The 112,248-nt window shown below is 68.1% G+C and carries 104 protein-coding genes and 3 pseudogenes (2 of these 107 only partly in view); 47 read left to right on the top strand and 60 right to left on the bottom strand.

Annotated elements, in window-relative coordinates; genetic code table 11:
- The 6 genes from LMA02_RS27075 to LMA02_RS27050 form a co-directional block, all read right to left on the bottom strand.
- On the bottom strand, window positions 1-93 hold the start of the coding sequence (locus tag LMA02_RS27075) for a copper chaperone PCu(A)C (RefSeq protein WP_228908238.1). 354 nt of this gene lie to the left of the window's left edge; 93 of the gene's 447 nt are visible here — the first part of the coding sequence; its start codon is at window positions 91-93; its stop codon lies off the left edge, out of view.
- Window positions 94-145: 52 nt separating this feature from the next.
- Complete coding sequence (copC, locus tag LMA02_RS27070) at window positions 146-511, bottom strand: copper homeostasis periplasmic binding protein CopC (RefSeq protein ID WP_228908237.1); 366 nt, start codon at window positions 509-511, stop codon at window positions 146-148.
- Between the two features lie 224 nt (window positions 512-735).
- Window positions 736-1,113 (bottom strand): DUF2946 domain-containing protein, encoded by a 378-nt coding sequence (locus tag LMA02_RS27065; protein ID WP_166721779.1) that lies wholly within the window; start codon window positions 1,111-1,113, stop codon window positions 736-738.
- 92 nt (window positions 1,114-1,205) lie between these two features.
- Window positions 1,206-1,700, bottom strand: coding sequence for an SRPBCC family protein (locus tag LMA02_RS27060; protein ID WP_228908236.1), 495 nt, complete (start codon window positions 1,698-1,700; stop codon window positions 1,206-1,208).
- A gap of 56 nt (window positions 1,701-1,756) precedes the next feature.
- Window positions 1,757-2,059 (bottom strand): 2Fe-2S iron-sulfur cluster-binding protein, encoded by a 303-nt coding sequence (locus tag LMA02_RS27055; RefSeq protein ID WP_228908235.1) that lies wholly within the window; start codon window positions 2,057-2,059, stop codon window positions 1,757-1,759.
- Between the two features lie 76 nt (window positions 2,060-2,135).
- A complete protein-coding gene (locus LMA02_RS27050; protein ID WP_228908234.1) occupies window positions 2,136-4,025 on the bottom strand; it encodes a sigma-54-dependent Fis family transcriptional regulator in 1,890 nt (629 codons plus the stop codon).
- A gap of 378 nt (window positions 4,026-4,403) precedes the next feature.
- Between LMA02_RS27050 and LMA02_RS27045 the strand changes: the two genes are divergently transcribed.
- Together LMA02_RS27045 and LMA02_RS27040 are read left to right on the top strand one after the other, a co-directional pair.
- Window positions 4,404-4,595 carry a DUF2964 family protein gene (locus LMA02_RS27045; protein ID WP_041491684.1) on the top strand — a complete coding sequence of 64 codons (192 nt, stop codon included), beginning with the start codon at window positions 4,404-4,406 and terminating at the stop codon, window positions 4,593-4,595.
- Between the two features lie 245 nt (window positions 4,596-4,840).
- Window positions 4,841-5,128 (top strand): DUF1488 domain-containing protein, encoded by a 288-nt coding sequence (locus LMA02_RS27040; protein WP_011659381.1) that lies wholly within the window; start codon window positions 4,841-4,843, stop codon window positions 5,126-5,128.
- A gap of 153 nt (window positions 5,129-5,281) precedes the next feature.
- On the opposite strand, the gene LMA02_RS27035 is transcribed toward LMA02_RS27040, so the two are convergent.
- Genes LMA02_RS27035 through LMA02_RS27025 form a run of 3 tightly spaced genes read right to left on the bottom strand, consistent with a single transcriptional unit; the run spans window position 5,282 to window position 7,019 of the window.
- Complete coding sequence (locus LMA02_RS27035; protein ID WP_228908233.1) at window positions 5,282-6,145, bottom strand: MBL fold metallo-hydrolase; 864 nt, start codon at window positions 6,143-6,145, stop codon at window positions 5,282-5,284.
- Window positions 6,146-6,148: 3 nt separating this feature from the next.
- Entirely contained in the window at window positions 6,149-6,475 is a 327-nt protein-coding gene (locus LMA02_RS27030; protein ID WP_228908232.1) for a hypothetical protein, read from the bottom strand.
- Window positions 6,476-6,488: 13 nt separating this feature from the next.
- On the bottom strand, window positions 6,489-7,019 hold the full coding sequence (locus LMA02_RS27025; protein ID WP_228908231.1) for a sugar ABC transporter: 531 nt from the start codon (window positions 7,017-7,019) through the stop codon (window positions 6,489-6,491).
- Window positions 7,020-7,219: 200 nt separating this feature from the next.
- On the opposite strand from LMA02_RS27025, the gene LMA02_RS27020 reads away from it, so the two are divergent.
- A complete protein-coding gene (locus LMA02_RS27020) occupies window positions 7,220-8,071 on the top strand; it encodes a LysR substrate-binding domain-containing protein (protein ID WP_228910017.1) in 852 nt (283 codons plus the stop codon).
- Window positions 8,072-8,143: 72 nt separating this feature from the next.
- On the opposite strand, the gene LMA02_RS27015 is transcribed toward LMA02_RS27020, so the two are convergent.
- A complete protein-coding gene (locus LMA02_RS27015; protein ID WP_006757699.1) occupies window positions 8,144-9,445 on the bottom strand; it encodes an NCS2 family permease in 1,302 nt (433 codons plus the stop codon).
- Window positions 9,446-10,197: 752 nt separating this feature from the next.
- On the opposite strand from LMA02_RS27015, the gene LMA02_RS27010 reads away from it, so the two are divergent.
- Window positions 10,198-10,476: a hypothetical protein gene (locus LMA02_RS27010; protein WP_166721774.1), complete on the top strand. Its 279-nt coding sequence runs from the start codon at window positions 10,198-10,200 to the stop codon at window positions 10,474-10,476.
- Between the two features lie 178 nt (window positions 10,477-10,654).
- On the opposite strand, the gene LMA02_RS27005 is transcribed toward LMA02_RS27010, so the two are convergent.
- The 5 genes from LMA02_RS27005 to LMA02_RS26985 all read right to left on the bottom strand — a co-directional run bounded on the left by LMA02_RS27005 (window position 10,655) and on the right by LMA02_RS26985 (window position 15,371).
- A complete protein-coding gene (locus tag LMA02_RS27005) occupies window positions 10,655-11,038 on the bottom strand; it encodes a DUF2917 domain-containing protein (protein WP_228908230.1) in 384 nt (127 codons plus the stop codon).
- A 252-nt stretch (window positions 11,039-11,290) separates the two neighbouring features.
- Window positions 11,291-11,578 carry a hypothetical protein gene (locus LMA02_RS27000; RefSeq protein ID WP_006757696.1) on the bottom strand — a complete coding sequence of 96 codons (288 nt, stop codon included), beginning with the start codon at window positions 11,576-11,578 and terminating at the stop codon, window positions 11,291-11,293.
- A gap of 102 nt (window positions 11,579-11,680) precedes the next feature.
- Window positions 11,681-12,586, bottom strand: coding sequence for a metal-dependent hydrolase (locus tag LMA02_RS26995; RefSeq protein WP_228908229.1), 906 nt, complete (start codon window positions 12,584-12,586; stop codon window positions 11,681-11,683).
- Window positions 12,587-12,618: 32 nt separating this feature from the next.
- Window positions 12,619-14,406, bottom strand: coding sequence for an SDR family oxidoreductase (locus LMA02_RS26990; protein ID WP_228908228.1), 1,788 nt, complete (start codon window positions 14,404-14,406; stop codon window positions 12,619-12,621).
- A 65-nt stretch (window positions 14,407-14,471) separates the two neighbouring features.
- Entirely contained in the window at window positions 14,472-15,371 is a 900-nt protein-coding gene (locus LMA02_RS26985; protein ID WP_166721770.1) for a M24 family metallopeptidase, read from the bottom strand.
- Between the two features lie 509 nt (window positions 15,372-15,880).
- Here LMA02_RS26985 and LMA02_RS26980 point away from each other — a divergent pair.
- The gene (locus tag LMA02_RS26980) at window positions 15,881-17,158 is read left to right on the top strand and encodes a haloacid dehalogenase-like hydrolase (RefSeq protein WP_228908227.1); all 1,278 of its coding nucleotides are present in this window, start codon (window positions 15,881-15,883) and stop codon (window positions 17,156-17,158) included.
- Between the two features lie 81 nt (window positions 17,159-17,239).
- Here LMA02_RS26980 and LMA02_RS26975 read toward each other — a convergent pair whose 3' ends face one another.
- The 3 genes from LMA02_RS26975 to LMA02_RS26965 all read right to left on the bottom strand — a co-directional run bounded on the left by LMA02_RS26975 (window position 17,240) and on the right by LMA02_RS26965 (window position 20,744).
- Complete coding sequence (locus tag LMA02_RS26975; RefSeq protein ID WP_105831756.1) at window positions 17,240-18,013, bottom strand: slipin family protein; 774 nt, start codon at window positions 18,011-18,013, stop codon at window positions 17,240-17,242.
- Window positions 18,010-19,587, bottom strand: a complete 1,578-nt coding sequence (locus LMA02_RS26970; protein WP_228908226.1) for an NfeD family protein — start codon at window positions 19,585-19,587, stop codon at window positions 18,010-18,012. The genes LMA02_RS26975 and LMA02_RS26970 overlap by 4 nt, the downstream gene beginning before the upstream one ends.
- Window positions 19,588-19,709: 122 nt before the next feature.
- Window positions 19,710-20,744 (bottom strand): AraC family transcriptional regulator, encoded by a 1,035-nt coding sequence (locus tag LMA02_RS26965; RefSeq protein ID WP_228908225.1) that lies wholly within the window; start codon window positions 20,742-20,744, stop codon window positions 19,710-19,712.
- Between the two features lie 137 nt (window positions 20,745-20,881).
- Here LMA02_RS26965 and LMA02_RS26960 point away from each other — a divergent pair, with 137 nt between their 5' ends.
- From LMA02_RS26960 to LMA02_RS26935, 6 genes are all read left to right on the top strand, one after another.
- Entirely contained in the window at window positions 20,882-22,015 is a 1,134-nt protein-coding gene (locus LMA02_RS26960) for an acyl-CoA dehydrogenase family protein (protein ID WP_059527243.1), read from the top strand.
- A gap of 184 nt (window positions 22,016-22,199) precedes the next feature.
- On the top strand, window positions 22,200-23,906 hold the full coding sequence (locus LMA02_RS26955) for an AMP-binding protein (protein ID WP_228908224.1): 1,707 nt from the start codon (window positions 22,200-22,202) through the stop codon (window positions 23,904-23,906).
- A 107-nt stretch (window positions 23,907-24,013) separates the two neighbouring features.
- Complete coding sequence (locus LMA02_RS26950; protein ID WP_228908223.1) at window positions 24,014-25,543, top strand: CoA-acylating methylmalonate-semialdehyde dehydrogenase; 1,530 nt, start codon at window positions 24,014-24,016, stop codon at window positions 25,541-25,543.
- An 18-nt stretch (window positions 25,544-25,561) separates the two neighbouring features.
- Window positions 25,562-26,464 (top strand): 3-hydroxyisobutyrate dehydrogenase, encoded by a 903-nt coding sequence (gene mmsB, locus LMA02_RS26945; protein ID WP_228908222.1) that lies wholly within the window; start codon window positions 25,562-25,564, stop codon window positions 26,462-26,464.
- Window positions 26,461-27,252, top strand: a complete 792-nt coding sequence (locus LMA02_RS26940; RefSeq protein WP_228908221.1) for an enoyl-CoA hydratase — start codon at window positions 26,461-26,463, stop codon at window positions 27,250-27,252. Before mmsB ends, LMA02_RS26940 begins: the two co-directional genes overlap by 4 nt.
- Complete coding sequence (locus LMA02_RS26935; RefSeq protein ID WP_228908220.1) at window positions 27,249-28,388, top strand: enoyl-CoA hydratase/isomerase family protein; 1,140 nt, start codon at window positions 27,249-27,251, stop codon at window positions 28,386-28,388. Before LMA02_RS26940 ends, LMA02_RS26935 begins: the two co-directional genes overlap by 4 nt.
- Before the next feature lie 61 nt (window positions 28,389-28,449).
- On the opposite strand, the gene LMA02_RS26930 is transcribed toward LMA02_RS26935, so the two are convergent.
- On the bottom strand, window positions 28,450-29,355 hold the full coding sequence (locus tag LMA02_RS26930) for a LysR family transcriptional regulator (RefSeq protein WP_228908219.1): 906 nt from the start codon (window positions 29,353-29,355) through the stop codon (window positions 28,450-28,452).
- A gap of 177 nt (window positions 29,356-29,532) precedes the next feature.
- Here LMA02_RS26930 and LMA02_RS26925 point away from each other — a divergent pair, with 177 nt between their 5' ends.
- Window positions 29,533-31,071 (top strand): MFS transporter, encoded by a 1,539-nt coding sequence (locus LMA02_RS26925; RefSeq protein WP_228908218.1) that lies wholly within the window; start codon window positions 29,533-29,535, stop codon window positions 31,069-31,071.
- Between the two features lie 47 nt (window positions 31,072-31,118).
- Here the strand turns inward: LMA02_RS26925 and LMA02_RS26920 are convergent, their stop codons facing one another.
- The 5 genes from LMA02_RS26920 to LMA02_RS26900 all read right to left on the bottom strand — a co-directional run bounded on the left by LMA02_RS26920 (window position 31,119) and on the right by LMA02_RS26900 (window position 34,904).
- A complete protein-coding gene (locus tag LMA02_RS26920; protein ID WP_228908217.1) occupies window positions 31,119-31,871 on the bottom strand; it encodes a DUF3658 domain-containing protein in 753 nt (250 codons plus the stop codon).
- Window positions 31,872-32,166: 295 nt separating this feature from the next.
- Window positions 32,167-32,895, bottom strand: coding sequence for a class I SAM-dependent methyltransferase (locus LMA02_RS26915; protein ID WP_228908216.1), 729 nt, complete (start codon window positions 32,893-32,895; stop codon window positions 32,167-32,169).
- Between the two features lie 41 nt (window positions 32,896-32,936).
- Window positions 32,937-33,518 (bottom strand): HD domain-containing protein, encoded by a 582-nt coding sequence (locus LMA02_RS26910; RefSeq protein ID WP_228908215.1) that lies wholly within the window; start codon window positions 33,516-33,518, stop codon window positions 32,937-32,939.
- Window positions 33,519-33,626: 108 nt separating this feature from the next.
- A complete protein-coding gene (locus LMA02_RS26905; RefSeq protein WP_126225865.1) occupies window positions 33,627-34,184 on the bottom strand; it encodes a helix-turn-helix domain-containing protein in 558 nt (185 codons plus the stop codon).
- 72 nt (window positions 34,185-34,256) lie between these two features.
- Window positions 34,257-34,904, bottom strand: coding sequence for a hypothetical protein (locus LMA02_RS26900; RefSeq protein ID WP_228908214.1), 648 nt, complete (start codon window positions 34,902-34,904; stop codon window positions 34,257-34,259).
- Between the two features lie 3 nt (window positions 34,905-34,907).
- Between LMA02_RS26900 and LMA02_RS26895 the strand changes: the two genes are divergently transcribed.
- From LMA02_RS26895 to LMA02_RS26885, 3 genes are all read left to right on the top strand, one after another.
- Window positions 34,908-35,156 (top strand): hypothetical protein, encoded by a 249-nt coding sequence (locus tag LMA02_RS26895; RefSeq protein ID WP_228908213.1) that lies wholly within the window; start codon window positions 34,908-34,910, stop codon window positions 35,154-35,156.
- 112 nt (window positions 35,157-35,268) lie between these two features.
- Window positions 35,269-36,672 (top strand): HdeD family acid-resistance protein, encoded by a 1,404-nt coding sequence (locus LMA02_RS26890; protein ID WP_228908212.1) that lies wholly within the window; start codon window positions 35,269-35,271, stop codon window positions 36,670-36,672.
- A gap of 181 nt (window positions 36,673-36,853) precedes the next feature.
- Window positions 36,854-37,585 (top strand): ribonuclease T2, encoded by a 732-nt coding sequence (locus LMA02_RS26885; protein ID WP_228908211.1) that lies wholly within the window; start codon window positions 36,854-36,856, stop codon window positions 37,583-37,585.
- A gap of 79 nt (window positions 37,586-37,664) precedes the next feature.
- Here LMA02_RS26885 and LMA02_RS26880 read toward each other — a convergent pair whose 3' ends face one another.
- The 3 genes from LMA02_RS26880 to LMA02_RS26870 form a co-directional block, all read right to left on the bottom strand.
- Window positions 37,665-38,300: an isochorismatase family cysteine hydrolase gene (locus LMA02_RS26880; RefSeq protein WP_228908210.1), complete on the bottom strand. Its 636-nt coding sequence runs from the start codon at window positions 38,298-38,300 to the stop codon at window positions 37,665-37,667.
- Between the two features lie 127 nt (window positions 38,301-38,427).
- Window positions 38,428-39,348, bottom strand: coding sequence for a LysR family transcriptional regulator (locus LMA02_RS26875; protein ID WP_228908209.1), 921 nt, complete (start codon window positions 39,346-39,348; stop codon window positions 38,428-38,430).
- A 176-nt stretch (window positions 39,349-39,524) separates the two neighbouring features.
- Window positions 39,525-40,439 (bottom strand): glutaminase, encoded by a 915-nt coding sequence (locus LMA02_RS26870; RefSeq protein WP_166725940.1) that lies wholly within the window; start codon window positions 40,437-40,439, stop codon window positions 39,525-39,527.
- 222 nt (window positions 40,440-40,661) lie between these two features.
- On the opposite strand from LMA02_RS26870, the gene LMA02_RS26865 reads away from it, so the two are divergent.
- A complete protein-coding gene (locus tag LMA02_RS26865; RefSeq protein WP_166725939.1) occupies window positions 40,662-41,372 on the top strand; it encodes a response regulator in 711 nt (236 codons plus the stop codon).
- Window positions 41,373-41,436: 64 nt separating this feature from the next.
- Complete coding sequence (locus LMA02_RS26860) at window positions 41,437-42,567, top strand: ATP-binding protein (RefSeq protein ID WP_228908208.1); 1,131 nt, start codon at window positions 41,437-41,439, stop codon at window positions 42,565-42,567.
- Window positions 42,568-42,642: 75 nt separating this feature from the next.
- Here LMA02_RS26860 and LMA02_RS26855 read toward each other — a convergent pair whose 3' ends face one another.
- Window positions 42,643-45,033, bottom strand: coding sequence for a patatin-like phospholipase family protein (locus LMA02_RS26855; protein ID WP_228908207.1), 2,391 nt, complete (start codon window positions 45,031-45,033; stop codon window positions 42,643-42,645).
- A gap of 256 nt (window positions 45,034-45,289) precedes the next feature.
- Here LMA02_RS26855 and LMA02_RS26850 point away from each other — a divergent pair, with 256 nt between their 5' ends.
- From LMA02_RS26850 to LMA02_RS26830, 5 genes and pseudogenes are all read left to right on the top strand, one after another.
- On the top strand, window positions 45,290-46,324 hold the full coding sequence (locus LMA02_RS26850; RefSeq protein ID WP_228908206.1) for a rod shape-determining protein: 1,035 nt from the start codon (window positions 45,290-45,292) through the stop codon (window positions 46,322-46,324).
- A gap of 206 nt (window positions 46,325-46,530) precedes the next feature.
- The gene (locus tag LMA02_RS26845; RefSeq protein ID WP_228908205.1) at window positions 46,531-47,190 is read left to right on the top strand and encodes a YdcF family protein; all 660 of its coding nucleotides are present in this window, start codon (window positions 46,531-46,533) and stop codon (window positions 47,188-47,190) included.
- 738 nt (window positions 47,191-47,928) lie between these two features.
- Window positions 47,929-55,029, top strand: coding sequence for an autotransporter-associated beta strand repeat-containing protein (locus tag LMA02_RS26840; RefSeq protein ID WP_228908204.1), 7,101 nt, complete (start codon window positions 47,929-47,931; stop codon window positions 55,027-55,029).
- Between the two features lie 157 nt (window positions 55,030-55,186).
- Window positions 55,187-57,410, top strand: a pseudogene (locus LMA02_RS26835) (glycogen debranching N-terminal domain-containing protein).
- A 98-nt stretch (window positions 57,411-57,508) separates the two neighbouring features.
- The gene (locus tag LMA02_RS26830) at window positions 57,509-57,760 is read left to right on the top strand and encodes a hypothetical protein (protein WP_011659343.1); all 252 of its coding nucleotides are present in this window, start codon (window positions 57,509-57,511) and stop codon (window positions 57,758-57,760) included.
- 494 nt (window positions 57,761-58,254) lie between these two features.
- Here the strand turns inward: LMA02_RS26830 and penR are convergent, their stop codons facing one another.
- Window positions 58,255-59,145 carry a beta-lactamase transcriptional regulator PenR gene (gene penR / locus LMA02_RS26825; protein ID WP_228908203.1) on the bottom strand — a complete coding sequence of 297 codons (891 nt, stop codon included), beginning with the start codon at window positions 59,143-59,145 and terminating at the stop codon, window positions 58,255-58,257.
- A gap of 116 nt (window positions 59,146-59,261) precedes the next feature.
- On the opposite strand from penR, the gene blaPEN-bcc reads away from it, so the two are divergent.
- Entirely contained in the window at window positions 59,262-60,155 is an 894-nt protein-coding gene (gene blaPEN-bcc, locus LMA02_RS26820) for a PEN family class A beta-lactamase, Bcc-type (RefSeq protein ID WP_228908202.1), read from the top strand.
- Window positions 60,156-60,947: 792 nt separating this feature from the next.
- Here the strand turns inward: blaPEN-bcc and LMA02_RS26815 are convergent.
- The 3 genes and pseudogenes from LMA02_RS26815 to LMA02_RS26805 all read right to left on the bottom strand — a co-directional run.
- Window positions 60,948-61,037 (bottom strand): annotated as a pseudogene (locus tag LMA02_RS26815) (antibiotic biosynthesis monooxygenase); the annotation flags it as partial.
- 137 nt (window positions 61,038-61,174) lie between these two features.
- Window positions 61,175-62,551: an ATP-binding protein gene (locus LMA02_RS26810; protein WP_228908201.1), complete on the bottom strand. Its 1,377-nt coding sequence runs from the start codon at window positions 62,549-62,551 to the stop codon at window positions 61,175-61,177.
- Window positions 62,548-63,210: a response regulator gene (locus tag LMA02_RS26805; RefSeq protein ID WP_228908200.1), complete on the bottom strand. Its 663-nt coding sequence runs from the start codon at window positions 63,208-63,210 to the stop codon at window positions 62,548-62,550. The genes LMA02_RS26810 and LMA02_RS26805 overlap by 4 nt, the downstream gene beginning before the upstream one ends.
- Window positions 63,211-63,436: 226 nt before the next feature.
- On the opposite strand from LMA02_RS26805, the gene LMA02_RS26800 reads away from it, so the two are divergent.
- From LMA02_RS26800 to LMA02_RS26775, 5 genes are all read left to right on the top strand, one after another.
- The gene (locus LMA02_RS26800) at window positions 63,437-63,790 is read left to right on the top strand and encodes a YgiW/YdeI family stress tolerance OB fold protein (protein ID WP_228908199.1); all 354 of its coding nucleotides are present in this window, start codon (window positions 63,437-63,439) and stop codon (window positions 63,788-63,790) included.
- Window positions 63,791-63,845: 55 nt separating this feature from the next.
- Window positions 63,846-64,706, top strand: coding sequence for a MurR/RpiR family transcriptional regulator (locus LMA02_RS26795; RefSeq protein ID WP_228908198.1), 861 nt, complete (start codon window positions 63,846-63,848; stop codon window positions 64,704-64,706).
- A gap of 291 nt (window positions 64,707-64,997) precedes the next feature.
- Window positions 64,998-65,858, top strand: coding sequence for an isocitrate lyase/PEP mutase family protein (locus tag LMA02_RS26785; protein WP_228908197.1), 861 nt, complete (start codon window positions 64,998-65,000; stop codon window positions 65,856-65,858).
- A gap of 333 nt (window positions 65,859-66,191) precedes the next feature.
- Window positions 66,192-66,455, top strand: a complete 264-nt coding sequence (locus LMA02_RS26780; RefSeq protein WP_228908196.1) for a YodC family protein — start codon at window positions 66,192-66,194, stop codon at window positions 66,453-66,455.
- A 164-nt stretch (window positions 66,456-66,619) separates the two neighbouring features.
- Window positions 66,620-67,801: a cytochrome P450 gene (locus LMA02_RS26775; RefSeq protein ID WP_228908195.1), complete on the top strand. Its 1,182-nt coding sequence runs from the start codon at window positions 66,620-66,622 to the stop codon at window positions 67,799-67,801.
- 15 nt (window positions 67,802-67,816) lie between these two features.
- Here LMA02_RS26775 and LMA02_RS26770 read toward each other — a convergent pair whose 3' ends face one another.
- Both LMA02_RS26770 and LMA02_RS26765 read right to left on the bottom strand, forming a co-directional pair.
- A complete protein-coding gene (locus tag LMA02_RS26770) occupies window positions 67,817-68,143 on the bottom strand; it encodes a superinfection immunity protein (protein ID WP_228908194.1) in 327 nt (108 codons plus the stop codon).
- 90 nt (window positions 68,144-68,233) lie between these two features.
- Window positions 68,234-68,653 carry a rhodanese-like domain-containing protein gene (locus tag LMA02_RS26765; RefSeq protein ID WP_228908193.1) on the bottom strand — a complete coding sequence of 140 codons (420 nt, stop codon included), beginning with the start codon at window positions 68,651-68,653 and terminating at the stop codon, window positions 68,234-68,236.
- 111 nt (window positions 68,654-68,764) lie between these two features.
- Here LMA02_RS26765 and ftrA point away from each other — a divergent pair, with 111 nt between their 5' ends.
- Both ftrA and LMA02_RS26755 read left to right on the top strand, forming a co-directional pair.
- Window positions 68,765-69,739 (top strand): transcriptional regulator FtrA, encoded by a 975-nt coding sequence (ftrA, locus tag LMA02_RS26760; protein WP_228908192.1) that lies wholly within the window; start codon window positions 68,765-68,767, stop codon window positions 69,737-69,739.
- Window positions 69,740-69,906: 167 nt separating this feature from the next.
- Complete coding sequence (locus tag LMA02_RS26755) at window positions 69,907-70,635, top strand: hypothetical protein (protein WP_228908191.1); 729 nt, start codon at window positions 69,907-69,909, stop codon at window positions 70,633-70,635.
- Window positions 70,636-70,701: 66 nt separating this feature from the next.
- On the opposite strand, the gene LMA02_RS26750 is transcribed toward LMA02_RS26755, so the two are convergent.
- Window positions 70,702-73,041, bottom strand: a complete 2,340-nt coding sequence (locus LMA02_RS26750) for an Orn/Lys/Arg decarboxylase N-terminal domain-containing protein (RefSeq protein ID WP_228908190.1) — start codon at window positions 73,039-73,041, stop codon at window positions 70,702-70,704.
- A 2-nt stretch (window positions 73,042-73,043) separates the two neighbouring features.
- Window positions 73,044-74,570 carry an arginine/agmatine antiporter gene (gene adiC / locus LMA02_RS26745; protein WP_228908189.1) on the bottom strand — a complete coding sequence of 509 codons (1,527 nt, stop codon included), beginning with the start codon at window positions 74,568-74,570 and terminating at the stop codon, window positions 73,044-73,046.
- 441 nt (window positions 74,571-75,011) lie between these two features.
- Between adiC and LMA02_RS26740 the strand changes: the two genes are divergently transcribed.
- The 5 genes from LMA02_RS26740 (at window position 75,012) to LMA02_RS26720 (ending at window position 80,113) form a co-directional block, all read left to right on the top strand.
- Window positions 75,012-76,082, top strand: a complete 1,071-nt coding sequence (locus LMA02_RS26740; protein ID WP_228910016.1) for an NAD(P)H-dependent flavin oxidoreductase — start codon at window positions 75,012-75,014, stop codon at window positions 76,080-76,082.
- Window positions 76,083-76,230: 148 nt separating this feature from the next.
- Window positions 76,231-77,685 carry a M20 family metallopeptidase gene (locus LMA02_RS26735; protein WP_006751392.1) on the top strand — a complete coding sequence of 485 codons (1,455 nt, stop codon included), beginning with the start codon at window positions 76,231-76,233 and terminating at the stop codon, window positions 77,683-77,685.
- Between the two features lie 85 nt (window positions 77,686-77,770).
- Window positions 77,771-78,880 (top strand): malate/lactate/ureidoglycolate dehydrogenase, encoded by a 1,110-nt coding sequence (locus LMA02_RS26730; RefSeq protein ID WP_228908188.1) that lies wholly within the window; start codon window positions 77,771-77,773, stop codon window positions 78,878-78,880.
- Window positions 78,877-79,296 carry a TfoX/Sxy family protein gene (locus LMA02_RS26725; protein WP_228908187.1) on the top strand — a complete coding sequence of 140 codons (420 nt, stop codon included), beginning with the start codon at window positions 78,877-78,879 and terminating at the stop codon, window positions 79,294-79,296. The genes LMA02_RS26730 and LMA02_RS26725 overlap by 4 nt, the downstream gene beginning before the upstream one ends.
- Window positions 79,297-79,534: 238 nt before the next feature.
- Complete coding sequence (locus tag LMA02_RS26720) at window positions 79,535-80,113, top strand: NnrU family protein (protein ID WP_228908186.1); 579 nt, start codon at window positions 79,535-79,537, stop codon at window positions 80,111-80,113.
- A 141-nt stretch (window positions 80,114-80,254) separates the two neighbouring features.
- Here LMA02_RS26720 and LMA02_RS26715 read toward each other — a convergent pair whose 3' ends face one another.
- The 3 genes from LMA02_RS26715 to LMA02_RS26705 form a co-directional block, all read right to left on the bottom strand.
- On the bottom strand, window positions 80,255-80,992 hold the full coding sequence (locus LMA02_RS26715; RefSeq protein ID WP_228908185.1) for a sulfite exporter TauE/SafE family protein: 738 nt from the start codon (window positions 80,990-80,992) through the stop codon (window positions 80,255-80,257).
- A gap of 201 nt (window positions 80,993-81,193) precedes the next feature.
- A complete protein-coding gene (locus LMA02_RS26710; protein ID WP_228908184.1) occupies window positions 81,194-81,772 on the bottom strand; it encodes a DUF488 family protein in 579 nt (192 codons plus the stop codon).
- On the bottom strand, window positions 81,769-81,996 hold the full coding sequence (locus LMA02_RS26705) for a DUF2945 domain-containing protein (protein ID WP_228908183.1): 228 nt from the start codon (window positions 81,994-81,996) through the stop codon (window positions 81,769-81,771). The genes LMA02_RS26710 and LMA02_RS26705 overlap by 4 nt, the downstream gene beginning before the upstream one ends.
- A 242-nt stretch (window positions 81,997-82,238) precedes the next feature.
- Between LMA02_RS26705 and LMA02_RS26700 the strand changes: the two are divergent.
- Window positions 82,239-83,527: pseudogene (locus LMA02_RS26700) on the top strand (NAD(P)/FAD-dependent oxidoreductase).
- Window positions 83,528-83,560: 33 nt separating this feature from the next.
- Here the strand turns inward: LMA02_RS26700 and LMA02_RS26695 are convergent.
- Complete coding sequence (locus LMA02_RS26695; protein WP_228908182.1) at window positions 83,561-84,613, bottom strand: RNA-guided endonuclease InsQ/TnpB family protein; 1,053 nt, start codon at window positions 84,611-84,613, stop codon at window positions 83,561-83,563.
- A gap of 119 nt (window positions 84,614-84,732) precedes the next feature.
- On the opposite strand from LMA02_RS26695, the gene LMA02_RS26690 reads away from it, so the two are divergent.
- Both LMA02_RS26690 and LMA02_RS26685 read left to right on the top strand, forming a co-directional pair.
- Window positions 84,733-85,290 (top strand): helix-turn-helix domain-containing protein, encoded by a 558-nt coding sequence (locus tag LMA02_RS26690; RefSeq protein WP_228908181.1) that lies wholly within the window; start codon window positions 84,733-84,735, stop codon window positions 85,288-85,290.
- Window positions 85,291-85,437: 147 nt separating this feature from the next.
- On the top strand, window positions 85,438-86,784 hold the full coding sequence (locus LMA02_RS26685) for a glutamine synthetase family protein (RefSeq protein ID WP_228908180.1): 1,347 nt from the start codon (window positions 85,438-85,440) through the stop codon (window positions 86,782-86,784).
- A 66-nt stretch (window positions 86,785-86,850) separates the two neighbouring features.
- Here LMA02_RS26685 and LMA02_RS26680 read toward each other — a convergent pair whose 3' ends face one another.
- From LMA02_RS26680 to LMA02_RS26655, 6 genes are all read right to left on the bottom strand, one after another.
- Entirely contained in the window at window positions 86,851-87,339 is a 489-nt protein-coding gene (locus tag LMA02_RS26680; RefSeq protein ID WP_228908179.1) for a hypothetical protein, read from the bottom strand.
- Between the two features lie 147 nt (window positions 87,340-87,486).
- Window positions 87,487-88,011, bottom strand: a complete 525-nt coding sequence (locus LMA02_RS26675) for a GNAT family N-acetyltransferase (protein WP_228908178.1) — start codon at window positions 88,009-88,011, stop codon at window positions 87,487-87,489.
- Window positions 88,012-88,089: 78 nt separating this feature from the next.
- Window positions 88,090-88,479, bottom strand: coding sequence for a lysozyme inhibitor LprI family protein (locus LMA02_RS26670; protein ID WP_012366543.1), 390 nt, complete (start codon window positions 88,477-88,479; stop codon window positions 88,090-88,092).
- Between the two features lie 49 nt (window positions 88,480-88,528).
- Window positions 88,529-89,290: an N-acetylmuramoyl-L-alanine amidase family protein gene (locus LMA02_RS26665; RefSeq protein ID WP_228908177.1), complete on the bottom strand. Its 762-nt coding sequence runs from the start codon at window positions 89,288-89,290 to the stop codon at window positions 88,529-88,531.
- 148 nt (window positions 89,291-89,438) lie between these two features.
- Window positions 89,439-91,058: an FAD-dependent oxidoreductase gene (locus LMA02_RS26660; protein ID WP_228908176.1), complete on the bottom strand. Its 1,620-nt coding sequence runs from the start codon at window positions 91,056-91,058 to the stop codon at window positions 89,439-89,441.
- Window positions 91,058-92,572, bottom strand: coding sequence for a polyamine aminopropyltransferase (locus LMA02_RS26655; RefSeq protein WP_228908175.1), 1,515 nt, complete (start codon window positions 92,570-92,572; stop codon window positions 91,058-91,060). Before LMA02_RS26655 ends, LMA02_RS26660 begins: the two co-directional genes overlap by 1 nt.
- A 136-nt stretch (window positions 92,573-92,708) precedes the next feature.
- Between LMA02_RS26655 and LMA02_RS26650 the strand changes: the two genes are divergently transcribed.
- From LMA02_RS26650 to speD, 5 genes are read left to right on the top strand one after another with little or no spacing between them, the layout of a single operon-like run.
- Entirely contained in the window at window positions 92,709-93,095 is a 387-nt protein-coding gene (locus LMA02_RS26650) for a DUF350 domain-containing protein (RefSeq protein ID WP_011659258.1), read from the top strand.
- A gap of 26 nt (window positions 93,096-93,121) precedes the next feature.
- On the top strand, window positions 93,122-94,183 hold the full coding sequence (locus LMA02_RS26645; protein ID WP_175658919.1) for an SPFH domain-containing protein: 1,062 nt from the start codon (window positions 93,122-93,124) through the stop codon (window positions 94,181-94,183).
- 9 nt (window positions 94,184-94,192) lie between these two features.
- On the top strand, window positions 94,193-95,713 hold the full coding sequence (locus tag LMA02_RS26640) for a DUF4178 domain-containing protein (RefSeq protein WP_228908174.1): 1,521 nt from the start codon (window positions 94,193-94,195) through the stop codon (window positions 95,711-95,713).
- The gene (locus LMA02_RS26635; RefSeq protein ID WP_164714756.1) at window positions 95,713-95,859 is read left to right on the top strand and encodes a hypothetical protein; all 147 of its coding nucleotides are present in this window, start codon (window positions 95,713-95,715) and stop codon (window positions 95,857-95,859) included. Before LMA02_RS26640 ends, LMA02_RS26635 begins: the two co-directional genes overlap by 1 nt.
- Window positions 95,856-96,233 carry an adenosylmethionine decarboxylase gene (gene speD / locus LMA02_RS26630; protein WP_012366536.1) on the top strand — a complete coding sequence of 126 codons (378 nt, stop codon included), beginning with the start codon at window positions 95,856-95,858 and terminating at the stop codon, window positions 96,231-96,233. Before LMA02_RS26635 ends, speD begins: the two co-directional genes overlap by 4 nt.
- Before the next feature lie 7 nt (window positions 96,234-96,240).
- Here speD and LMA02_RS26625 read toward each other — a convergent pair whose 3' ends face one another.
- Window positions 96,241-96,693, bottom strand: a complete 453-nt coding sequence (locus LMA02_RS26625; protein ID WP_006751370.1) for a type II toxin-antitoxin system RatA family toxin — start codon at window positions 96,691-96,693, stop codon at window positions 96,241-96,243.
- Between the two features lie 185 nt (window positions 96,694-96,878).
- Here LMA02_RS26625 and LMA02_RS26620 point away from each other — a divergent pair, with 185 nt between their 5' ends.
- Together LMA02_RS26620 and LMA02_RS26615 are read left to right on the top strand one after the other, a co-directional pair.
- Complete coding sequence (locus LMA02_RS26620) at window positions 96,879-97,919, top strand: bifunctional nicotinamide-nucleotide adenylyltransferase/Nudix hydroxylase (protein ID WP_175710258.1); 1,041 nt, start codon at window positions 96,879-96,881, stop codon at window positions 97,917-97,919.
- 74 nt (window positions 97,920-97,993) lie between these two features.
- Window positions 97,994-99,427, top strand: coding sequence for a nicotinate phosphoribosyltransferase (locus LMA02_RS26615; protein ID WP_228908173.1), 1,434 nt, complete (start codon window positions 97,994-97,996; stop codon window positions 99,425-99,427).
- A gap of 51 nt (window positions 99,428-99,478) precedes the next feature.
- Here the strand turns inward: LMA02_RS26615 and LMA02_RS26610 are convergent, their stop codons facing one another.
- Window positions 99,479-100,936, bottom strand: a complete 1,458-nt coding sequence (locus LMA02_RS26610) for a PLP-dependent aminotransferase family protein (RefSeq protein ID WP_228908172.1) — start codon at window positions 100,934-100,936, stop codon at window positions 99,479-99,481.
- A 127-nt stretch (window positions 100,937-101,063) separates the two neighbouring features.
- On the opposite strand from LMA02_RS26610, the gene LMA02_RS26605 reads away from it, so the two are divergent.
- Window positions 101,064-101,951 carry a DMT family transporter gene (locus LMA02_RS26605; protein WP_165753506.1) on the top strand — a complete coding sequence of 296 codons (888 nt, stop codon included), beginning with the start codon at window positions 101,064-101,066 and terminating at the stop codon, window positions 101,949-101,951.
- Between the two features lie 58 nt (window positions 101,952-102,009).
- Here LMA02_RS26605 and LMA02_RS26600 read toward each other — a convergent pair whose 3' ends face one another.
- The 8 genes from LMA02_RS26600 to LMA02_RS26565 all read right to left on the bottom strand — a co-directional run bounded on the left by LMA02_RS26600 (window position 102,010) and on the right by LMA02_RS26565 (window position 107,991).
- Entirely contained in the window at window positions 102,010-102,627 is a 618-nt protein-coding gene (locus LMA02_RS26600; RefSeq protein ID WP_166726191.1) for a hypothetical protein, read from the bottom strand.
- Window positions 102,628-102,697: 70 nt separating this feature from the next.
- On the bottom strand, window positions 102,698-103,315 hold the full coding sequence (locus tag LMA02_RS26595; protein WP_006760772.1) for a hypothetical protein: 618 nt from the start codon (window positions 103,313-103,315) through the stop codon (window positions 102,698-102,700).
- Window positions 103,316-103,427: 112 nt separating this feature from the next.
- Entirely contained in the window at window positions 103,428-104,048 is a 621-nt protein-coding gene (locus LMA02_RS26590) for a hypothetical protein (protein ID WP_228908171.1), read from the bottom strand.
- Window positions 104,045-104,587, bottom strand: coding sequence for a hypothetical protein (locus tag LMA02_RS26585; RefSeq protein WP_228908170.1), 543 nt, complete (start codon window positions 104,585-104,587; stop codon window positions 104,045-104,047). Before LMA02_RS26585 ends, LMA02_RS26590 begins: the two co-directional genes overlap by 4 nt.
- Window positions 104,588-104,653: 66 nt before the next feature.
- Entirely contained in the window at window positions 104,654-105,778 is a 1,125-nt protein-coding gene (locus LMA02_RS26580) for a poly(3-hydroxybutyrate) depolymerase (protein ID WP_228908169.1), read from the bottom strand.
- 175 nt (window positions 105,779-105,953) lie between these two features.
- Window positions 105,954-106,400: a lysozyme gene (locus tag LMA02_RS26575; protein WP_011659244.1), complete on the bottom strand. Its 447-nt coding sequence runs from the start codon at window positions 106,398-106,400 to the stop codon at window positions 105,954-105,956.
- Window positions 106,384-107,283, bottom strand: a complete 900-nt coding sequence (locus LMA02_RS35340; RefSeq protein ID WP_267478983.1) for a DUF2589 domain-containing protein — start codon at window positions 107,281-107,283, stop codon at window positions 106,384-106,386. Before LMA02_RS35340 ends, LMA02_RS26575 begins: the two co-directional genes overlap by 17 nt.
- A gap of 15 nt (window positions 107,284-107,298) precedes the next feature.
- A complete protein-coding gene (locus tag LMA02_RS26565; protein WP_012366524.1) occupies window positions 107,299-107,991 on the bottom strand; it encodes a DUF2589 domain-containing protein in 693 nt (230 codons plus the stop codon).
- A gap of 281 nt (window positions 107,992-108,272) precedes the next feature.
- Between LMA02_RS26565 and LMA02_RS26560 the strand changes: the two genes are divergently transcribed.
- Window positions 108,273-108,956: a helix-turn-helix transcriptional regulator gene (locus LMA02_RS26560; protein WP_012366523.1), complete on the top strand. Its 684-nt coding sequence runs from the start codon at window positions 108,273-108,275 to the stop codon at window positions 108,954-108,956.
- Between the two features lie 50 nt (window positions 108,957-109,006).
- On the opposite strand, the gene LMA02_RS26555 is transcribed toward LMA02_RS26560, so the two are convergent.
- The 4 genes in view from LMA02_RS26555 to LMA02_RS26540 are tightly spaced (at most 56 nt apart) and all read right to left on the bottom strand, a layout consistent with a single transcriptional unit that may run on beyond the window.
- Complete coding sequence (locus tag LMA02_RS26555; RefSeq protein WP_228908167.1) at window positions 109,007-110,059, bottom strand: hypothetical protein; 1,053 nt, start codon at window positions 110,057-110,059, stop codon at window positions 109,007-109,009.
- Window position 110,060: 1 nt separating this feature from the next.
- Window positions 110,061-111,170: a hypothetical protein gene (locus LMA02_RS26550; protein ID WP_228908166.1), complete on the bottom strand. Its 1,110-nt coding sequence runs from the start codon at window positions 111,168-111,170 to the stop codon at window positions 110,061-110,063.
- A gap of 56 nt (window positions 111,171-111,226) precedes the next feature.
- Window positions 111,227-111,868, bottom strand: a complete 642-nt coding sequence (locus LMA02_RS26545; RefSeq protein ID WP_006751707.1) for a hypothetical protein — start codon at window positions 111,866-111,868, stop codon at window positions 111,227-111,229.
- A gap of 20 nt (window positions 111,869-111,888) precedes the next feature.
- Window positions 111,889-112,248: the 3' portion of a ribosome-inactivating family protein gene (locus LMA02_RS26540; RefSeq protein WP_228908165.1), read on the bottom strand. Its footprint extends 252 nt past the window's final position; the window shows 360 of its 612 coding nt (coding positions 253-612); its start codon lies beyond the right edge, outside the window — the gene reads right to left on this strand; it ends in the stop codon at window positions 111,889-111,891.

Below are 112,248 nucleotides of genomic sequence, written 5' to 3'. Positions count from 1 at the left end.
CGCATCGGCCTGTACGGTCGACGCGGCGAACGTGGCGGGTGCCTGGAGCGCGAGCAGTGCAAGCAGCAGGCTGGTCGGAATCGAGCGTTTCATCGAGTGTGTTCCTGATCGGATAGGGAAGCGTGCCGCGTGGGTCGCGTATGCGTTACTTCAGCGTGAACGTATAGCGGCCCTGCGTGCGATGGCCGTCGCTCGCCACCGCGATCCACGCAACCGTGTACGTGCCGGCCGCGAGGTGGGTCAGCGCAACCTGCATCCGCTTCCGGTTGCCTGCGTCGACCGCGGATTTCCCGTCGGCGACCGACTGGCCGTGGCTGTCGGTGACCGCGATCGAACTGAATGCGGGCTCGAGCGTTTCGCCGAAGTCGATCGTGACCGCGTGTGGCGCGCTCGACAACGTGGCGTCGGCGGCCGGCTCGAGGGTTTTCGGGTGCGCGTGCGCATGAGCGGCCTGTGCGACGACGAAGCCGAGTGCGACGAGTGCGCCGCGCAGGAAAGTAGTGGTTTTCATGACGGGATGATCCGGTTGGAAATGACAAGGAGAACGATGCATTCGACGTGCGGCCGCGTGTTCGCGCACGCGTGACCGCTGGAAGCGGGCGAGCGCATGCACGGCGCGACGCCGCGAGCAATAGGGTCGAACATGAGCGTCCTTCGAAACGTGGCACGGCATGCACGCGCAGCGCGCGTGCGGACGGCGCGATGCGCTACGGCATCACGCGCAGTGACGACGAATCAGGACGCGAACGGCGGGGCGCGCGGTTGCGCGGCCGTGAGCGGCAGCGCGCGGCGCAGGCTTTCGAAGCGGGTGGCTGCGCGATGCTGGAGGAGGTGAACGTGGGCCGCGAACGTGAGTTCCGGTGCGGGCAGGGCAGGCGTATGGGCAAGCAGGTTGCAGTAGCCGCAAGCCTGCAGATGGGCCTGCAGGCTCTTCGACGACGCATCGCCGGCATGGTCGCCGCCAGCCGGGCCGGCCGTGCAGTAACCGGCAAGCAGCGCATCGACGCGGTCGTGTGTGGTCAGCGCCTGCGAGATCGTGGGCGCGAGCGCGGTCATCAGGATGGCGAGCATCCCGATCAGACTGACGATCTTCCGGAGTCGACGACTCAGCATGCGATGCGCGGCGGCGTAGGGGCGACGATGGAGCGGATTATGCCACGCACGTCGATGCGCATGTCGGCTGGGGCATGCGGCGTGGTGGCGCGCTAGGCGTGCTTCGCCAGATATTTCGTGATCAGCATCATCTGTGCGGCCCAGCCCTGGTCGTTCATCTCGCGCGCCTTCGCACGGCGCGCTTCGATCAGTTGATCGAAACCCGTTTCGGTGACCGTCAGCAGCGTGCCGCCGTTGGTTTCCGCGAGCGAGAAGGTGACGAGCGTCATCGGCTCGGACGCGTAGTCGAAGTTCGGATCGATCGCGAACGGATGCCAGCGAAAGGAAAACAGTTGCTTCGGCTCGACGCGATCGACGACGATTTCGAATACAGTGCCCGCATACGGCTCCTGGGCCTTGGCGACGTCGTCGTCGACGCGCGTCGGCGTGATGCGGCCGAACATCGACTGGCCGGCCACGAACGGCCCGTCGAACGTCACGCCGAACCAGGTGCCGAATTCCCCGGTATTGCTGACGGCTTCCCAGACGCGCGCCAGCGGCGCGGCGAGCAAGGCTTGTTTCTCGATGCGATCGGTTGGCTGGGTCATCACGTTCTCCGGGCAGGCATCATCGTTGCAGGATGGCGCACGGCCGCGCGCCGCATTCAGTCGATCATCTCCGCGTCGGGCACGTCGAGCACGACATCGGAGGTCGCGACGGCCACGCACGGCAGCGTATAACCGTCGGTCTTTTCCTCGCGGCTCAGCCCCGGCCATTCGATCGTGTAGCGTACGCTGCCGCTGACGATCCTGCACAGGCAGCTTCGACACGTGCCGTTGCGGCACGAGCGCGGCAGCCTGACGTGCGCGAACGCGGCGGCCTCGAGCAGCGTCAGCGAATCGGGGGCGTCGAACGTCGCGCCGAGCGGCTCGATGCGCACGAGAGGCGGGTGGTCGGGATCGGTCATGGGTCGAAGCGGGCGGCGCGGCGGCGGCAAGGCAAGCGCCAAGCATACCCGAAGCCGCCTGCGGCCGGCCCCGACGTCAGTGTCGCCGCAGGTAGCGGTACACGGTATTGCGCGCGAGCCCGAGCTCGCGCGCGGCGGCCGATACGTTGCCGCCATGCCGCGCGAGCACCGCGTCGATTACCGCGGCCTGGTGGCTCTGCAGCGTCGTCGTTTCGCGCGTGTCGGCCGGTGCGGCTTCCGCGGCGGGCGAGTCGTCGCAGTCGAGCCAGAAATCGTCGGGCAGATGCGCGAGCGTGATTTCGGGTTCGTCTTCGGCGAGCATGCCGGCCGTACGCAGCACGTTGGTCATTTGCCGCAAGTTGCCGGGCCAGCGGTGCCGCATGAACGCATCGAGCACGTCGGCCGCGAGGCGGCCCGGCATCGGTTCGCTGCGCGCGAGCCGCGCGAGGATCCGCTCGACCAGCGCGGGCAGGTCGGTGCGTGCGGCGAGCGCCGGCAGCGTGACCGCGAGTCCGTTGATCCGGTAGAACAGGTCTTCGCGGAAGGTGCCTTCCGCGATCATCGCGCGCAGGTCGCGGTGGGTCGCGCAGACCACGCGCACGTCGACCGGCACCGCGCGTGCGCCGCCGAGCGGCATCACCGCGCGCTCCTGCAGCACGCGCATCAGTCTGACCTGCTGCGCGAGCGGCATGTCGCCGATTTCGTCGAGAAACAGCGTGCCGCCGTCGGCCTGCGCGATCTTGCCGGGGCTGCCGCGCTTGCGCGCGCCGGTGAACGCGCCGTCCTCATAGCCGAACAGTTCGGCCTCGATCAGCGAATCCGGCAGCGCCGCGCAGTTGACCGCGACGAACGGGCCGTCCGCGCGCGGCGACGCCTGGTGCAGCGCACGCGCGAGCCATTCCTTGCCGGTGCCGGTCTGGCCGAGGATCAGCAGCGGCAGGTCGCGTCCGCGGATCTTCGCGACGCGTTCGAGCACGGCGGCCATCCGCGCATCGCCGGTGTCGAGCGTCGCGAACGTGATTGCGTCGGGGTCCGGCGCGCGCAAGCGCACGGCGGGGGCGGGCGGCGAGACGGCGATGGCCGTCTTGTGCGCTTCCGCGAATTCGCAGCGCGCGAGCACGCGCACGCCGGTCGACAGCGTGAGGCGGAACGGTGCGCCGGGGGCGCGGGCCGCCTGCTGCGCGAGCTGGCCGAAGTGCATGCCGAACAGTGCGTCGCAGCCGTGATGCTGTAAGGCATCGAACGTTGCGCCGAGCTGAAATTGCGCGCTCCGATTCGCGGCGATCAGCCCGCCGTCGGGGCCGAACGCGACGAGCCCGGCGAACAGGGAGTCGACGCAATCCTCGTGGGCGTGGAAGCGCAGCCGCAGCGCTTCCGCGCACTGGTTCGCGAACAGGTGGTTCTCGATCAGCTGCGCGGACATCCGCACGAGCGCGAGCGTATGGGGGCTGAAGCCGCGCGGGTCGCCGCTCACGTCTAGCGTGCCGAGCGTGCGGCCGAACGGGTCGATGATCGGCGCGCACGAGCAGGTGAGGATATGGTTCGCGCGCAGGAAGTGTTCGGACCCGTGCACGGCGAGCGCCTGGCCCGACGCGAGCGCGGTGCCGATCGCGTTGGTGCCGCGTGCGCCTTCGGCCCACGACACGCCGGTGCACAGCGCGACGCGGTTGGCTTTCTCGATGAAGTCCGCGTCGCCGATGCTGTGCAGGATCACGCCGTCGGCATCGGTGAGCAGCACGAGGCTTTGCGTGTCGGCGATCTGCGCGTGGAGGTTCTCCATCACGGGGCGTGCGTGCGCGAACAGGGCGTGGTTCGTGTTGAGCAGTTCGCGCAGCGCGAGGCGCGACAGCGGCGAGAAATCGGGGCGCTCGTTTGCGCGCAGGCCGACCGCGGTCGAACGGGCATGCGCCTGCGCGAGCAGGTCGTTGCGGCCCGCGGTGGCGGGCAGCACGAAAGGTTGAGGCATGTCTTGTCTCCTGTCGACCCAAGTTGGCGCTTTAGCGCTTACTTGGGCCCCATGCTTCGCGGTCGGCCAGAGTTGGCACTTCAGCGCTTGCTCTGGTCCCATGCTTCGCGGTCGGCCCAGCTTGGCACTTCAGCGCTTGTTGGGCCCCATGCATCACAATCGACCCACCTTGCCGCCTTGCACCGCACCATCCGTCACCGGGGCCGCCGCCATCGATATCGCCTCATCATACAAGCGCGGCGCGCGTTGTGCGACTGAGTACAAAAACCCCTTGCTTTTAAGCGCCCGCCTGCAATGATGAAAGCGGAGCACGCACGCGCCGTGTTCCGCATCGCAACATGCATGCGACGTGACATGCATCCGTTCGGGAGACGCATCATGGTTCGGACGGAACTGAGAGTCGTGCTGGCGGCCATCGCCACCTTCATCATGCTGGGCGGCATCGCCGTGGCGATCCACGGTTTGCTGTTCGACTTGGCCGACGCGGTGCAATACGGGGCCGCCGCCATTGCGGTGGGCGCCACGACCGCCGCGATCTCGCTGAACATCTGGCCGACCGATCCGCACTGACGCCGTTCGGAAAACGGTGTCGGATGTTGCGCTGGTCAGAGGAAATGCGCGTCAGAACGACGCGCGTCGTAAATTTTGCCTCCTGCGCGAAACCGTCTAAAGTGGAATGCAACCGGCATGCATTGTCCGCGCCATACCCTCCGTGGATCGTGCCTCTGCCGGCGAGCCCGCGTACATTTTTCGTCCGGCCGGTAGCGGACGACGGACGCGGTCATTTGCTTTCTACCGGCCGATAGGCGGCTCCCATGCAAATTCATTTCACGAATGAGAAACCCGAATATTCGGGGCGCGACCTGATGCTTGGATTCACGGCGTTGGTCAATGGCGAGCGCGTCCAATGTCAGATCACCGCCGAGGCGCTGGAGGATCATTTCGGTGCGGCGTCGCCGCGCTTCGAGGACATGGTCGGTGCGTACGATCAGCACCGCGAGCGGATCGAGGCGGCCGCACGGCGGCTGCTGTCCGAAACGCGCGCGCAATGCCTGACGCTGCGCAGCGGCTACGTACGCTTCTACGAGGCGAACTGGCGCTGAACCGGACGACCGGGCAGCGACGGAGCGGGCGCCGAATACCGGCGCCCGTGTCGTATCGGCGCGTGCTGGTCCGGTGCCCCGCTTGGCCCGGGATGATGCGCGGCACGATTCGAACATCGTGCGGCGCGATGGCGTGCCTGCGTTCCGTTTCCGTCAATCCGCCCCGATGAGCGCATACGCGCCGTCGGTTGCGCCATTCGCGCGCGCGATGCGTGCGAAGCCCGTGTCGGCGAGGTGCATGCCCGCAATCAACACGTTGTCCGAAGCGACTTCGGCGAGCGTGGCCGCGCGCGTCGCGGATGCCTGCGACGGATCCTGGTCGAACGCGATCGACACGTCGGGGCGGGCGACCTGGATCGGCGCGAAATGCACGAGATCGCCCCAGATCAGCAGGCGCTCGCCCTGCGATTCAACGCGATAGCCGGTGTGGCCCGGCGTGTGCCCCGGTAGCGGCACGGCGACGATGCCGGGCAGTACGTCGCCTGCCTCGATGGTACGAAGTTGCGCCTGGTAAGCGTCGAAGGTCCGCCGTGCGATCTGGAAATTGACGCGTGCGCGTTCACTTGCCCGCTCGTACGCGTCGTCGTCCAGCCAGAACGCGCGTTCCCGTTCGTGAACGAGCACCGCCGCTTGCGCAAAGGCCGGCTGTCCGTCCGCGTCGAGCAGACCGCCGATGTGGTCGGGATGCGCGTGCGTCAGCAGGATCGTGTCGATGTCGCGTGCATCGATACCGGCGTGCGCCAGCGACGCACGCAAACGGCCGCCCCAGTTCCGGATGCCGCCGGCACCGGTATCGACGAGCACGGTGCGGCCGTTTCCGCGTATCACGTAGCAGTTGATGTTGACGTCCGACGGCGCGTGTACGCCGGCGCGATGCATGATGCCGGTCGCATCGTCCACGTCGATGTTCGACAGCAGGTCGAGGCCGGCCGTCAGCGTGCCGTCGCTGATCGCGGTGACCGAGAAATCGCCGACCTGACGACGCGGAAACGGAAGGCGGGGAATGGGTGTGCTCATGGGTCAATGTCGCGCGTGAAGGTGGGCGGTGTCGTAGCCGAAGCAGCGGATGCGTGCGACGCATCCGGTGTGGCGGAGAATCTCGCGATCCAGTTCGGCCATGAACCGATCCATCAATTCAGTGGTGCGAAACGATGCGATGCGAAAGCGAATCTCCGCGCTGACCGGATGTCCGCGGCCGTGCCGGATCGGCACATAGGCGACGTGAATCGCGCCGGGTGCGGCTCTCAGCACGTCGGTGCAGAGCGTCTCGCAGGCCGACGACAGTCCGTCGAGCGCCGCGTACGCCGGCATGTTCGCCTCGGGAATGAAAATCGTGACGCTGGGCATGGCGGGCCTCCCGTCAGTGTGCAGTTGCCGACGCCGGCGCGCTGACGAGCCGGTCGCCCATCGGCGCATAAAGCCGGATCGCGGCGCCGGCCGCGAGCCGCGCCTGATCCTGATCCAGCACGGCCAGCCAGCGAGCGGCCGGCAGGCGGTCCAGCGCGATCGCATGCAGGGCCGTGGCAGCGATTCCCGCTTGTGCGAACGGCGCAGCGTTGTCGCAAACGGCCAGCCATTGATTGCCGGAGACGGCCGGCGCCGGTGCGCAGCTGTCGTACACGTTGCGGCGCCATTCGACGATGTGCGGCTGCCAGCGCGCGAAATTGCCGCCGCCGTTGTCGCGGTACTCGGCCGATGTCAGCACGTCGGCGCCGTCGATCGTGTGCAGCGCAAGGTAGTCGGGGCCGTCGCCACCGACGGCACGAAAGCGTTGCGACGTGCGAAAGCCGGGCACGGAAATCAGCGCCGGCAGTTTGACGCGGCTGTAGAAGTCGTTCCACTCGGCTTCGACGGCGGGCTCGGCGATGCTGCATTCAACGGCATAGATCATCACACCTCCACGGGTAGCAAGCGGCCTTCGGGGTGGGGCACCGCTCGACTGGTTGAGTTTTTGTCATGATAATTTGCCGATGAATGGGCGAAAAACGATGATTCGTCACCGTTCATTGATATTTGATCAAGCTGTGACCGACGCAGGTCGAACCGGGAGCAATCGTGACGCGACGCAGGATTCCGAGCAATTCGGCATTGATGGCATTCGAGGCCGCGGCGCGGCATGGGAGCTTCGCGCGTGCGGCCGACGAGTTGGCGCTGACCGAAGGCGCGATCAGCCGGCAGATCGGCCGGCTGGAGATGTTCCTGGGCGTGTCGCTGTTCGAGCGGGTCGGCAACCGCGTTCGGGTTGCGCCGAACGGCGCGCGCTACGCGGCGCAGGTTCGCGAAGTGCTGGATCGGCTCGAGCGCGACAGCCAGTACATGATGGGGCAGCCCGGCGACGGCGGCAGCGTGGATATCGCCGTGACGCCGACGTTTGCGACGCGCTGGCTGATTCCACGGCTCAAGGATTTCCAGACGCAGCATCCGAACATCACCGTGCATTTCGCCGATCGCGCCGAGCCGTTCGTGCTGGCCGGCAGCGGATTCGACGCGGCGATTCATTTCGAGCATCCGGCATGGGCCGGCATGCATACGTACCGGTTGTGCGAGGAGGTGCTGGTGCCGGTCTGCCATCCGTCGCTGCTCGCGGGCGGGGATCCGAATGCGTTGCTGGGCACGCTGCCGCGCCTGCACAAGCGCCAGACGCCGGATGCATGGTCGGCGTACGTGCAGGAGACGGGGTTGCCGGTCAACAATCCGGCCGCCGGCGCGCGCTACGATCTGTATTCGATGCTGATCGCGGCGGCCTTGGCCGGACTCGGCGTCGCGCTGGTGCCACGGCTCTATGTCGACGCCGAGATCGCGCAAGGATCGCTCGCGGCGCCCTGGCCCGACGGTCGAGGCGTGGTGAAGCGCTTCTGTCTCGTGTTGCCCGAAGCGCTGGAACTGGGCGACGGTCCGCTGCAGACCTTCGCGCACTGGGTACTGCGGCAGGCGGACGCGTGATGCGCGTACCCCAACAAAAACGCCACCCGAAGGTGGCGTAGTTGCATCGCGCATCGCACCGATGCGCGTGTGTCACTCGCTGCCGAGATAGAAGAAGCGGAACAGGAACACGGCCGCGATGATCCACACGACCGGCTTGACCGTGCGGCCCTGGCCCGTCAGCAGCTTCAGGCCGCCATACGAGATGAAGCCGAACGCGACGCCGTTCGCGATCGAGTACGTGAACGGCATCAGCAGCGCGGTGAGCGCGGCCGGCACGGCTTCGGTCGCGTCGTCCCACGGCACGTCGACCATCTCGCGCAGCATCAGGCACGACACGTACAGCAGCGCGGGCGCGGTCGCGTAGGCCGGCACGACGCCGGCGAGCGGCGCGATGAACAGGCACGCGAGGAACAGCACCGCGACGGTGATCGCCGTCACGCCCGTGCGGCCGCCGGCCTGCACGCCCGACGCGCTTTCGATATACGCGGTGGTCGACGACGTGCCGAGCACCGAGCCCGCGACGATCGCGGTGCTGTCGGCGAGCAGCGCCTTGTTCAGGCGGTTCATCTTGCCTTCGACGAGCAGGCCCGCGCGGTTCGCGACGCCCATCAGCGTGCCGGTCGCGTCGAACAGCTCGACGAGGAAGAACACGAGGATCACGTTGATGATGCCGGTCGACAATGCGGCGCCGATGTCGAGCTTGAACAGCGTCGCGTCGATCGACGGCGGTGCGGAGAACACGCCGTGGAACTGGTTGTCGCCGAAGAAGAACGACAGGATCGTCACGCCGATGATGCCGATCAGGATCGCACCGCGCACGCGCAGATGGTCGAGCGTGACGATCGTGAAGAAGCCGATGATCGCGAGGATCGTGTCGTGCTTGTGCAGGTCGCCGAGCGTGACGAGCGTGGCCGGGTTGCCGACGATCACGCCGGAGGTCTTCAGCGAGATGATGCCGAGGAACAGGCCGATGCCGGCGGTGATCGAGATGCGCAACGATTTCGGAATGCCGTTGACGATCGCCTCGCGCACGCGGAACAGCGTGACGAGCAGGAACAGGCAGCCGGAGATGAACACCGCGCCGAGCGCGGCCTGCCACGTGAAACCCATCCCCTTGACGACCGTGTACGCGAAATACGCGTTCAGGCCCATGCCCGGCGCGCAGGCGATCGGGTAGTTTGCGTACAGCCCCATGATGAGCGACGCCAGCGCCGCGACGAGGCAGGTCGCGACGAACACCGATTCCTTCGGCATGCCCGCGTCGCCGAGGATCGCGGGGTTGACGAAGATGATGTAGGCCATCGTCAGGAACGTGGTGACGCCCGCGAGTATTTCGGTGCGGAAATCGGTGCCGGCTTCAGCGAAGCCGAAATACCGCTTGATGGATTCCATGTAGGCGTTTCTCCGGTCGGGTTGTCGTGTTGCTTGTTGTTTGTGCCGAATTGTTGTAACGGCAGCGCGCGGCCGGCGTACTGTAACCAGCCACTATTGCCGCGCTATCGGCGGATTGTAATAGCGCGGATAGCTCGGACGATATAGTTGCGGGGCACGATCGGCTGCGTTCGCGCGAACGATCGGACAGGCCGGCCGCGCGAGGAAGGCGCGCATTTTACCGGTTTGGACGAAGCGGGCAGGCGGAAACGATGGAAACGATTCGACGGCGGGGGGCGTGTCGGCCGATGCGGGCGCAACGGCATGAGGGACGCGCGGCGCGCGGCCGCCGCACGATGACATGCGACTGCAATGGCGCGCCCGCATGCTGGACGAACGCGGGGCCGGCGCAACGCATGCGCGAACGCGCGCGCAGGGCCCGCGCGGGTGCGCGGCGGCCGTTCGTCGGTCCGGGCGGGGGCAGATATCGGGCTATCCTGCTCCGAAGCCGTCCCGTCCGCAACTGTCATTTCTCGATGCGGGAGCGACTGTGGTTTCTGTGTAAAAGATTGCAAGAGGTCATCGCGTAAACCGGCAAGTCTTTCTAGGATAGATACACCGCGCACACACGCCGGTCGGTTGTTGCCGACGCGGGGGAGTCGCAGTCCGTGCAGGCCAGGCGGTGAAGTGTGGTGACGGTCGCTGCGCATTCGGGCAGGCGCGACCGGTTGCGATTGCCCGATGCGGGTTCGTCCGTAATTACGGAGGTCAGCATGTTGAACTGGATCAGCCGTTGGGCGATGCGGCACGCCCCCACGCCGGAAAAAACCGCTGCGTCGATGCTCGTGACGGCGCGCATGGAACTGTTCTCAGCCGAACAGCGCGTCATCGATGCGAAATTACAAGCGGATTACTGGCGTACACGCGTGTCATTTCTCGAGGAGGTGCAAAAACAAGGCATCGACCCGTGGGTGACCTCGCATGCCGCGCAACGCCCCGATCTTGATTCCACTCCCCGTAGCACGGGCCCGCGTCTCGCCGCCAGCACCTGAACCTGATGCATACGATGCAGGTGAGGGTTGCGCACGGTGCGCGATCGCGCGCGGCACGCATGGGCGTGCCGCGTCATTCGATGCGCACCGGCGACGCATTGCGCCGCCGGTGCGTCCGTTTCCGGATGCGGTGATTCGGCGCGCTCCGGTGCCTCGTTGCGCGCATGAGCGCACATCGTCAATCCCTTCTTCTCCATCGTCCGACGAGCAAACGTTGCACTTGCGCGAGCGTGCGTCTGAGCCGTTCACCGCGCCGCACGTACGCCGTCGTGATCGACGCTTCGGCTGCCCGGTCGTCATCGGTGCCGAGCCAGATGCGATCGCCGCGCGCGATGCGCAGCACGTCGCCGGGTTGCACCCAGTAATCGTCGACGCTCGGCGGCCGCGTGATCCACAGCGGCGCGCCGTGCGCACGAATTTCCGCATCGCTCGGCGCGCGCCAGGTCAGGGTCGTGCGCGGCGCAACCGCGAAGCGGATCACGACGGTCGGTAACGTGATCGCGCCGATGCGGCGCGTATCGGGACGGTCGGGACGGTCGAACAACGGGCTTGCCTGGTCCATCGTCTGCTCCATTTCGTTGAGCCGGACGGATGACGCGCACCAGAACAAAAAGGCCTCATCCGTTTCCGGTGAGGCCTTGTGTGACATGCGGTACTGCTCGGATGCTAACGCACAAGCGCCTCCCGTGATCCATTCTTTCGAATGTTCACCGGGCAATGATTCGCGATGGCGATGAGCTTGAACGTAGGCATGCGAACGAGTTTGTCGATGTCGTACAGCGTTGTCAACGACTATTTTCGAGCGGCGTGGCGATCACGCGTCGCGCTGGGCGAGGCCGTTCACGAGCAGTTCGGACAGCAGGCCCGTCATCCCGTCCGGGTGCGTGGCGGCACGCGCCTTCAGCTGTTCGACGAGATCGGCGTTGAGCTTGCACGCGAACGGCACGAGGCCCTGTTCCTGGTCGAGCTTGCGCTGCGCGCGGCGATCGAGCTTCGGCGCTTCCTCGGCGCCCTTGCCGAAGCGCGCGGCGTTCGACTGCTTCATCGCTTGCGTCAGCTTGAGCGCCTTGTTCTTTTCTAGATCGGTTTTCTTCATGGCCATCGCGGCACCTCCGGGAAATGAAGCCGCGATTGTACGCACTTCGGCGGGCGCCGCCCGCCGAGGCCGTTACAAAGCCGCAGCCGACCTCGCTCGGGCATCCGTTCACGCGCCCTTCGTCGTGCCCCAGTTGCCGCCGTGCGCGGCTGCCTGCGCGGCGGGCGAGCGGGCCAGATACGCGAGCGCCTGCGCGGTCGAGCCTTCATGGTGCGGCGTATAGCCCGGCTTGAAATAGCGCAGCGCCGCGCCGATCACTTTCCAGAACGACGGCAGGTGGCCGCGTCGCGAACCCTTCCACCACGAGAGCACGAAACCCGGATAGCGGCCGGCGGCCGGGTCGCGTCGGTACATGAATCTTGCGCCGCTCGTGATGAAGTAGAGCAGCAGCACGATCACGAACGCCATGTGCACGCAGCGCTCCGGGTAGTTGCCGCCCACGTGGTTGTAGATGTCGAACGCGACGGTCCGGTGCTCGACTTCCTCCGCGCCGTGCCAGCGCAGCAGGTCGACCATCGTCGGGTCGGCGTGGCCTTCGTCGAGCCCGTGCGCATTGAGCACCCAGTTGCCGAGATAGCCGAAGAAATGTTCGAGCGACGCGATCACCGCGAGTTGTTGCCGCAGCCAGAAGCGCGTGTGGCCGATCTTCAGCCCGAACGGCGCTTCGCCGAGCACGCGCGTGAACAGCCAGTTCAGCTTCTGCGTGAACGGCTTCGTGTCGATCCCGTGCCGGTCGTAGTAATGCTTGAGCACGCCGCCGTGCGAGCGCGAATGCACGGCTTCCTGGCGCAGGAAGCCTTCGGCTTCGTCGCGCAGGCGTGCATCGGTGATGTGCGGCAGCGCCTTGTTGTACACGCGGCAGAACCACAGCTCGCCTTCCGGGAACAGCAGGTTCAGCGTGTTGATGATGTGCGTGCTGCACGGGTCGTTCGGCACCCACGTGATCGGCGTGTCGCTGAAGTCGAACTTCACGTGCCGGGCCTTGATCTGGTGATAGTCGGCGGTAGCGGTCATCAGTGTCTCCGTTCTTGTGCGGTGGCGTGCCGTCAATGCGATGCCATGCCGATGCGGGCGAGCATCCGGCCGAGCCACGGCATGAAGCGGCCGACGACGCGCAGCGCATGTGCCTCGGCGCCCACCGCCACGACCGGCCGGTTGCGCAGCACGCCGTCGACCATCGCCTGTGCGACGGTCTCGGGTTTCAGGCCGCGCATCTGGTACAGCTTCGTCGCGCGTTTGCGCAGCCGTGCCTCGTCCTGAGGGTTGGCGCCTGCGTATTGCGTCGACGCCATGATTCCGGTTTCCGCGAAGCCCGGGCACACGGCCGTCACGCCGATGCCTTTCTCCGCGAGTTCCGCGCGCATGCATTCGCTGAGCATCAGCACGGCGGCTTTCGTCGTCGCGTATGCGGGCAGGTCGCGCGACGGCCCGAACGCGGCGGCCGACGCGGTGTTGACGATGTGGCCGCCGGTGCCGCGCGCGGCCATCTGCTGGGCGAACAGTCGCGAGCCGTGGATCACGCCCCACAGGTTCACGTGCAGGATGCGCTCCCAGTGGTGGGCGGTCGTGTCCAGAATGCCGCCGGCCATGCCGATGCCCGCGTTGTTGATCACGACGTCCGCGCCGCCGAGTTCGCTGCCGACCCACGTTGCGAGTGCCTCCATCTCGTCGGCGGACCCGACGTCCACGCATTTCGCGTGTGCCTGCGCGCCGGTCAGCCCGAGCAGCAGCGCGGTGCGCTCGGCGCTCGCGAGCTCGATATCGCACGCGACGACGGTCGCGCCTTCGCGGGCGAACGCGAGCGCCGCGCAGCGGCCGATGCCGCTGCCCGCGCCGGTGACGACCACGACCTTGCCGCTGAAGCGGCCGCTGGTGGCGCGCCGGCGTGCGTTCGCGAGCGCGGGCGGCTCTTCGCCCGATTCGACCGCGTCGATCAGCTGCTCGGCGAGGCCCGCGAAGCGCGCGGGATCGGCGAGCGGCAGCCAGTGGCCGGCCGCGACTTCGCGGCGGTAGTACTGCGGCACCCAGCGCGACAGGTTCTCCGACAGCGCCGGGCTCACGTACTTGTCGCCGAGCGGCACGATCGTCTGCACGGGAGCATGCGCGTAGCGCTCGCGCGGTGCGAACAGGCAGCGGATGAAGTTCGCGCGATAGAGGCGTACGCCGCGCGCGCCGTCGTCGGCCTGCGTCGCGCGCGGGGCGGCCGGCGTCTTCTCGAGCCGGCGCAGCAGGCCCGGCCACGCGCGGCCGAGCCACAGCCGCCAGCTCAGCTCGGGGATGAACGGCAGGTGGAACAAGGTCACGTACCACGAGCGCACGAGCTGGCCGCCGAGCTTGGCCAACGATGCGGGCGTCGGCCGCAGCACGCGTTCGCGCAGCCAGAAGCCGACGTGGTCGAGGCACGGCCCCGAGCAAGACGTGTATGACGCAATGCGGCCGGCGAGCCGCGGATCCGTGACGAATTCCCAACCCTGGATCGAGCCCCAGTCGTGCGCGATCAGGTGCACCGCGCGGCCGGGGCAGAGCGTGTCGATCACCGCGATGAAGTCGTCGGTCAGCTTCGCGAGGTGGTAGTCGGCCGTGCGCTTCGGCACGCCGGACAGGCCCGCGCCGCGCACGTCGTAGGCGATCACGTAGTGCTTGCGTGCGAGCAGCGGTGCGACCTGCTGCCAGACGCTGCTGTCGTCGGGGTAGCCGTGCACGAGCACGACCGGGGAGCGGGCCGGGTCGCCCCAGGTCCTGACCGCGAGCGTCAGGTCGCCGGAGGCGACGGCCGTCTCGCTGTGAAGCAATTCGAACAGGGCCAGCGGTGCTTCGTCGGAAAGAGGCTGCATCGTGAGTCCGTCGTTCAGGGATTCGGGGATTCGGGAATTCGGGAGGAAGGCGCGACTCGGATGCGTCACGCAGCGGCCGGCACGGCCGCGACGGCCTGCGCGCGTTCGGCCTGGCGGCGCTGCCAGCGGCGCACGTGCGGCAGGTCGTCGTCGAGCCAATACGCGTCGTCGTCGGTGATCACCAGCAGTTCCTCGAATTTCGCGCCGACGCCGGCGAAGCCGAGATGCGGCTCGACGGCCCACAGGCCCGGCACGGGCGCGTGTTCGGAGCGGCGGTCGATCGACCACAGCGGCGACCAGCCCTGCTGCTTCGCCGCGCGGCCTTGGTCGAGCAGCAGGTTGCGCGTCGCGTTCAGCCCGAAGCGCGCGACGAAGCGCGGTTTCGACGGCTTGTGGATCTTCGCGACGCGATGCGCGAGCACCTTGAACGGATAGGCCTTGTGGCGCGGCTCGACGCCCTGGCGGCGGCACAGCGCGTCGACCGCCTGCGCGACTTCGGCCATCGGGCGGCGCGCCTTCACGAGCCGCACGATCATGTCGCGATGGTCCATCAGGTCGTCCTGCAGCTGTTCGAGGATCGGGTTGCGGCCGAGGCAGTGCGCGTAGCCGACGTCCGCGACGACCCCGTCGAGCACGGGCGCGACGTCGAGGATCACGGGCATGTCGGTCTCGAGCTGGCGGTGGCTCGGGAAGAACGCGAGGTTGAAGCCGCCCATGTGCTTGAGGCCGGAGAAGCCCTCGAACGCGGTGCGCTCGCCGAACCACGCGAACGGCTTGTGCAGCCAGTCGTGCACGCCGTGGTCCTGCAGCCATTCGGTCAGCAGGCGTGCGGCTTCCTTCTCGGTGATGCCCGGATAGAGCATCGCGCCGACGGTCTCGACGCAGCGGTAGGCAAGCTGCTGGACCGCGCGGAATTGCGGCAGCTCGTCGAGGTGGACTTCCGGCAGCGGATTGTGAGCGGTCATGATGCGTCTCCATGTGTCGGCCCGCGTTTGCGTCTCGGCGCGACGCGAGTCCTGTGCAAGGCTGGGGCGCTGATCCGGAACGCATCCGCCGGTGATCTTGGGCGAATTATTCAGTCAGCATTTAATGTGCCATTGATTGATGTAACGATCATAACCGGTTCGACGTCGTGTGCCAGCCCCCCGAGATGAGGGCTTTTCCTAATGAAGAGCCGAAATGGAGGAGAAGCTCTAGGTTTCCGGCGGTCGGGCCGGCCGGCCCGCCGCTGCGCACGCGTCTCGAGCGGGGGAGCCGGCCGGGAGCACCACGCGAGGTTCCCGCGCGGGCCCGGCATGTCGCGCCGGATCAACTCCCCGTCGTGTCGCGGCGCGACGCTGTCAAATTGCCGAAATAATTTCGTCACATCATCCGTCCCCGTTCGAAGCCTTTGCGGCTTCGCGGGGCCGGTGTGCCGCGCGTCGCGCGGGGCAGCGACCGAAGCCGATTCGGCATTTCAACGGAGAGAGAGACCATGCAACGCCGCCGGTTCATGAACACCCTTGCCGCGGCGACCGCTGCGACGCCGCTCATGCTCAAGGCCGGCATCGCCGGCGCGAAGAGCGTAATCGCGCCGGACCCGCTGGACCCGGGCCGCTGGTCGCCGTTCAACGCCGCGCGCCTGCAGGCGGTGCTCGACCAGCATGGCGTCGCGAGCGCGCGCTACGATGGAAAGCGCCGCCCGTATGCGGTGTTCGACTGGGACAACACGTGCATCATGAACGACTGCGAAGAGGCGTTGCTGATGTACCAGATCAACCATCTGCAGTACAAGCTGACGCCGGACGAGTTCGTCGGCGTGATGTGGAAGGACGTGCCGAAGGGCGCGTTCATGAAGGACTACACGACCGTCGACGGCAAGCCGGTGACGATGGAGGACCTCGCCGCCGACGTCGAGTCCGACTACCGCTGGCTCCATGCGAACTACAAGGGCTTCGGCGGCGACAAGAGCCTCGACGAGGTTCGCGAGACCGACCAGTTCAAGGATTTTCGCGCGAAGCTGTACTTCATGTACGACGCGATCTGCGACACGCATCCGCTCGAAGTCGGCTACAAGTGGATCATCTACTTCTACAAGAACATGACGACCGCCGAGCTGCAGGCGATGGCGGAAGCGTCGAACAACTACGGTATCGGCGACGCGCTGCGCAAGGTTCGCTACGAAAGCCCGAAGGCGCTGCCGGGCAAGGCCGGCGTGGTGGCCGATACCCATTTCCACGGCATCCGCATTCACGAGGAAATCCGCGCGGTGATGCATACGCTGCGTGCGAACGGCATCGACGTGTACGTGAGCACCGCGTCGCTCGACGACGTCGTGCGCGTGTTCGCCGGCAATCCGAACTATGGCTACGGCGTGGCGCCCGAGAACGTGATCGGCCTGCGTCTCGACATGCAGGACGGCAGGTACACGAGCACCTATCCGGCCGGCTGGCATTTCAACTGGGGGCCCGGCAAGACGGTGGGCATCCGCAACGTCCTCGCGTCGAAGAAGGGTTACGGCCCGCTGCTGGTGTTCGGCGACAGCGACGGCGACGCGTGGATGCTGCGCGATTTCAAGGACACCGCGGCCGGCGTGATCGTCAACCGGATGAAGAAGGGCGAGATCGGCGCGGACAGCACGCTCGCGGCCGAACAGATCGGCAACCCGGACGCGCGCTTCCTGCTGCAGGGCCGCGACGAGCACACGGGCCTGATGATCCCGGACGAGAAGTCGATCAAGTACGGCAAGACCGAGCGCAAGCTGCTGGCCTGACGCGAGCCGGGCGCCGGGCCGCCGCGGCCCGGCGTCCATCCGCATCGGCCGCGGCCTCGTGCGAGCCGGCACAGGCGTATCTCAAGGCTCCCGCTTCACCCCCAACCGCTCCAGCAACGTCCCCAGCAGATCGATCGGCAGCGGAAACACGATCGTCGAATTCTTGTCGGCCGCGATCGTCGTCAGCGTCTGCAGGTAGCGCAGCTGCATCGCCTGCGGCTGCAGCGCGAGCCGCTGCGCGGCCTGCAGCAGCTTCTCCGACGCCTGCAGTTCGCCTTCCGCATGAATCACCTTCGCGCGCCGCTCGCGCTCGGCCTCGGCCTGCCGCGCGATCGCGCGCACCATCGTCTCGTTCAGGTCGACGTGCTTGATCTCGACCGTCGATACCTTGATCCCCCACGCATCGGTCTGCGCGTCGAGCGTCTTCTGGATGTCGGCGTTCAGTTGCTCGCGCTCGGCGAGCAGTGCGTCGAGCTCGTGCTTGCCGAGCACCGAACGCAGCGTCGTCTGCGAGAGCTGGCTGGTCGCGTCGAAGAAGTGCGCGACCTGGATCACCGCCTTCTCCGGATCGACGACGCGGAAATACACGACCGCATTGACCTTCACCGACACGTTGTCGCGCGTGATCACATCCTGCGGCGGCACGTCGAACACGACCGTGCGCAGGTCGATCCGCACGACCTGCTGGACGATCGGGATGATCAGCACGAGCCCCGGCCCCTTTACTTTCCAGAACCGGCCGAGCATGAACACGACGCCACGCTCGTACTCGCGGAAGATGCGGATCGACGACGCGACGAGCACCACGACGAAGACGATCAGGACGCTGCTGAAGCCGAACGTGTAACCGATCATGAAGGTTCTCCTTGGGGTTGTGCCTGCCCGGGCATGTCATAGAGCGGCGTGACGGTCAGCGTCAGCCCCTGGCGGCCGGTCACGCGCACGCGGCTGCCGGCGGCGAGCGGCACGCTGCTCGCCACCCGCCAGCGCTCGCCGTGCACGCGCGCCCAGCCGGCGGCCGACGGCGCGAGGCCGCCGGCGCTATTGGGCTGATCCGGCTGCAGGCCGTCGTCGAGCACTTCGCCGATGCTGCCGACCATTGCCTCGGCGCCCGTCACGACCGGGCGCCGCCGCGCGCGCAGCGCGACGCTCGATACGACGGCGACGAACAGCCCGCCGCCGAGCGCCAGGCTCGCGATCACGGGCCACGGAATCCCGTAGCCGGGCACGTCGGTGTCGATCAGCATCAGCGCGCCGATCGTGAACGACACGATCCCGCCGAAACCGAGCACGCCGAAAGTCGGCAGGAACGCCTCCGCGACGAGGCAGCCGAGACCGAGCAGCACGAGCCCCAGGCCCGCATAGCTGACCGGCAGCAATTGCATCGCGAACAGCCCGACCAGCAGGCAGATGGTGCCGGCGACGCCCGGCAGCACGAAGCCGGGATTCGCGAATTCGAAGAACAGCCCGTAGATGCCGATCGTGAGCAGGATCAGCGCGACGTTCGGATCCGCGATGATCGACAGGAAGCGGCTGCGCCAGTCGGGCGCGAGCACGACCAGCGGCGCATGCGCGGTCGCGAGGTGCAGCGTGCCGGCGCTCGTCGTCACGGTGCGGCCGTCGAGCTGGCGCGCGAGGTCGGCCGGATCCTGCGCGATCAGGTCGACGACATGCTGCGCGCGCGCCTCGTTCGCCGACAGGCTCACGGCTTCGCGCACCGCGCGCTCGGCCCAGGCGGCATTGCGTCCGCGCAGCTGCGCGAGGCCGCGGATGTAGGCGGCGGCGTCCTGGGTCGCCTTGCGGATCTCGGTCGACTGCGTGTCGTTCGGCAGCTCGGCGGGCGTGGAGGCGGCGCCGGAGGCCCCGCCAGCGCCCGCTGTACCGGCCGGCGACGGCCGGGGCGCGCCCGGCGTACCGGGTGTACCCGGCGCGCCGCCGCCGATGCCGAACTGCACCGGCGAGGCCGCGCCGAGATTGGTGCCGGGCGCCATTGCGGCGATGTGGCTCGCGTAGACGATATAGGTGCCCGCGCTTGCGGCCCGTGCGCCGCCGGGCGCGACGAACGCGGCCACCGGCACCGGCGAGCCGAGGATCGCCTTGATGATCTGCCGCATCGACGTGTCGAGCCCGCCGGGCGTGTCGAGCTGCAGGATCGCGAGCGGCGCGTGGTCGTGCGCCGCGCGCTCGAGCGAGCGGACGATGAAGTCGGCGCTGGCCGGCCCGATCGCGCCGTTGACCGGAATCACGATGACCGGTGGCGCGGCGGCGGGTGCGGCGGGTGAGCTGGCGGGGGGCGGGGCGGCAACCGCGGCGCATACGACGAGCAGCGCCGCGAACAGCGCGGCGCGCGCGACCCGCGCGACCAGCGGGTGACGGGGGTGGCCGTCGGGCGATGCAGGTGACGGCGGCCCATGACGATGAATGCGCATCGGGGCGTCCGGGCGGCGCGCGGCCGCACGCCGTCCGGCTCGCGGAAAAGGGCATTGGCCCGATGCTTGAAGATTAGGCGGTTTCGGGGCAAAGCGCGAAGGCGGGGCCGCCGGCCGCGCGCTCAGCCGGCGCCGTTGCCCCGCGCGAGCGCTTCTTCCCGGTACTCGGCGGGGCTGCGCCCGCTCCATTTGCGAAACGCGCGGTAGAACGCGCTCGGTTCCGCGAAACCGGTGGCGGCCGCGACGTCGGCGATGGTCCGCGACGGATCGGCCAGCGCCTCGAACGCGAGGTCGCGCCGCAGCGTGTCCTTGATCGACTGGTACGCATGGCCTTCCTGGTGCAGCTTGCGGCGCAGCGTCGCCTCGGCCACGTGCAGCCGCGCGGCCATCCCGCCCGCGCCGGGCCACGCGGCGGGCGGCATCCCGCGCAGCACCGTGCGCACGCGCTGCGCGAGCGCGTTCGGGTTGCGGTACTTGACGATGAAGCTGGCCGGCGCGTTGCGCAGGAACGTCTTCAGCGACTTCGCGTTCTGCACGACCGGCAGCGTCGCGAATTCGGGATCGAAATCGACATACGAATCGGGCTGGTTGAACCGCATGTCGTCGCACAGCATCGACGGGTATTCGTGGTCGGCCGGCGGCGTGTCGCAGCGGAAGCTCGCGTGCAGCACCGGGATGCGCCGTCCGATCAGCCAGCAGGTGAGCCCGTACACGATGATGAAATAGGTCGCGTACGTGAACATCGCGGGCGCCGCGGCGCTGTTGCGGTGCACGAAGCGCAGCCGCACGCGCTGCGGATTGGCGTCGAGCTCCGCGTGCAGGTCGTCGAGCACGCAGTGCAGGAAATTCACCGCGCGCGCCATCGCGTGCAGTCCATCTTGCGCGGACAGCGCGGCCTGGCTCATCGCGATGAAGCTGCCGCTGCGCATCGGGTGGCGGTCCTGCCCGAAAAATTCGTCGTCGAGCGCGCGCGCGATCGCGTTCCACAACGCGCCGTATTGCTGCGCGGACACCCGCGCGCGCGGCTGAGCGAGCAGCGCGGGGGCGATGCCGGCCTGCGCGAGCAGCGGCTCGGCCGCGACGCCGCGCCGGGTGGCGAGCGCGACGCTGTAAGCGACGAGGCTGATCGCGATGGTGCCCTTGTCTTCCTGCTTCATCGAAGCCGCCGGTATGGCAAAAACGCTCAGTGTAAATGAGCGGCGCGAGCATCGAACAGTCGCGCGTGCTTGCCTACACTTGTTGCATCGAAACGGAAGGTCGGTCGCCGCACGCGGCCGCGGGAGACAGCAGCGCCATGGACGAGCTTTACACCGAAGACCAGCGGATGATCCGCGACGCCGCGCGCGCTTTTGCCACGGAGGTGCTGGCCCCGAACGCCGCGCAGTGGGACCACGACGCGCACCTGCCCGACGCCGTCGTCGCGCAGCTCGGCGAACTCGGCCTGCTCGGGATGATCGTGCCGCAGGAACTGGGCGGCGCGTATACGGATTACGTCGCCTACGCGCTGGCGATGGAGGAGATCGCCGCCGGCGACGCCGCGTGCGCGACGATGATGAGCGTGCACAACTCGGTCGGCTGCGGGCCGATCCTCGGCTTCGGCACGCCCGCGCAGAAGGATCGCTGGCTGGCCGAGATGGCGGCGGGCCGCATCATCGGCGCGTTCTGCCTGACCGAGCCGCAGGCCGGCTCCGAGGCGCACAACCTGCGCACGCGGGCGGAACTGCGCGACGGCAAGTGGGTGCTGAACGGCGCGAAGCAGTTCGTGACCAACGGCCAGCGCGCGGGCGTCGCGATCGTTTTTGCCATGACCGACCCGGAGGCCGGCAAGCGCGGCATTTCCGCGTTCCTGGTGCCGACCGACACGCCGGGCTTCATCGTCGGCAAACCCGAGAAGAAGATGGGCATCCGCGCGTCCGATACGTGCCCGATCACGTTCGAGAACTGCGCGATTCCGGAAGAAAACCTGCTCGGCAATCGCGGCGAAGGGCTGAAGATCGCGCTGTCGAACCTCGAAGGCGGCCGGATCGGCATCGCCGCGCAGGCGCTCGGCATCGCGCGGGCCGCGTTCGACAAGGCGCGCCGCTATGCGGGCGAGCGCGTGCAGTTCGGCAAGCCGATCGCCGAGCACCAGGCGATCCAGCAGAAGCTCGCCGACATGGCCACCCAGATCAACGCGGCGCGCCTGCTCGTGCATCACGCGGCGAAGCTGCGTACCGCCGGGCTGCCGTGCCTGTCGGAGGCGTCGCAGGCGAAGCTGTTCGCGTCCGAGATGGCCGAGCGCGTGTGTTCCGACGCGATCCAGATCCACGGCGGCTACGGCTACCTCGCCGATTACGAAGTCGAGCGTCATTATCGCGACGCGCGCATCACGCAGATCTACGAAGGCACCAGCGAAGTGCAGCGGATGGTGATCGCGCGACAGCTGTGAGTCGCGGCGCTCGCTCCATCGAACACCACGCGAACCGACAAGCAGGTAAACAGGCAGGGCACGAGGGCAGCGCGGCAAACGCGGCACGCAACGACGTGACCGTGCGCGGCGCAACAGGGAACCGAGCTGGCGCTGCAGCGCCTGCGCCGGTCGACCGCTGGGCATGGAGACTGGAGACAACACGATGACAGTACAGGCATTCCTGGACGCACGCGACTTTCTGCTGCGCCATCGCACCGACTACGAAACCGCCTACCGCGATTTCGAATGGCCGGTGCTCGATGCGTTCAACTGGGCGCTCGACTACTTCGACCCGATGGCGCGCGGCAACGACCAGCCCGCGCTGTGGATCGTCGACGCGGCAACCGGGACGGGCGACCCGTATTCGTTCGCGCAGATGTCCGAGCGCTCGTCGCGGATCGCGAACTGGCTGCGCGGCATCGGCGTCGTGCGCGGCGACCGGATCCTGCTGATGCTGCCGAACCGGGTCGAGCTGTGGGACGCGATGCTCGCCGCGATGAAGCTCGGCGCGATCGTGCTGCCGGCGACCACGCAGCTGTCGGCCGACGACGTCCGCGACCGCGTGCAGATCGGCGGCGCGACCTACGCGATCGTCGACGAGAACGAAACCGCGAAGTTCGAACAGGCCGATCTCGGCCTCCGGCGGAAGATCGTCGCCGGCGCGCCGCGCGACGGCTGGCTTGCGATGAACGACGGCTACGCGGCGAGCGACGTGTTCACCCCCGACGCCGTCACGCAGTCGAACGAAACGATGCTGCTGTACTTCACGTCGGGCACGACGTCGAAGCCGAAGCTCGTCGAGCATACGCACCGCACCTATCCGGTCGGGCACCTGTCGACGATGTACTGGGTCGGCCTGCAGCCCGGCGACATCCACTGGAACATCAGCTCGCCGGGTTGGGCGAAGCACGCGTGGAGCTGCTTCTTCGCGCCGTGGAATGCGCAGGCGTGCGTGTTCGCGTTCAACTACGCGCGCTTCGAGCCGAAGGTCGTGCTCGATGCGCTCGTCAAATATCGTGTGACCACGCTGTGTGCGCCGCCGACCGTGTGGCGGATGCTCGTGCAGCAGCCGCTCGCGTCGTTCGACGTGAAGCTGCGCGAGATCGTCGGCGCGGGCGAGCCGCTCAATCCCGAGATCATCGAGCGCGTGAAGAAGGCGTGGGGCATCACGATTCGCGACGGCTACGGCCAGACCGAGACGACCTGCCTGATCGGCAACACGCCGGGCCAGCCGGTCGTCGCCGGCTCGATGGGGCGGCCGCTGCCGGGCTACCGGATCGCGCTGCTCGACCCGGACGGCGCGCCCGTCAGCGAAGGCGAGGTCGCGCTGCCGATCGGCGCCGGCGCGTCGCGCCCGGTCGGGCTGATGAACGGCTACGCGAACAATCCCGACGCGACGGCCCATGCGATGCGCGACGGCCATTACCGCACGTCGGACATCGCAATGCGCGGCGACGACGGCTACTACGTGTACATCGGCCGCGCGGACGACGTGTTCAAGTCGTCCGACTACCGGCTGAGCCCGTTCGAGCTGGAAAGCGTGCTGATCGAGCATCCGGCGATCGCGGAAGCGGCCGTCGTGCCGAGCCCGGACCCGGTGCGGCTGTCGGTGCCGAAGACCTTCATCACGCTGCGCCAGGGCTACGAGGAAAGCCCGGCGCTCGCGCTGGAGATCTTCCGCTTCTCGCGCGAGAAGCTCGCGCCGTACAAGCGCATCCGCCGCCTGCAGTTCGCCGAGTTGCCGAAGACCATCTCGGGGAAGATCCGCCGCGTCGAGCTGCGCCGCCGCGAGATCGAGCGCGGCGACGATGCGACGACGCGCATGCCGGGCGAATACTGGGAAGAAGATTTCGCCGCCGAACTGAAATGACTGGCCGCGGGCCGCGCGCGCCGCATCCCGCGGCGGCCGCCCGCAGCCTGATTGAACCGGCCGCGCGGCATCAGCGCCGCGCGGTCCACCGCAAGGAGATTGCATCGATGAACGCGAATCCGACGCCCCGCACGGGGCAAGACGTGCCGACGGTCAAGCTGCTGATCGACGGCGCTTTCGTCGAGTCCACCACGAGCGAGTGGCGCGACATCGTCAACCCGGCGACCCAGCAGGTACTTGCGCGCGTGCCGTTCGCGACCGTCGCGGAAGTCGACGCGGCCGTGCAGGCCGCGCACGCGGCGTACGCGACGTGGAAGAACACGCCGCTCGCCGCGCGCATGCGCATCATGCTGAAGTTCCAGGATCTCGTGCGTGCGAACCTGCCGCGCATCGCGAAGACGCTGACGGCCGAGCAGGGCAAGACGCTGCCCGACGCCGAAGGCGACATCTTCCGCGGCCTCGAAGTGGTCGAGCACGCATGCTCGATCGGCACGCTGCAGCTCGGCGAGTTCGCCGAAAACGTCGCGGGTGGCGTCGATACCTACACGCTGCGCCAGCCGCTGGGCGTATGCGCGGGCATCACGCCGTTCAACTTCCCCGCGATGATCCCGCTGTGGATGTTCCCGATGGCGATCGTGTGCGGCAACACGTTCGTGCTGAAACCGTCCGAGCAGGACCCGATGTCGACGATGGAGCTCGTCGAGCTTGCGCTCGAGGCCGGCGTGCCGAAGGGCGTGCTGAACGTCGTGCACGGCGGCAAGGAAGTCGTCGACGCGATCTGCACGCATCCGCTCGTGAAGGCGATCTCGTTCGTCGGCTCGACGGCCGTCGGCACGCACGTATACAACCTCGGCAGCCAGCACGGCAAGCGCGTGCAGGCGATGATGGGCGCGAAGAACCACGCGATCCTGCTGCCCGACGCGAACCGCGAGCAGGCGATCAACGCGCTGGTCGGCGCGGGCTTCGGCGCGGCGGGCCAGCGCTGCATGGCGACCTCCGTCGCGGTGCTGGTCGGCGGCGCGCGCGACTGGCTGCCGGATATCGTCGCGAAGGCGCAGACGCTGAAGGTCAACGCGGGCTCGCAAGCGGGCACGGACGTCGGGCCGGTCGTGTCGCGCGGTGCGAAGGCGCGCATCCTGTCGTTGATCGACGCCGGCATCAAGGAAGGCGCGAAGCTCGAGCTCGACGGCCGCGACGTGAAGGTCGCCGGCTTCGAGGAAGGCAACTTCATCGGGCCGACGATCTTTTCGGGCGTGACGCCCGAGATGACGGTCTACACCCATGAAATCTTCGGGCCGGTGCTGGTCGTGATGGAAGTCGACACGCTCGACGAAGCGATCGCGCTCGTCAACGCGAACCCGATGGGCAACGGCGTGGGCATCTTCACGCAGAGCGGTGCGGCCGCGCGCAAGTTCCAGAGCGAGATCGACGTCGGCCAGGTCGGCATCAACATCCCGATTCCGGTGCCGGTGCCGTTCTTCAGCTTCACCGGCTCGCGCGGTTCGAAGCTCGGCGATCTCGGCCCGTACGGCAAGCAGGTCGTGCAGTTCTACACGCAGACGAAGACGGTCACCGCGCGCTGGTTCGACGACGACACGACGGCCGGCCCGGTGAACACGACGATCCGGCTGCACTGAGCCGGGCAGGAGACGAACATGAAGATCGGTTTTATCGGACTGGGCCACATGGGTGCGCCGATGGCGCTGAACCTGCTCAAGGCTGGCCATGAAGTGCATGCGTTCGACCTGAGCGCCGATGCATTGCGCGCGCTGCAGGACGCCGGCGCGCAGGTGGCCGCATCGCCGCGCGATGCGGCCTCGGGCGCGACGTTCGTGATCACGATGCTGCCGGCCGCGCCGCACGTGCGCTCCGTGCTCGCCGGTGAAAACGGCGTGCTGGCCGGCCTCGACGCCGGCGCGACCGTGATCGATTCGAGCACGATCGACCCGGCGAGCGCGCAGGCGTTCGGCGCGCTCGTGCGCGAGCACGGCGGCGCGTTCGTCGATGCGCCGGTGTCGGGCGGCACCGGCGGCGCGGCGGCCGGCACGCTGACCTTCATGGTCGGCGGCAGCGAGGCCGATTTCGAGCGCGTGAAGCCCGTGCTCGCCGGCATGGGCAAGAACATCGTCCACTGCGGCGCGACCGGGATGGGACAGGTCGCGAAGGTCTGCAACAACCTCGTGCTCGGCATCTCGATGGCGGCCGTATCGGAGGCGATGTCGCTCGGCGTCGCGCTCGGCATCGACCCGAAGGTGCTGGCCGGCGTCGTCAACACGTCGACGGGCCGCTGCTGGAGCTCGGACACCTACAACCCGTATCCGGGCGTGATCGCCACCGCGCCGTCGTCGCGCGGCTACAGCGGCGGCTTCGGCACCGACCTGATGCTGAAGGATCTCGGCCTCGCGAACGACGCCGCGAAGCAGGCGCGCCAGCCTGTCTATCTCGGCGCGCTCGCGCAGCAGCTGTACCAGGCGATGAGCAGCCGCGGCGACGGGCAACTCGATTTCTCGGCGGTGATCCGCCTGTACCAACCGGCCACGAAGAAGGACGCCTCATGATCGAACTGGACTACGTCGACGACGGCGCGATCGCGTGCGCGACGCTCAAGCGTCCGCCCGCGAACGCCTTTACCGCCGACGGGCTGCGGCAGCTGCAGGAAACCGTCGCCGAGCTGAACGCGAACCCGCGCGTGCGCGCGCTGGTGATCACCGGCGACGGCCCGAAGTTCTTCAGCGCGGGCGCCGATCTGAACACGTTCGCCGATGGCGACCGCGCGGTCGCCCGCGCGATGGCCGCGCGCTTCGGTGCGGCGTTCGAGGCGCTGCATGACGCGCGGGTCGTGACGATCGCGGCGATCAACGGCTATGCGATGGGCGGCGGCCTCGAATGCGCGCTCGCATGCGACCTGCGGATCGCCGAGACGCACGCGCAGATGGCGCTGCCCGAACCGTCGGTCGGCCTGCTGCCGTGCGGGCTCGGCACGCAGACGCTGCCCTGGCTCGTCGGCGAAGGCTGGGCGAAGAAGATCATCCTGGCCGGCACGCGCGTCGACGCGGCGACGGCGCTCAGGATCGGCCTCGTCGAGGACGTGGTCGAGCGCGGCACGGCACGCGATGCGGCGCTGGCGCTCGCGCGCAACGTCGCGCGGCAGAGCCCGCATGCGGTGGCATACAGCAAGGAGCTGATCGGCCTCGCACGCCGCGGCGTGCCGCGTAGTGCGGCGCTCGCGGTCGAGCGCGAGCGCTTCGTCGACCTGTTCGACACGAACGATCCGCGCGAAGGCGTGGCCGCGTTTCTCGGCAAGCGTGCGCCGCAATGGCACACCGATGGGGAGGTGCCACGATGAGCACGCCGGTCACGACTCACGAGCGCGTCGCGCAATCCGCGCCGGAGGTGCTGTTCCGCGTGGTGAACCGCGTGGCGCTGATCACGCTGAACCGGCCGGCCGCGCTCAATGCGTTGTCGTATCCGATGATCGGCGAGCTGGCCGCGCTGCTCGAGCGTTGCCGCAGCGACGATCAGATCGTCGCGGTCGTGCTGCGCGGCGCGGGCGAGAAGGGCTTCTGCGCGGGTGGCGACGTGCGTGCGCTGTACAGGATGGTCGCGCAACGTGAGACCTGGCTGCCGTTCTTCGTCGACGAGTACCGGCTCGACCATGCGATCCACACGTTCCCGAAGCCGGTGGTCGCGCTGATGGACGGCGTGACGATGGGCGGCGGGATGGGGCTCGCGCAAGGCGCGGCGCTGCGTGTCGCGACCGAGCGCAGCAAGATCGCGATGCCGGAGACGCGCATCGGCCTCGTGCCCGACGTCGGCGCGACGCATTTCCTGTCGCGCATGCCGGTCGAGCTCGAACTGTACGTCGGGCTGACGGGCGCGATGCTGTCGGGCGCCGACGCGCTGAGCGCGAAGCTCGCGGACCTGTGCGTGCCGTCGTCGTGGCTCGATACGTTCGAGACGCGCATCGAGAGCGTCAAGTGGGACGGCGACGTGCTGCCGGCGCTGCGCAAGGTGTTCGAGCCGCCGTGCAATGTCGTGCCGCATGCGGTGCTCGACACGCAGATGGCGTGGATCGTCCGGCACTTCGACAAGCGCTCGACCGTCGAGCGGATCGTCGCGACGCTGAAGCAGGATCTCGCGCGCGACGAGCTGTCGCGCGAGCATCGTCAATGGCTGCAGGCGACGCTCGATGCGCTCGCCGGCCATTCGCCGACGATGCTGTGCGTGACGCGCGAAGCGCTGCTGCGCGGCCGCCAGATGACGCTGGCCGAGTCGTTCCGGATGGAGCTCGGCATCGTGGCGCGCGCGATCGAGGAGGGCGACTTCTGCGAAGGCGTGCGCGCGCATCTCATCGACAAGGATCGCAAGCCGCGCTGGGCGCCGGCGTCGCTCGTCGAGCTGCGCGCCGAGCGCGTGCGGCATTTCCTGACCTCGCCGTGGAAGCTGTTCGCGCATCCGCTCGCCGATCTCGGCGTGGCGTGACGTCCCGACGCGCCCGCGCGGCGCGTCGGTTTCAACGCATTTCCGTTCTTTTCTTCTGCGTTCAGCGCTCGATCATCGGCGGCACCGCCTGCACGAGCGCGTCGATCACGCAGCGCGTCTTGCGCGGCAGATAGCGCGTTTTCGGCCAGATCGCGTGGATGTCGCCTTCGCACACGAAGCAGCGGTCGAGCACGACGACCATCTCGCCGCGCTTCACGTAATGATCGAGCAGCCAGCTCGGCAGCCAGGCGATCCCGAACCCCGCCGCACCGGCCGCGGCGATCGCCTGCACGTCGTCGAAGCTGAGCTGATGCTGCATGTCGACGCGCACGGTCGAGCCGTCCGGCGCGCGCAAGTCCCACGGTTGCACGACGCCCGAGCGTGAATACGCGATCGTCCGGTGATTCCGCAGGTCGTCGAGCGATTGCGGCATCCCGTAGCGCGCGAGATACGACGGCGATGCACCGAGGCTGCCGTGCTGCGTGCCGAGCCGCCGCACCGCGAGGCTCGTGCTGTCCGCCAGCGTGCCGATCCGCACCGCAAGATCGATCCCTTCCTCGACCAGATCGACGAAACGGTCGGTGATCGACACGTCGATCCGCAGGTGCGGATAGGTGCGTGCGAGATCGAGCACGATCGGCGTCACGCAGTGATGCCCGAACGCGAGCGGCACGCTCAGCCGCAGCTTGCCGCGCGCTTCGTTGCGGCCGCAATCGAGATCGGCTTCCGCCGCTTCGAGTTCCGACAGCGCGCGCACGCAGCGGTCGTAGTACGCCTGGCCGTCGTCGGTCAGGCTCTGGCTGCGCGTCGTGCGTTGCAGCAGTCGCGCGCCGAGCCGCTTCTCGAGCCGCGCGATCGCCTTGCCGACCGCCGAGCGCGTCATGTCGAGCCGTTCCGCGGCAAGCGCGAAGCTGCCGGATTCCACTACCTGGACAAAGGTGGTGACGCCGTCGAGTCTGTCGGTCATGGTGGGTTGCGCTGATTGCGTCCTGTGATTCCCTAGTCATGAGAAAAGGACGCGTCAATGGGGAGGGGAATTCTCACTATAGTACCGATTCCCGTCCAGCGTGCGTTGCCGGCCGCACGTGGCGAATCCTTCTCACCTGGAGGCGCGCGACCTGTTGCGGGTCGTCGCGCAATACGCATGACGCTATCCGACTCCCGCAGGAATGCGGTCGCACTCGCGGCCGTCTGTCTCACGTCGTTGATGTTCGGCCTCGAGATCTCGAGCGTGCCGGTGATCCTGCCGACGCTCGAACACGTGCTGCACGGCGACTTCAATGGCATGCAGTGGATCATGAACGCGTACACGATCGCGTGCACCACGGTGCTGATGGCGGCCGGCACGCTCGCCGATCGCTTCGGCCGCAAGCGCGTGTACGTGATCGGCACCGTGCTGTTCGGCGCGACGTCGTTGCTGTGCGGGCTCGCGCCGAACGTGCCGGTGCTCGTGGCCGGCCGGCTGCTGCAGGGCGCGAGCGGCGGCGCGATGCTGATCTGCCAGATCGCGGTGCTGTCGCATCAATTCCGCGAAGGGCGCGAGCGCGGGCGCGCGTTCGGGATCTGGGGAATCGTGTTCGGGATCGGGCTCGGCTTCGGGCCGATCGTCGGCGGTGCGATCGTCGCGCTGGCGAGCTGGCCGTGGGTGTTTCTCGTCCATGCACCGCTCGCGGCCGTCGCGCTCGTGCTGATCGGCGGCGCGGTGCAGGAGTCGCGCGATCCGCATGCGGGCACGCTCGACGTCGCGGGCATCGTTACGCTGTCGCTCGCCGTGCTCGGCCTCGCGTTCACTATCACGCAGGGCGCGGAGCTGGGGCTCACGAGCGCGGCCGGCCTCGGCGTGCTTGGCGCGACCGTGCTCGCGCTGGCGGGCTTCGTCGTCGCGGAGCGCGTGAGCGCGCGGCCGATGTTCGACTTCTCCGTGTTCCGGATTCGCGCGTTCACCGGCGCGATCTTCGGCTCGATGGGGATGAACTTCAGTTTCTGGCCGTTCATGATCTACCTGCCGATCTGGTTCCAGGTCGCGCTTGGGTACGACAGCGTGACGGCTGGCCTGGCGCTGCTCGCCTACACGCTGCCGACGCTGGTCGCGCCGCCGTTCGGCGAGCGGCTCGCGCTGCGCTACGGGCCCGGCGTCGTCATTCCGGGCGGCCTGTTCACGATCGCGGCCGGTTTCGCGCTGATGCGGATCGGCAGCGGCGTCGACCATGCGAGCTGGCTCACGATGCTGCCCGGCTGCGTGATCGCCGGCATCGGGCTCGGGCTCACCAACACGCCGGTCACGAACACGACGACGGGCGCGGTGCCGGGTTCGCGGGCCGGGATGGCGTCCGGCATCGACATGAGCGCGCGGATGATCTCGCTCGCGCTGAATATCGCGGCGATGGGGTTCGTGCTGGTCGCGGGGATCGTCGCGAGCCTGAAGGCGGGCGTCGCGGGGGCGGTCGATGCGGGGGCGTTGCGCACGCTGGCGCAGCAGATCGCGTCGGGCCGCACCGATGGGTTGCAGGCGATCGCGCCGGCGCTCGCGCAGGCCGACCCGACCGGCACGGCGCTGCACGCAGCGCTCGTGCACGGGTTCGGCTGGGTGATGGTGTACGGCGCGGCCGGCGTGGCCGTGCTCGCGACCGCGAGCGCGGTGGCGTTCGCGCCGGCGCGGCGCAGGGCGGCGGTGTGTGAATGACGCCGTGCGTAGCCGGGCCGGGCGTGGGGGCTGGCGCATGAGAAGCGTTAAAGGGGCATTGCCCGTATCAGGGTCTGGACGATGCTGACGTCAGCTTGCTTTTCAATGAAGCCGCTCGAGCAAAGTTTCTCGAATCGATGATAAAGAAAGATGTCTCCCGGGAATGCTTGCTTCTCTGAATCAAGTTTTTCCATTATGCGCAATGCGACTATTGAACATGGCTCCCATTCCCTGGTTATGGTGTCGATGATGTCCTTGTCGAAGTGCGATGAGGGGAGCGACTCGATTTTTCCGGTGCGACCGATCAACCTAAAATCCGCATTTTCGCCGGTTAGGACGTTCCATTCCCGGATGTAATGGTTGATGTCGCTCGCCTTTTTCTCAACTGCATCGTCGAGAAAAAACGCGATATCGTGAAAATTTCCTGCAGCGGAGTCGGGCGCGCTTTCGGGAAGCGGGATGAAGGAAAATTCTTGCATTACTCGAGAGCTCACCCAATGTATAAAGTTCGCATATTCATCTGACGCCAACGGGTTCGCCCATGCGAAAATTCTGGCACCCTTGCCGATAGCTCGGGTGTTTGTCGATAAATTTGCCGGAACGTAGCCAAAATTCTCGGAGAACCATGCCGAAAGCGTTTTGGTGTTGCGCTCCTTGAGCGGGCCGAGATGCCAGTCTCCGCCGATAAGAACACACGATCCCGTCAAGCTTCCGTTTGAAATTGCAGATGAAACGGCATCGAAGGAGAGCTTCGAGAATGTCGCGTGAACGACATTTTGATGATGCTTGTTTTGGATCATTCGAGTTCCTCGATTTCAGTTCAATCAATCTCGGCATCGCATCATGCCGGTAGAGCTGCTACGGCCAGTCGCCGTACCGTTCGATGCGTATCGTGTAAAGAGCAGGTTAATTTTTTGACGGGTGATTTATCAAGTGTCTATTTTTTAGAAAGGGGATAATTGTTGCTGACTGTCATATTGTCAATTTTGTTAAATTAAATTGAGGATCTTCGTGCGCCGGATTTCGCGCGCCGCATAGCGGCTAGAGATGTACCGAACCGGTGATGGCAGTTATCTGAACACCGTCCGGTGTCCGCTACCGCTGCGCGGTGACGATCGCCATCATCGGCCGGTCGCGTTCCTCGTCGAGCGAGGGCATCGCATCGACCTGTTCCGGCGTCGGCCCCCATTCGTTCAGGTGCGTGAGCGTGAAGCCGCTGCCGATCAGCAGGTTCACGAGCGTCCCGAGCGTGCGATGCTGCTTGACGACGCCAGGTGCGAGCCAGTCGGTCACGCGTTCGCCTTCGCGCTGGTAGCCGTCGAGCGGCCACGAGCGCTTGCCCTGAGCATCGACGACGAAGCCGGGCCGGCGCGGCGCCGTATAGATCGGATGCTCGATCGAGAACACGAGCCGCCCGCCCGGCACGAGCGCGCGGTGGATCGTGCGCAGCAGCGTGTCGAGATGCGCGATGTAGTGGAACGCGAGCGAGCTGTACGCGAGATCGAACGCGGCATCCGGCAGCGCGAGCGTTTCGAGGTCGGCGCGGTGGTACGTGATCGCCGGGTGCGCGGCCGTCGACGCCGCGCGCTCGAGCATGCGTTCGGACACGTCGATGCCCAGCACGCTCGCCGCGCCCTGTTCGGCCGCCCAGCGGCTGAACCAGCCATAGCCGCAGCCGAGGTCGAGCACGTTGGTGCCGCGCAGCGACGGCAGCAGCGCGCGCAGCGCGGGCCATTCGGGCGCACCGGCGAGCCCGTGCACCGAGCGGTTCAGGCGGCTGTAGCCTTCGAAGAAGGCAGGATCGTCATAGATGTTCTGCGTCATGCGGCGAGCCTCGTGCGAATGCGGTGCGCGGTTCCGCGCGCTTACGCGCCGTCGCCGCGTGCGTCGATCCGGCGTTGCGTGTCCGCGTCGACGATCGCGCGGATCGCGCCGAACAGCGGCGTCGCGTCGGTGTAGCGCCGCCCGTAGCCGAGATTGAACGCGTAGTCGAAGTCGGGCGGATTGCTGCCCTGGTTGTGCTGCAGGATCGTCTCCAGCTTGTCGAGCGCCTTCGCGGCGCGCGCTTCCGGTGATTCGGCCGCCTCGTATTCATCCCACAGCGCGACGATCTCGTCGCGCAGCGCGCGATCGAGCCCGGCCGTGAGCGTCAGCAGGTCGTCGCGTTCGCGCGTGCTCTTGTCCGGATGCGCGGCCTGCTCGATCGCGGGGATGTCGCCGTGCAGCGCTTCGCCGAGATCGTGGACGACGCACAATTTCAGCAGCTTCGTCGTGTCGACGTCGGGCAGCGCATCGGCGAACACGAGCGCCATCAGGCAGAGACGCCAGCTGTGCTCCGCCGTGCTTTCGGGACGGCCCGTCGACGTGTGGCCGCTGCGCAGCACGTCTTTCAGGCGTTCGGCTGCGCGCAGGAAATCGAGCCGCGCGTGGATCGTGTCGAGGTTCATCGTCGGCGCAATGCGTGAATGGAGCCGTCAAGCGTACGCCGTGCGGACGCACTGCGTCCACGCATGAAATATGCGTGGCGCGCCGGGGCCCGGCGGCTTGCGCGCGTGCTACAGCGTTTCGACGAGCCGCGCGGCAGAGCCGTCCGATAGCGTCATGCGCGTCCACCGGCAGGTGCTGCCGCGGATCGGCACGACGCGCGACGCATTGGTGCCGGTCGCGAATTCGACGCTCGGCGGTCCCGCGCGATCGTGCCAGCCGAGCGGGTCGAGCGCGGCTTCCATGCGGACGATTTCCGGCGACGCATAGCGCCACAGCGAGGTACCGAGCAACGCCGGCAGCGGCCGTGAGAACTCGGCCGCGCGCGACGGCGAACAGGCGAGCAGACGATGCGTGAGGTCGCACACGAGATGCATGCGGGCCGTGCTGCTCGCGATCAGCCGCGCGAGCGCGTGGTCGCCGGCCGAGTCGAGACGCGCGGCAAGCAGCCGCTCGGCCGTCGCGCGCTCGTCGGGCGACATCTGCTGGATGCCGGCTTCCCAGCGCGAGATCGTCGATTGCGCGACACCGAACAATTCGGCCGCATGGCTCTGCTTCACGCGGCGCAGCGTGCGCCAGCGCTTGAGTTGCGGGCCGAGCGGCGGGGTGTGAAGCGGCGAGGTCGTCATGTCGATGCTCCGGTTTACGTTCGTGGCGCGAGCGCGTGCATGGCAGGCGAGCGTCACCGTCGGCCGCGGCCGTTACATGATCCGCAGGCCGCCGTTCGCCTGGATCGCGATGGCCGCGATCGGCACGAGCAAGATGCCGCCCAGCACCAGCACGCCGTCGGCGGCGACCGTGACCGGCGTCGCGAGGATCCGCAAGCCCATGCCGACCACGGACGGCGATTCCCTGACGTACACGTTGTACGGCTGGTTGAAGGCTTGTGCCGCGTTGTCCTTGTCCTTGGCCTTGTCGGCGAAGCCGTCGGTCGAGTAGCGCTTGCCGCCGATGTCGCCTTCGAGCACGAGCCCGGCCCGCGCGGCGGTGAAGCCGTTGGCGGCCGCGGCCTGTTGATCGTCCGCCGATGCGTCCTTTGGCAACACGATCCGGTAGTGGCCGGTCACGCCGCTGCCGCTCGCATGAAAGTCGGTGAACGCGGTGTGCAGCGACTTCCGGTAGCCGGACTGCAGCACGGGCCGCAGCGAGTCCGGCAGATCGAAGATGTAATGGTAATCGGAGCCGAGGACGACGAGTTTCTTGCCGTCTTCGGTGATCATGAACGCGGACACGTGTTCGCGGTACCCGCTGTCCTTGTACAGCTTCGGCGTGAAGCAGCCGGACAGCGGGAGGCTGGCCGCAGCCATGCCGGCGGCCAGCAGGCGCCGGCGCGTGATCGAAATGCGCATTTCTTGTCGTTCCGTCTGTGCGGTTTTGGGGTGGCTTTCGCCCTCGGAGCGGCGATTCTCGCGTATCCGGCGCGCGTTGTCGAACGGGAAATCCGCCGCGGCAACGCTGCCGATCGTGCCGTCTCGTTCGCCATGCCGTCGCGTCAGAAGCCGCCGGAAAAGGTTTCGACAGGCTTTCAACCAGCTCCGTCATATCTTATTATTCGGCCAGAGCGGCGCGCGCCGGCCGTCATCGGTCATGTCGACGCATGACGCGCCGGCCAGCATTCCCCGCCTCCCGGCTTGCGCATCGCACGACGCGCGGTCGGTACGACAGGACACGCGTGGCCATCGCGTATCCAAAAAAAAATGATACGAGGGCGCAATGGTACGACTGGTCTTGCTGCTGCTGGGCATCGAATATCTGCGAACGCGCTGGCGCGGGCTGACCGTGCTGGGGTGGCTGTGGGTCGTCGCGGGCGTCGGCATCTTCATCGACGCGCTCGACGGCGCGCTGCATTTTCCGATCGAACTGTTCGCGTGGCTGTTCCTGATCGAGGGGCTCGCGACGCTCGCGGTAGCCGGCAGCGGCGTCGGCGGGCAGCGCATCCTGCGCTACGTGAAGGGCATCGCGGTCGTATTGGCCGCCGGGCTCGTGTTCGCGGGCCATCATCACGGCCACTTCCTGCTGTCGATGATCTTCGGCACGCTGTTCCTCGTCGACGGGCTGCTGCAGTGCACGTCCGCATGGATGGTGCGTTACCGGCGCTGGAACGTCGCGTTCGCATGGGGCGTCGTCGAGATCCTGCTCGCGATCTTCTTCTACCAGCCGTACCCGACTCACTATGCGGGCACCGTGCCGTACTGCCTCGGCCTGCTGCTGATGTTCGGCGGGATGCACATGCTGAGCCTCGCCGCGCGCGTGCGGCGGCTCACGCGCAACCCCGCGTTCGTGACGTCGCCGGCGCCCGCGATCGTGCCCGACATCGACGCGGCGCCCGACGTGCCGCGCTTCACGCAATCCGAATGGGACGGCCCGCCGGCCGATCACGAGCGCGCGCTTACCGTGCACGTGTGGACGCCGACCGGCACGTCGAAGGGCGAAGCGCAGCGCTATCCGGTGATCGACCGCTACATCGCGGCGGTGGACGTCAACGGCGTGATCTCGACCGGCCATGCGGCGCTGGAGTCGCCCGAGGGCATCTACATCAGCCTGTATCCGGCCGTCGAGATCGATCGTTCTCCGGACGAATTCACGCGGCTCCTGCGCGCGACGCGCGAGAACGACGTGCCCGGGTTGTTCCAGCCCGACTATGCGACGGAATCGAAGGCGTGGTGTCCGTCGACCGTGCGCGTGCGGATCCGCAACTACGATCCGGCGAAGCTGGACGCCTTCTGGTCGTCGTACCGGCAGACCGTGACGTACAACCTCACGCACCGCAACTGCTCGAGCACCGTGTCGAACGCGCTCGAAGCGGCACTCGACGGCGCGGTGTGGCGGCTCAAGGGCGAGCGGGCAGGGTGGGGTGCGTTCGTCCGGCTGTTGCTCACGCCCGAACTGTGGGTCGCCGCGCAGATCCGCAAGCGCGCGGTGACGATGGCCTGGACGCCCGGGCTCACGCTCGACTATGCGCGGGCGCTCAGCATGCTCGCCGATCCGCGGCCGTTCGCGTGGTGGAAGGTCGCGCGCTCGGCCGTGACGGCGATCATCACGTCGCGCCGGGCGCGGCGTGAGCAGGACAGCGCGGCGCTGTCGACGGGTGGATCGGAAGCCGCGTCGGCGAAATAACCGCGTGGCGCCGCGCTGAGGCTTCGATCAGCGAGTCGGCACACATCGGCGTTGCGCCACCTCACGAATTCCTTCGTCCACCTTCATAGAGATGCCATGTTGCGTCGGCAACAATCGCGGGCAGACATTCGACAATCTTGCGGCGCGTCCCGCGACCGCAAGCCTTTTCCGAGGAAACGCCATGCTCAAGACGCTCGCCCGCGCCGCGGCCGCACTCGCCGTCGCATCCGCCTCGCTGCACGCCACCGCGCAGACCAGCTACGACTACCTGTTACTCGCGGCTTCGTGGGAGCCCGGCTTCTGCGCGTCACACGACACGCCGGAGTGTACGAACCTCGCCGGCACGTATGCGGCGACGAGCCTGTCGCTGCATGGCCTGTGGCCGAACCGGTATGACGGCAACCAGCCGTTCTACTGCGGCGTGCCGCAGAGCGACGTCGATCTCGACAACGCGCACCAGTGGTGCAGCATGGATGCGTATCCGGTCAGCACCGCGACCCGCAACACGCTGTCGACCTACATGCCGGGCGTGGCGTCGTGCCTCGACAAGCACGAATGGTTCAAGCACGGCACCTGCTCGAATTCGGCCACGCCGGACGCCTACTGGAACCAGGCGGCCGGCATGATCAGCCGGCTCGGCAACACGTCGTTCAACGCGTTCCTGCAGGCGAACGCGGGCAAGACGGTGACGCGCAACCAGTTGCTGTCCGCGTTCGAGGGCGCATTCGGCAGCAACACGCGCAGCGCGGTGTCGCTGAAGTGCACGAAGACCAACGGCGTCAGCTATTTCACGGAAGCGTGGATCGCGGTGAAGACGACCGCGACCTCGCAGTTTCCGAGTGCGGTGTCGCTCGTGACGGACGGCAATACGCAGGGGACGTGCCCGACGTCGGGCGTGTATATCGCGAAGTAACGCACGAAGTCACGCGCGAAGTCACGCAGGATGCGCCGGCCGGGCGCGTTCCGGCCGGCGCGGCGTGGGCGTTGCGCGTCTACGCGAGCAAGTGCAACGCATTGTCGAGCGACAGCACCGTCGTGCGCGTCTCGAACGCCGTCGCGAACAGATGCTCGTGCACGACCTGATCCGGGTCGTAGCAGCAGTCCTTCACCGTATACAGCCGGAAATCCGCATCGCTTGCGTGCGCAACCGACGACAGCACGACGCCGGTCGACGCAATCCCGACCAGGATCAGCGTATCGATACCCTGCGCGACGAGCCGCGCCTGCAGGTCGGTGCCGAAGAACACGCTTGCGCGATGCGCGGCGATCAGCGGCTCGCTGTCCAGCCGGCCGAGCTCCGGGCACGGGCCGTCGTCGACGAACAGGCCGAGCTGCTTGATCCCCTGGCCGTTCTTGTTGCGCGGACTGACTTCCGGATAGCCGGGGCTGAAACGGAGATTGGCGAAACAGACATGGACGCCGCCGGCCCGCGCCGCATCGCACAGCTTGCGCGTGTTGGCGAGCAGGGTGGGCGCGACCGACGGAAAGAGCCCGAGGATGTCGGTCTGGTAGTGCATGACGACCAGCGCGGTTTGCGCCGGCACGATCGGCGGAATCGGCGCGTGCGTGCGGGTGTCCGTGCCTGCGTGGCGAGTCGTTGCGCGATCTGAAGCGTGTTCCGGTTGCATGACTGATGCTCTCCCAAAAGTCACTTCGGTGCGTGTATGTCGTCGACCATTCTAGTGCCTGCGTGCTGGAAAACGGGCTGGCAAGAAACGGGTTCGTCGCCGGGTGTCCACGGTACGGACATTTGCCTCAAGTCGCGATGCCGTGCGTACTGAACAGCGTGGAGATCAGATCGATTTGATCCAGTCGATTAATCCACCATTTCAAGGCACGTCCTGTCTTGTCCTCACGCCAGCCGAGGTAGCAGGTTGTATGGTCCCGCACGCCTGTTACGCGCCGCTCGACAAGCTTTCCCTGACGGATCGGCTCCTCGACGACGGGCGCGGGCAGCATGCCGACGGCCATGCCTTCGCAAAGGAGGTCAAGTTTGGCGGCCAGGGTCGGCACGACGATGACCGGTTGTCCGTCATGAATCGCCACCGATCTCGGTTCGAGGGCGCGCGACGTGTCGCTGATGACGACGCCGCGATGACTGGAAATCGTGCCGCTGTCGAGCGGTTGTTCGACGGCGGCGAGCGGGTGATGCGGCGCCACGACGAAAACATGGCGCAACAGGCCGATCGGCCTTGCCGCGACGTTCGGCGCGTGTGGCGGCTCCCCCGCGGCACCGATCGCGATATCCGCCCGCCCCGTCACGAGCGCGTCCCATACGCCGCCGAGCACTTCGGTCGATAAACGCAGCCGTGTGGTCATTTCCATGTCATAGAAAGCACGCACGTGCGGCCACAACGACGGGAGCGGAAGAATCTCGTCGAGGCACAGTCTGAGCTCGACCTCCCAACCCGCATGGACACCCCGAACCTTGCTTTCCAGCTCCCGCCCCGTCTGGAGCAGACGACGACCCTCCTCGACGAGCAGTCGTCCCGCCTCGGTCAGCTGCGCACGCCGCCCGCTGCGATCGAACAGGGTGACGCCGAGATCGCTCTCGGCCTTTTGCACCAGGTAGGTCAATGCAGACGGTACGCGATGAATCAGCACGGCTGCTTCCGCGAACGTGCCCGCACGGTCTATGGCATCGAGCGCCTCCAGAACTTCAAACGACAACTTCAAAACGATTACCTTTTAGATGGGCCGCTGATCTTCGACGCAGGAGGCGGGGCGCAAATTGGAAGCGGTCAGGATCGCGGCCGCTTGGCACGCCGGGCAGTTTGGATCAGTGGTCTGCGGGGGGCACCATTTCGGCAGCCGCGACGGTGCTGTTCCGAATTGCGCCTAACTTCGCCGCCTCAAAAAATCGACCGCCCCGTATACGTCGTCAACCATTCGAGGGCCAGCGTCCCCGCCAGCGAGTTCCCGTTCGCGTCGAGCCCCGGCGCCCACACGCACACGGCCATTTCGCCCGGCAGCACCGCGACGATCCCGCCGCCGACGCCGCTTTTCGCGGGCAGGCCCACGCGATAGACGAAGTCGCCCGCCGCGTCGTAGGTGCCGCAGGTCAGCATCAGCGCCGACAGCCGCTTCGCCGAACTCGCATCGACGATCCGCTCGCCGGTGACGGGCGCGACGCCACCGTTCGCGAGAAACAGCGCGGCTTGCGCGAGCTCGACGCAGTTCATCGTGATCGCGCACTGGCGGCAGTACGCGTCAACCACCGTGTCGGGGGGCATCTGCATGTTGCCGAAGCTCGCCATGAAATGCGCCATCGCGCGGTTGCGTTCCGCGTGCTGGAACTCCGACAGCGCGACGCGCGAATCGTAGTCGAGATCGGTCGGGCCGATCAGCCGCCGCACGAATTCGACGAGCGCGGTCTCGGCCTTGACGAAGCGGCGGCACAGCACGTCGGTGACGACCAGCGCGCCGGCGTTGATGAACGGGTTGCGCGGCTTGCCGCGTTCGCTCTCGAGCTGGACGAGCGAGTTGAACGCGGTGCCGGACGGCTCGCGGCCGACCCGCTCCCACAGCGCGTCGCCCAGCAACTGGAACGCGAGCGTGCACGCGAACAGCTTCGAGATGCTCTGGATCGAGAAGCGCTCGTGCGCGTCGCCGATCGTGTAAACGTTTCCGTCGAGCGTCACGACGGCCATCCCGAACTTGTCGGCCGGCACCTTCGCGAGCTCGGGAATGTAGTCGGCGACACGCCCTTGCCCGATCCAGGGGGCGAGTTCGGTATGGATGCGTTGGAGGATCGGCTGGTAGTTCATCACGTGAGGCAGGGCGGGCGCGTGGCCCGGTTTCCAGGGAGCCCGTATGGAACCGTTTCGGCGCCGGTTCGTCAAGCACGGCAGCCATCGCACCCTTATTTTTCAGATCTCCAAACGGGCAATCGGCGGGCGCAGTATCATGCGGTACGTTTCGGCCGCTGGCCGGCAGCGGGCGCAAGCCTGTCGCCGCCGCGGTCCCCCCGTATGATCCGACCGTTGCCCATGTCTTTTCGCATCCTGCTCGTCGAAGACGACACCCGCCTGTCCACGCTGATCGCCGGCTATCTGCGCAAGAACGACTACGAAGTCGACACTGTGCTGCATGGTGACGCCGCCGTGCCGGCGATCCTGTCCATGCGCCCGGATCTCGTCATTCTCGACGTGAACCTGCCGGGCAAGGACGGCTTCGAGATCTGCCGCGAAGCGCGCAAGCAGTACGACGGCGTGATCATCATGGTGACGGCGCGCGACGAGCCGTTCGACGAACTGCTCGGCCTCGAATTCGGCGCCGACGACTACGTGCACAAGCCGGTCGAGCCGCGCATCCTGCTCGCGCGGATCAAGGCGCAGCTGCGCCGCGTCCCCGCGCGCGCGGCCGAGGGCCCCGCGGCGCAGCCGGAGCGCTACACGTTCGGCCAGTTCTCGATCGACCGCACCGACCGCTCGGTCGTGCTGCCCGGCGGTGGCTCGCCCGACCTCACATCGGCCGAGTTCGACCTGCTGTGGGTGCTGGTGTGCCATGCGGGAGAGGTCGTCAGCCGCGACGACCTGATGCTGCAGCTGCGCGGCGTCGAGTTCGACGGCCTCGACCGCACGATCGACGGGCGCATCTCGAAGCTGCGCCGCAAGCTGCACGACGATGCGGGCAACCCGCAGCGGATCAAGACGATCCGCAGCAAGGGTTATCAGTTCAGCAAGCATGCGTGGGAATGACGCCGCCCCGGCGCGACGCCGCCGGCCGCCGCAACCCCGCGTCGCACGATAGCCGGAAGCCGCGATGATCCGACGCACCCCTTCGCACCCCGATGCACCGCCGCTCTCGACGCTGCGCTATGTCAAATGGCGCTGGCTGCATTTCCGTCGCGAGTGGACCGATATGCGCGCCGACCGCATTCCGAGCTGGTCGCGCCTGTACGTGCGCACCTACCTGCATCTGCTCGGCCTCGTGCTGCTGACCGCGCTCGTGCCGGCGCTCGCGCTGTGCGTCGTGTTGTCGCCGGAAGTCGTGTGGCACGCGTTCGACGCGCTGCCGGGCGACATCTGGATCGTGCTCGCGTTCATATTCGCCGCGCCCGCGCTCGCCGCGTATCGGTGGATGCGGCCGGTCTGGTCGGATCTGGTGATGGTGCGCGAGCGTGCGATCGACTTCACCGGCGGGCGCTTCAACACGCGCGCGCGGGAATCGCACAGCGTGATCATCGGCCCGCTCGCGCGCACGCTGAATGCGCTCGCGATGCGCATGGAACGGCTGATCGCCGCGCAGCGCGACCTGACGAACGGGATCTCGCACGAGCTGCGCACGCCGCTTGCGCGCGTGCGCTTCGCGCTCGAGATGCTGCGCGAACCGGGCTCCGCCGCCGAATATCACGGGGCGCTGGAGAGCATCGCGCAGGACGTGACCGAGCTCGAGGAACTGATCGACATGAGCCTCACGTATGCGCGGCTCGAATACAGCTCGCTGCAGTCGAACCTCGAGCTGACCGCGCCGGTGGCGTGGTTCGAGCACCAGGTCAGCGATGCGCAGCTGCTGTATCCGGAACGCGCGATCGAGTCGCGCATCGCGATCGCGTCGGACCTGCGCGTGAAGATGGACCGGCGGCTGATGTCGTATGCAATGCGCAACCTGCTGCGCAATGCGAGCAAGTATGCGAAAGCGCAGATCGTGGTCGGCATCTCGATCGAGCACGGCAACATCGCGATCTTCGTCGAGGACGACGGCCCGGGCGTGCCGGAAGACGAACGCGAGCGGATCTTCGACGCGTTCGTGCGCCTCGACCGCCGCACCGGCGGCTACGGGCTCGGCCTCGCGATCACGCGACAGGTGCTCCATGCGCACAATGGCCGGATCGCGGTCGTCGACCCGGTCGAACTCGGCGGCGCGCGCTTCGAGATCAGCTGGCCGATCTGACCGCCCGGCCGACGCGGTCGGGCAACGGGGTCGCCGCGCCGCGGAGGCCGCCGCGGCGACCGCCGCACGTGACGGTCAATACGTGCGGCCGAGCTGCAGGTAGATGTTGCGCCGCCCGCCCGGCGCGAGCGCGACGCCCATGTACAGTGGACCGAACGCGGTCGACAGGCTCGTGAAGAACGTATAGCTCTGCTTGAGCGCGCCACCGCCCACCTGCACGCCGCTCGACCACACGTTGCCGACTTCCGCGCTGGCGCCCACCGACAGCGCCTTGATCGGGGACGCGTTGAACGTCGCCAGCTGGTTCATGTAAGTCACGTTCCCGTACGCGAGTTCGTTGCCGGTCAACTGGTCGGCCGCATACGCGGCTAGATGCTGGAACCCGCCGAGCGTGAAGTTGAACGCGTTGATCAGGTTGGTCCCGCCGATGCTCTTGCCGCCCTCGACCGTCGCGCTGACACTGTGCCGGCCGAACTGCTGCGCGATCATCGCCTTGCCGTAGAGCTCGGTGTAAGGCGTGTTCGACGTATCGGCGAGGTTCGCCGCGGACTGGCTGTTGTGCGACCACAGCGAGCGTTCGACACGGAATTCGCTGTAGTAGCCCTTGCGCGGGAACATCGGGTCGTCGAGCTGATCGATGACGAGCCGCGCGCGCGCGGTCAGCGCCTGCGACGTGAAGCTCGGCCAGATCAGCGTCGAGCTGCCGTCATCGGTCGGGAACGGCAGGTTGTAGTTCGGTGAACCGTGCCCGGTCGCGTAGCCGATGCCTATCCGGAAGTCGCCGAGCCGGCCGATCGGCAGCCCGAAGTCGATCCCGGTGCGTGCCGTCTGCATCAAATACTGGTTCAGTTTCACCTCGCCGCTGTCGTCGTACAGGTTCACGTAGCGACGCTGATATTCCGCATAGGGCGAAATGTAGAGGCCGTACGCGGCCGGCAACGGCTGGCGCAATTCGACGCGCGCCGACAGCAGGTCGCTGCCGATCGTCGTATCCGCGCGGAACTCGAGCCCCGATTCGGTGAGCCACGGCCGCCGGTAGCCGACGTGCAGGCGGAAGCCGCCTTCGTCGGTCGAACTGCTCGACATCCCGACGCCGAACAGCAGGAAATTCGGCCCCCAGTATTTCTCGCGCGCATCGATCACGAGCACGTTCTCGTCGCCGTGGCTCACGATCTGCTGCGTCACGCTCTCGAAATTGCCGCCGGTCGTCAGCCCGAGCAGGTCCTGACTGACGGTCGCCGGATCGTAGGTGTCGCCCGGTTTCACGTGCAGCGCGTCGCTGACGACACGCTTGGGGATGCCGCCGGCCGTCTTGATCTCGATGCGCGTGATGCGGATCGGCGGCGGCAGCGGCTGCGCATGGGCGGACCGGTAGGCCGCGTACTGTTCCGGCGTGAGCGCGAAGCGCTTGAGCCGCGGCAGCGCCGCGGTCGCGGCGGCCGCGCCGGCGGCGATCGCCTGCTTCGCGTTCTGGAAATCGGTGAACGCGAGCGCGCCGAGGTCGGGCGTGAGCAGCACGTCCTGCGCGGCGAGCTGCTGGCGCTGCGACGTCACGTTCTGGCGAATCAGGATGCCGACCATCTGCTGCATCACGTCGGCCGGCGACGCGAGCGCGTCGAGCGGACGCAGCGGCGAGCCGATGTCGACGGCAATCACGACCTTCGCGCCCATGCGCCGCGCGGTGTCGACCGGCAGGTTGCTGACGAGCCCGCCGTCGACGAGCGCGCGGCCGTTGATCTCGGCCGGCGCGAACAGGCCGGGCATCGCCATGCTCGCGCGGATCGCGAGCGGCAGCGAGCCGTGGTCCAGCACCACCATCTGGCCCGTCTGCAGGTCGGTCGCGACTGCGCGATACGGGATCGGCAACTGGTCGAACGGCTGGTTGGTCGGCACGGCGGCTGTCCAGTTCGCGAGCAGCGCCTGCAGCCGGTTGCCCTGGACGAGGCCGACCGGCGCCTTCACGCCTTTCTTGCCGAAGCCGAGCGTCAGGCTGTTGATGTACAGGCGCTCGTCCTCGCGGCTGCTTTGCGGCAGGTCCGCGCGGTCGGTCACGTCGAATGCGATGTCGGCCAGGTTCACCTCGGACAGCCGCTTTTGCATCTCGTCGGCGGCCATGCCGCTCGCATACAGGCCGCCGACCACGGCGCCCATGCTGGTGCCGGCGATGCAGTCGATCGGGATGCGGTTCTCCTCGAGCACCTTCAGCACGCCGAGGTGCGCGTAGCCGCGGGCGCCGCCGCCGGACAGCACGAGGCCGACCGGCGGCCGGCCCGCCGGCCCGCCGTCGGCGTTGCAGGTCGGCGCGGCGGGGGCGGCCGGTGCGGCGGCAGTGGCCACCGGCGCGGCGCGGGTGGCGGTGTCGGCGGCCGGCAAGGCCTGCGCGGCAACGGTGCTGCACCAGAGCGCAACGAGCGTTGCGCCGATCTGGCGCACCCCGAGCCAGCGGAGAGTAGCGGTCGCTGTCATGGTGGAATACCTGGCGTGATCGGGCGTGAGACGCCTGCGGGGAGCAGGCAAGACCGAGAGATTACCGTGTTTCACAAGTGCAACGCGAGCCGCCGATGCGTAGGCGCGGGCCTGCCGAAACGCGTTTTCGGCAATTTCGTCGCGAAATAATCATCGGAAGTGTCTAAAGTATCGGAACGATTTGCCGCTAAGTCCGTGATGGGGCGGTAAAGGCGCGCCGCGCGGATGCGGCTGGTTTGTTCAATAAAGGCTTGATATGTCGACACCGCTGTTCGGAAAGTTGTTTGCGCAACCCGTTGCGATCGACCCTGGAACGGCGAGTACGCGGATTTATACGCATGAGCGCGGCGTGGTGCTGAACCAGCCGTCGGTCGTCTGCTTCCGCAAGGGCGGGGCGTCCGACGCGCGGCCGACCCTCGAAGCGGTCGGCGAGCTCGCGAAGGCGCTGCTCGGACGCGAGCCAGGGCACCTGGAGGCCGTGCGGCCGATGCGGCACGGCGTGATCGCCGATGCGCACGCCGCCGTGCAGATGATCCGCCGCTTCATCGACATGTCGCGCACGCGGTCGCGCTTCAGCCGCCGTGTCGAGGTCACGCTGTGCGTGCCGTCGGATGCGACGGCGGTCGAGCGCCGCGCGATCCGCGAGGCCGCGTTCGCGGCCGGTGTGTCGGAGGTCGAACTGATCGAGGAAGCGCTCGCGGCCGGGCTCGGCGCGGGGCTGCCGGTGACCGAGCCGGTCGGCTCGATGGTCGTCGACATCGGCGCCGGGACGACCGAAGTCGCGGTGATCGCGCTCGGCGGCATCGTCTACCGCGAGTCGATCCGCGTCGGCGGCAACCAGTTCGACGCGGCGATCATCAACTACGTGCGCAACCTGTACGGCGTGCTGCTCGGCGAGCAGACGGCCGAGCGCGTGAAGAACACGATCGGCTCGGCCACCCGTGCCGTGCCGCGCACGTCGACACGCGCGATCGGGCGCGGCATCGAGGACGGCCTGCCGCGCTCGATCGAGCTGTCCAACCACGATGTGGCGGACGCGCTGGCCGCGCCGCTCAAGCAGGTGATCGGCGCGGTGAAGTCGGTGCTGGAAAACGCGCCGGCCGAACTCGTGACCGACATCGCGCATCGCGGCGTGGTGCTGACGGGCGGCGGCGCGCTGCTCGCGAATCTCGAGCGCCTGCTGCGCGACGAGACCGGCCTGATCGCACGGATCGCCGACGACCCGGCCACCTGCGCGGTGCGTGGCGCCGGTGAGGCGATGGGACGGCTTGCGATGTGCCCGGTGGATTGACGCCGGCCGGGCAGGCTCGTCGACGTTCCTTGAAAGTCTTTTGAACCCCGAAGCTTCCGGGATGCCGGAACGTCGTCCAGTTCCTCCGGATACGTTCACGCGTCATGTCGGCCGCGAGACCTGGACATGCGCGAGCGCGGCGTGGCAGTATGCCGGGCCGCGTGCCGCCCAAGCCGGCGGCACACTTCTCCAGGAGTCCGACACCATTGAAGCAGCGTTTCAAGCGGGGTAGCGTGGCCCGGATCGGCCGTGTGCTGGCAGCGTTCGCGTGCCTGTGGATCGTCGCGGCCGTCGTGCTCGTCGGCGCGGGGATGCGGATGCCGAGCGAGCCGGCCGATGTCGCGGTGATCTTCGGCAATGCGCTGGATGACCGCGGCGCGCCGAAACCCGTGCTTGCCGCGCGGCTCGACGTCGGCGTGCGCTGCTATCGCGAAGGGCAGTGCCCGGCGTTCCTCGTCAGCGGCGCGATCGACGGCCCCGGGCTGAACGAGGCGACCGCGATGCGCGACTATCTGGTCGCGCACGGCGTGCCGGCCGACCGGATCGCCGTCGACGATCAGGGCGACAACACGCTCGCAACCGCGCAGCACACCCGCGCGTACATGCAGGCGCACCGGATGTCGCGCGTGCTGATCATCAGTCAGTATTACCACCTCGCGCGGGTGCGCCTCGCGTTCGAGCGGGTCGGCATCGCCGGCGCGAACATCTCCGCCGCGTATCCGCACCACTTCCAGTTGCGCGATATCTATTCGAGCTGGCGGGAAGTGCCGGCGTATGCGATCTATGTGCTGCGTCTGTGGCTCAATCCGGATGCGCGGCCTGTGTCGTTCCGGCCGATGCTTTATCTGATGAGCCTGTTTTCGTAACGCGACGCGGCGCGATGTCTGCCGCGCGTGTGCCGGGTTTCGATTTTCCGCGCCGCGGTCCTTTTCCGTTTCCAATTTTCTCGCCGAATCACGCCGAATCCGGTGCGCTATCCCATTGATGGATCGGTACCGCCGTCACCGGATCATTAACGACGATCCGCATCGCAGACTTCAAGCAACGCCGGATTCGAAAGTGATTTGCAGGATGTTGAAAATTCGCTTTTGGTTCGGCGGATCAAGGCGCTCGGCGATTTTTTCGGCCTATCGGCGTGAGCGCGGATATATCCCCTCGCGCAAATTCCGTTCCAAATTCAGGATAGGGAGTATTGGTGTTTCCACTGACTGCAACGCCCGGAAAGCCTTCCCACGCCTCGCGCGGAATTACCGGAATGCTTCAGTGGTTCTACTGGCGGCACGTCAGCGCCAGTAAAAAGTACATATTTCGTTGATCTGGTTCAGATAGTAAAACATCGACTGGAAAACCTTGTTTTTTTGATATAGCCTTGTCTGACAAAAGAAGGGCGGTAATTAATCAACCAGAAAATCGCTGCATAAAAAACAAGGGGCCAGGGCATGTCATTCGGCTAGTTTTGCGTTCGCAAACGAGAATCGATTAACCAGCAGTTCATCCACGAATAAACCGACGTCGTTCCGCGACCGCCGGAAGGGACGCTTTCGTCCCGAATATTCCGCCGTCGCCGATCCGATTCAGCGGTCAAGCCGATGCCGAGGGGAAGCATGAACATTGCGCATTCGAAGAAGAGCGGCGAGTCGTTTCCGAGGTTCCTGTTACCGACCGGCGTTTTCCTGGCCTTGTCGGGTGCGGGCATCGTTTCCGCCTATGCGACCTGCTCGACGGCGGGCACGACGGTGACCTGTTCGGGCGTCGCGAATCCGCTGGCGCCAAGCTATTCGAACAGCGCGAACAACCTGAACGTCACGGTGAACCCCGGCGCGAGCGTCGGCGTGCTGCTCGGCGTGGGCGGCACCGCGATGTCGCTGACCGGCAGCAACAACACGCTGACCAACAACGGCACGATCGATCCGACCGTGCTCGGCACGGGCCTGGGCGTGCTGTCGAGCGGCGCGGTGGTCGGCAATGCGGCGGCGAGCACCACGACCGTGACCAACAACGGCACGATGAACGGCTCGACCGGTGTCGCGATCAGCGGCGTGACGGGCATGGCGCTGTCGGTGCAGAACGGCACGGGCGGCACGTCGACGATCACCAACACCGGCACGATGGGCTCGACCCCGCTGGTCGGCGCGACGCTTGTCGGCGCGGATGCGCCCGTGGTCGCCGCGTACGGCGGTGGCACGGTCAACATGACGAACAGCGGGACGATCACCGGCCGCGTGTCGCTCGGATCGAACGGCACGCCTGGGCAGGGCAATACCTTTACCAATTCGGGCACGATCAACGGCGGCGTGTCGATGGGCGCGAACAGCACCAACACGTTCAATGCCGTGACGGGCTCGTCGGTCAACACGGCGGGCGGCACGGGCGGCGCGTTCAACATCACGGTCGGTCCGGTCACGCTCGGCGTCGCGGCGACCGGCACCGTCGACGGCGGCGCCGGCGGCAACAACACGCTGGTGCTGCAGCAAGGCGCGTCGGCAAACGGCACCATTGCGGCCAACAACTACATCAACTTCAATCATCTCGACGTCACGAGCGGCAACTGGACGATCAACGGCGCGTCGACCGCGCAGGACGCGACGCTGGCGGGCGGCGTCGCGATCATCGGCAACAACGCGTCGCTCGGCACGGGCACCATCACGGCCACCGGCGGTGCGCTGCAGGCAGGCGCCGTCGGGCTTAACGTCAGCAACAACGTGGATCTCGGCGCGGGCGGGTTGACGGTGCAGGGCGCGACGGGGCTCTCGCTGTCGGGCGCGGTGACGGGCGCCGGCGCGCTGACGAAGAACGACGGCGGCACGCTGACGCTGTCGGGCGCGAACAGCTACACGGGCGGCACGAACCTGAACGCCGGCGGCCTCGTGGTCGGCAACAACGGCGCGCTCGGCACCGGTGCGCTGAACGTCAACGCGTCGGCGTCACTCGACACGAGCACGAACGTGACCCTCGGCAACGCGGTCAATCTCGCGACGGGCGCGACGCTGACGCTGGGCGGCAGCAACGCGCTCGGCCTGGCCGGCACGATCAGCGGCACCGGCGGGCTCGTGAAGAACGGCGCGGCGACGACGACGCTGACCGGTGCGAACACGTACACCGGCGACACGACGATCAACAGCGGCACGCTGGCGCTCGGCGCGGGCGGCAGCCTCGCGTCCACGGGCACGGTCAACCTCGCCGGCGCGGGTGCGACGTTCGACCTGGCCGGCGCGACGGGCGCGCAGACGATCGGTTCGCTCGCCGGCGCGGCCGGCACGAACGTGAACCTCGGCGGCAATTCGCTGACGCTCGACGGCAGCGCGAATACGACCTACGCGGGCACGATCGCCGGCACGGGCGGCGTGACGCTGTCGGGCTCCGGCACGCAGGCGCTGACCGGCGCGAACGTCTACACGGGCGACACGAACCTGAACGGCGGCAACGTCGTCGTCGGCAGCAACACGGCACTGGGATTCGGCGCGGTCAACGTCAACGGCTCGTCGACGCTCGATGCGACCGCCAACGTGTCGCTGGCGAACGGCGTCAACCTCGCCACCGGCACGACGCTCACGCTCGGCGGCAGCACCGATCTCGGGCTGAGCGGCACGATCGCCGGCGCGGGCGGGCTCGTGAAGAACGGTGCGGCGGCGCTGACGCTGACGGGCGCGAACAGTTACACGGGCGGCACGACGCTGAACGCCGGCAGCCTCGTGCTCGGCAACAACGCGGCGCTCGGCACGGGGGCGCTCAGCGTCGGTGGCGCGGCGACACTCGATACGACCACGAGCCTGTCGGTCGCCAACGCGATCGATATCGGCACGAGCGCGACACTGACGCTCGGCGGCAGCAACGCACTCGGCCTGGCCGGCACGATCAGCGGCACCGGCGCGCTCGTGAAGGACGGCGCGGCGACCACGACGCTGACGGGCACGAACACCTATACCGGCGGCACGACGATCAACGCCGGCACACTGGCGATCGGCGCGGGCGGCAGCCTGTCGTCCACGGGTACGGTGAACCTGGCCAATGCGGGCGCTGCGTTCGACATCGCCGCGGGCGGCGCACAGTCGATCGGCGCGCTGTCGGGCGCGGCCGGCACGAGCGTGAACCTGGGTGCAAACGCGCTGACGCTGGGCGGGACCGCAAGCGGCACGTTCGGCGGCACGATCGGCGGCACCGGCAGCCTGACGCTCGAGGGCACCGGCACGCAGACGCTGAACGGCGCGAATACCTATACGGGCGGCACGAACCTGAACAGCGGCAGCCTCGTGCTCGGCAACAACGCGGCGCTGGGCACCGGAGCGCTCAGCGTCGGCGGCGCGGCGACGCTCGATACGAATGCGAGCCTGTCGGTCGCCAACGCGATCGATCTCGGCACGGGTGCGACGCTGACGCTCGGCGGCAGCAACGCGCTCGGGCTGGGCGGCGCGATCACAGGAGCAGGCGCGCTCGTGAAGGACGGCGCGGCGACGACCACGCTGACGGGGACGAATACCTACACCGGCGGCACGACGATCAACGCCGGCACGCTGGCGATCGGCGCGGGCGGCAGCCTCGCATCGACCGGCGCGATGAATCTCGCGGGCGCGGGCGCGACGCTCGACCTGAGCGCCGCGTCGGGCGGTCAGTCGCTCGGCGCGCTGTCCGGCGTCGCGGGGACGAGCATCGATCTGGGCGGCAACGCGCTGACGCTGGGCGGGACGGCAAGCGGCACCTTCGGCGGCGCGATCGGCGGCACCGGCAGCCTGACGCTGGCCGGCACCGGCACGCAGACGCTGAACGGCGCGAGCACCTATTCGGGCGGCACGAACCTGAACAGCGGCGGCCTCGTGCTCGGCAACAACGTGGCGCTCGGCACCGGCGCATTGAATGTCGGCGGCGCGGCGACGCTCGATACGAACGCGAACCTGTCGGTCGCCAATGCGATCGATCTCGGCACGGGCGCGACGCTGACGCTCGGCGGCACCAACGCACTCGGGCTGAGCGGTGTGATCTCCGGGTCCGGCGCGCTCGTGAAGGACGGCGCGGCGACGACCACGCTGACGGGGACGAATACCTATACCGGCGGCACCACGATCAACGCCGGCACGCTGGCGATCGGCGCGGGCGGCAGCCTGGCATCGACCGGCGCGATGAATCTCGCGGGTGCAGGCGCGACGCTCGACCTGAGCGGCGCGTCGGGCGGGCAGACGCTCGGTGCGCTGTCGGGCGTGGCCGGCACCAATGTGAGCTTGGGCGCGAATGCGCTGACGCTGGGCGGGACCGCGAGCGGCACCTTCGGCGGCGTCATCGGCGGCACCGGCAGCCTGACGCTCGCGGGCACCGGCACGCAAACGCTGTCCGGCGCGAACACGTACACGGGCGGCACGACGATCAACGGCGGCAGCACGCTCGCGCTCGGCGCGGGCGGCAGTCTCGCGGCGAGCGGCGCGGTGAATCTCGCGGGCGCGGGCGCGACGTTCGACCTGGGCGGTGCGTCGGGCGCGCAGACGATCGGCGCGCTGACCGGCGCGGGCGGCTCGAACGTGAACCTCGGCGCGAATGCGCTGACGCTGAGCGGCAGCGGCAACAACACGTTCGGCGGCGCGATCGGCGGCACGGGCAGCCTGACGCTGGCCGGCGCCGGCACGCAGACGCTCACAGGCGCGAACACGTACACCGGCGGCACGACGATCGATGGCGGCAGCACGCTTGCGCTCGTTTCGGGCGGCAGCCTCGCATCGACCGGCACGGTGAGCCTGGCCGGCACGGGCGCGACATTCGACGTGAGCGGCGCAGCGGGCGCCGAGACGATCGGTGCACTGTCGGGCGCGGCCGGCACGACCGTGAACCTCGGCGCGAATGCGCTGACGCTGAACGGCAGCGGCGCCAGTACGTTCGGCGGGACGATCGGCGGCACCGGCGCCGTGACGGTCGCGGGCACCGGCACGCAGACGCTCACTGGCGCGAACACGTACACCGGCGGCACGACGATCAACGGCGGCAGCACGCTCGCGCTCGGCTCGGGCGGCAGCCTCGCATTGGGCAGCACGGTGAACCTCGCGGGCACGGGCGCGATGTTCGACCTGAGCGGCGCGTCGGGCGCGCAGACGCTCGGCACGCTGACCGGCACGGCCGGCACGAACGTGAACCTCGGTGCGAACGCGCTGACGCTGAACGGCAGCGGCAACGGCTCGTTCGGCGGCGCGATCGGCGGCACCGGCGGCCTGACGCTGGCCGGCACCGGCACGCAGACGCTGACGGGCGCGAACACGTACACCGGCGGCACGACGATCAATGGCGGCAGCACGCTTGCGCTCGGTTCGGGCGGCAGCCTCGCGTCGACCGGCTCGGTGAACCTGGCCGGGTCGGGCGCGACGTTCGACGTGAGCGGTGCAGCGGGCGCCGAGACGATCGGCGCGCTGTCGGGGGCCGCTGGCAGCACCGTGAACCTCGGCGCGAATGCGCTGACGCTGAACGGCAGTGGCGCCAGCACGTTCGGCGGGGTTATCGGCGGCACCGGCGCCGTGACGGTCGCGGGCACCGGTACGCAAACGCTGACGGGCGCGAACACGTACACCGGCGGCACGACGATCAACGGCGGCAGCACGCTCGCGCTCGGTTCGGGCGGCAGCCTCGCGTCGACGGGCGCGGTGAATCTCGCCGGCACCGGCGCGACGTTCGACGTGAGCGGCGCAGCGGGCACGCAGACGATCGGCACGCTGTCGGGGGCGGCCGGCAGCGCCGTGAACCTCGGCGCGAACGCGCTGGCGCTGAACGGCAGCGGCAACGGCACGTTCGGCGGGGTCATCGGCGGCACCGGCGGCGTGACGGTCGCAGGCACCGGCGTTCAGACGCTGACCGGCAGCAACACGTACACGGGCGGCACGACGATCGCGTCGGGCGGCACGCTGCAGCTCGGCAACGGCGGCACGTCGGGCAGCGTGGTCGGCAATGTCGTCGACAACGGCGCACTGATCGTCAACCAGTCCGGCGGCGTGACGCTCGCGAACGTACTGTCCGGCACCGGTTCGCTGACCCAGGCCGGCAGCGGAGCACTGACGCTGACGGGCACCAATACGCTGAGCGGCCCGACGACCGTCGCCGCGGGCACGCTCGCCGTCGCCGGTTCGCTCGGCCAGTCGGCCGTGACCGTGCAGAACGGCGCGACGCTGACGGGCACCGGCACGGTCGGCGGCGTCGTGGTCCAGGGCGGCGGCGTCGCGGCCGCGTCGCAACCGGGCGCGGCGCTGAACGTCGCCGGCAACGTCACGTTCCAGCCGGGCTCGACGCTGCAGGTCGCGGTCACGCCGCAGCAAAGCGGCAGCATTGCCGCGGGTGGCACGGCGACGCTGAACGGCGGCACCGTGCAGGTGCTCGCGAACCAGGCCAGCTACCAGCCGAGCACGACGTACACGATCCTCAGCGCATCGTCGGGCGTGCAGGGCGCGTTCAGCCAGGTGAATTCGAACTACGCGTTCCTGATGCCGACGCTCAGCTACGATCCGAACCACGTGTACCTGAAGCTCGTCACGAATGGCACGGCGCTGCCCGACGTCGCGACGACGCCGAACCAGCGCGCGGTCGCGACTGCGATCGGTGCGCTCGGCGCGGGCAACCCGCTGTACGACAAGGTGCTGACGACCGATGCGGCCACCGCGCGCCAGGCCTACGGGATGCTCGACGGCGAACTGCAGGCGAGCATGAAGAGCATGTTGCTGCTCGACAGCCGTTATGTGCGCGATGCCGTGACCGATCGCGTGCGCCAGGGTCTCGCGCCCGGATCGGGGCCGCTCGCGGCGCTGTCGTCGGGCGGGGCCGCGCTGTGCGGCGACAACACGGCCGGCGTGACCGACCCGACGCTGCCGCCGGAGCGCCGGATCGGCTCGCGCGAGGGCTGCTACGGCGGCACGCCTTACCAGCCGGTGGTCTGGGGGCAGGCGTTCGGCGGCCGCAGCCGGCTCGCGGGCGACGGCAACGCGTCGCCGATCAACCGCAGCATGACCGGCTTCATCGCCGGTGCCGACATGGCGCTCAACGACAAGTGGCGTGCCGGTCTGGCCGCGGGCGTCACGCACAGCTCGCTCGACAACGACCGCAGTTCGTCGGCGTCGGTCAACAGCTACTACCTGTCGCTGTACGGCGGTGCGCAGTACGGCGCGCTCGGCGTGCGCGGCGGCGCGTCGTACACGTGGTACCGGATCAACACCGACCGCTATCCGGGCTTCGCCGGCTTCTCCGATCACGATTCGGCCGGCTACAACGCGCATTCGGCGCAGGTGTTCGGCGAAGTCGGCTACGCACTGCCGCTCGGGCCGATCGCGCTCGAACCGTTCGCGGGTCTGGCCTACGTGAACCTGCATACCGACGGCTACACCGAAAGCGGCGGTGCAGCCGCGCTGCAGGCGGGCGGCCAGACGACCCACATCGGGTTCTCGACGCTCGGCCTGCGCGCCGCGTCGCAGCTCGGCTCGATCGCGAGCGGCACGTTCACCGCGCGCGGAATGGTCGGCTGGCGGCATGCGTTCGGCAACGTGCGGCCGTCGTCGGCGTTCACGTTCGCGAACGGCGGCACGTCGTTCCAGGTGTCGGGCGTGCCGATTGCGCGCGACAGCGCGGTACTCGAGGCCGGCATCGACGCGAACATCACGAAGCGCCTGACGCTCGGCCTCACGTTCAGCGGCCAGTACGGCAGCGGCGTGCGCGACAACGCGGTGCTCGGCAACATCCTGTGGAAGTTCTGACCGGCGCCTGACAGGTCTGTGCGCGACGCCATGCGGCGACGGCAACGTCGCATGGCGTCCGCGTCGTGTTCGTCGCTGCGCGCATTCCCCGTTCTGGCCTATCCTGTGCGAAACACGCGACGCGCGCCGCGCGTTGCGCCTCGACACAGGAGCATCGATGCCGAATCACGCCGAAGCCACCACGACGCAGGCGCCGCAAGTCGCGCCTCTCCCTCCGACTCAAGCGTCCGGCCCCGCATTCATCGCACCCGAAGCCGATCCGCAGGCGCTCGCGCGCAACAACCAGTACGTGCTGAAATCCGGCGACGCGTTCGTGGTCGGCGACGCGCTCGGCGACATCAGCGGGCACGACGACGGCCTGTTCGTCGACGACATGCGCGTGCTGTCGACATGGCGTCTGACCTTCGGCGGGCGCGCGCCGTCGCTGCTGTCGGGCGCGACGAGCGCGGACAACGCGTCGTTTACCGCGCACCTGACGAACCGCCCGCTGCCGCCGCTCGGCGGCAAGGAGACGCCCGAGGGCGTGATCCACATCGAACGGACGCGCGTGCTCGCGGGCGACGTGCTGTACGAAGCGCTGACGCTGACGAACTACGGCGCGAGCGAGGCCGAAGTGCCGCTGTCGCTGTCGTTCGCGGCGGATTTCAAGGACATGTTCGAAGTGCGCGGCACGCTGCGCCCGAAGCGCGGCACGGTGGGCGCGCCGCGCGTCGACGCAGGTGCGGTGCGGCTGCGCTACGACGGCCTCGACAAAGTCGAGCGCAACGTGACCGTGCATTTCTCGCCGGCGCCCGACGCGCTGTCGGTCGATCGTGCCGATTACACGCTGACGATCGCCGCGCAGGCATGCGTGTCGATCTACCTGACCGTCGACGCGACGCTCGATTCGGCGCACCACGGCGCGGACCCGGGATGCGGGCGTGTCGCGCTGCGCACCGCGCTCGTCGGCGTGCATCGCGAGATGCGTTCGCGACGCGAGTCGATGGCGCGCGTGCACACCGGCAATCCGCTGTTCGACGCGTGGCTCGACCGGTCGCTCGCGGATCTCGGGCTGCTCACGACGCAGCTCGATACCGGGCCGTATCCGTATGCGGGCATTCCGTGGTTCTCGACCCCGTTCGGCCGCGACGCGGTGATCACGTCGCTGCAGATGCTGTGGCTGCAACCGTCGCTCGCGCGCGGCGTGCTGCGCTTTCTCGCGGCGCATCAGGCGCGCGAGACCTCCGCATTCCGCGACGCCGAGCCCGGCAAGATCATGCACGAGTTCCGCCGCAGCGAGATGGCCGCGACGGGCGAGGTGCCGTTCGCGCTGTATTACGGCGGCGTCGACACGACCCCGCTGTTCATCGTGCTCGCGGGCGCGTACGTCGAACATACCGGCGACGATGCGCTGATCGACGAGCTGTGGCCCGCGCTCGAGCGTGCCGCGCAATGGGTGATCGACAAGTGCGACCGCAATCCGTACGGGTTGCTCGATTACCAGCGCACGTCGGAGCGCGGCCTCGCGAACCAGGGCTGGAAGGACAGTCACGACTCGGTGTTCCACGCGGACGGTCGCTTCCCGGACGGCCCGATCGCGCTCGTCGAAGTGCAGGCGTATGCGTGCGCGGCGCTCGAGGCGATGTCGATGTGCTCGCGCCGGCGCGGCCACGCGGCCGATGCGACGCGCTATGCACTGCGCGCGAAGGCGCTGCGCGATCAGGTCGACGCGCTGTTCTGGATGCCGGACGGCCAGTTCTACGGGATCGCGCTCGATGGTCATGGCGATCTGTGCCGCGTGCTCGCGTCGAACGCGGGCCATCTGCTCGCGTTCGGGCTGCCCGACGCGCAGCGCGGCGCGGCGGTCGCGGGCGTGCTCGGCTCGACGCTGTTCCAGACAGGCTGGGGCGTCCGCACGCTCGCGGCCGGCCAGCCGCGCTTCAACCCGATGGCCTATCACAACGGTTCGGTGTGGCCGCACGACAATGCGCTGATCGCGCGCGGGCTCGCGCGCTACGGCGACAAGACGGCCGCGGTGAACCTGCTGCGCGCGTTGTTCGAGGCGGCGGTCAGCTTCGAGATGCGGCTGCCGGAGCTGTTCTGCGGGTTTCCCGCGCCGGCGCGGCGAACCGCCGACGGCCTATCCGGTCGCGTGCCTGCCGCAAGCGTGGGCGGCCGGTGCGCCGTTCATGATGCTGCAGGCGTGTCTGGGCGTGAGCGTCGACGCGGCGCGCCACGAGGTGCGGGTCGAGCGCCCGACGCTGCCCGAAGGCGTCGACTGGCTGCGCATCGACGACCTGCGCGTCGGCGACGAAACCGTCTCGCTGACCTTCCGTCGGGTCGACGGCCAGGTGGTCGCGGCGGCGCAGCCTGGGCGTGTGAAGGTGGTCGCGCTGCTGTAGCGCAGGCGCGCGCGGACGTTGCGCGATGTCGCGCCACGTTCGCGCGCAGCGGCATAGAATCGTGACATGACCCTTGAACGATACGGGAGGCAACTACGATGACGACCGACAATCGGCCCGACGATGGCGAGCAGAAGCTCGAGAATCTGGAAGCGGCGGTCGACCACCTGCACAAGTCGATCGAGTCGCAGAGCATCGCGGCGGGGGCGGCGAAGGGCATCCTGTTCAGCCTGATCGAAACGCTCGGCGCGCTGATCGGCGATCCCGACCTGCCCGAACATGCGCGCTCGGGCTATGAGGCGCTGCGCGACAAGGCGAGCGAATTGCGCAGCGGGCTCGACCGGCATTGACGAACCGCAGCCCCGGCGCCGGCCGCACGGCCCGCGCCGGGGCTGCCCAATCCTGCGCGGCGCGCACAAAACCCCGTGCGCTCAATGAGTTAGCCATCTGGTGCGCAGGATATCCACAAGCTTGCCAACACAATCTGTGGAGAACCCGGCCGCCCCGATTCGGACGCGCAGCACACGCTGCGAGGTCGCCAACGATGCCGCGTCGTTGACCTGCCGGGCACGATCTACTGAATCCCCTTTTGTATCAGGATGTTACGTGTCACATCAGTGGAATATCCACAGGCTTGCCAACAAAATCTGTGGATAAGTCTCACCTGATTGCTTCCTGATGGTTGACGATCCCGCGGGCGGCGGCCGCTGCGTCGAACCCCGTGCGCACGGGCTGCCCGATGTGTGCGTCGTCGCCGTAAATCGTGCTCGATCAACGAGTTAGGGCCCGGGTACCCAGGATATCCACATCCTTGCCAACAAAATCTGTGGACAAGCCGGGCCCGTCATTCGACCGGTGCGGCGCCGGCCGCTTCCGCAACGATCCAGTCGCGAAACAGCGTCATCGCCGGCGTGAGCGGCTTCGACTTCAGCGACGTGAGCCAGTAGCCGCCCGCGCGCACGTCGATGTCGAGCGGCCGCGCGAGCAGGCCCAGCTGCAGTTCGCGCGCGAACATGCAGGCCGGCGCGAGCGCGATGCCCGCGCCTTGCATCGCCGCCTCGACCATCAGCCGCGACGAATCGAACACGGGCCCGTTGACCGACCATGGCTCGAGCTGCGCGGCGTCGAACCAGCCGAGCCATTCGTCGGTGCGGTACGAGCGCAGCAGCGTTTCGTTCGCGAGATCGGCCGGCGCTGCGAGGCGCTGCGCGATCTCCGGCGCGCACAGCGCGGTGAGCGGCGCGTCGAGCAGCCGCTCGTTGCGCGTCGCCGGCCAGTTGCCTTCCCCGAAGCGGATCGCGAAATCGAGGCCCTCGGCCGCGAGGTCGACGACGTTGTTGTTGGTCCGCAGCCGCAACTCGACGAACGGGTGCGTGTCGCCGAAGCGCTTCAACCGTGGCATTAGCCAACCTAGGGCAAAGGTGCCGACCGCGCCGAGCGTGAGCACCTCGTGGAAGCGCCCGCCGTCGAACTGCTTGAGCACGGTTTCGATCCGGCTGAATGCGTCGCTGAGCACCGGCAGCAGCGCGCGTCCTTCGTCGGTGAGCCCGAGGCCGCGCGGCAGCCGGGTGAACAGCGCGCAGCCGAGCCGTTCCTCCAGCGAGCGCACCTGTTGACTGACGGCCGCCTGCGTCACGCTCAGCTCGAGGCCGGCGCGCGTGAAATTCAGGTGGCGCGCCGACGATTCGAACGCGCGCAATGCATTCAGCGGAAGATGAGGGCGGAGCTTCGTCATAAGAATTTCTTGTGGCAGCGCTCAATTATCGTTGCTTGTCAGGCAACCGTAAAGTCACGATAGTGCTGTCTCGCCGGCCGGCCGTTTCGCATCCATTCCACCACGAGAGACCTGACATGACCTACTCATCGCAACGTCGAACCCTGTTGCTGGCCGCCGCGACGGCGCCGCTCGTCCTGACCGTCACCGCATGCGCGTCGTCGCCGGCCGCGGGGCAGGACGTTTCGTCCGCGACGTCGTTCGCCGCGCTCGAGCACGCGGCCGGCGGCCGTCTCGGCGTGTGCGCGATCGACTCTGCGAGCGGCCGGCGCGCGCAGCATCGCGCGGACGAGCGCTTCCCGTTCTGCAGCACGTTCAAGGCGATGCTGGGCGCGGCGGTGCTCGCGCGCAGCGTCGAGCGTCCGGGGCTGCTGCAGCAGCGCGTGACCTACGGGCCGTCCGATCTCGTGAACTACTCGCCGGTGTCGGGCAAGCATGTCGGCACGGGGATGACCGTCGCCGAGTTGTGCGAGGCGGCGATCCAGTACAGCGACAACTCGGCCGCGAATCTCGCGATGAAGCTGATCGGCGGACCGTCGGCGGTGACCGCGTATGCGCGCTCGATCGGCGACGACGCGTTCCGGCTCGATCGCTGGGAGACCGAACTGAACACGGCGTTGCCGGGCGACCCGCGCGACACGACGACGCCGGCCGCGATGGCCGCGAGCATGCGCGTGCTCACGCTCGGCGACGCGCTGCCGCCCGCGCAGCGTGCGCAGCTCGTTGCATGGCTGCGCGGCAACAAGGTCGGCGACAAGCGGATTCGCGCGGGCGTGCCGGCCGGGTCGCAGGTGGGCGACAAGACCGGCACCGGCGACTACGGGACGACGAACGATGCGGGCGTGATCTGGCTGCCGTCGCGCGCGCCGATCGTGCTCGCCGTGTACTACACGCAGGCGCGTGCCGATGCGAAGCCGAAGGACGACGTGATCGCGGCGGCCGCACGCATCGCGGTTGCGACGCTCGCTTGAGCGGGCGGCGCGGCGTGCGTGATCGATGGATGGATGAAGCGACGGAGGCACGCCGTGCCGCAGTCGTGACCGCCATGTCGAAACGTTGTGCGATCAACGACTTAGGTCACGCATGCTCAGGATATCCACATCCTTGCCAACAAAAATTGTGGACAAGCCCGCCACCGGTCGCGTTCATCGCGCGGCGAGCGCCGCGATCGCATGCGGCAGGCGTTGTGCGGGCCTGCCTGCACGGTTCGAAGCGGCACGGACAAAGTCTTTCGGATCAAGCGCTTGATTGCGGTATGCGCAGGCTATCCACATGCTTGCCAACAAAATCTGTGGACAAGCGGCGTGGCACGCGCGACAGGCGGCGTTGCGCATCGCGTGACGGTGCGCGAGCGGCGTTTTGCCGGCCGCCGGTGGCCCGTCACCCACCGCGTGCCGCATTCGAAGCGGCGCGGACAAAGCGTTTCGGATCAAGCGCTTGATCGCGATATGCGCAGGCTATCCACATGCTTGCCAACAAAATCTGTGGGTAAGTGACGGACGCGTCGTGCGTCGCCGGGGCGCCGACGTGGCATCGTGATGCGATGTGCGGCGAACCGGCGCATGTGACGGCCCGTTGCGGGCCGCGTCTGCATCACGCGTGCCAAAGTCCGTCGGATCAAGGGCTTAGCGTTGTGGTGCGCAGGATATCCACAAGCTTGCCAACATTTTCTGTGGAGAACTCCGCGATCGCGATCGGGCCGCATGGCACATCGTGCCACCCGTACGCGGTGCGCCGGCTCGTGCATTGGCTTATGCGTTCGCTCACGCAGTGCAAATGCCCGCCACGGCGACTTTCTGGAACAAGTGCGTGCTCGCGACGGCGGACGACGGATAGGCCGAGCGCTTCGCGACGCAAGTTCGCCCCGGACGGCGCATTCGCTGCGCACGACCGCCAAGTTCTTTCGGATCAATGGCTTGCTGCCGTTAGCGGCAGGTTGTCCACAAGCTTGCCAACACAATCTGTGGACAAGCCGCGCATCCGGCGTGCGTCAGGCCGGCACGGGAAAGCGCACCGTCACGGTCAGCCCGCGCCCGCCTTGCGTCGTGCCGAGCGCGACCGTCGCGCGATGCTGTTCGGCGATCCGCTTGACGATCGACAGCCCGAGTCCGCTGCCCGACGCCGTGGCGGCCTGCGCGCCTTCGCCGCGATAGAAGCGCTCCCAGACTTCCGTGCGCTCGGCTTCCGGGATGCCGGGACCGTCGTCGGCGACTTCGAGTACGGGGGTGGCGCCATCGAGGCGCGCGGACACGTCGACGCGCGCGCCGTCGCCCGCGTAGCGAATCGCGTTGTCGACGAGGTTGTTCAGCAGTACGCGCAACGTATCGATATTGCCGGCGGCCATCACCGGCGACGACACGATCGCGCCGAGGTCGATCCGGTGCGCATCGGCGACGCGCGTGCGGTCGGCGACCACCGAGCGGCACAGCGCGGCGAGATCGACCGGCGTGGAGGCCGATGCGCCCGCCTGCGCATCGGGTTCGAGGCGCGCGAGCGTCAGCAACTGCTCGGCGAGGTGGCCCAGGCGTGTCGTGCCCGCGTGGATCTGCGCGAGGATCTGCTCGCGTTCGTCGGAGGTCGCCGCGCGCCGCAGTAATTGCGACTGGATCGACAGCCCCATGATTGGCGTGCGCAGCTCGTGCGCGGCATCGGCGATGAAGTGGCGCTGTAGCGTGAACGAGCGGTCGAGCCGCGCGAGCAGGTCGTTGATTGCTTCGGCGAGCGGCCGGACCTCGTTCGGCATCGACGCGACGTCGACCGGTTCCAGATTGTTCGCATTCCTGCGCTTCAGGCCCGATGCGATCGTGCGCAGCGGCCGCAGCCCCGCGCCGATGCCGAACCACAGCCCGATCGCGAGCACCGGCAGCATCGAGAACACCGGCCACAGCAGGTGCACCGCGATGCCCGCGATCGCTTCCCAGCGCGCATGGCGCGCCTGCGCGAGCCGGATCGTCGTGCCGCCGCGTTCGGTCACATAGGTGCGCCATGGCTGGCCGCCGACGTCGACGCTCGCGACGCCCGTCTGCGCGGGCGGCGGCAGCGCGGACTCGCGATCGGTCGAGTAGACCAGTGTGCCGTTGCGCCAGACCTGCAGCAGCACGGCGTCGGGATCGCTGGCCTCGAAGTCGTGCTTGCCGTCGCCATGGTCGCGGAACGACAGCTCGCCGTTCGGGCCGACGACGATCTGCTTCGACATGCTGCGCATCTGGTCGTCGAGGAGATCGTCGAGCTCGCGCAGCGCCCCCCAGTAGGTGCCCGCGCTCGCGACCAGCCCGATCACGCATGCGGCGGGCAGCAGCCACATCAACAGGCGCCGCCGCAGCGACGCGCTGCGCCAGCGCTCGATCGCGAGTCGCACGCGCGTCATGCGCCGTCACCGATCCGGTAGCCGACGCCGCGCACCGTGCGGATCATGTCGTGGCCGAGTTTCTTGCGCAGGTTGTGGATGTGCACCTGCACCGCGTTGCTCTCGATTTCCTCGCCCCAGCTGTACAGCCGTTCCTCGAACTGTTCGCGCGAGATCACCGCGCCGGGGTCGCGCATCAGTTCGTGCAGCAGCACGAATTCCTTCGGCGACAGCGTGACTTCGTCGTCGTTGAGCCAGACCAGGTGCTTTACCGGATCGAGCCGCAGCGGGCCGATCGCGAGCGTCGTTTGTGCGCGCCCCGCATGACGGCGGTTGACCGCGCGGATACGGGCGAGCAGTTCCTCGAGCACGAACGGCTTGACGAGGTAGTCGTCGGCGCCGCTGTCGAGGCCGGCGATGCGGTCCGGCACGCCGTCGCGCGCGGTGATGATGATCGTGGGCAGGGTTTCGTCGCGGCGGCGCAGCGACGCGAGCACCGACAGGCCGTCGCGATTCGGCAGCCCGAGGTCGAGCAGCAGGAGGCCATAGGCGGTCGAGCGCAGCGCGAGCGACGCGGCGTCGCCGTCCTTGACCCAGTCGACCGCGAAGCCTTCCTGTTTGAGGCCCTGTTCGAGCCCGCTGCCGATCAGCGGATCGTCCTCGACGAGCAGTACGCGCATGGATTCGTGTTCTGTTGGCGGGCACGGGCGCCCGGGGTTTCCATGATAAGCGCAGCCGTCTTAGGCCGAGCTTAAACGGCGGCGGCGGCCGCGCTTTCGTACGCGTCCTATGCGGCGCCGTGTCGCGTCGGCACGGCCTTCAGGCTCGCTTAATCTTACGGTCCGTAATCTTGGGCCGTCGCGTTCAACGGAGCGCGGCGTCCCATCAAGCAAGAGGATCGCAATCATGAAACACCTGGCCAAAATCCTGGCGGTCGCGCTCGCGGTGCTGCCGGCTGCCGTCTATGCGCAATACACCGGGCCGTCCGCGCTGACGACGACCACCGTGAAGGAACTCCTCGCGAACGGCAAGGACGATCAGCACGTGCAGCTGCAGGGGCGCATCGTCAAGCACGTCGGCGGCGAGGATTACGAGTTCGCCGACACGACGGGCACGATCCGCGTCGAGATCGATCACAAGCTGTGGGCCGCCGGCCAGCCCGTCAGCGACAAGAACGAAGTGAAGGTGACCGGCGAGTTCGAGCGCAAATGGTCGGGCCGTGTGAAGGTCGATGCCGACCACGTCGAAGTGCTGCGCTGACCGGTGTGCGCGGGGCCGGTGATACCATGGACGTCCGGTTCCCGTTCTCACCCAGATGGCTGCCAATTTCGATGAACTCGCGTCCCGGATCCGGGCGCAATTTTCCGAACTGAGCCCGCAATTCCAGGCGGGCGCTGCATTTCTGCTCGATCATCCCGACGAGGTCGCCACCTCGTCGATGCGCAAGGTCGCGCAGCGCGCGCAGGTTCAACCCGCGTCGCTCGTGCGGCTCGCGCAGCAATTCGGTTTCCCCGGCTGGAACGAGCTGCGCGACCTGTGCGTCGCGCGCGTGCGCACGCGTCCCGAGCCGCTCACGCAGCGTGCGCGTTCGCTCGTGCGGCCCGACGCGAAGGCGTCGCTCGCGCATGATCTGCTGGCCGCCCAGCAACACAATCTCGCCGCCACCGCCGCGCAGAACGAGCACGCGCTCGCCGACGCGGCGAAGCTGATCCGCAAGGCATCGCACGTGCACGTCGCAGGATTCCGGTCGTGCTATCCGGTCGCGTTCGGCTTCGTATACGGCTACCGGCTGTTCCGGCCGACCGTGTCGCTGCTCAACGGCGTCGCCGGCTCGCTCGAGATGGAGCTGCGCACGATCGCGAAGCAGAGCGTGACCGTGATCGTCAGTTTCGCGCCGTATTCGGCGGAAGCGACGCGCGTTGCGCAGGCGGCGAAGGCGCAGGGCAGCAAGATCGTCGCGATCACCGACAGCGCGGTGTCGCCGATCGCGCTGCATGCGGACGCGCAATTGATCTTCACGCACGACAGCCCGTCGTTCTTTCCGTCGCTGGTCGCCGCGCATGCGATGGCCGAAGCGCTGGTCGCGCAGTTGCTCGCGCTCGAAGGCAGCGATGCGGTCGCGGCGCTCGAGCGCACCGAGGCGGAACTGCATGCGAAGGGCGCGTATGTCGTGTAGCCGCACGCGCGGCTGTCACGGCGCAATGCTCGACACGTTCGACTTTCAGGCGCGGCCGTTCTGCGAGCAGCGCGGTTATGTCCGCTGCGGCGAACAGCCCGACCGCCGGACTGTCCGGCCGCGCAGTCGCACATTCTCCTGACAAAGAAGCTCGGTTCCTGAGCGGCGGCATGACCGGCGGCGCACCGCGCACGCGAGGTTCTGGCATCGACATCGACATTTCACCGCGGCGCGAACCGTCGCGGTACCGCGCGCGCCTATGCTGGTATCTCCCGTTCCAAGGAGACAGCGATGTCCGATTCCAACGTGCAGTTCCGCCACGCCGAAGCCTTCCGCGCGCTGCATACGCGCCCCGGCGCCTTCATCATCCCGAACCCTTGGGATGCCGGTTCCGCCCGGCTGCTCGCGATGGCCGGCTTCGACGCGCTCGCCACCACGAGCGCCGGTTTTGCCTATTCGAGAGGGCGGCCCGACAACGCGATCGGCCGTGACGAAATGCTCGGCCACATCGCCGAGATCGTCGCGGCGGGCGGCCTGCCGGTCAGCGCCGATCTCGAGAGCGGCTTCGGTGACGCGCCCGACACGGTCGCCGAGACGATCCGCCTGGCGGCCGATGCCGGCGCGGTGGGCGGCTCGATCGAGGATGCGACCGGCCGCGCCGACGCGCCGATCTATCCGCACGACGCGGCAGTCGAGCGCATCGCGGCGGCGGTCGACGCGGCGCGCGCGCTGCCGTTTCCGTTCACGCTGACCGCGCGCTGCGAGAACTACCTGCACGGCCGGCGCGACCTCGCCGATACGATCGCGCGGCTGGTCGCGTACCGCGACGCGGGGGCCGACGTGCTGTACGCGCCGGGCCTGAACGACGCCGACGACATCGCGGCGGTCACGCACGCGGTCGGCGCGCCGGTCAATGTGGTGATGGGGCTGCAGGGCGAGTTGCTGAGCCTCGATGCGCTCGCGGCGCTCGGCGTGAAGCGCGTCAGCGTCGGCGGCGCACTGGCGCGTGCCGCGCTCGGCGCGTTCCTTCGCGCCGCGACGGAAATGGCGCGCGACGGCACATTTACGTTCGCGCAGGCGGCGGTGTCGGGCCGCGACCTCGATCGCTGGTTTTCGGCGCCGGATAATTCACATATTCAGTTTCCGCGATGACCGCTGATAAAACGTGGGAACGTTTCCAGCCGAAAATCGATTGATAGTAATCAACCGAAATCGCGACTGATTTAAAGTCGCGATGACGTCGAGAAATACATCGTTTATTCTCCGCATTCCGGCTGGTCGACAGCAGTCGGCGCAAGCCGCGCCAGTTCTGGTGTCAGATGCCTGTCAGGTGTACCGATGCCACGTATTGTTGCGATTTTCCGAGCGATAATTTTTTTGGTTTCGGGAGTTGCCGGTTATTTTTGGGATTGGTAATCTGCGGCCTATCCGAGGGAGCGGCCGGCAGGCCGCTGGAAAATGAATATATAAAAAATCGAGAGAGCGATGACAATCCGAGAAAATCACCGCGGCTTTCGCGTTGGCGATGTCGTGACGCTGAAAACCGGCGGCCCACGCATGACCGTCACCTATGCCGGGCCGGTCGTGTTCGACGATGCCGACTGGCTGATCTGCCAGTGGTTCGACGAGAGCGGCCACTTCCGGCAGGAAATGTTTCACCACGAGACGGTCGTGGCTGAGCCGCGCGCGATTTCCGCCGGGCGCGTCCGTTTGCGGATGCAGGCGCACCGCTACCGGTCGGCGGCCTGACGCTGCAGCCCGCCGCATCCCGCCGCATTCATTACGGCGCGGCGCCGCTTGCCGCCCGTATGTTGCCGTGCAGCAGCGGTCGCACTGCCGGCCCCACCGGGGCAACCTCGACATTTCACGTCATCCGGAAACATGCGGCGGCCCGGCGCGCCGATACTTCACGCATGAACCCGACCGATCCGATTGCCGCGGTGACGCACCGCGATCCCTATCCCTACTATGCGACGCTCGTCGACGGCCCGCCGCTCGCGTTCGACGCCACGCTCGGCCTCTGGGTCGCGAGCCGGGCTGCGAGCGTGACGGCCGTGCTCGGCCATCCGGCGTGCCGCGTCAGGCCACTCGATGCGCCGGTGCCGCCCGCGTTGCGCGGCACGACGGCAGGCGCGCTGTTCGGCGAACTGGTGCGCATGAACGACGGCGCATTGCGGCACGACGTGCCGAAGCAGGCGCTGCGCGCGGCGTGCGCGCCGATCGACGCAGGCGCGTTGCGCGAGCGTGCCGCACAGCTGGCCGGCAGCCGGCTGCGCGCGCCGTATGACGCGGATGCATTGAATGCCTGGTGTCTGTCGGTGCCCGTTTGCGCGGTCGCCGATCTGCTCGGTTTCGACGATGCGCAGCTCGACGACATCGCCGCGCTGGTGGTCGACTTCGTCGCCGCGCTGTCGCCGCTGTCCGACGACGCGGCGCTGGCCCGCGCGAGCGAAGCCGCGCGGCAACTGCTCGACCGGATGACGGAGCGCGTCGCGCGCACCCGTGCGCAGGACGGCTCATGGGTCGCGGCGATTCAGCAGGCGGCCGCTGCCGCCGGCTGGCACGCGAGTGGTGCGCTCGTCGCGAATCTCGTCGGGCTGTTGTCGCAGACGTGCGAGGCCACGGCCGCGTGGCTCGGCAATGTACTGGTTGCGTGGGACGGCACGACGGACGACGTGGCGGGTGGCGAACGCGCAATGCCGGACACCGCCGCGCTCGACGCATTCGTCGCCGAGGTCGGCCGATACGATTCGCCGGTGCAGAACACGCGGCGCTTCGTCGCGTCGCGCACGACGATCGAGGGGGTGACCGTCGATGCCGGTGCAGCCATCCTGGTCGTGCTGGCGGCCGCGAACCGCGACCCGGCCGTGCATCGCGAGCCGCATCGGCTGCTGCCGGGCCGCGCGCCGGGGCCGAACTTCGGGTTCGGCACGGGGCCGCACGGTTGCCCGGGCGAGCGGATCGCGCGGGCGGTGACGGCCGGGGCATTCGGGGCATGGTTGCGCGCGGGCGGTGAGGCGCCGCGCGACGGGCTGGTGTGGGACTACCGGGCGTCGACCAACGTCAGGATGCCGAAGTTCGGCCCGGCGAGGTAAGCGGAATAGCGGGACTTAACGGCAACCTTGCTTCTCGGCCCATTGCTCCTGGGCGGCGACGCGGCGCTGCACGCGTTCGACGAGACCGGTCGAGAAGGTCCGCATGCTGCTGCCGCGGCGCTTCGCGAGGATGGTTTGCGCGACGTCGGTCTGCGGGTTCGGCTGGCAGGCCCAGTACAGCGTCATCAGCCAGCCGATGCCCGTCCACGCGAACAGGGCGTTGAACATCGCGATCATCAGCTTGTCGTGCCGGCCGCGCCGGTCGGCGACGACGGCAGGGAGAAAATAGAGCGCGATCGCTGCGACCGAACCGACCACCTGAATCAGGACTGCGTGTTGCATGTTGCCGCTCCATCCGAACTGCAATGAGGCTGATTGTCGCGCTTTTTCCGGTTGTGTGCTGGCAATTGATTGTTGCGGTTTTAGTGACGATCAGCGCGCGGCGACGTCCTTCCGTCCCGCATCGTTGCTCAGCGCGAAACCTTCGTCGAGCCAGCCGGTGACGCCGCCGATCATCAGCTTCACGGGGCGGCCGAGGCGCGCGAGCCGCATCGCCGCACGCGCGGCGCCGTTGCAGTGCGGGCCCGCGCAGTAGACGACGAACAGCGTGTCGGCCGGATGCGCGGCGAGCTTGCCGGCGACGATCTTGCGGTGTGGCAGGTTGCGGGCGCCCGGCACGTGGCCGGCGGAAAACAGTTCCGGACTCCGCACGTCGAGCAGCACGAAATCGGGCGCGCCGGACGCGAGCGCGTCGTGCACGTCCCAGCAATCGGTCTCGAAGCCCAGCGACGCTTCGAAGTGCGCGAGGGCGGCGGCGCTGTCGGCGGCGGGTACGTCGGTTACGTATGACATCAAAGGCGCTCCATCAGGACGGCGCGGAATGCGCCGGAATGAAGGGCAGTATCGCGGTTCGCCGGCTTTTCCGGCAGTGGCGCGATCGACAAGTTCCGGTAACATCGCGCCATGCAAAATCATCTCGTCGTCGCGCTCGCCTACGATCGCCTCTGCACCTTCGAATTCGGCTGCGTGGTCGAACTGTTCGCGCTCGAGCGCCCGGAACTCGGCGTCGACTGGTATCGCTTCGCGGTGTGCGCGAGCGAGCCGGGGCCCGTGCGCGCGGCGGGCGGCATCACGGTCGCCGCGCCGTACCGGCTTGCGACACTCGATCGCGCGGACACCATCGTGATTCCCGGCTGGCGCGATCCGGACGAACGGCCGCCGGAACCGTTGCTGAAGAAGCTGCGTGCCGCGCATCGCCGCGGCGCGCGGCTCTGTTCGATTTGCTCGGGCGTGTTCGTGCTCGCGGCGGCCGGCGTGCTCGACGGGCTGACCGTGACGACGCACTGGCGTTACGCCGAGCGCCTGCAGGCGCGCTATCCGGCGCTGCGCGTGAATCCCGACGCGCTGTACGTCGACGAAGGGCAGATCGTCACGTCGGCCGGCTCGGCCGCGGGGCTCGACATGCTGCTGCATCTCGTGCGCCGCGATCATGGCGGGGCGATCGCGAACCGCGTCGCGCAGCGCCTCGTGCTGCCGCCGCATCGCGATGGCGGCCAGGCGCAGTTCGTGCCGCGCCCGGTCGCCCCGGGCGGCGGCGACCGGCTCGCGAAGCTGATCGACTGGATGCGCGCGCATGCGGCCGAACCGCACACGCTCGCGTCGCTGGCCGCGCAGGCCGCGATGAGCACGCGCACGCTGCAGCGGCAGTTCGCGGAGGCGACGGGAATGTCGCCGCTCATGTGGCTGATCCGCGAGCGCGTGAATATCGCGAAGGACATGCTCGAAACGCATCCCGCGCTGTCGCTCGCGCAGATTGCCGCGCGCTCGGGGTTCGGTTCCGAGGAGTCGCTGCGCCGGCATTTCCGGCGCGTCGCGGCGACGAGCCCCGCCGCGTACCGGCGCGGGATGGATCGCGGCGTCAGGCCCGCGGACGCGTGAACGTCGCGTCTGCTCCTGCAACGGCGGTGCCCGGCCGTCGGGCACTTCTTGTCGACTTCGAGCGCGCGTAAGATGGCGGTCGCCGTGCGGCGATCCACGCATGCCGCGCATTCCGCGCCGCTGCAGGACGCCGCCATCGCCCCCTCACAACGACAAGGACAATCATCATGGGCCTGCTGGGAAAGCTGTTCGGAAAGAAACCGCGTGACGAAGCGGCATCGCCCGCGCCTTCGACGCAAGCGTCGGACGCGCCGGAAGCACCCGACGCCGCCGGGCAGGACGGCCCCGACATCGCACCGGAACTCGCGCCCGCGCTGAAGGCATTCCAGGCCGGCCGGCACGAAGCCGCGATCGCGGCCGCCGCGCCGCATGCGGAGCGGCTCGCCGATGCGGCGCGCCTGTGTGCGCTGTCGTACTCGGCGATGAAGCGTTACCCGGAAGCGTTTCCGTACTGGCTCGCGCTGTTCGACCACGAGCCGAGCGCGCACAACGCGGTGCAGCTCGCGACGACATCCGTGATGTGCGATGAAGTGGAGCGCGGCGAAGCGTGGCTGCAGAAGGCCGCCGAGGTCAATCACGACACGCACGAGCAGTCGGATGTCGGCGCGCGCGTGAACTTCATCTCCGCGCTGATGCAAAGCGGCCACCTGCGCGAGGCGCTGCCGCACCTCGCATGGGTGCGCGACGTGTACGGCCACGTGCGCATCACCGACTCGACCTTCCTCCATCTGCGCGGCATTCCGTTCTTTTCTTCATTCCTCGAGAACAGTCTCGAGATCCTGAAGGCCACGCAGCCGGCCGACGCGATCGCGCCGTGGTACGGCGAACTGAAGGGCAAGCTCGATGAAGACGGCGAAGCGCAGCTTGCCGAGTGGGTCGGGCGGCTGCCGGCGTAACCGGCGGGTCATCGAGCGTCGCGATGCCGGCCGCGTGTTGCCGGCGCGGCGTCGCGACGCACACGCTCAGCGCGTGTTGGTCTTGCGATCGACTTGCCGGATGCATGCAATCCGGTACACGCCGTCCTCGACTTCGACGCCGTGCGTATCGTGCGTGAAGCCGGGGAAGCGCAGGTCGAATTGCTCGAGCGCCTTCAGGTAGCCGAGCAGCGGCCCGTCGGCCGGCCCCGCGTTCTCGCCGGGCATCAGCAGCGGAATGCCGGGCGGATAGGGCACGACGCCCGTCGCGACGGTGCGGCCCGCCATCTCCGACAGCTCCAGCATCTCGATGTCGTTGTGCACGAGATGCTCGAACGCCTCGGCCGGGCTGAAGTCGGGCTGCGGCAGCGTCGAGAAGCCGCGCGACATCATCTCGGTCGTCTTCAGGTCGCTCATTGCGCTGAACATCAGGTCGCACAGCTCGCGCAGGCCGAGCTTGCCGTAGCGGTCCGGATAACGCGCGACGAGTTCCGGCAGCGCCTGTTCGAGCGGCGCGTTCGCGTCGTAGTCGCGCTTGAAGTCGAGCAGCGTGTTGACGAGCGTGCCCCACTTGCCCTTCGTCACGCCGAGCGAGAACAGAAACAGGATCGTGAAGTCGGTCGTTTTTTCGACGACGATCCCGTGCCGGTCCAGATACGCGGTGACGACCGACGCCGGAATGCCGACCGGCATCAGGCCGCCGTGCGGCGCGACGCCCGGCGTGACGATCGATACCTTGATCGGGTCGAGCATGCAGTAGTCGTCCTCGATCTCGCCGAAGCCGTGCCACGTGTCGCCCGGATGCAGCACCCAGCATGACGGATCGGTGGCGAGCAGCGTTTCGTCCGCTTCATGGAAGGGCACGCGCCGGCCCGTCTTGCGGTCGACCACGGTGTCCGGCTGCCAGCCGTTGAAGAACCAGTCGTTGTTCTCCTCGCATTCCGCGTGCAGCCGCGCGAGCATCCGTCGAAACGACACGGCCTCGCGGATCGCGTCGGTCGTCAGCGCTTCGCCGCCGGGGCCGTCCATCATCGCGGCGCTCACGTCGTTCGACGCGATGATCGCGTAGTTTGGCGACGTCGACGCGTGCATCATGTACGCCTCGTTGAAGCGCGCATGCTCGATCGGGTTGCGGCCATTGCGGACATGGATGAACGATGCCTGCGACAGCGCGGCGAGCAGCTTGTGCGTCGACTGCGTCGCGAACACGGTCGGCTTGCTCGTGTCGTGCTGCGACGGATCGCCGTGCATCGCGTGACGGTCGCGGTAGATCGGGTTGAAGCGCGCATAGCCGTACCAGGCTTCGTCGAAATGCAGCCGGTCGACGCTCTGGCCGAGCAGTTCCTCGACGCGCGCGACGTTGTAGCAGAGGCCGTCGTAGGTCGAGTTCGTGATCAGCGCATGCACGGGCGTCGGATCGATGCCGTCGCGACCGCGCGCGAGCGGATTCGCGTCGACCGCGAGCCGCACGGCGGCGGCCGTGAGCCGTTCCGGCATGATCGGCCCGATGATCCCGTAATGGTTGCGCGACGGGATCAGGTAGGTCGGAATCGCGCCCGACATCGTCATCGCATGTTCGGCCGACTTGTGGCAGTTGCGGTCGCACAGCGCGACCTGGTTGCGCGTGACGCTCGCCATCAGGATCACGCGGTTCGACATCGACGAGCCGTTCGTCACGTGATACGTGCGGTGCGCGCCGAACACGCGCGCCGCGTAGCGTTCGCTTTCGCCGATCGGGCCCGAGTGGTCGAGCAGCGAGCCGAGCTCGCCGACCGAGATCGACAGGTCCGAGCGGAACAGCGCTTCGCCGAAGAATTCGAAGTATGCGCGGCCGACCGGCGATTTCAGGAACGCGGTGCCGCCCGTGTGGCCCGGCGTGTGCCACGAGTATTCGTACACGCGCGAGAACTGCGCGAGTGCGCGGAACATCGGCGGCAGCACGGTCTCGCGATAGCGTTCGATCGCGGCGACGATCCGCCCGCCGATGAACGCGGTGGTGTCCTCCAGCATCCAGATGAAGTCGTCGGCCTTGCGCATCGCGTCGACGGGAATCGCGGCCGCGCTCGCGCGGCTCGCGAGCAGGAACACCGGCACCGTCGCATTGCGCGCGCGCATCGCGTCGAGCACGGCCTGCGCGGGCGCGTGATCGGGATCGTTGCCGAGCTCCCAGTTGAGCAGCAGGCACTGGATCGCGGGATCGGCGTCCACCACCGCGCGTGCGTCTTCGGCGGACGTCGCGATCACGACATCGACGAGCCGGGCGCGCAATTCTTCGGCGAGGGCGGTGGCGGCGCGCCCGGTGGCCGTGCGTTCGTCGATATCGTGCTGCACGAGCAGCGCCTTCATGCCGAGGCGGCGAAACGCCGGTTGGGTCAAGGTAGCGGTCATGGTTATTCCCCCGTTTGCTGGGTTGCCTGGACGCCCGCGGCCGGCGAGCGGGCGTGAAGAATGTCGGCCTCGTGTCGGCCCACCGAGATCCAGAAGGTCGCGACGAGCGCGACGATGGTGACGCCGAGCGCGAGATAGCGCACCCAGCGCGGCGAACGGCCGCCCGGATGGACATGGGTTTCCTCGATTTCGCGCTGGCGGTTGATCGACAGCTCGTAGAAGACGATCGTCGCGATCACGAAGATCAGCGACCAGCGCGTCTGCTGGCCGTCGGAGCCGACCATCGCCCACAGCGCGTAGACCGCGCCGATCAGGCCGACGATCGTGTAGAAGGTGAACTGGTGCGACGGCATCTTGCCGTAGCCGAGCACCTTGATCGCGATGCACGAGTAGATGTACGGCAGCAGCGTCATGATCACGGCGATCGACGCGATCTTGCCGAACTGCTCGCTCGCGCTCGGCGACATCGTCGCGAGCACCTGCACGGACATGATCACCGCGACGATCGCGAGGCCGGCCGACGGCACGTTCTTCGAGTTGACGCGGGCGAACACGCCGGCGAACAGGCCGTCGTCGGCCGCGGCCTTCGCGGTCTGGCCGACCAGCAGCGTCCAGCCCGCGAGCGAGCCGAGGCAGCCGAGCGCCGCGCAGATCGCGACTGCGTTCGCGGCGGTGTCGCCGAGCGCGAGGCGCGCGGCATCCGCGAACGGCGCGCTCGACGCGAGCAGCGCCTTGTTCGGGATCATCCCCATGATCACGGTCGAGCTGAGCACGTAGCACACCGCCGCGAGCACGACGCCGCCGACGGTCGCGATCGGCACGTTGCGCGACGGGTTCTCGACGACGCCGGCCGACACCGACGCGCTCTCGACGCCGATGAACGCCCACAGCGTGAAGTTCAGCGTCGCGCCGATCGCGCTGAAGCTGCTCGCGCCCGACACGTTCCAGCCGGCGAAGTACACGTCCTTGCTGAACCAGAACCAGCCGAACACGGCCATCCCGAGGATCGGCACGAGCGCGAAGATCGTCGTGACCGACTGCACGCGGCCGACGACGTTCGGCCCGAGGATGTTCGCGTAGGTGAACAGCCAGATCACGAAGATCTGGGCGAGCGCGAACACGAGCGGGTCGCGCAGCATCGGGAAGAAGTGCGTCAGATAACCGAGGCCGGCGACCGCGAGGCCGACGTTGCCGAGCACGTTCGCGAGCCAGTAGATCAGGTTGGTCTGGTAGCCGATGTACGGGCCGAACGATTTGCGCGCGTACGCATACGGGCCGCCGGCGGCCGGGTCGATCGCCGCGAGCTTCGCGAACACCAGCGCGAGCGACACGGCGCCGACCACGGTGATCAGCCAGCCGAAGATCGCGATGCCGCCGGTGGCGGCGAGGTTCGCGGGCAGCATGAAGACGCCGGAGCCCATCATGTTGCCCGCGACCATCAGCGTGGCGGGGACGACGCCGATTTTCGGCGCGGAAATCGCGGCTGGTGCGGCGGCGGAGCGGGAGGAGGACGAGCTGGCATCGGACATGCGGGGCTCCTTGAATGGACGTGATGCGGTTGAGGTGGCGCGGCCCGGCGCCGGTCGACGATTCCGGAATGGATCGCCGTTTTATTAAACGACGTCATGTTATATCTTTAATCGATTTTTTAATGGTAAACGCTAGCATTTAATGAGTTAAATGTTGATCAATGTCATTGAAATGGGTTGAGTGGCGTTCCGGCGCGGGCGCGGTGGCGCGATATGGAAAGCTTCGCGGGGTGCTGCGGTGGTGAGCCGGGGAAGTTGAGTGCGGGGCGGGTCGGGGGCGATGGATAATCCGGATGTTTGCCGAATTGGATGGAACATTTCGTGACGTAAATGCCTCGGTCTTTCGGGCGCGATTTTGTCGGTTATTATCGGGTGCGTTGAATATATGAGCCGCGCAAGCGTGCCGCCGGTGCGCATGACGATTTTTCCTTTCGAAGGATGATGCCGATGCTGCCTTCCCGTTTGCCGCTGATTCAGGCCCCGATGGTCGGATCGCTGAGCGCGCTTGCAATCGCGGTCTGCGAAGCGGGCGGGCTCGGCTCGCTCGCATGCGCGGCGCTCGGCCCGCAGCAACTGCGCGACGAGATCGCGGCGATCCGCGCACGCACGCAGGCCCCGTTCAACGTGAACTTCTTCTGCCATGCGCCGCCCGCGCCGGACGCCGAGGTCGACGCGCGCTGGCGCGCGGCACTGGCCGGCTACTACGCGGAAGCCGGGCTCGATCCGGTCGGCGTGAAGGGCGGCGCCGGCCGCGCACCGTTCGACGACGCGATGTGCGCGGTGGTCGAGGAAATGCGGCCGGCCGTCGTGAGCTTTCATTTCGGATTGCCGGACGACGCGTTGCTGGCGCGCGTGCGTCGTACCGGCGCGCGGATCGTGTCGTCCGCGACGACCGTCGAGGAGGCGCGCTGGCTCGATGCGCGCGACGTCGACGCGATCGTCGCGCAGGGTGCGGAGGCCGGCGGGCATCGCGGGATGTTCCTGACCGACGACATTCACGCGCAGCCGGGGCTGTTCGCACTGTTGCCGCAGATCGTCGACGCGGTGCGCGCGCCGGTGATCGCGGCGGGCGCGATCGCCGACGGCCGCGGCATCGCGGCAGCTTTCGCGCTCGGCGCACGTGCGGTGCAGATCGGCACCGGCTACCTGCTCACGCCGCAGGCCGGCCGCTCGGCGCAGCACCGCGCGGCGGTGCGGGCGGCGCGCGACGACGGCACCCGCATCACCAACCTGTACACGGGCCGGCCGGCGCGCGGCCTGCTGACGCGCTTCATGCGCGAGCAGGGGCCGATGAGCGCGCTCGCGCCCGCGTTCCCGCTCGCGACGGCCGCGGTCGATCCGCTGCGCGGCGCATTCGAACGGCAGGGCCGCGACGATTTCTCGCTGCTGTGGTCGGGCGAGGCCGCGGCGCTCGCGCGCGAAGAGGATGCCGGGGTGCTGACGCGACGGCTGTGGGACGACGCGCTGGCGTGCGCGGCGGGGCTGCGCGACACGTTCCCGCCGGGCGACTGAACGGGCGCGGTAACAGGCGCGGAAACAGACGCCGGAAGGGGGCGAAGGCAAGCCCGAAGCCGGCAGCGGAAAGCGCCGCGGAAAGGCCCCGGGGCGGTGCCATCGGCGTATCATCCGTTTTTTCATCAGCCCGATCCAGGCACCCATCATGACCTCCGTCGACACTACCCCCGTCCTCGACCATGACAAGCTCGTTACCTTCGTCGAGCGCAAGTGGAACGATGAAATCCTCCACGCACTGACCGACTACATCGCGATCCCCGCGAAGAGTCCCGCATTCGACCCCGACTGGGCGAAGCGCGGGTATCTCGAACGCGTCGTCACCGATGCCGCGCAGTGGGCCGAACGCCAGCCGGTGAAGGGCTTGAAGCTCGAAATCGTGCGCCTGCCCGGCCGCACGCCGGTGATCTTCTTCGAAACCCCCGCGACGCGCGCGGGCAGCACCGACACGATCCTGCTGTACGGCCACCTCGACAAGCAGCCCGAATTCGACGGCTGGCGTGCGGATCTCGGCCCGTGGACGCCGAAGTTCGAGAACGGCAAGCTGTACGGCCGCGGCGGCGCGGACGACGGCTACGCGATCTACGCGAGCCTCGCGGCGCTCGGCGCGCTCGACGAGCAGGGCGTCGAACGGCCGCGCTGCGTCGGCCTGATCGAAACCTGCGAGGAGTCGGGCAGCTACGACCTGCTGCCGTACGTCGACGCGCTGCGCGACCGGCTCGGCCAGGTGTCGCTCGTCGTGTGCCTCGATTCGGGCGCCGGCAACTATGACCAGATGTGGCTCACGACGTCGCTGCGCGGGCTGGTGTCCGGCGACCTGCAGGTCGAGGTGCTGGAGGAAGGCGTTCACTCGGGCGTCTTCGGCGGCATCGCGCCGTCGAGCTTCCGCGTGATGCGTCAGCTGTTCGAGCGCCTGGAAGATGCGAAGAACGGCAACCTGCTGCCGGGCGTGTTCCATTGCGAGATTCCCGACAGCCGCGTGCGCGAAGCCGACGCGGCCGCCGCGATTCTCGGCGACACCGTGTGGAAGGGGCTGCCGTGGGCGTGCGGGATGGACGGCAAACCGGTGCTGCCGACCACGACTGATCCGCGCGAGGCGCTGCTGAATTCGACGTGGCGTCCGTCGCTGTCGGTGACGGGCGCGGCCGGCCTGCCGGCGCTTTCCGACGCGGGCAACGTGCTGCGTCCGCGCACCGCATTCAAGCTGTCGCTGCGCCTGCCGCCGCTCGTCGACGCCGCGCAGGCCGTGCAGCAGCTGAAGGAACTGCTCGAACTCGATCCGCCGTACAACGCGAAGGTCACGTTCAAGCCCGACGCGGGCGCCGCGACCGGCTGGAGCGCGCCGGATCTCGCGCCGTGGCTCGCGTCGTCGCTCGACGCCGCGTCGCGCCGCCACTTCGGCGCGGACTGCGCGTACATGGGCCTCGGCGGCACGATCCCCCTGATGAACGTGCTGCAGGAAGGGTTCCCGTCCGCGCAGTTCATGGTGTGCGGCGTGCTCGGCCCGAAGTCGAATGCGCACGGCCCGAACGAGTTCCTGCACGTGCCATACGCGAAGAAGCTGACCGCGGCGGTCGCGGACGTGATCGCCACCGCGCGCTGAGCGTTCGCGCTGCCTGTCACGACCCAACCCAACCCGACCCGACCCAACCCAACCCGATCCCGCCTGACCTGACGGAGCCTTGCCGATGACCGCATTGCCGACACCCGTTACCGACCCGCTGCGCATGCGCGCCGAACCGCTGCACGCATTCGTCGCGGCACTCTGGGAGCGGGCCGGCAGCAGCGAGCGCGAGGCGCGGCTCGTCGCCGATCACCTGGTCGGCGCGAATCTGGCAGGGCACGATTCGCACGGGATCGGGATGATCCCGAACTACGTCGCATCGTGGCGGGAAGGGCAGCTGCAGCTGAACGGGCACGCGTCGATCGTCCGCGACGGCGGCGCGGTGCTGACGATCGACGGCGGCCGCGGCTTCGGCCAGGTGATCGCGTTCGAGGCGATGGTCGAAGGGATCGAGCGGGCCCGGCGCATGGGCATCTGCGCGATCGGGCTGCGCGACGTCCATCACCTCGGCCGCATCGGGCACTGGGCCGAGCAGTGCGCGCGCTCGGGCCTCGTGTCGTTCCATTTCGTCAACGTGCCGGGCGACTTGCTCGTCGCGCCGCTCAACGGCACCGATCCGCGCTTCGGCACGAATCCGTTCTGCGCCGCGTATCCGCGCGCGGGCCGCCCGCCGCTGCTGCTCGATTTCGCGACGAGCGCGATCGCGTACGGCAAGACGCGGGTGGCGTATAACCAGGGCAAGCGCGTGCCGGCCGGGTCGCTGATCGATCATCGCGGCCAGCCGAGCGACGATCCGGCCGTCATGCACGAGCAACCGTTCGGCGCGTTGCTGCCGTTCGGGTTGCACAAGGGCTATGCGCTGGCCGCGATGTGCGAGATCTTCGGCGGCGCGCTGGTCGGCGGGCATACGACCTACGGCGACACGCTGCAGAAGACGAGCGCGATCGTCAACGGGATGCTGTCGGTGCTGATCGACCCGAACGCGTTCGATGCGGCCGACGCGGAGCGTGAAGCCGATGCGTTCGTCGCGTGGGCGAAGGCGTCGCCGCAGGCGGGCGATGCGCCGGTGCGGATGCCCGGCGAGCCGGAGGAGGCGAGCCGCGCGGCGCGCGGCGCGCACGGCATTCCGGTCGATCGTGCGACGTGGCGGCAGATCCGCGAGAGCGCGGCGGCCGTCGGCTTCGACGACGCCGAACTCGACATGTGGACGCAGCGCTGCACGGAGCCCGCATGAGCTGGCAGGCGGAGAAGGCGCACGGCGAGGAGATCGCTTACCAGCTCGCGCCGCTCGGCAAGGTCGAGGTCGTGCGGTTCTTCAGCGGCGCCGCGATGCGGCTCGATGGCGTGATGTTCGGCTTCATGTCGCGCGGGTCGCTGTTCCTGCGCGTCGACGACGTGAACCGTCCGGCGTTCGTCGCGGCGGGGATGGGGCCGTTCTCGTACGAGCGGCCCACGCGCACCGTCGCGCTCGAAGGCTATTACGAAACGCCGGCCGATGTGCTCGAGGACGCGGGCGCGCTGTTCGACTGGTGTCGCGGCGCGTATCGCGCGGCGCTGCTGGCGGGGGCGCCGAAGCGCAACGCACGGCCGAAGCCGAAGCCGGCGCCGAAACCGGAGGCGACGCGCAAGCGCACGCAGCGTCGGCCGTAAGACGGCGCTGTTCCTTCCCTGTCCTTTCTGTCGAGCCACGGCGGGTGCGCGCAAGCGCCGGGCTTGACGCACCGCATGGTCCGCCTGCTTCACAACGGCGGCCCCGGCGTTTATGATCGGCGCGATTGCGTCCGTGCCCGGCGCAACCCGAGCCGGTGTCGCCGCCGGCCTCGCGAACGGCGCATCGAAAGCCGCGCGAATGCTTCCCCCCAATCATCGTTCCAGACGGAGATAGCCGATGCTCGTCCTGATTCTCGGTTTAGCGATCTTCCTCGGTGTGCATTCGATCCGGATCGTCGCGGATGGCTGGCGCTCCGTCACCATCGAGCGGATCGGCGAGAAACGCTGGAAGGGCCCCTATGCGATCGCGTCGATCGTCGGCTTCGTGCTGATCATCTGGGGTTACGGGATCGCGCGCCAGAGCGCGACGCTGCTGTGGGTGTCACCCGTCGGCGTGCGCCACCTCACCGGCATGCTGACCGCGATCGCATTCGTGCTGATCGCCGCGGCCTACGTGCCGCGCAACCGCATCAAGACGCTCGTCGGCCATCCGATGGTGGCCGGCGTGATGGTGTGGGCGGTCGCGCACCTGCTCGCGAACGGCACGCTGCATGCGGTCGTGCTGTTCGGCGCATTTTTCGTGTGGTCGCTGGTGGATTTCATCGTGTGGCGCGCGCGCGACCGCCGCGACGGCGTCCGCTATCCGGCCGGCAGGCTGTCGGGCGATGCCGTGACGATCGGGGCCGGGCTCGTCGTATGGGCCGTCTTCGCGCTGTTCCTGCACGGGCCGCTGATCGGCGTGCGGCCGTTCGGTTGAACGTGCCCGCCTGCAAGGATTGACGAGCGGGGCGCACGAGCCGCCCCGGGCGCCCGCGACATCGAGGCGCGCGCATTACCCGCTATCCGCCTTCCCTCAACGTACGGACGCTTGCCCGAGCGTGCGCTCGGCGCGCGTGCGTCAGATCGGCTTGACGAACAGCCCGACGGTCAGCGCGACGCCGATGCACACGATCGCGATCCGCAGCACGCGCTCGTTCACGCGGTGCAGCGCCCACGCGCCGAGCAGGCCGCCGACGATCGCGCCGCCGCCGAGCGCGATCGCCGCCTGCCAGTGCAGGTGCGGCGACGTCAGGAACAGCACGACCGCCGATGCGTTCATCACGCCCGCGAGCGCGTTCTTGGTCGACATCGCGTGACGCGGCGACAGGCCGGCCATCGTCAGCGCGGCCATCATCAGGAAGCCGATGCCGCCGCCGAAGTAGCCGCCGTAGATCGCGATCAGGAATTGCGCGATCGCGGCCGTCACGGGGCCGAGATGCTGCGTCTCCGCGCCGGGCTTGCGGAAGAAACTGCCCCACGCGAACACGACCGTCGCGAATAGCACGAGCCACGGCACGAGGTGCGAGAAGATCGACGACGGGGTTTTCAGCAGCAGCAGCCCGCCGAGTGCGCCGCCGACCACGCTGATCGCGAACAGCGCGCGAAACGGCAGCTGGCCCGCGCCGCGCACCATGTTTCGGCTCGCCCAGCCCGTCGTGACTTGGCCGGGGAACAGCGCGACCGTCGACGTGATGTTCGCCGCGAGCGGCGACATGCCCGACAGGATCAGCGCGGGCAGTGTGACGAACGAGCCACCGCCCGCGAGGGCATTCTGCAGGCCGGCCCACAGGCCGGCGATGATGATGAGAGCGAGCATCGATGAGGGAGTGCGGAGGTGGCGGGGCGCGCGGGCCGGAAGCAGGCGCGCGCGATGATCGCCCGATAGTAATGCAGGATCGCGGCGGCGCAAACCGCGGCGAGCGTGCGGCGTGTCGGGTGCGCAGGGGGGCGGCCGGCCGATGTGGAGCGTTGCGCCGGGCGTCAGGCCATCGCGGCCGTGCGCACGACCTGCGCCGCGTTACTCGTTCGGCTGCTTGGCGGTGCCGTCGGCAGTCGCATCGCTGTCGACGTCCGGATAGACGATCGTGCCGTCGTCCCGGATCACCGCGCCGGCCGTGAGACGCGCGGGCTCGACGCGATTGCGGCCCATGATGTGCAGCACCGTTTCGCCGCGCGCGATCAGGTAGTCGGACACGATGCGCCGGTGACAACGCCACCACACGGCTTCCGAACACATGATCGCGCAGCGTTGCCGGTGCCCTTGCACGATCAGCTGGTCGAGGCCCGTTCGAAACTCGGGCGACAGCGCGTAGTCGGCGTAGCGATGGAAGCTGCGGTTGGTCCAGAAGTCGTTGACCTCGTCGGGCACGCCGCGCGACTTGCCGCGCAGGCCGCCGAGCGCCGCGATGTGCTCGTACGCGATATCGACGGCGGCCAGCGCGTCGGGCAGCGTCGCTTCGTTGAACTGCGGATTCGAGCGCGAGCGCGTCATCTTCCGGATATCGGCAAGCAACGCGATATCGACCGCGTCGAGCATCTCGACGAACGCGTCGAGCGTGCGGTTCGAATGGCCGATCGTGTAGAACGGGTGCGTCACGCGTCGTCCTTGCTCGCCATGCGTTCGAGCACGCGGCCGCGATGCGCGGCGATGTGGTCGGTCCGGTCGCTCTTGATCTCGTATTGCGGATCGTCGGGCGACGCGCGATGGCGATGCCCCTTGTAGTCGAAATCCTGCGTGTGGATCGCGATGATCGTGCCCGTCACGTAACCGGCTTCGGAATTCCAGCGGACGTGGTCGCCCAGTCTGAATGGCTGCGTCATGCGGAAAGCCTCCTTGCGTCGATGCCGCGTTCGCTTGCTGTCGCGGCGTGGGGAGCCCGTACCGCGACGGCAACGCTTGCAGGCATTCATTATCCGTCGGGACCGGATGGGGGAAAAGCGACTCTTCCACGCCGAACATCGCATTTTTCTGACGACACGACGGACGATCCCCCCTTGCCTCCGTGAAATTGCCGTGCTAATTTTTCATGAAATTAACCGGCGAAAATTTCACGGGAGTCCGCATGTTCGTGCAGTCCGACCGTCACGTCGCAAGCTACTACGCCGGCACCTGCCCGGCGCCGATCCCGCTGCGTCCCGAACTGGACGAACGCATCGACGCCGACGTGCTGGTCGTCGGCGCGGGCTTCAGCGGGCTGCACACGGCGTTGCGCCTCGCGCTCGCGGGCAAGCGCGTGGTCGTGCTCGAAGCGAGCCGCGTCGCATGGGCAGCATCGGGCCGCAACGGCGGTCAGGCGTTGCTCGGCTGGTCGTGCGACATGCAGCCGCTCGAGGATTCGCTCGGCCGCGATGGCGCGCGCGTGCTGTGGGACAGCATGCGCTGGGCCGCGGCCGAAGTGCGCGAACTGCCCGCCCGTCACGGCTTCGACATCGACTACCGGCCCGGCAGCCTGTGGGCCGCGCTGCGCCCGCGGCGCGTCGCGATGCTCGCGCAGGCCCGCGACGAAGCGGCGCAGCGCTGGGGCTACGACCGGCTGCGCGTGATCGGGCAGGACGAGATGCCCGAGTGGATCGGCAGCGCGCGTTATCTCGCCGCGCTTTACGATCCCGAGGCCGGCCATCTGAATCCGCTGAAGCTCGCGCTCGGTCTCGCGCAGACGATCGAACGGGCCGGCGGCCGCATCTTCGAGCAAAGCCGCGTGCTCGATTATCGCGAGACGGCCGGCGGCCACGTTGCTCGCACCGCGCACGGCGAAGTGCGCGCGGACGTGCTCGTGCTCGCGTGCAACGCGTACGTCGACCGGCTCGATTCGGAGCTGTCGCGCCGGCTGCTGCCGGTCGGCACCTATCAGTCGCGACCGCGCCGCTCGCGCCGGACGTCGCACGCTCGCTGCTGCCGCGTAACAGTTGCGTGATCGACAACCAGTTCGTGCCCGACTACTTTCGCCTGAGCCCCGACAACCGCCTGCTGTTCGGCGGCGGCTGCACGTATCTCGGCGGCATACCTGCCGACATCGCGGCGGCGACGCGCCCGCACCTCGAACGCGTGTTTCCGCAACTGAGCGGCGTGCCGCTCGACTACGCGTGGGGCGGCCATATCGATATCAGCATGCGACGCACGCCGGACATCGGCCGCCGCGGCCAGCGCTTCTGGCTGCAGGGCTTCTCGGGACACGGCGTGCTGCCGACGCTCGCCGGTGCCCGCGCGGTCGCCGATGCCGTGCTCGGCGACGATCGCCTGCTCGCGCAGTACCAGCGCATCCGCAACCCGCGCTTTCCCGGCGGCGACCGCCTCGCCGCGCCGCTGGAAGCGCTCGGCAAGGTTTGGTACCGTCTGCGCGATACCGTCTGACGCACCGGAATCCAACTTGACGTCCTCACCCGCCTAAAGGCAGGTGATTCCCACACCTGGCGATGCACGTCCGCATCGGAGAATGTTCACAGCAGCGTTGGTATCTCGATCATGCTCGACACCACATTCACTGCAGGCCCACTCTCTTATTCGCAGTCCCGCGATACCTTTCGGCCGCGTCGTGCTGTCTTTCGACCCGCACGACGAACAGGACTGGGTAGAACCGCTTTCGTCGACTTCCTCGAACGTGGCCCCGTGCGCCATCGCCTTGTAACGGAGCTTGTTTCGGAAGGACGACCAGGATGCGTCGTAGACGCTCTTCGCCATCCTGGTTCTGGCGAGCTTCGCGGCCGACACGTTGCCGACCGCGAGGTAATCGAAACGCCGCACCAGATCGAGCGCGAGCTTGTGCTGGAAATCGGCACGGGCATTCGCCACTTTGGCGTGCAGCTTCGCGATATGTCGCTTGTGCTTTCGCGCCCGTTGCGCTTTCGCAAGCTTTTCCGCCGCTCGTCGACCGAACTGGTCATTGGGCAGCTTCTCGCCGGTCGAAAGTGTGGCGAAGTCTTTCAGGCCAAGATCGATGCCGACACCAGAACGGATCGGGCGGGCCTGAACATCGGGCATCTCGATCACGATATTCAAGAACCAGTTGCCGCGCGCATCCTGCGCGAAGTTGGTCCCATCCTTGATCTTGCCTTCGGGAAGCGCCCGGCTGTTGAACACGCGAAATGTGTTGCCTCCAAACCGGAACGCGTCACCCTCGCGCTTCAGGTCGCGGCCCTTCAGCGGCACCCAGCCAAGCGATTTCCTGCCGCGGTAGCGCAGGTAGGGCCGACGGTGCTGACTGCGCGACTTCGCATATTGCTCGCACGTCGCGTTGATCGTGCCGGAGTGGATGCCGAGCGCCTTGCTGCTCCCCGTCGTCAGCACGTTCAGATCGAATCCCGTCGGCCACTTCTTGCTCCACTTGAGCGCATGCTTCTGCGTGTCATTGCAGAAGTTCCAGACGTAGTTCACCGCACGGCTCTGCTTGTTGAGCAGTCCGTTGAGCGACTTCACCCGGTAGCGGTAGACGAGGATCATGCCGGTGATCCTAACCCGTGGAAGAAGCTGCCTGTCAACCGCACGCCTTTCCTTCCCGCCATCCGCCCCGAAGGAAGTCCCCTTGGGGGAAATGGCGGGGTTTCTCGGAGCAAATTCTGATGAACGAACAGGAAGAGATAGAAAGTCTGGCGATCCTGATCCGCGACCTGCGCAAGCATCGCAAGGTCACGCTCAACGATCTCGCGGAACGGATCGGCCGCTCGGTCGGCTTTCTGTCGCAGGTCGAGCGCGGGCTGTCGCGCCCGACGGTGGCCGATCTCACCGCGATCGGCGAGGCGCTCGGCGTGCCGACCACGTATTTCTACAGCCTGAGCAAGCCGCGCGGCGTGCCGTGGGTCACGCGGCCCGACGAGCGGCGCACCGTGTATTACGCGGCCGGCATCACGGACATCCTCGTGTCGCCGAACATGCGTTCGCGCTTCTCGATCCTCGAGAGCCATCTCGCACCCGGCGCGAACAGTGGCGAGCGCTCCGTCGACGACAGCGACGAGCAGGGCGGCTTCGTGCTCGAAGGCGAGCTGACGATCTGGATCGACGGCGACGACACGCCCGTCACGCTCGGCCCGAACGATGCGTTCCAGTTGCCCGCGCACCAGCGGTTTCGTTACGCGAACCTGGGCGATACGCCGACGCGTGTGATCTGGGTGTTCACCTGAGTCGTTGGCGCGGAGGCGTGACGCGCCGTCACGCCGTGCCACCGGTTTGCAGTACTGATCGACATCGGGCATGTGACGTGCCGCATGCCGATGTGCCCGGTTCGCCGCGATGCGGCACCGCCATACAAGACATGGAAAGGATGAGACATGACTGACGTCGTTCCCGTGCTGGTCGATGAAGTCCGCGCATTCCGGCAGGCGCATCCCGAGATCCGTTATGTCGACCTGATCTGCCTCGACCTGCCGGGCCACTTCTACGGCAAGCGCTATCCGATCGATGCGCTCGAAAAGGTCGCGGCCGGTGCGCTGCTGAAGCTGCCGCAGAACTGCGTGCTGCTCGGCACGCAGGGCGGCCTCTACAAGATCGGCGACTACTGCTTCAACGACGGCGACCCCGACGCGCCGCGCCGCCTGATTCCCGGCACGCTGAAGCCGGTGCGCTGGGAGCGGCAGCCGCTCGCGCAGATGCTGATCAGCTCCGACGGCACCGATGCGCCGATCGAGTTCGAGCCGCGCGAGGTGCTTGCGCGCGTGCTGCGGCGCTTCACGGCGCGCGGCATCCGGCCGGTCGTCGCGTTCGAACTCGAGTTCTATCTGTTTGCCGCGCAGCTCGCGGACGGGATGCCGCAGTATCCGCGCGACCGCCTGAGCGACGATCGCGACGATCAGCCGAACATGCACATCGAACGCCTGTCGCGGTTTTCCGACGTGCTGCACGAGATGGTGGAGGCGGCGTGCGAGCAGGGTGTGGACGCGACGGTGATCACGGCCGAGCTCGGGCCCGGCCAGTTCGAGATCAACTTCGGCCATACCGACGATGCGTTGCGCGCGGCCGACTGGTCGGCACTGTTCTGCCGCAGCACGCGCGGCGTCGCATTGCAGCACGGCTATCGCGCGAGCTTCATGGGCAAGCCGTACCTGCATGCGCCGGGCAGCGGCATGCATGTGCACGTGAGCCTGTACGACGATGCGGGCCGCAACCTGCTCGCCGCGGACGGGCAGCGGCCGCTGCTGCATGCGGTGGCGGGCTGCCTCGCGCTGCTGCCGCACTGCATGCCGGTGTTCGCGCCGAATCACAATGCGTTCCGCCGCTATGGATCGATGGTGAACGCGGCGAGCCGTGCAAGCTGGGGCTTCGAGGATCGCGACGCGTGCATCAGGATTCCGGAATCGGATGCGCGCAATCTGCGCATCGAGCATCGGCTCGCGAGCGCGGACGCGAATCCGTACCTCGTGCTCGCGGCGATCCTGGCCGGGATGGAGCACGGGCTCGACGCACGGATCGAGCCGATCGCGCCGCTCAACGACGATCGCGGCAGCGGGATCGATTTTCCGAAGGAGATGCTGTCGGCCGTCGCGGCGATGCAGGATCACGCGGCGGTGCGCGACGGGCTCGGCAGCGAGTTCGTGATGGTGTATTGCGAGAACAAGCGGCAGGAGGAGCTGGATTTTCGCAACGAGATCGGTGCGCGGGAGTATCGGTGGTTTCTGTGAGCGCATGACGCGTGACCCCGCAGCGGGTCACGCGCGATCGGCGTGCGTCGTTGCGATCGAATGCGCTCAATACGCGGACAGCGGGTTCCAGCGATTGCCGTCTTTCACGTCGATGGACGCCGTTGGGACCGGCGTCATGATCAGCAGTTCGGTCGGGCGTACCGACCAGACGACGGCGATCAGCGTCGAGTCGTCGACCGACGTTCCGTTCAGGTAGAGGCTCATGCCCTTGACGTTGGCTTTCATCACGCTCCAGTCGACTTTGTTCAGGCCGTCGATCGCGAGACGATAGAAGAAGTCGTAGTGGTCGTAGGCCGTTTGCACGTCCGTGCCGGTGCTGAAGAACCAGCCGTTCTCCTTGTTCTTGTACATGCACCAGCTTTGCGCCTGTTGCGCGAGCGTGCCGGCCGTGACGAGCGTCACGAGGTTGCTTCTCGCTTCGTCGACGGTCTTCGCCAGCCACGGCGTGAAACCGCCCGCTGCCTTGACGTCCGCCGGCGTGCGCCCGGGTTTGCCCGCGTGGGCGTTGTCTTCACCACGATATGCGTATTGCATGATGTGCCTCCGGTTCGATATCGGTCGGTCTGGATGTGTCCACGATGGGAGTGGACACAAGCACGATATCGGCGTCGAAAGCGGGGGAAAATGGACCGAAGGTATGCGGGGCGTTACGGGGAGGGCGGCACGGGAGGCATGGCCCGGCTACGGTAGCGCACGCCAATAGCGGACCTCTTCGATCGGCACGCCGTCGATCTCGAACGTCTTGATGTCGCGCTCGGCGACGAAGCCCTCGCGTTCGTAGAACGCCTTCGCGCGACGATTTTCGACCAGCACCCACAGCGACACCCATCCATGGCCGGCGTCATGCAGCGATCGGCACGCGTGAGCGATCAGCGCGGCGCCGATTCCCTGTCCGCAATGCGAGGGATGCAGGTAGATCGCTTCGACCTCGCCCCAGGTGGCGTCCTTGTCGGCGTCGCGTGTCGGGCCATAGGCGATCCAGCCCGATGGCTTGTCTTCCGTGAAGGCGAGCGCGACACGCGGCCGCCCCGAATCGAGCGCATTGCGCCAGGCGGCAGTGCGCTGTTCGACCGACAGAGCGGCGAGGAATGGCGCAGGCATGATGCCCGGGTAGGTCGCTTGCCACGATGCGACGTGGATGGCAGCGATGATCGGCGCGTCGGCGGACGTGGCGGCGCGGATGTCGATCGTCGTATTCGGTGCCATGCGTACTCCGCAACGAATATGGCGGGATAGCGGGTGCCGCGCCACGAAGCGATTCACGGCACGACACCCGCGCAGCGCTTACTCCCCGAGCTTCGCCGTCACGCACCCCGTGCTCGAGCATTCGCGCTCGCGTTCGCGCAGGAACGACAGGCGCGATTGCGTCGCGTCGATCGCGCACTGGAGGTTCACGAGGTAGCCGTCGTCGCGCGTTTCGCTGCAGCGGTCGTCGCGCTGCTTCATCCACGCGAGCTGGCTCGTCTTCAGCTTCGCCTGCTGGTCGCCGCTCAGGTGCTTGCGCACGCGGCCGTACTGGTCGTTCAGTTCGCGGTCGAGCTGCGAGAACTCGTTGCTGCTGCAGTACACCTGGTCGAACGCGCTGCGCGGTTTACCGCACCCGGCCGCATGCGCGGCGAACGGAACGGCAAGCGCGAGCAGCGCGCAGGATGCGAGCAGATTCTTTTTCTTCATGGTGGGGCTCCTCTGGGTGAAAACCGTTGAAATCGACCGGCGCCAGCCGCTACCTGGCCGCCGTACACGCATCGATCCCGCCCGCGATCGCGGTGGCGAGACGCTGGATCGTCTCGCGCTGCGCGAGACGCTTTTCCTCGTCGGGATTGACGATCACGCCCGCCTCGACCAGCACGGCCGGAATCGGCGCGGTGCGCAGCACGACGAGATCGTCGAAGCGATGGATGCCGAGTTGCGGATCGATCAACGGACGGTTCTCGCCCTTGATCGGTTGCGCGTGATACAGCGACGGCCGTTCGCCGGCCGCGACCAGCCGCTCGGCGATCGACTTCCCGCAACGCAGGCTTTCCGCATAGTGCGGATTGCGCTCCGACACGAACACGGCGAAACCGCGGAATTCGCGTTGCCGCCCCGCGTCGATGAACTGCTGCTGCATCGAATCGTGATGGATCGACACGAACAGGTTCGCGTCGGGCGCCTGCGTCGAACGCTGGTCGAGCGTGATCTCGCGGCCGTCGGCCGACGTGCGCAGCACGCGATCGCCGTGCGTGGCGAGCTTCTCGGCGACGGCGGTGGACAGGTCGAGGTTGTACCGGTATTCGACGCGGCCGCTCGCGCCGGTTGCACCCGGACGGCCCGGCGTATGGCCGGTGTCGACGACGATGTAGCGGCCGGACGCGGGCTGCGCGTCCGGGCTGGCGGCATCGGCCGCATGCAGCGCCGGTGGCGCGGCCAGCAGCGGGGCGCACGCGAGCAGGCGCGCGGCGGCGCGAGCGAACGGGCGAAGGCGTCGAACGGTTCGGTGTGTCATTGTTGTTGTCGAGGAGGGCATGCGGCGCGGCGAATGGCCTGGCACCGTCGGCCTGCTCAATGCAGTCGGAATGTCGCGCGATTATAGCGGTTGCCGGCGGCGCCGCAATGACGGAATGAGCGCCGCCGCGTGTGCCGGCAGCCGGCGCTCAGGCGAGCACGCGCCGCGCCGCGAGCATGCCCCAGTACGACGCTTCCTCGAACAGCGACAGCCCGGACAGGTCCGCATGCGCGAACACGACGGGGCCGTCGGCCTCGCGCAGCGCGAGCAGCCCCGGCCGGCTCAGGAAGCCCACGTCGGGTGTCGCCATCGCGTGACCGCGCACGGTGATTTCCAGCGCGCTCGCATGCTTCCACAGCTCGCGTCCGTACACGGCCTGCAGGTCGATCGCCGCCTGCTCGCGCAGCGCGTCCGGCTGCGCCTGCGCGAGCCAGCGGCGCGTGTCGTCCGGCGTGCGCGTGCTCAGCGCTTGATACGCGGAGAACACCGAGCGCGTCGGCGGCGACATCCGGATCAGCTGGTGCGTCGACACGACATAGCCGAGCCCCGCGCCGTCGTAGACGACGTTGTCCCACGCGAGCGGCACGCCGGTTTCCTCGGCCGGCATCCCGTCGAGCAGGAAGTTGGACACGAGCCACGGCGCGCGCGGCGGCAGGTCGCGCGCGGGATCGAAGCCGTACGCGTGAAGCTGCGGAAACACGCGCGCCGCGACGAACAGCGGCATCGCGCTGACGACGCGCCGCGCCTTCAGCGTGAAGGTCGACAGCGTACCGTCGTCGGCGATGCGCGCGCACAGCACGTCGACGCCGCCCGCGTGCTCGGTCGCGCGAACGGCGAAGCCGTCCCGCGACCATGCGTTCGAACCGGTGCGCGCGGTGATCGAATCGCTCAGCTTCGTCACCATCGCATGCAGCCCGTCGGGCCAGGTCAGCACCGCGCCGTCGCTCGCGTTGCGCGCATGGCCGCCGCGTGCCGAGAAATAGTGGAGCCCGGCCCACGCCGATACATGCTCGTAGCCCGCGCCATAGTCGTCGCGGCAGCAGTAGTTCAGGTACCAGTGCAGCGCGCTCGCGGTGTAACCCTCGTCGAGCAGCCACTGCTTGAACGAGCGCCGATCGAGCGCACGCCAGCGCGCGTCGCGTGACGATTCCGCGATCGGGATGCAGAACACCTTGCGGCCGTCCGCGCCGCGCGCGGTGCGCAGGCCGTCCGTGTACGCGAAAAAGCGCGTTTGCTGTGCGAGGGCGTCGGCGTCGAGGTCGGTCGCCGGCACGATGCCGTCCTGCCACTCGCCGCGGATGAACAGCCGTTCGTCGGGCGCGTGCACGAGCACGCGCTCGTCGTACACGGGTTGCGCGGAGAACGGCGCCGACTCGATCACGCCGAGATCGGCGAGCATGTCGCGCAGATGCGCGGATTCGAGCGACGGCAGCGGCAGGTAGTGCGCGCCTTTCGGATAGCCGAGCTCGCCGAAGCGGCCGCCGGCCGCATTGCCGCCGAATTCGGGGCCCGCGAGCACGACGAAGCGCGTGTGACCGGCGCGCGCGAGCTGCCACGCGCACGACAGGCCGGCCGCGCCGGCGCCGAGAATCGCGACGTCGGTCTCGATCGTGCCGGACGGCGGCGGCAGCGCCGCGTGGTCGCGCAGCGCATGGCCTTCGCGCATGCCGGGGTAGCCGACGCGCGGCGTCGTCTCGATCCAGCCGGTGCGGCCGCACGCGGCGAGCGACGCGGCGGCGGACGCGACGAGGAAGGTGCGGCGATCCATCAGCGCAGCACGTGCTTCCAGTCGTCGTCGAAGCGGCGCACGAGCGGCTGGTCGTTGAGTTCGTTCGGCGACATCGGCCGCGCCGGCATGTCGGCCGGGAAGTGGAACATCTCGACGGCCGTCTGCGCGTCGAGCCAGCGCGTCGGCACCGAATAGCGCGTCGGCACGGTGAAGTCGCGGCGCTTGCCGGCGATCACGAAACCCCAGTCGCCGAACGACGGCACGTAGCAGTGGTACGGCCACGTATTGAGCCCGGCTTCGTGCAGCGTCGCGACGATCGTCCAGTACGCGTGCGGCGCGAAATACGGCGACGTCGACTGGATCACCGCATAGCCGTTCTCCGACAGGTGGCGCGCGAGCAGCCGGAACACCGGCACCGAATACAGCCGGCCGAGCCCGAAGTTGGTCGGGTCGGGGAAGTCGACGACGATCGCGTCGTACACGTCGGCGCTCGCTTCGAGCCAGCGCACCGCGTCGGCGTTGATCACCTGCACGCGCGGGTCCTTCAGCGAACCCTGGTTCAGCTTCACGAGCGGCACGGAGGTCGAGAACAGCTTCGTCATCGCCGGATCGAGATCGACGAGCGTGATCTGTTCGAGGTTGCGGTGCTTGAGCAGTTCGCGCACCGCGAGGCCGTCGCCGCCGCCGAGCACGAGCACGCGCTTCGCCCACGGCAGCGCTTCGATCGTCGGATGGATCAGCGCCTCGTGATAGCGATGCTCGTCGCGCGACGAGAACTGCAGGTTGCCGTTCAGGTAGAGCCGCATGTCGTCGTGCCACTGCGTGAGCACGATGCGCTGATAGGGTGTGGTTTCCGAATAGACCGTCTCGTCGCCGTACACGCCGTGTTCGGCCCAGTGCGTGATGCGGTCCGACAGCGCGAAGCCGGCGACGAGCAGCCCGATCACGAGCGAGGCGCGCATCAGCTTGCCGCGCACGTTGCGGATCTCGTCGCGGAACAGGTGCGTGGTCCACAGCGCGACGAACGCGTTGAGCAGCCCGAACAGGAAGCTCGTGCGCAACAGGCCGAGACGCGGCGCGAGCACGAGCGGGAAGATCAGCGACACGGCGAGCGAGCCGAGATAGTCGAAGGTCAGCACCTCGCTGACGGTATGGCGGAACGCCTGGCGGCGCTGCTGGAACGCACGCATCACGAGCGGGATCTCCATCCCGATCAGCAGGCCGAGCGCGAGCACGAGCGCGTAGAGCGCCGCGCGAAACGGCGCGGCGAGCCAGCCGAACACCGCGAACAGCAGCGCGGCCGACACGCCGCCGAGCAGGCCGACGAGCAGCTCGATGTCGACGAAGCGGTCGAGCACGTCGTCGTCCTCGACGAACTTCGCGAGCCACGAGCCGATCCCCATCGCGAACAGGTAGCAGCCGATCACCGACGAGAACTGCAGGATCGAATCGCCGAGCAGGTAGCTCGCCAGCGCGCTGCTGATCAGTTCGTAGCCGAGCCCGCACGACGCGAGCACGAGGATCGACAGGACGAGCGCGCGCTTATGCAGCATGGCGCGTCCGTTGTGCAGTGTTCGTCAATGTGGATATACTGGCGCGGCCATCCGTGGGGCGGCCGGGCGCGGGGCGGCGCGCCATGGGCCGACCGGAGAGGGGGCGGCGAAGCGAGCACAAAATCCGAGGAAAAGAATGAATAGTGCCTATCTTTATGCGGTCCATTTACTGTCGGCGTTCGTGCTGCTTTTTGTGTTCGCGGCAGTGTACCTGAAGGTCACCCCGTTCGACGAACTGGCACTGATCCGCGACGGCAATCCGGCCGCGACGCTGTCGTTCGGCGGCGCGCTGATCGGCTTCTGCCTGACGCTCGCCTCCAGCATCGCGCACAATTCGACACTCGGCGAAGTCGTGCTGTGGGCCATCGGCGCGATGGCCGTGCAGCTCGTCACCTATGCGGTGCTGACCCGCCTGATTTCCGGCATGAACCATGCGATCGAAGATCGCAACGTCGCGATGGGCGGCCTGATGGGCACCGCGTCGCTCGTCGTCGGCATCATCAATGCCGCCTGCCTGACCTGACGCGCCACGCGTTCGAGGAGACCAACATGAGTCTGGGTTCGTTTATCCGCAAGCAGTTCATCGACGTCCTGCAATGGACGGAAGACACCGACGGCGTGCTGGCCTGGCGCTATCCGATGGAAGACCAGGAGATCCAGTACGGCGGCCAGCTGACCGTGCGCGAAACGCAGGTCGCGATCTTCGTCAACGAAGGCAAGGTCGCCGACGTGTTCCAGCCCGGGCTGTACAAGCTGGAAACGCGCACGCTGCCGGTGCTCACGTACCTGAAGAACTGGGACAAGTTCTTTCAGTCGCCTTTCAAGTCGGACGTCTACTTCTTCAGCACCCGGCTGCAGCTCGGCCGGCGCTGGGGCACCGCGCAGCCGGTGACGATCCGCGATCGCGAATTCGGCTTCGTGCAGCTGCGCGCGTTCGGCATCTACTCGTACCGGATCGTCGATGCGGCCGCGTTCCACCGCGAGGTGAGCGGCACGCGCGCGCAGTACACGGTCGACGATCTCGAACAGCAGCTGCGCAACCTGGTCGTCACCGCGATGAGCACGACGTTCGGCTCGGCCGACGTGCCGTTCGTCGACATGGCCGCGAACCAGACGCTGCTGTCGCAACGGGTCGCCGAGGCGCTGGTGCCGGTATTCACGCGCTACGGTCTCGCGCTCGATGCGTTCGCGGTCGAAAGCGTGTCGCTGCCGGCCGAGCTGCAGAAGGCGCTCGACCTGCGGATCGGCGCGGGGATGGCCGGCGATCTCGCCCGCGCGACGCAATACCAGACCGCGCAGGCGATCCCGCTGGCCGCGCAGAACCCGGGCGGCATCGCGGGAGTCGGCGCGGGGCTCGCGGCCGGCGCGGTGATCGGCCAGGCGATGGCCGGCCAGATCGCGGGCGCCGCGCACGCGGCGCAAGCGGCGCCGCCCGCGCCCGCCGCGGCACCGGTTGCGGCCGCGCAGCCGGCCGCACCGGCCGCACCGGCCGAAGGGACCGACTACGTGCAGCGCCTCGAGCAGTTGAAGGCCCTGCTCGACAAGGGTCTCGTGACCGAAGAAGACTATTCGCGCGCGAAGGCGGAAATCCTCGCGAAGCTCACCCGGTAAGCGTCACGCATGTTCAGTACTTCGTGCCCCCAGTGCGGCGCGCCGGTCGAGTTTCGCTCGGCGGCGGCGGTGATGGCCGTCTGCGCGTTCTGTCGCAGCACGCTGCTCAAGCGCGGCGCCGATGTCGAACGCATCGGCGAGCTCGCCACGGTGCTCGACGACGCGTCGCCGATCCAGATCGGCACGGCCGGCCGCTACGGCAAGCGCACGTTCACCGTGCTCGGCCGCATCCAGATGACCTACGACGCCGGCACGTGGAGCGAGTGGTACGTCGTGTTCGACGACGGCGCGTTCGGCTGGCTGTCGGATGCGTCGGGCCAGTACGCGGTCACGGTGCGCGAGCCCGACGATGCGTCCGGCGGCGCGTGGCCGGCGTTCGGCACGCTCGAACCCGGCATGCGGATCGATCACGGCGGCCGCGCGTATCTCGTGTCCGACGTGCGCACCGCACGCTGCACGGGCGGCGACGGCGAGTTGCCGTTCCGTGTCGATGCGGGCTGGGAGGCGCGCGTCGTCGACCTGCGCACCGGCAACGCGTTCGCGACCTACGACTATTCCGACGCCGATGCGAACGGCGGGAGCCCCGCCGTCTATACGGGCGAGGCACTGGAATTCGACGCGCTCGCGTTCACCGGGCTGCGCGATGCCGAAACCGATACGCGCGAGAAACGCGGCGCGGCGATGGTGCCGTTCGCGTGCCCGAGCTGCGGCGCGCCGCTGTCGTTTGCGCCGAACCTCGCCGACTACGTCGTGTGCGGCAGCTGCCACGCGGGCGTGCAATGCACGGCCGAGCAACAGACTGTCTTCGCCGCGCAGCGCAGGCTCGATGCGGTGAAGGGCGCGCTGGAGCTCGGTGCGACCGGCACGTTCGACGGCGTGAAGTACACGGTGATCGGCATGATGCGTTGCCGCGTGCCAGGCGACGACGAGACGTGGGACGAATACCTGCTGCTGAACCCGAAGCGCGGTTTCCTGTGGCTCGTGCAGAGCGAAGGGCGCTGGGAGCGCGTGCAGGTGCTCGATCACTGGCCGACGATCGGCGGCGAGTCCGACGTGACCGATGACGGCAAGACCTATCGGCTACGCGAGACGTACGACTCGGAAGTGGTGTACGTGGTCGGCGCGTTCAACTGGCGTGTACAGATCGGCGATCGCACGTCGATCGTCGATTACGGCTGGCAGAAGGACAAGCTCACGCGCGAGCGCAGCGCCGCCGAGATCGTGTGGTCGCGCGCGCGCCCGCTGTCGGCCGGCGCGCTCGCCGAACGCTTCGCCACGCCGGCGCTCAAGACGGCGGCGGTTGCGTCCGCAACGGGTTCGGCCGGGAAGTCGACGGGCTTGTTCGATGCAAAGTACCCGCACAGCTTCGCACCGCTGCCGTTCGTGTTCAGCGCGTTGCTCGTGATCTTCAACATCGGCTCGCTGTTCTCGTTCAGCGGCCGCTCCGTCTTCGTGCTGGTCGGCCTGCTCGTGCTGTGGCTGCCTGAATGGCTGTGGAAAGGCTTCGCATCGGATGGGGGCAACAGCTGATGCGTCACATCCTCTATGGACTCTACGGGCTGATCGTCGTCACGTTGTTCAGTTGCACGTCGCTGGGCGGCGTGAGTTCGGTCGGCAGCGGGTGGGGCAGTTCGTCGGCGCGCAGCGGCTACTCGTCGTACGGGTCGCACAAATGACGGCGCGCGAGTGCATCGCCCCGCCGCGCGCGACGCTCGGCTCGCACGTGCTGGCCGATCTCGCCGGCATCGACGCGGCACTGCTGCGCGATGCGGCGCGGCTCGAAGCGATTCTTGCCGACGCCGCGCAGCGGGCCGGCGCGCGCGTGATCGGCGCGCATTTCCATCATTTCGGCGGCGAGCACGGCGTGACGGGCGTCGTGCTGCTCGCGGAGTCGCACATCACGATTCATACGTGGCCGGAGCATGGCTTCGCGGCCGTCGACGCGTTCATGTGCGGTGCGGCGCGCGCGGCCGATGCGGTCGACGCGATTGCCGCCGCGCTCGGCACGCACGCGCAGGTCCGGCAGCAGGTCGCGCGCGGCGTCGCGTGAGCGGCGCTCAGCGCGGCAGCGCTTCGGCCTCGGCCCAGCGCTTGAATGAGTCGAGACGCCGGCGCGTGTGCACGAGATAGAACGCGCCGATCAGCGGTTCGAGCAGCCAGCGCAGCCACGCCGGCTGCGCGCGGAAGTGGTACGTGAACTTCACTTCGGTCGTGCCCGGGGTGCGCTCGGTGAAGTTCCAGCTGCCGCTGAAGCGTTCGAGCACCTTCGGCCCGTCGATCATCTCGACGGCCGCGACCTGCGGCGGACGGTACGAGATGTAGCGCGATACCATCGTCGCGCCCGACTGGCTGCGACAGAACGCGTCGACGCCGACGTCGGCCGTCATCCCGTCGGGCAGATAGGCGTCGGCGAGAAAGCTGTCCCACACGAGCCGCCGCGCGTAGTCCTGCGACCATGTGAAGAGGCGCCTGCGATCGACGCCGACGATCCGACTCACTGAAATTCTCATGATGGATGGCGGGCGCACCGGCGCGGATTAGGATGAAATCGAGTGTAACGCGCCAAAACCGCGCGTTTCGTCAGACTTCGTCAAGTCGAGCGCAGGCTCGATTGACCTTCTCCGGGAATTCCCCTACGATCGATTCCATGCCTTCGGGAAAGACCCGAAGCGTTTCAATCTCTTGAGGGAGCCTCATGAGTACGCAACAGAACCGGCGCTTCGACGCGCTCGTTTTCATTGGTCGTTTCCAGCCTCCGCATCGCGGTCACCTAAACGTGCTGAAGTCGGCACTGAGCCGGGCCGAGCGCGTGTGCGTGCTGATCGGCTCGACCGACAAGCCCCGCACCATCAAGGATCCGTTCTCGTTCGACGAGCGCCGCCAGATGCTGGCCTCGCTGCTCGATGCGTCCGAACGCGAGCGCGTGACGATCGCGCCCGTGCAGGATTCGACGTACAACGACGGCGACTGGGTGCGCTGGGTGCAGGATGCCGTGGCCGCCGCACTCGGCAGCATCGCACAGCGCAAGGTCGGGCTGATCGGTCACGAGAAGGACGCCACGTCGTATTACCTGCGGATGTTCCCGCAATGGGAGCTCGTCGACGTCGATGCGACCGAAGACATTTCCGCAACCGAAATCCGCGACCAGTATTTCGCCGAACGCACCAACAGCTTCGTGCAATGGGCCGTGCCGGAACCCGTGTTCGGCTGGCTCGAGCGTTTTCGCACGCAGCCGGAATTCGCGCAGCTGAAGGCCGAGGCCGAGTTCATCGCCGCGTATCGCAAGGCATGGGCGGCCGCACCGTATCCGGTCACGTTCGTGACGGTCGACGCGGTGGTCGTGCACTCGGGCCATATCCTGCTCGTGCGCCGGCGCAGCGAACCGGGCCGCGGCCTGTGGGCGCTGCCGGGCGGCTTCGTGGAGCAGGACGAACGGCTCGACGCGGCATGCATCCGCGAACTGCGCGAGGAGACCGGCCTGAAGCTGCCGGAGCCCGTGCTGCGCGGTTCGATCAAGGATCGCCAGGTGTTCGATCATCCGACCCGCTCGCTGCGCGGCCGCACGATCACGCATGCGTGCCTGTTCAACTTCCCGACCGGCGAGCTGCCGCGCGTGAAGGGTAGCGACGACGCCGACAAGGCGCGCTGGGTGCCGCTCAACGAATTCGCGCAGATGCGCAACGTGATGTTCGAGGATCACTTCGAGATCGCGTATCACTTCCTGGGGAAGCTGTGATCCGCTGATTCCCCGGATACCGGTCCGCTGCGACAGACGCGGCGGCACTTCAACGGCCTAGAGGAGCTCTAGCCATGCAAAACGATCCCGGCGGCTTTGCCGCGGTTCTCGCCAATCCGATCCTCAACACGGATTCGTACAAGGCTTCCCACTTCCTGCAATATCCGCCCGACGCGCAGGCGATGTTCTCGTACGTCGAATCGCGCGGCGGCCGCTACGACCGCACGCTGTTCTTCGGCCTGCAGATGCTGCTGAAGGAGTATCTGTGCCGGCCCATCACGCACGCGATGATCGACGACGCGCGCGACTTCTTCGCGGTGCACGGCGAGCCGTTCAACGAGGACGGCTGGCGTCATGTCGTCGGGCACTACGACGGCTACCTGCCCGTGAAGATTCGCGCGGTGCCCGAGGGTTCGATCGTTCCGGTGCACAACGTGCTGATGACCGTCGAATGCGACGATCCGAAGGTGTTCTGGCTCGCGTCGTATCTCGAGACGATGCTGCTGCGCGTGTGGTATCCGGTGACGGTCGCGACGCGCAGCTGGCATCTGCGGCAGACGATCCGCCACTTTCTCGAGAAGACCGACGACGATCTCGCCCAGTTGCCGTTCAAGCTGCACGACTTCGGCGCGCGTGGCGTATCGAGCGCGGAATCGGCCGCGATCGGCGGCGCCGCGCACCTCGTGAGCTTCATGGGTTCGGACACGGTGCTCGGCGTGCTGGCCGCGAACCGCTTCTATCGCGAGCCGATGGCCGCGTACTCGGTGCCGGCGGCCGAGCACAGCACGATCACGTCGTGGGGGCGTGAGCACGAAGCCGATGCGTACCGCAACATGATCAGCCGCTTCGGCCTGCCCGGCGCGATCGTATCGGTCGTGTCGGACTCCTACGATCTGTTCGCCGCGCTTGAAATGTGGGGCGGTCCGCTGCGCCAGGCGGTGATCGATTCGGGCGCGACGCTCGTCGTGCGTCCCGATTCAGGCGACCCGGTGACGATCGTGCTGCAGACCGTGCGTGCGCTCGACGCATCGTTCGGTTCGACCGTGAACGGCAAGGGGCGGCGTGTGCTGAACCGCGTGCGCGTGATCCAGGGCGACGGCGTCGACGAGCTGTCGATCGGGGCGATCCTCGCCGCGCTCGACGACGCGGGCTATGCGGCCGGCAACGTCGTGTTCGGGATGGGCGGCGCGCTACTGCAGCAGGTGAATCGCGATACGCAGCGCTTCGCGATGAAGTGCTCGGCGATCCGGCGCGACGGCGTCTGGCACGACGTCCGCAAGGATCCGGTCACCGATCAGGGCAAGCGCTCGAAGAAGGGGCGGCTCACGTTGCTGCGCAATCGGCGCACGGGCGAGTACCGGACAGTCGCGCTGCCGGTCGCGTGGGACGATCGTGCGCTGGAAGGCGAGTGGGACGACGCGCTCGAAACGGTGTTCGACACGGGGCGGATGCTGGTCGATACGACGTTCGCCGAGGTGCGGGCGAGGGCGCACGCGGCGGAGCAATGAGGGCAATGCGGGCGGCGGCGGGGCGGTCATTCGCCCCGCCGCGTTCGGCGTTCATCGTTGGTCGGCCAGTGTGCGGCCGCTGCATTCCGCCGCCCGCGCCGCGTCCATCGCCCGCGCCAGCGCATCGAATACCGCCGGCCCCTTGCAGCGCGACACGTTGAAGCGCATGAACGACGTCGCGCTGTGCGACGCGCTGAACACATCGCCTGGCGCGAGCACGACATCGTGATCGAGCGCATGACGCGCGACCCGCGCCGCATCGAGCCCGTCCGGCAGCTCCGCCCACACGAACAGGCCGCCGCGCGGCTCCGTCCAGATCCCGAGCCCGGCGCGCGCGAGCCGCCGGATCGTTTCGCCCATCGCATCGGCCAGTTGCGCACGCAGGCTGTCGAGATGGCGCCGGTACGTGCCGTCGACCAGCAGCCGGTGCACGACGTTCGCGCCGATCTGCGCGTTGCCGAACGACGTCGCGAGTTTCAGGTCGACGAGCGCGTCGATCCACTCCGGGCGTGCGGCGACATAGCCGCAGCGGATCGCGGCCGACAGCGTCTTCGAGAAGCTGCCGATCGACACGACGCGCGACAGCCCGTCGAACGCCGCGAGGCGCGGCGCGGGCGTGCTTTCGAAATCCGCGAAGATGTCGTCCTCGACGATCAGCAGGCCATGCTCGGTCGCCAGCGTCAGCAGCCGGTGCGCGACCGGCGGCGCGAGCGTCGCGCCGGTCGGGTTGTGCAGCGCCGAGTTGGTGATGTACAGGCGCGGCCGGTGCTCGGCGAGCACCTGTTCGAAGCGCGCGAGATCGGGGCCGTTCGGCGTGTACGGCACGCTGACGATCCGCGCGCGATGCGCGCGCAGCAGCGCCTGGAAGTTGAAGTAGCACGGATCGTCGAGCACGACGGTGTCGCCCGGCTCCAGCAGCAGCCGGCACACGAGATCGAGCGCATGCGTGCCGCCGTCGGTCAGCATGATCTGCGCGGGCTCCGCCTGGACGCCGTGCTGCGCGAGCCGCCATGCGAGCTGCTGGCGCAACGCGGGTAGCCCGAGCGGCGTCGCGTAGTCGGTCAGCGCGTCGGGTTCGTCGCGCGATACCGCGCGCAGCGCGCGGCGCAGGCTCTCGTCCGGCAGCCACGACGACGGCAGCCAGCCGCAGCCGGGCTTCACGGAGTTCGGCGCCGCCTCGAGCGACTGGCGCGACAGCCACAGCGGATCGAGTTCGCGATCGAGGCGCGGGCCGAGCTCGGCGAGCGCGAGCGGCGGCGCGTGGCCTGACACATAGAAGCCGGAGCCGCGCCGCGCGACGAGCACGCCTTCGCTCGCGAGCCGCTCGTACGCATCGACGACGGTCGATTTCGACACGTGCAGCCCATCGGCCATCATCCGGATCGACGGCACGCGTGCGCCGGGCATCAGCGCGCGGCTCGCGATCCGCGCGCGCAGCGTGTCCATCACGGTTTCCACGCGCGTGCGCGACGGCGTGGGCGGAGCAGGGCTTTGCACGGAACGGCTCATGGCGAGAAGGAACTGTACGGCCGGTTGTCCAGTACAGTTTGTCCGAATTGTATTGGGCTGTAGCTTACGCGCTTTTCGCGCACGGCGGATCATCGGTCATCCCCCCATTTTTCGATCAGGATTTCCCGTGCAAAAGACGACCGACGGATGGCTCAGCGGCCTGCTGGGCGTGATCATCTTCAGTGGCTCGCTGCCGGCGACGCGTGTCGCCGTGCAGGGGCTCGATCCGCTGTTCCTCACGTTCGCGCGCGCGACGATCGCCGGCGTGCTCGGCCTGATGCTGCTCGTCGCGCTGAAGCAGAAGCGGCCGACGCGCGCCGAGACCGTGTCGCTCGTCATCGTCGCGCTTGGGGTCGTGGTCGGTTTTCCGTTGCTGACCGCGCTCGCGCTCAAGCATGTGACGTCCGCGCATGCGATCGTGTTCGTCGGGCTGCTGCCGCTCGCGACCGCGTTGTTCGGCGTCTGGCGCGGCGGCGAACGGCCGCGGCTGCCGTTCTGGATCTTCTCGCTGGTCGGCAGCGGCGCGGTGGCCGCCTTCGCGCTGCGCAACGGCGGCAGCGCGTCGGTGGTGGGCGATGCGCTGATGCTGGCCGCGATCGTCGCGTGCGGGCTCGGCTATGCGGAAGGCGCGCGCCTGTCGCGCCAGCTCGGCGGCTGGCAGGTGATCTCGTGGGCGCTCGTGCTGTCGCTGCCGGTGATGCTGCCGCTCACGGGGTTCACGTGGCCCGCGACGTTCGACGGCGTCGACGCCGCCGCGCTGTGGGGGCTCGCGTATGTGTCGCTGTTCAGCATGTTGATCGGCTTCGTGTTCTGGTATCGCGGCCTCGCGCTCGGCGGGATCGCGGGCGTCGGCCAGCTGCAGCTGCTGCAGCCGTTCTTCGGCTTCCTGCTCGCGGCCGGGCTGCTGCACGAGACGGTGCCGCCGTCGATGCTCGTCGTGACGGTCGTGGTCGTCGCTTGCGTGGCGGGTGCGAAATATTTCTCGAAGATGGCGCCCGTGCAGCGCGCGGGCTGACGCGCGTGCGCGCGACGACGTGACGGGTGCCGCCCGTTCGCCGTCGCGCGTGCGCGGCTTACCCCATCACCACGTTCGCGAGCCGGAACTGGTACGCGGTCGCAGTCGTGCCGCCGCCGCCGCCCGTCATCACGATGTCGGCGCTCTTGATCCCGAGCAGCGACAGTTCGGTGTTGATGTCGGACAGCACGGCCGAATTCATCACCGCGCCCTGTTCGATCTGCGACGCGGTGCCGATCCACAGCGTCGGCTTGAACTCGAACACGGCCTTCTGGCCCGGCACGATGCCGGTCTTGTGCGCGAGCAGCCGGTTGTCCTTGAAGACCGACGCGGTGATCGCCCCCTGGCTCAGGTCGTTGCGCAGCTGGATCTCGCGCGACGTCGGCGCCGGGCCGGCCAGCGCGAGCACGTTGCCCGACGTCGAGCGCGACACGTTGAAGAGCTGTCCGTTGTCCGCACGCTTTTGCGGCATGTAGTTCCCGTCGGCATCGCTCGCGGAGACGGTCGTCAGCATCGGGAACACGAACGGATGGTTGTCGCCGCGTCCGCAGTTGGTGATGACCTTCCACGCGATCGCGAGCTCGTCGAAGTCCGTCGACACGTTCTTCTGGAAGATCACGATCTGGCTGTTGTTGACGTCGTTCGACAGGTTGACGAAGTTGAGATTGATGTCCATGAGTCACCTTGATTCGATTCGGATAACTGATTGATAGGGCGCCGGCCATGCGTTGCCGGCGCACGAACCGTTACGCCATCACCACGTTTTCCAGCCGGAACGTGAACGGCAGCGAACGCGGGCCCGGGCCGCCGCCGGTCATCACGATGTCGGCGCTCGCGATGCCGAGCAGCGACAGTTCCGTGTTGATGTCGGAGATCACGGCGGAATTCATCAGCGCGCCCTGTTCGATCTGCGACGCGACGCCGATCCAGATCGTCGGCTTGAACTGGAACACGGCCTTCTGGCCCGGCGCGACGGAGGTCTTGCGCGCGAGCGCGCTGCCGTCCTTGTAGATCGTCGCGTTGATCGCGCCGGCCGGCAGGTCGTTGCGCACCTGCACCTCGGCGCTCGCGCCCGGATCGCCGCCGAGCTGCAGCACGTCGCCCGAGCTGGAGCGCACGACCTGGAACACCTGGCCGTTCGTCGCGGTCTGCTGCGGCATGTAGTTGCCCCAGCTGTCGCTCGCGCTCACGCTCATCGTCATCGGGAACTTGAACGGATGGTTGTCGCCCTGGCCGCAGTTGCGGATCACCTTCCACGCGATCGCGAGTTCGTCGAAGTCGGTCGCCACGTTCTTCTGGAAGATCACGACGCTCGAGTTGTTGGCGTCGTTCGAGCGGTTGATCAGGTTCAGTTGGATATCCACGTCGTTGCTCCTTGAGTTTGAAAAAAACGGCAGTCGGTCTGCCGCACACCTTTCCCGCCGGCCCGGCCGTGAAGCCGTGCCGTCAAGCCGGTCCAAACGGTATCGGGCGGCGCTACGCGCGCACGATGTGCTCGAGCGCGAACGCGAACGGCTGCGCGTCGGCGCCGGTGCCGCCGCCCGTCATCACGATGTCCGCCGCGGCCACGCCCGCCAGCGGCAGCTGCGTGTTCGCGCTCGACATCACCGCCGCGTGCAGCGCGCGGCTTTCCTGCACCTGCGACGCCACGCCGATCCACAGCGTCGGCGTGAAGCGGAACACGGCCTTCTGCCCGGGCGCGACCGCTTCCTTCACCGCGATCAGCCGGCCCGCGCTGAACGCGTTGACGTTCACCGCGCCGCGCCGCATCCGGTTGACGACCTCGATGTCGCCGCCCGGTGCGTCGGCCGGGTCGGGCACGAGCCGGCCGCGTCCGGTCGGCTGCGTGTCCACGACGAAGCGCACGCCGGCGGGCGCCGTGACGCGCGGCGAGAAGTTACCGTGCTCGTCGCCGAGCGCGACGTCGATGTCGGTCGAGTAGTCGAACGGATGAAAGCAGTCGCGTCCGCAGTAGCGAATCACCTTCCACGCGATCGCGAATGCGTCGAGATCGGGCATCACGTCGCGCTGGAACAGCACGACTTCGCTGTTGCCGCGGTCGTTCGAGCGATTGATGAAGCGCAGCTTGATGTTCATGGCGCTTGCTCCTGATCGGGCGTGCCGCGTTCGTCGCGCAGCGTGCGGTCGGCCCACTGCGCAAGCGCGGGTGGCACGCCGTTCGCGAGCGACGCGACGTGCAGCGCATGCGCACGCGCCTGGGCCTGCAGGTCGCCGGCGAAGCGGCCGAGCGCCATCGCGGCATCGGCCGGCCCGCGCGTGCGGCCGAGATCGTCGAGGTATTGCGCGGCGGCATCCGCCATCGCGCCCGCATGCTGCAGGTGGCTCTGCGTGAAGCGCGTGGCGAGATCCGCATTCAGCGCCGCCAGCTCCTTGACCGCGGCGGCCGAACCGCCGAGCCCGAACCGTTCGAGCTGGCCGCGCCACAACGCGTCGGTCGCGGCCTGGCAGGCATCCGTATAGCGGTGGCCGGCGAGCAGCGCGGTGTGCGCGAACGCGCGCCACGCGGGGGCGCCGGGCGTGCCGCCGGGGCTGGTCGTCTGCGCGGCGAGCGTGCCGAACAGCTGGAGCGCGTCGGCGTGCGCGCGTTCCCATTGGGCGATGAACGTGGAGAACATGGCGATTCCTCGTGATGAAGGCGCGATGAAGGTGCAATGACGGCGTGATGCCGGCCGATACGCGGACTACTGACGCGCGGCGCCGAGGCGCTGCACCATCCGCATCACGGCGGCCATTTGCGGCGCGTCGCGGCGGTAGAAGCCGGGGTTGAGCGGATCGGCGCTCGTATACCCCCAGAAATCCCAGCAGCCGGCCGGATTGACGGCCGATTTCTCGACCTGCGGATAGAGCACGATCAGCCGGTTCGTATCGGCGATCTCGTTGTAGCCGACGCCGCGAATCATCCGCTCGCCGACCGTCGCGACGTTCTGCACGCAGCCGTGGAACACCACGTGCACCGCGCAAGTCACGCGCTCGCAATCGGCCGGCACGTACGCATAGCCGGTATCGCCGAGCGACGCGGTGCGGCGCGGATCGAACGCGCGCTGGTCGAACGCCAGCAGCTTGCCGCCTGCCTGCGCGGCCGGCGGATTGAGCGGCTTGTCGGGCGTGCCGTAGATCCACCGCACGATGTCGTGCGCCTGTTCGAAGCCGCAGTTGTCGATATACGGGCTCGCGTTCGCGCTGCACGCGTTGTCCTCGGGGCGGTTCGTGATGAACGCATGCCCGGCATCCGGCGATGCGCGGTACTGGAGGTTCGCGGCCGGCACCTGCGCGAGCGTGTAGAAGCGCGCGGTCTGGTCGACGACGCGCGTCGACACCACCGTATCCTTCGCGCCGCTGAACACGTAGATGCGCTGGCTGCGCAACGCGGCCGGATCGTCGATCTCGCCACGCTGCGCGAAGGTGCGCGCGGCGCGCCACGCATCGGCCGCGGACGGCGCGGGGCCGATCGGCTGCATGCACAGCGTGGCCGCGGCCACGGCCGGCGGGATCAGTGCGTTCACGCCCGCGCAATAGAACGGGCCTCCCGCGACGATGCCCGCGCCGATCAGCCGGCTCGAGAACGCGACGTCGAACTGCGCGGCCATGAAGCCGCCGGACGACAGCCCCGACACCGACGTGCGCTGCAGGTCGGCTGCGTAGGCCGGCAACGGATCGGCGGAAGCCGCGACGGCTTGCGGCGCGACCGAAGCCACGGCGGCCGCGGCGGCGACGGCGACGCAGACGGTGCGCAGCGCGCGGCGCATGGCGAGCGAAACGGCGAAGCGGGGCGGCATCGTGCGGCCGGTCGAGCGAGTGATGTTCATGCGAGGCTCCTGTTGTCGTGGCGAATGGCGGATGACGAATCGTTGTAACGGGTCGGATACGGCAAGACCGGACTTCAGCGACGGTTTCAGCTTACGGGTACGCGACGACTTGCGAAATGGCGCGAACGGCATGCGCGGCGACCCGTGACGTTCGGCCGGTGCGGCGTCACGGCGCTCATGACAGAAACAGCGCGCGCTCGGCCTGGCGGCGCTTCGTGAGCCCCGCGAGCGGCTTGCCGCCGGCCTTGTTCCAGACGAGGAACTGGTCGGCCGCACGCGTGCGCGCGCCGGCGTTCAGGTAGCGCAGCAGCGTCGACGAGCGCAACCGTCCCGCGCCGAGATTGAAGACGAACGACATCAGCGCGTCGAACTGCTGCTGCGTGACCGGCACGTGCAGCAGCTTGCGCAGGTTCAGCTCGGCGCCGCGCAGGTCGCGGCGCAGCAGCGCCTCCGCTTCGGCGGGCGTGAGCGGGCGCGTGAAGCGCTCGTTCGGCAGGATCAGGTGCCCGTAGCCGATCGTCGGCTTGCCGACCGCGTCGAGATAGCGCGCGAGGCGCAGCCCCTCGAACTGCTTGATCAGCGCGATGCCCTGCGCACCGGTGCGTTCAGGCTGGTTCGCCATCGTCGTTCTCCTTGCTGCCCGGCCGTGCGCGCGGCACCAGGCGATGCGTGTATTCGTCGATCACGCGCATGATCGCTTCGGGCGGGGCCAGCGCCATGAATTGCATTTCGATGTCGATGTGCTCGGTGTCGCGCTGCCGCGTATTGCCCTGCGCGTCCTTTTTCCCGGAACGCGGCGCGAACGTCACGTAGAAGCGGCTGCGCTGGTCGTCGTCGCCCGCGATGCCGCCGGCCGGCAGCGCCTCGGTGAAGTCGCCGCGCACGGTCAGGTGCACGATCATCCGGTCGAGCGCGAGCCCACGCGGCGTGGCGAGCGCGACGAGCGGCACCGGCATCGTGTGCTCCGCGTCGAGCGCGACCGTGACCTCGCGCGGCGCGAGCAGGCCGTCATCGCGCAGGTCGAAGAACTGGTCGAGCACGGCCGTGTACTGGTGCGCGAGCAACTGGTTCGCGGCGGCGGCGGCGTGCTGCATCCCGCGCGCGATTTCGTCGAGCGCGATGCCGCGCGGCGGCGGGCGCGCGTCGTCGGCCGGCATGCCGGGCGAAGGGGCGGGTGGCGCTGGCGGGGCGGGCGGGGCAGGCGGGGCAGGCGGCAAGCCGCCGGCGGACGCGCCGGGCGCGGTGGCCGGTGCGTCATGCGTGCCCGGTACGGCGCCGGCCGGCCAGCCGGCGCCATCGGGCGGCACATGGCGCGCCGGATCGGCGGCTAGCGCCGCCGGTGCAGCGGTACCCGCGCCCGCGCCGACATGGCCCGCTGCCGGCGCGGCCGGCGGCGGGACCGGCCCGTCGGGTTCCTGCCCGGCGTTGCCGCCGTCCGGACGCGGATTCCCGTCGTCGCGCCTGCCGCCGTCCGCGCGGCGCGACCGTCTGAAGAGCCTGAACATGGCCGGTCCGCGCGCTTACGCGTGCGCCGGCTGCCGGGCATCCGCACCGGCGGCAGCCGGCGCGGCCGCGCTGCCGCCGGATCCGGACGCGTCGCCGACCAGCTTGCCGTCGGTCGGCGTCGCCGGCAGCGGCTTCACGTCCTTCGCGTTGCCTTCGGTGACCACCGGTTTGGTCGCGGCTTCGGTCAGGAAGTCGATCACGCGCATCAGCGCTTCGGGCGGCGACTGGCGCTTCACCTGCGTATGGATCGAGTATTTCGCGCGCGTATCGGTGCTGCGCGTCTGCTCCGCCTTGTGCGACACGCGCCCGGACACGCTCACGCTGATCGGCCCCCAGCCGAACTTCGCCTGGAATTCGCCGCCGGCCTCGGTCGACGACGACGACTTCTCCGACTGCGTGATCTCCATCTCGAAGTCGATCGTGCCTTCCTCGATCGCGATGATCGGGTGGACGATCGCCGCGAGCAGCGGGATGCGCATGGTCTTCTGCACGACGCCTTTCGACACGCCGCTTTCGTCCACCAGCGTCTCGTCGTAGTCGAACTGGACGGCCACGGCCTTGCCGCCCTGGATGCAGACCTGCATCAGGAAATCCGCGTAGCTCTTCGCGGCCTGCGTCTGCGCGCTGATCATCGCTTTTAACGGGCCGGCGATCATTTGGTCCATGGGTAAAGCGTTAATGACCGAGCCGATGAAATTCGCGTCCATGAATAAACTCCTCTTCGTGTCGAAGACAACGGAAATTCGCTGTCGTTATTCACGTTAGGAAATTAAAAGCGGTTACCCAATATGACGTCCGTCATGGCCGGCGGCCCGGGCCGGCCCGCGACGGGCATCGGCGCGCGCGGCGGGGCCCGGCGCGGACGAATTAGGCCATTCGTCACGGAGCGACGGGCCTAGTGCGCGGTGCGTGAAACAGCGGTAAAAAAACGCCGGGTAGGGAAGTAAAAAAAACAAACCGAGCAGCCCGATTTCGAGGAAACCGCGCAATGAACGTTCTAATGATCGATAGCCCGCCGTTATTCGTCGCGGGTGTGGCGGACGTACTGTGTAAACGCGATGTCAACTGGCATGTGTGGTCGGCTCGCTGTCCCGAGGACGTCTTGCGCCTGCGCGATGCGTTGCTGCCCGAGACGGTGGAGGCAATCACGATCGAATGCGACGAGCACGCCGCGCGGCCGAGCTGGCCGAACGTGCTGCACGAGACGTTCGCCGGCGCGCCGTGGCTGTGCGTGGCGACGGCCGTGTGCCGCCGCACGATTGCCGATGCGCTGCTGGCGGGGGCGGCCGGCATCATCGACCGGCACGCGAGCGCCGACGAGTTCGCGGATGCGCTCGGCCGGGTGGCGGCCGGTGCGATCTACGTGCCGCCGAACGACGGCGGCGCGACGCAGGCGCGACCGGGCGGCCTGCCGGCCGGCGACGATCGCGCGTTCGAGCGTCTCACGCCGCGCCAGCGCGACGTGCTGCGCCTGTTGGCCGAAGGCAAGTCGAACAAGCAGATCTGCCGCGTGCTGAACGTCGCGGAAGGCACGATCAAGAACCACCTGTATGCGCTGTTTCGCCAGATCGGCGTGAGCAACCGGACCGAGGCCGCATTGTGGCTCGCGCGCCACGTGTCGTCAGATTCATCCGGCTTCCCGTTTGCGCCGGCCTGCCATGCGCCCGGCTGATGCGTGTGACGGGCGCACCGGCCGGGCCGGCGCGCGAGTTCGGCGTCGCGCTATTGCCGGGGCGCGTCGGGCGGGAGCGGATCGTCCGCGGCCGAGGGGACGGGATGGGCCGCGAGCATCGCGCGCGTGAACTCGGCGAGGCGCGCCCGGACGACGTCGGCGGACGCCGCGCCGTCGAGCGATTGCTGCAGGTCGAGCAGCCTCGCCGCCAGTTCTCCCTGCCATTGCGCGCGTTCGCCGGCCGCGCGCGCGCGATTCGCGGCGAGCGTCGCGCCGACCTCGGCCGAGCGATCGCCCTGCACGAGCGTCTCGAGCGTTTCGACGAGCCGCTGCAGCACGCGGTGCACGGCCGTCGCCGAGAAGCCGCCGAGCATCGCGAGCGCCGGCCGCCCGAAGCTGTGCATGCTGCCCTGCGCGAACAGCTGCGCCGGCAGCATCTCGACGAGGATCAGGCCGGCGATCACGCCGAGAATCAGCCGTGCACCGTACGATGCGTCGTACTTCGGATCGTAGGTTGAGGCGGCGACATAGTGGTGCGCCTGGAACAGCGTCGCGAACGAGGCGCCGAGGCCTGCGCAGCACAGCAGGAACGTCGTGTTCCACAGCAGCTGCATGCCGTTGGATTGCAGGAAGCCGCGCTCGATGTTCTCGCCCGACACCTGCGGCGACAGGCTCGTCAGCACGACCGCGAGCAGGAAGCCGAGCGCCGAGCCAGTCAGCAGCCGGATCAGCGGCACCGGGCCGAGCCACGCGAACGGGTGCGCCTGGCGCCGGTGCATGTCGAGCAGCGCGACCGCTTGCGGCGTCGCGGGCGCGACGAGCGTCGCGAGCTTGCGGTGGATCGCGGCGAGCGCGTGCTGCTGCGCGGGCGCCAGCGGCGTGGCGGCCGATGCGCCGGCTGATGCGCCGGTCGAACAGGCGGCCGCGATCAGCGCCGCGAGCCGCGCGACGAGTTCGGGCTCGATCGGCAGCCCGTGATGGAGCGCATAGCGCGCCATCGCCTCGCATTCGTCGCACAGCTGCGCGGCGAGATCGTCTGGTGCGCGTGGCGCCGCCGGCATCGCCTGCCGCGCGCGCCAGCGGCCGAAGCGCGAGGCGCCCATGTCACGGTGTACCGTCCGCGCCCGGCACGTCCACGTCGAACGCGTGGATTGCGACGCGTTCGCGATCCGAGCTCGACAGGTGACGCACGCACGGCGCTTCGGCGATGCGCTGCCAGCGCGTTCGCGTGCGGTCGACCGCGAACACGACGACTTCCCTCCGGCTGCGGCCGTCGTTGTGCGCGATGTATTGCAGCGAGTCCGGCACGTCGAATGCGCGATCGGTCGGATTCACGCCGTACGACAGCACGAAGTCGAGCACGAGTGCGACGTCGTCGAGATGCGGCGGCTTGACGTCGTTGCCCGGATGCCGGCGCCATTTCAGGAAGTCGAGGCAGATGTCGATGCCGAACGGCGGCGCGTCGCCGAGCCGGTTGTCGAAGCTGTCCGACAGGCGCGGGCCCTGGTACGGCGACGATGGCGGCGGCTCGGCCGTCGCGCTTTGCGGCGACACGTCGCTCGTCTTCAGCACCGTCACGAGCGTGCCGTCGCCGAGCCGGAACGTGTGGGCGAGCGGCGTGCCGGGCGCATCGACCGAGTTGCCGTAGTCGATCCACGATGTATGCCGCTTCGGCCAGATCGCGGCGCGGCGCGGCGCGTCGCCGTCACCGTCGCCGTCGTCGTGCGCGAGCGGCGGCAGGAAATTGGTCGTCGCGAACGTGAAATTGAGCGACACGTATGGCCCGACGAGCATGCCGTTATCGGGGACGTCGGCCGCCGCCTCGTGCTTCACGAGCATCGCGACGGTGCCGGGCAGGAACACGATCGGCCCGTACCGTTGCACCGGAAAGCGATCCGCGATGGCGCCGATCGCGCGCCGCACCGGATCGAGCTGCAGGTCGACGAGCGCGTGGAGTTCGTCGACGTCGCGCAGCGCGTCCCACCGCACGTTCCAGTAGAACTCGGGCGCGGTCACGAACGTGACGGGCGGCGCATCGTCGTCTTGCGCGTCGCGACGCACGGCTTCGAACGCGCTCGACAGCGCGCCGCTCAGGTGATTGAGCGCGACCTGCTGCACGCGCGCCGCATAAGCTTCGAGATCTTCGTCGGGCGCACGCTTGGGTTTGCTGTCGCACGCATAGCGTACGGAAACGACTCGGACAGGCTGTTTCAAGATCGGTTTCCTCTTTCTTCATGGCGGCGGCGCGGCGGGGCCACGCCGCCGCGGCTTCAGGTGGACGTGATGTCGGTGATCCAGAACCACGGGTTCGCGTACGGCCCGTCGACGACCTTCGCGACGGTTTGCCCGGGGCCCGGATCGAGCGTGCCGGGCACCCAGGTTTCGTAGTGGATCGGCGAGAAATACAGGCGGCCGAACACATAGTCGAACGCGATGCGCGCGCGATTGCCGCCGCGGAACAGCGTGTTCGTGCCGGCCGTGTATTCGACGTAGCCGGTCGTTTGCGTGTCTCCGCCGCGTCCGTTCGAATTCGCCTTGAACGTGCGCGCGTAGCGTTCGTACAGCTTCGCGCGCTCGGTGAGCCCGTCGAATGGGTCCGTCGGCGTGCCGTATCCGAACGTCGGCAGATAGCGCGGCGCGTTCTGGTGGATCTGCCGCATCGCCCCAAGCACGTCGCTGCCGATATGGCGCCCGGGCGGACCGCGATCGACGACGCGCGCGGACGTAGCGATTTCGGACATCAGCGCCCGCAGCTCGGGCGGTGCGTCGAGCCGAGCGAACGGAATCACGTACATCGGCAGCGTGCAGCCGGTCTGCTGCTTGCCCGCGCGCGGCGTATCGCCGGCATTCGCGATCAGGCTCAGCACGAACGTTTCCCACCGCAGCGACGCATTGAAGTCGAGGCTTGACATGGCGTGCTCCTTCGTCGGCATCAGGCCGGATCGCCGAGCGGGAAGCCCTTGGCCGCCCAATTGTTGAAGCAGGCCGTGCGGTCGTCGTTCGGCGCGTAGGTCGCGAGCGTGCCGTCGAGCAGGCCGGCGATCGCGTGCGCGGTGCGCGCGAAGCGCAGCGCCTCGGACAACGCGATCACGAGCCGCGTGAGATCGGGCTTGAACGGCGCGAACTTCGATGCGTCTGCCGGCCGGACCTTCGACAGCGTCCACACGGCCTGATGGAGGTTGCTCGGATTGATCGCCGGCAACGGATCGGTCGCGTAGCCGAGCCAGCCGTACGAACCGTCGCCGCCGAGCGCCGTCGCGCCGGTCGGCGTGCCGCCCGGAAACGGCCGGAT

It is taken from the genome of Burkholderia sp. B21-005, from assembly GCF_020843965.1.
Classification (GTDB): domain Bacteria; phylum Pseudomonadota; class Gammaproteobacteria; order Burkholderiales; family Burkholderiaceae; genus Burkholderia; species Burkholderia ambifaria.
Note: the sequence above shows the minus strand (reverse complement) of the source record. Positions and strands in the feature narration are given on the sequence as shown.

Bases quoted from the DNA above. Each gene is read 5' to 3' on its own strand.
- LMA02_RS26660 (WP_228908176.1), bottom strand. From the start codon at position 91,058: ATGGATCGCCGCACCTTCCTCGTCGCGTCCGCCGCCGCGTCGCTCGCC.
- LMA02_RS26905 (WP_126225865.1), bottom strand. From the start codon at position 34,184: ATGACGACCTCGCCGCTTCACACCCCGCCGCTCGGCCCGCAACTCAAG.
- LMA02_RS27010 (WP_166721774.1), top strand. From the start codon at position 10,198: ATGTTGAACTGGATCAGCCGTTGGGCGATGCGGCACGCCCCCACGCCG.
- LMA02_RS26545 (WP_006751707.1), bottom strand. From the start codon at position 111,868: ATGTCAAGCCTCGACTTCAATGCGTCGCTGCGGTGGGAAACGTTCGTG.
- LMA02_RS26735 (WP_006751392.1), top strand. From the start codon at position 76,231: ATGACCTCCGTCGACACTACCCCCGTCCTCGACCATGACAAGCTCGTT.
- LMA02_RS26720 (WP_228908186.1), top strand. From the start codon at position 79,535: ATGCTCGTCCTGATTCTCGGTTTAGCGATCTTCCTCGGTGTGCATTCG.
- LMA02_RS27000 (WP_006757696.1), bottom strand. From the start codon at position 11,578: ATGGCCATGAAGAAAACCGATCTAGAAAAGAACAAGGCGCTCAAGCTG.
- LMA02_RS27045 (WP_041491684.1), top strand. From the start codon at position 4,404: ATGGTTCGGACGGAACTGAGAGTCGTGCTGGCGGCCATCGCCACCTTC.
- LMA02_RS26965 (WP_228908225.1), bottom strand. From the start codon at position 20,744: ATGAAGCAGGAAGACAAGGGCACCATCGCGATCAGCCTCGTCGCTTAC.
- LMA02_RS27060 (WP_228908236.1), bottom strand. From the start codon at position 1,700: ATGACCCAGCCAACCGATCGCATCGAGAAACAAGCCTTGCTCGCCGCG.
- LMA02_RS26565 (WP_012366524.1), bottom strand. From the start codon at position 107,991: ATGGACGCGAATTTCATCGGCTCGGTCATTAACGCTTTACCCATGGAC.
- LMA02_RS26765 (WP_228908193.1), bottom strand. From the start codon at position 68,653: ATGTCATACGTAACCGACGTACCCGCCGCCGACAGCGCCGCCGCCCTC.
- LMA02_RS27005 (WP_228908230.1), bottom strand. From the start codon at position 11,038: ATGGACCAGGCAAGCCCGTTGTTCGACCGTCCCGACCGTCCCGATACG.
- LMA02_RS26715 (WP_228908185.1), bottom strand. From the start codon at position 80,992: ATGCTCGCTCTCATCATCATCGCCGGCCTGTGGGCCGGCCTGCAGAAT.
- LMA02_RS26850 (WP_228908206.1), top strand. From the start codon at position 45,290: ATGTCGACACCGCTGTTCGGAAAGTTGTTTGCGCAACCCGTTGCGATC.
- LMA02_RS27015 (WP_006757699.1), bottom strand. From the start codon at position 9,445: ATGGAATCCATCAAGCGGTATTTCGGCTTCGCTGAAGCCGGCACCGAT.
- LMA02_RS26705 (WP_228908183.1), bottom strand. From the start codon at position 81,996: ATGACGCAGCCATTCAGACTGGGCGACCACGTCCGCTGGAATTCCGAA.
- LMA02_RS26670 (WP_012366543.1), bottom strand. From the start codon at position 88,479: ATGAAGAAAAAGAATCTGCTCGCATCCTGCGCGCTGCTCGCGCTTGCC.
- LMA02_RS26865 (WP_166725939.1), top strand. From the start codon at position 40,662: ATGTCTTTTCGCATCCTGCTCGTCGAAGACGACACCCGCCTGTCCACG.
- LMA02_RS26725 (WP_228908187.1), top strand. From the start codon at position 78,877: ATGAGCTGGCAGGCGGAGAAGGCGCACGGCGAGGAGATCGCTTACCAG.
- LMA02_RS26685 (WP_228908180.1), top strand. From the start codon at position 85,438: ATGACTGACGTCGTTCCCGTGCTGGTCGATGAAGTCCGCGCATTCCGG.
- copC (WP_228908237.1), bottom strand. From the start codon at position 511: ATGAAAACCACTACTTTCCTGCGCGGCGCACTCGTCGCACTCGGCTTC.
- ftrA (WP_228908192.1), top strand. From the start codon at position 68,765: ATGCAAAATCATCTCGTCGTCGCGCTCGCCTACGATCGCCTCTGCACC.
- adiC (WP_228908189.1), bottom strand. From the start codon at position 74,570: ATGTCCGATGCCAGCTCGTCCTCCTCCCGCTCCGCCGCCGCACCAGCC.
- LMA02_RS26770 (WP_228908194.1), bottom strand. From the start codon at position 68,143: ATGCAACACGCAGTCCTGATTCAGGTGGTCGGTTCGGTCGCAGCGATC.
- LMA02_RS26780 (WP_228908196.1), top strand. From the start codon at position 66,192: ATGACAATCCGAGAAAATCACCGCGGCTTTCGCGTTGGCGATGTCGTG.
- LMA02_RS26675 (WP_228908178.1), bottom strand. From the start codon at position 88,011: ATGGCACCGAATACGACGATCGACATCCGCGCCGCCACGTCCGCCGAC.
- LMA02_RS26940 (WP_228908221.1), top strand. From the start codon at position 26,461: ATGATCGAACTGGACTACGTCGACGACGGCGCGATCGCGTGCGCGACG.
- LMA02_RS26870 (WP_166725940.1), bottom strand. From the start codon at position 40,439: ATGAACTACCAGCCGATCCTCCAACGCATCCATACCGAACTCGCCCCC.
- LMA02_RS27050 (WP_228908234.1), bottom strand. From the start codon at position 4,025: ATGCCTCAACCTTTCGTGCTGCCCGCCACCGCGGGCCGCAACGACCTG.
- LMA02_RS26900 (WP_228908214.1), bottom strand. From the start codon at position 34,904: ATGCGCATTTCGATCACGCGCCGGCGCCTGCTGGCCGCCGGCATGGCT.
- LMA02_RS26750 (WP_228908190.1), bottom strand. From the start codon at position 73,041: ATGACCGCTACCTTGACCCAACCGGCGTTTCGCCGCCTCGGCATGAAG.
- LMA02_RS26930 (WP_228908219.1), bottom strand. From the start codon at position 29,355: ATGACCGACAGACTCGACGGCGTCACCACCTTTGTCCAGGTAGTGGAA.
- LMA02_RS26620 (WP_175710258.1), top strand. From the start codon at position 96,879: ATGAGTACGCAACAGAACCGGCGCTTCGACGCGCTCGTTTTCATTGGT.
- LMA02_RS26935 (WP_228908220.1), top strand. From the start codon at position 27,249: ATGAGCACGCCGGTCACGACTCACGAGCGCGTCGCGCAATCCGCGCCG.
- LMA02_RS27035 (WP_228908233.1), bottom strand. From the start codon at position 6,145: ATGAGCACACCCATTCCCCGCCTTCCGTTTCCGCGTCGTCAGGTCGGC.
- LMA02_RS26980 (WP_228908227.1), top strand. From the start codon at position 15,881: ATGCAACGCCGCCGGTTCATGAACACCCTTGCCGCGGCGACCGCTGCG.
- LMA02_RS26885 (WP_228908211.1), top strand. From the start codon at position 36,854: ATGCTCAAGACGCTCGCCCGCGCCGCGGCCGCACTCGCCGTCGCATCC.
- LMA02_RS26555 (WP_228908167.1), bottom strand. From the start codon at position 110,059: ATGGGCGCCTCGCGCTTCGGCCGCTGGCGCGCGCGGCAGGCGATGCCG.
- LMA02_RS26590 (WP_228908171.1), bottom strand. From the start codon at position 104,048: ATGAACATCAAGCTGCGCTTCATCAATCGCTCGAACGACCGCGGCAAC.
- LMA02_RS27030 (WP_228908232.1), bottom strand. From the start codon at position 6,475: ATGCCCAGCGTCACGATTTTCATTCCCGAGGCGAACATGCCGGCGTAC.
- LMA02_RS26830 (WP_011659343.1), top strand. From the start codon at position 57,509: ATGACGACCGACAATCGGCCCGACGATGGCGAGCAGAAGCTCGAGAAT.
- mmsB (WP_228908222.1), top strand. From the start codon at position 25,562: ATGAAGATCGGTTTTATCGGACTGGGCCACATGGGTGCGCCGATGGCG.
- LMA02_RS26560 (WP_012366523.1), top strand. From the start codon at position 108,273: ATGAACGTTCTAATGATCGATAGCCCGCCGTTATTCGTCGCGGGTGTG.
- LMA02_RS26600 (WP_166726191.1), bottom strand. From the start codon at position 102,627: ATGGACATCAATCTCAACTTCGTCAACCTGTCGAACGACGTCAACAAC.
- speD (WP_012366536.1), top strand. From the start codon at position 95,856: ATGACGGCGCGCGAGTGCATCGCCCCGCCGCGCGCGACGCTCGGCTCG.
- LMA02_RS35340 (WP_267478983.1), bottom strand. From the start codon at position 107,283: ATGTTCAGGCTCTTCAGACGGTCGCGCCGCGCGGACGGCGGCAGGCGC.
- LMA02_RS26680 (WP_228908179.1), bottom strand. From the start codon at position 87,339: ATGCAATACGCATATCGTGGTGAAGACAACGCCCACGCGGGCAAACCC.
- LMA02_RS26950 (WP_228908223.1), top strand. From the start codon at position 24,014: ATGAACGCGAATCCGACGCCCCGCACGGGGCAAGACGTGCCGACGGTC.
- LMA02_RS26740 (WP_228910016.1), top strand. From the start codon at position 75,012: ATGCCGATGCTGCCTTCCCGTTTGCCGCTGATTCAGGCCCCGATGGTC.
- LMA02_RS26840 (WP_228908204.1), top strand. From the start codon at position 47,929: ATGAACATTGCGCATTCGAAGAAGAGCGGCGAGTCGTTTCCGAGGTTC.
- LMA02_RS26920 (WP_228908217.1), bottom strand. From the start codon at position 31,871: ATGATCCAAAACAAGCATCATCAAAATGTCGTTCACGCGACATTCTCG.
- LMA02_RS26890 (WP_228908212.1), top strand. From the start codon at position 35,269: ATGGTACGACTGGTCTTGCTGCTGCTGGGCATCGAATATCTGCGAACG.
- LMA02_RS27055 (WP_228908235.1), bottom strand. From the start codon at position 2,059: ATGACCGATCCCGACCACCCGCCTCTCGTGCGCATCGAGCCGCTCGGC.
- LMA02_RS26635 (WP_164714756.1), top strand. From the start codon at position 95,713: ATGCGTCACATCCTCTATGGACTCTACGGGCTGATCGTCGTCACGTTG.
- LMA02_RS26655 (WP_228908175.1), bottom strand. From the start codon at position 92,572: ATGCTGCATAAGCGCGCGCTCGTCCTGTCGATCCTCGTGCTCGCGTCG.
- LMA02_RS27020 (WP_228910017.1), top strand. From the start codon at position 7,220: ATGGCATTCGAGGCCGCGGCGCGGCATGGGAGCTTCGCGCGTGCGGCC.
- LMA02_RS26985 (WP_166721770.1), bottom strand. From the start codon at position 15,371: ATGACCGCTCACAATCCGCTGCCGGAAGTCCACCTCGACGAGCTGCCG.
- LMA02_RS27025 (WP_228908231.1), bottom strand. From the start codon at position 7,019: ATGATCTATGCCGTTGAATGCAGCATCGCCGAGCCCGCCGTCGAAGCC.
- LMA02_RS26665 (WP_228908177.1), bottom strand. From the start codon at position 89,290: ATGACACACCGAACCGTTCGACGCCTTCGCCCGTTCGCTCGCGCCGCC.
- LMA02_RS26810 (WP_228908201.1), bottom strand. From the start codon at position 62,551: ATGACGCGCGTGCGACTCGCGATCGAGCGCTGGCGCAGCGCGTCGCTG.
- LMA02_RS26925 (WP_228908218.1), top strand. From the start codon at position 29,533: ATGACGCTATCCGACTCCCGCAGGAATGCGGTCGCACTCGCGGCCGTC.
- LMA02_RS26880 (WP_228908210.1), bottom strand. From the start codon at position 38,300: ATGCAACCGGAACACGCTTCAGATCGCGCAACGACTCGCCACGCAGGC.
- LMA02_RS26910 (WP_228908215.1), bottom strand. From the start codon at position 33,518: ATGAACCTCGACACGATCCACGCGCGGCTCGATTTCCTGCGCGCAGCC.
- LMA02_RS26730 (WP_228908188.1), top strand. From the start codon at position 77,771: ATGACCGCATTGCCGACACCCGTTACCGACCCGCTGCGCATGCGCGCC.
- LMA02_RS26960 (WP_059527243.1), top strand. From the start codon at position 20,882: ATGGACGAGCTTTACACCGAAGACCAGCGGATGATCCGCGACGCCGCG.
- LMA02_RS26615 (WP_228908173.1), top strand. From the start codon at position 97,994: ATGCAAAACGATCCCGGCGGCTTTGCCGCGGTTCTCGCCAATCCGATC.
- LMA02_RS26785 (WP_228908197.1), top strand. From the start codon at position 64,998: ATGTCCGATTCCAACGTGCAGTTCCGCCACGCCGAAGCCTTCCGCGCG.
- LMA02_RS26650 (WP_011659258.1), top strand. From the start codon at position 92,709: ATGAATAGTGCCTATCTTTATGCGGTCCATTTACTGTCGGCGTTCGTG.
- LMA02_RS26610 (WP_228908172.1), bottom strand. From the start codon at position 100,936: ATGAGCCGTTCCGTGCAAAGCCCTGCTCCGCCCACGCCGTCGCGCACG.
- LMA02_RS26990 (WP_228908228.1), bottom strand. From the start codon at position 14,406: ATGCAGCCTCTTTCCGACGAAGCACCGCTGGCCCTGTTCGAATTGCTT.
- LMA02_RS27065 (WP_166721779.1), bottom strand. From the start codon at position 1,113: ATGCTGAGTCGTCGACTCCGGAAGATCGTCAGTCTGATCGGGATGCTC.
- LMA02_RS26640 (WP_228908174.1), top strand. From the start codon at position 94,193: ATGTTCAGTACTTCGTGCCCCCAGTGCGGCGCGCCGGTCGAGTTTCGC.
- LMA02_RS26625 (WP_006751370.1), bottom strand. From the start codon at position 96,693: ATGAGAATTTCAGTGAGTCGGATCGTCGGCGTCGATCGCAGGCGCCTC.
- LMA02_RS27040 (WP_011659381.1), top strand. From the start codon at position 4,841: ATGCAAATTCATTTCACGAATGAGAAACCCGAATATTCGGGGCGCGAC.
- LMA02_RS26585 (WP_228908170.1), bottom strand. From the start codon at position 104,587: ATGTTCTCCACGTTCATCGCCCAATGGGAACGCGCGCACGCCGACGCG.
- LMA02_RS26775 (WP_228908195.1), top strand. From the start codon at position 66,620: ATGAACCCGACCGATCCGATTGCCGCGGTGACGCACCGCGATCCCTAT.
- LMA02_RS26855 (WP_228908207.1), bottom strand. From the start codon at position 45,033: ATGACAGCGACCGCTACTCTCCGCTGGCTCGGGGTGCGCCAGATCGGC.
- LMA02_RS26860 (WP_228908208.1), top strand. From the start codon at position 41,437: ATGATCCGACGCACCCCTTCGCACCCCGATGCACCGCCGCTCTCGACG.
- LMA02_RS26575 (WP_011659244.1), bottom strand. From the start codon at position 106,400: ATGGCGAACCAGCCTGAACGCACCGGTGCGCAGGGCATCGCGCTGATC.
- penR (WP_228908203.1), bottom strand. From the start codon at position 59,145: ATGACGAAGCTCCGCCCTCATCTTCCGCTGAATGCATTGCGCGCGTTC.
- LMA02_RS26580 (WP_228908169.1), bottom strand. From the start codon at position 105,778: ATGAACATCACTCGCTCGACCGGCCGCACGATGCCGCCCCGCTTCGCC.
- blaPEN-bcc (WP_228908202.1), top strand. From the start codon at position 59,262: ATGACCTACTCATCGCAACGTCGAACCCTGTTGCTGGCCGCCGCGACG.
- LMA02_RS26690 (WP_228908181.1), top strand. From the start codon at position 84,733: ATGAACGAACAGGAAGAGATAGAAAGTCTGGCGATCCTGATCCGCGAC.
- LMA02_RS26755 (WP_228908191.1), top strand. From the start codon at position 69,907: ATGGGCCTGCTGGGAAAGCTGTTCGGAAAGAAACCGCGTGACGAAGCG.
- LMA02_RS26695 (WP_228908182.1), bottom strand. From the start codon at position 84,613: ATGATCCTCGTCTACCGCTACCGGGTGAAGTCGCTCAACGGACTGCTC.
- LMA02_RS26915 (WP_228908216.1), bottom strand. From the start codon at position 32,895: ATGACGCAGAACATCTATGACGATCCTGCCTTCTTCGAAGGCTACAGC.
- LMA02_RS26970 (WP_228908226.1), bottom strand. From the start codon at position 19,587: ATGCGCATTCATCGTCATGGGCCGCCGTCACCTGCATCGCCCGACGGC.
- LMA02_RS26955 (WP_228908224.1), top strand. From the start codon at position 22,200: ATGACAGTACAGGCATTCCTGGACGCACGCGACTTTCTGCTGCGCCAT.
- LMA02_RS26805 (WP_228908200.1), bottom strand. From the start codon at position 63,210: ATGCGCGTACTGCTCGTCGAGGACGATCCGCTGATCGGCAGCGGGCTC.
- LMA02_RS26645 (WP_175658919.1), top strand. From the start codon at position 93,122: ATGAGTCTGGGTTCGTTTATCCGCAAGCAGTTCATCGACGTCCTGCAA.
- LMA02_RS26995 (WP_228908229.1), bottom strand. From the start codon at position 12,586: ATGACCGCTACCGCCGACTATCACCAGATCAAGGCCCGGCACGTGAAG.
- LMA02_RS26975 (WP_105831756.1), bottom strand. From the start codon at position 18,013: ATGATCGGTTACACGTTCGGCTTCAGCAGCGTCCTGATCGTCTTCGTC.
- LMA02_RS26795 (WP_228908198.1), top strand. From the start codon at position 63,846: ATGGCTGCCAATTTCGATGAACTCGCGTCCCGGATCCGGGCGCAATTT.
- LMA02_RS26800 (WP_228908199.1), top strand. From the start codon at position 63,437: ATGAAACACCTGGCCAAAATCCTGGCGGTCGCGCTCGCGGTGCTGCCG.